Consider the following 113,974-nt stretch of genomic DNA (forward strand, 5'->3'; position numbering starts at 1 on the left):
TCAACACCACCGGTCTGCTGATGTTCACCACCGACGGTGAGCTGGCCAACCGCCTGATGCACCCTTCCTACGAGATGGACCGTGAATACGCGGTGCGTGTCCGTGGCGAAGTCGATGACGAGATGATCGAGCGTCTGAAAGCAGGCGTCGTCCTCGAAGACGGCCCGGCCAAGTTCACCGACATCAAGCAGGCGCCAGGTGGCGAAGGTTTCAACCACTGGTACCACTGCGTGGTGATGGAAGGTCGCAACCGCGAAGTCCGTCGTCTGTGGGAATCCCAGGGCCTGGTGGTCAGCCGTTTGAAGCGTGTGCGTTTCGGTCCGGTGTTCCTCAACTCCGACCTGCCGATGGGCCGCTGGCGCGAAATGAGCCAGTACGAAGTCGACATTCTGAGTGCTGAAGTCGGCTTGACCCCGGTGGCCATGCCGCAAATGAACGCCAAGAGCAAAGACAAGCTCGATCGCATGCAGCGTAAATCGTCGCGTCCGATGGGCAAGACCGAGCGCGTGCGTTCGTTGCGTCCAGCCATCGGTAACCAGAGCGCTGCTACGCCGCGTGATACCCGCGAACCGCATATCGAAGGCGAACGTCCAGCCCGCAAACCAGCAGCACCTCGTGCTGACGGCGAGCGCGGTCCACGCACGCCACGTCCGGCCAATGGTCGCACCGAACGCGGCGAAGGCCGCAGTGCGCCAAGCGGTGGTCGTAGCGATCGCGGTGCTCCAGCCGGTCGTGGCGAGTCTCGTGGTGAGTCGGGTCGCGGTACGCCCGTGGCAGACCGTCCTTCCGACACCAAGCGCCCGGCCAAGGCCCCGGCGAAGAAGCGTCCAGGCATCGTTCTGGTCGACAAGGACGCGCCATCGGGCAAACGCCGTGGTGCGCCAGCCGGTTCGGGCCAACGTCCGGGCTTCGGTCGTCGCAAGCCTGAGTAATCGGTAAGCGCCCCATAAAAAACGCCAACCTTCGGGTTGGCGTTTTTTTATGTCTGACTTTAAGTAAGGTGGTGACTGTTCGGGCCTCATCGCGAGCCGGCTCGCGATGAGGCCCGTAGCGGCACCGCCTACTTTGTGGCTAAAACACAAACCGCCCATCAAACACCGGCTCATCATCCAGCGCCAACACGCCGCTGGAAAAGATCAGGTCCAGATGATGGCTACCCTTCGCACCACCGCCCAATCCCAGATGCAGCCCGCAATGGCGTTCCTCGAACCCGGCATTGCGCGCATACAGCGTCTTCACGCCTTCGTTGGTGCCGATCCCCAGCTCCTCAATCCGTCGATTGGATGGATTGGCCTCCAGGTACTTGTTGAAGTCATGTTCCAGCCCCGGCACCTCGGTGGCGATTTTGCTGATGGTCGAATTCTCGATCCACAACTCCAGTGGCGACTCCAGCACCCCGTATTTGCGGGCAAATGGAATGGTGCTGAGAAAAGTCCCCATGAACTTGACCCTGCCGTTAATGGCCTCGCTGTGCGTGGCAATCTCACCCGGCGCCAGATCGAAGTTGCCGACACCGTTGATGTCGGTCCACTTCTTGATACTGCTCAACGGTGTTTCGAACCACGAGCCGTGATCATCTTTGAAACTTAACGTGGTGGCATGGGACATGCGCTGGATCAAGTGGCTGTTCAACCCGGCAATGCGCTGCGGGGTGACACTGAACGTGTCGTAGAAGTAATCGCCGTAATCCTTGAACAGCAGCGACTTCTTCCAGTTCTCGGCCATGACGCCTTGCAGCGCGCGGACAAATTCCGGGCCGTCGGGGCGCGGGTTGGGCAGGGTGGAAGAGTCGTAGAAGAAAATGTACAGATCGCTGTCGGCAATCGCCTGGGCCAGCAATTCCGTGGGCTCCAGATCCAGTCGCATTGCGCTGAAACTGAAGCGTGGGCTGGCACCGGCCTGTTCGGCGATGGCGCTCGTCAGTGCCTGATAATCAGCCGTGTGGCCGAGCAAGACCTTCGCCGGGTTGATGCCGACAAGGGCAGGGTGCTGTTCGAGGTAGTAAAGGAAATGCGAAATGGCGCGTTGCTTATCCATGTAGTCCTCCCTGACAAACCGAGAAAAAGTGGCAGGCACAACCGGCCGGATCGTGCCTGCCGGGATGACTTACAGAGGCCACATCGCTGTGCCGAACGGAACAACCGCATCGGCTTGCATCATTTCAACGGCGGCGTCATGGGTCGGTGCTTCAAACCAATCGTCCAGTTGCAGTTCAGTTTCCAAGTCTTTTTCAAGTGCTTGCATTGTGAATCTCCTAGATGACTTTTTCGGTAGGTGCTGCGGCGCGTTTTCAGTCATTGAATAACCCGCCAACTTGCTGATTGATGCGCCTCGGCAAGTCGCTGAAAACCTAGTTCACAGGTTTTTAAATTGCAAAAAAATAATCAAATAAGATTTGTTTGAACTTTTTGTTCTGTTTTTTATTAAGCAATTTGTTAATAAAAAACAGAAAACTAACTCGACCTTTTCCTTAGGAAGCTTCCTACCGTCAATTTGCAGTCAGGCTAACGTCAAATCTGATTCGGCAAATTTACGTTACGGCATGTAAAGAAATGCTGACGAAATAGAGCCTCAAAGCCCTTGGTTTGACGCTTGCGGAAGGGATGTAAGGAAAACCTTCCGCCCAGCAGCCATTTAACCTGCGCGCAGGGCTCTGGCCCGCTTGTTTCAGGCGCGGTTGAAGGGTGAGATGCGCCCCATGCCTGTCGTGCAGGTGCATAACAAGAAGGAGGCGCAATGTACGCCGTGACTCATTTCCACTTCTCTCCGAGGGGCGATTTTTCCGCCGTCCCCGTCGATGACCCGCAAAGGTCTGACTCAATTTTTGCAGCCGCCCGAGACCCTCGAGGCGGACACAGGCAATCCCGGCAAATGACACGCTGATCCAGCAGTGTCTGGCAGCAGGGGGTTACAGGTGTACAATGCGCCGCGTTTTAACTGTGACCTCCTGCGCATCTGCGCAAACCTCAAGGCTATCCGTCTTGTTCACTCCGCCGCGCCACAAGCGTGTCGGGTTCGATTTCGTCACAGATAAAAACAAACAGGTGACGCATGACCGTTGTAAAAACGCTGAACTCCTTTTGCCTTCGCTGGGGTTTGATCGGCGCTGCTTGAAATCGCAACCGAGCGGCAACGTCTAACGAACATCATCAAACCTTGCGTGAGACCCTTTTCATGAGTGGACAAAACTCGCATTCAGGCGAGCTGAAACGCGGCCTGAAAAATCGCCACATTCAACTGATCGCCCTCGGTGGCGCGATCGGTACCGGGCTGTTCCTCGGCTCGGCCGGCGTACTGAAATCCGCCGGCCCGTCGATGATCCTCGGCTACGCCATCTGCGGCTTCATTGCTTTCATGATCATGCGCCAGCTCGGCGAAATGATCGTCGAAGAGCCAGTCGCCGGTTCCTTCAGCCACTTCGCCCATAAATACTGGGGCGGTTTCGCCGGCTTCCTGTCGGGCTGGAACTGCTGGATTCTGTACATTCTGGTGGGCATGTCGGAGCTGACCGCAGTCGGTAAATACATCCACTACTGGGCGCCAGACATCCCGACCTGGGTCTCGGCAGCCGGCTTCTTCGTCTTGATCAACCTGATCAACCTGGCGAACGTCAAAGTCTTTGGTGAGGCCGAGTTCTGGTTTGCGATCATCAAGGTCGTGGCCATCGTCGGCATGATTGCGCTCGGCAGCTACCTGCTGGTCAGCGGCGATGGCGGCCCGCAAGCGTCGGTGACCAACCTGTGGGCCCACGGCGGCTTCTTCCCGAATGGTGTCAGCGGCCTGGTGATGGCCATGGCGATCATCATGTTCTCCTTCGGCGGCCTGGAAATGCTCGGTTTCACCGCCGCGGAAGCCGACAAGCCGAAGACCGTGATCCCGAAAGCCATCAACCAGGTGATCTACCGGATCCTGATTTTCTACATCGGTGCGTTGGTTATCCTGCTTTCGCTGACGCCATGGGACAGCCTGTTGGCGACCCTGAACGCGTCGGGTGATTCCTACAGCGGCAGCCCATTCGTGCAAGTGTTCTCGATGCTCGGCAGCGACACCGCTGCGCACATCCTCAACTTCGTGGTCCTGACCGCGGCGCTGTCGGTGTACAACAGTGGCACCTACTGCAACAGCCGCATGCTGCTGGGCATGGCCGAGCAGGGCGATGCGCCGAAAGCCTTGTCGAAGATCGACAAGCGCGGCGTACCAGTGCGGTCGATCCTTGCGTCGGCGGCGGTGACATTGATTGCCGTATTGCTGAACTACCTGATCCCGCAAAACGCGCTGGAACTGTTGATGTCGCTGGTGGTTGCCACCCTGGTGATCAACTGGGCGATGATCAGCTTCTCGCACTTCAAGTTCCGCCAGCACATGAACAAGACCAAACAGACACCGCTGTTCAAGGCCCTGTGGTACCCGTACGGGAACTACATCTGCCTGGCATTCGTGGTGTTCATTCTGGGCGTCATGCTGCTGATTCCGGGGATTCAGATCTCGGTGTATGCGATTCCGGTGTGGGTCGCGTTCATGTGGATTTGCTACGGCATCAAGAACAAGCGTCGTGACCGGCATGCGTTGCAAGCTGCGGGTTCCGTAGCGAAATAATGTAAGTACAGAAACAACAAACCCGGCCATGTGCCGGGTTTGTTGTTTTCGGGGTTTACACAAATCCCTTGTAGGAGTGAGCCTGCTCGCGATAGCGGTGTGTCAACATCTTAGTTTGCCTGACACACCGCTATCGCGAGCAGGCTCACTCCCACAGGGACCGCATTCTTTCAGTTCATTCGCGGTATCCTGAGCGTTCTGAACCCGGACGCTTTTCCATGCTGGTAATTTCCAACAACGTGCATCTGCCGGATGCCGAGATCGAATTGACCGCCATCCGCGCCCAAGGCGCCGGAGGGCAGAACGTCAACAAGGTCTCCAGCGCGGTGCACCTGCGTTTCGACATTCCGGCCTCGTCCTTGCCCGAGTTCTACAAGGAGCGGCTGCTGGCGCTGCGTGACAGTCGTATCACCAGCGAAGGGGTGTTGATCATCAAGGCCCAGCAATACCGCACGCAAGAAGCCAATCGCGCAGATGCGCTGGAGCGGCTGACCGAGTTGATCCTCAGTGCCACCAAGGTCGAAAAGAAACGTCGCCCGACCAAACCGACCCGCGGCTCGAAGAAGCGTCGGTTGGAGTCCAAGACCAAGCGCGGCAGCATCAAGGCCGGGCGTGGCAAGGTCGATTTTTAGCGCGCTGCTCGTTCTTCCCGGTACTTTTCATTGAGGTGCTTTGGCGCCTGCCGGTACAAGTAAACACTCAGTGCCAGACCGCTCAACGCGGCGAGCGCGGCGAACAGGAAAATCGAGGCAAAGCCAAAACCTGCCGCAATCGCACCCGCCACCGGCCCGGTGATCCCCAGCGACAAATCGATGAACAACGAATAAGCCCCGACTGCCGCGCCACGACTCGAGGCCGGTACCAGGTTGACCGCTTCCACCCCCAGCGCGGGGAATACCAGCGAGAAACCGAACCCGCTCAGTGCCGCACCGGCCAATGCCCAATGAGCGTCCGGCGCCAGCCACAGCAGCAGCAAGCCGAGCGTTTCCACCGACAGGCAGGCAATCGCCACGCGAAAGCCGCCGAGGCGGTTGATCAGGTTGCCGAACAGCAGCCGCGCACCGATGAAACTGGCACCGAACAGGCTCAGGCACAGCACCGCGTTGTCCCAGTGTTGCGTGGCGTAATAAAGGGTGATGAAGGTGGCGATGGTGCCAAAGCCGATCGAGCCCAGCGCCAGACCGCAACCATGTGGCAGTACACGCCCCAGCACATGCATGAACGGCAAACGCTCGCCGACCACAATCGGTGCGGCGGTTTTCGGCCAGGCCAGCACCAGGCCGAGGACGGCCAGCAACACGATGCTCACGCCCATGCTCCACAAGCCCAGCTGATTAACCAGCAGCACGCCCAGCGGTGCGCCGACTGCCAGTGCGCCATAACTGGCGATGCCGTTCCAGGAAATGACCTTGGCGGTGTTCGCCGCGCCGACCCGGCCGATGCCCCAGCCAATCGAGCCGGAGCCCACTAGGCTTTCCGCGCTGCCGAGTACCAGACGGCCGATCAACAGGCTGATCAGGCTCAAGGTCGGCAGGCTCTGCGTCCAGGCCGATATCAGCATGAACACGCCGCTCAAACCGCAGCCGGCGAGGCCGTACATCACGGCGAGTTTGCTGCCCTTGTTATCGATGATTTTCCCGGCATACGGACGGCTGAGCAGGGTGGCCAGGTATTGCACGCTGATCACCAGGCCGGCGATGACGGCGCCGAAGCCCAGATCGCTATGGACGTAGCCCGGTAACACGGCCAGGGGAATGCCGATATTCAGGTAGCCAATGAAGGTGAACAGGACGATGGAAACGACTTGCAGCGTGACCGCCAGGGGGCGCTGGTTTTCAGACATGGGTAAAGATCCACGGGGAAGCAGGATAGATAGGCTGCTTATGATAGCGGCGCGAACGGCTGCGGGTCGTGGAAAAAGTAAAACTATTTGCCGGAAGGGGATGAATCAGGGTTTGGTGGGTGCGACCAGATGCGTGGTGACCAGGGCGGCCAAGGCGTTTTCTTCGCTGCCGAAGCGGGCGAGCAGCGCAGCGCGTTTTTCGGGGGGCAGGCGATTCCAGATCTCGATCATCTTCTCGGTGGTGCCGATCAGGACGCTGGCTTGCTGAGCTTCGTCAAAAGTAGGGCTGAAGTCGTCGGTCATGGTGGGGCTCGGGGTTCAGGCGGTGTGGAAAGCGCATGTTAGCGCTTTCCACACGGTCTGGCATTGCAGGTGAATCAGTCTTCGCTGTCGGCCTTGCGGCGTTCAGTGGCTTCTTTCGGCTCGGGCTGTTGGGCACCGGCTTGTTGCGTGGGCGTCTGCTCAGTTTCGTGCAGGCTTGGGAAGGGGAGATTAGGGATCTCGTGCATATCGCGCTCCTCGCAAAGTCTGTTGATAGATCTGGTAGATCCGCGCTTTTAAAAAGCTTGGGGAGGATACAGCAGAAGAAATGACAAAAAGACTTTTATATCCAATTGTTGCGACGGATGGGATTGTCTAGACAGGTCTGCAAGAGGGAGCGACACAAAACAAATGTGGGAGCGGGCTTGCTCGCGAAGGCGGAGTGTCAGGCAACGATAATGTCGACTGACACTCCGCCTTCGCGAGCAAGCCCGCTCCCACCGGGGACTTGCGGTGCTTGGGGGTTATTTGCAGACTTCGGCGATTGCCTCGGCCAGCAAATCAAGGCGTGTGGCATCGATTCCGGCGACGTTTGCCCGACCAGTGCCCACCATGTAAACACTGTGATGATCGCGCAGTTGTTTGACCTGTTCCGGCGTCAAACCGGTGTAGGAAAACATCCCGCGCTGCACGCCGATGTGCGCAAAGCGCTCGCGCAAACCATGAGGCTCAAGCGCTTCAACCAAACCGCTGCGCAGTTGGGCGATACGCAAACGCATGGCTTCCACTTCGTCGGCCCAGAGGCTTTTCAGCTCTGGATCACCGAGGATGGTCGCTACCACAGCAGCGCCGTGATCCGGCGGTGTCGACCACAGGTTGCGGGCGATGTTGGCCAGTTGGCTGCGGATATCCACCAGCTTGTCAGCGGTTTTCGCGCAGACAATCAGCGCACCGGTACGGTCGCGGTACAGGCCGAAGTTCTTCGAGCAGGAACTGGTGATCAGCACTTCCGGCAAGGCGGCGGCGAACAACCGGGTCGACCAGGCGTCCTGTTCCAGGCCATCGCCGAAGCCTTGGTAGGCGAAATCGATCAGTGGCACCAGATCGCGACTGCGCACCACATCCAGTACCCGGCGCCAATCATCATGGGACAGATCGAAACCGGTCGGGTTATGGCAGCAAGCGTGCAGCAGCACCACATCGCCCTTCGGCGCTTCATTGAGTACTGCGAGCATCGCTTCGACGTCGAGGCGGTTATCGCTGCCGACATACGGGTAATGACTGACCTTGACTCCGGCTGCCGCGAAGATGGTTTCGTGGATCGGCCAGGTCGGGTTGCTCAGCCACACGCCACGGCCCGGCAGGCACTGGGCGATAAAATCGGCGCTCAAGCGCAGCGCGCCGGTGCCGCCCGGCGTTTGCGTCGCGCCCGTCCGTTGTTCGGTGATCAACGGAGAATCGGCCCCCAGCACCAACTCAACGATGGCCTTGCCGAACGCCGATTCACCGTGGCCACCGATGTAGGTCTTGGTGGTCTGACGATCCACCAGGCGTTGCTCGGCGAGCTTCACGGACTGGGGGATCGGTGTCAGGCCCTGGGCATCTTTATAGACGCCCACGCCGAGGTCGAATTTGCGCGGGTTGGGGTCCTGCGCATAGGCCTCCATCAGGCCGAGAATCGGGTCGCCGGGTACTCGTCCGATGGCGTCGAAATGCATTATTTGCGGCCCTCGGCGTCCTTGGCCACTTCGTCAGTGCGCGCGGCCATGATGAAATCGTTGCGATGCAGGCCCTTGATGGAATGGCTCCACCAGGTCACGGTGACTTTGCCCCACTCGGTCAGCAGGCCTGGGTGGTGACCTTCAGCCTCGGAGATTTCACCGACGGCGTTGGTGAACGCCAGTGCGTGCTTGAAGTTCTTGAACAGGAAAACTTTTTCCAACTGCATCACGCCGTCGCGCACTTCGATGTTCCAGTCGGGAATCTGCTTGATCAGTACCGGCAGTTCTTCGTCGCTGACTTGAGGGGCATCGGCGCGGCAGGCTTCGCAATGGGCTTGGTTCAATGTGGACATGATGGGTTCCTGAAATCGAATTATTGGAAATCGGCCGTCAGTGTCACCACGCTAAACCAAAGCGTCGGTTCCTGACAGGCTCACTTGATTCTAAAAGCTGCGGATCACGCGGCCTTTGGCGGAAATTTTGGTGTGTGCAAGCCCAGCTGCATGCCTTGCTTGACCATGCCCATGATGTCTTCGTGGGCGAGATCGAACAGGCGCTTGAGGTTCGGCAGGACAAAGTACAGCGGTTGCAGGATGTCGATGCGGTACGGCGTGCGCATGCATTCCAGCGGATCGAAGGTCTGATGCTCAGGTTCGTCCGACAGGCAGTAAACGGTTTCTTTCGGCGAGGAGAGAATGCCGCCGCCGTAGATGCGCAGGCCTTCAGCTGTATCGACCAGGCCGAACTCGATGGTCATCCAGTACAGACGCGCCAGGTAAACGCGTTCTTCCTTGGAAGCCTGTAGGCCGAGTTTGCCGTAGGTGTGGGTGAATTCGGCAAACCAGGGGTTGGTCAGCAGTGGGCAGTGGCCAAAGATCTCGTGGAAAATGTCCGGCTCTTGCAGGTAATCCAGCTCTTCGCGGGTACGAATAAACGTCGCCACCGGGAACTGCTTGTTGGCGAGCAATTCGAAAAAAGTCTGGAAGGGGATCAGTGCGGGTACCCGGGCAACCTGCCACCCGGTGGTTTCACCGAGGACCTTGTTGATCTCACCGAGTTGCGGAATGCGGTCGTGGGGCAGACCGAGTTTTTCGATACCGTCCAGGTATTCCTGGCACGCACGACCCTCGATCACTTTCAGTTGGCGAGTAATCAGCGTGTTCCACACCGCGTGTTCTTCGGCGGGGTAGTCGATAAAACCTTGCGCATCGGGCTCGCGAGCCACGTATTGCGTCTGCTTCATGCTGCTCTCCTGCTAGGGGATTTCGTTCTTGTTATGTCCTGCTATGGACCTAGAAATACCTCAAGAAATGCAGTGTTGCAGCACGCGAGTTGCACCGTTCGTAGGGAATTTCGTCGATTTTCGTAAAGTATTCGTTACGGATTGGCCGCAATGGCGCAGGGATTGAGATTTGCGGGTTTGAAATGGCTTGCAGGTGTCACATAATCTTGACGACTATCTTCACGCTTGACAGAAAAATCTGCCGGGCGCGTTCAATTGAGCGCTGCGATTCCCGTGTGGGAGTGAGCCTGCTCGCGATAGCGGTGTGTCAGCCAGCATAAATGTCCACTGACACACCGCTATCGCGAGCAGGCTCGCTCCCACAGGGAATGCGCACAGGTACTGATCTCATTTATCGTTTTTCGGGCCATTTATATGCGTATCAAAGTCCACTGCCAGAACCGCATCGGCATTCTGCGCGACATTCTCAACCTGCTGGTGGAGTACGGGATCAACGTCGCACGCGGCGAGGTCGGCGGTGAGCATGGCAACGCGATCTACCTGCATTGCCCGAACCTGATCAACATTCAGTTTCAGGCATTGCGTCCGAAATTCGAATCGATTGCCGGGGTGTTCGGTGTCAAGCGTGTAGGACTGATGCCCAGCGAGCGTCGGCACATGGAGCTCAATGCCTTGCTTGGTGCGCTGGAGTTTCCGGTGCTGTCGATCGACATGGGTGGCTCGATCGTCGCGGCCAACCGTGCGGCGGCACAGTTGCTTGGCGTGCGGGTAGATGAGGTGCCGGGGATTCCGCTGTCGCGTTACGCCGAGGATTTCGACTTGCCGGAACTGGTGCGCGCCAACAAGTCGCGGATCAACGGCTTGCGGGTGAAGGTGAAGGGCGACGTGTTTCTCGCCGATATTGCGCCACTGCAATCAGAGCATGACGACAGCGAAGCCATGGCTGGCGCGGTGCTCACGCTGCACCGCGCCGACCGGGTCGGTGAGCGCATCTATAACGTGCGCAAGCAGGAGCTGCGAGGTTTCGACAGCATTTTCCAAAGCTCGAAGGTGATGGCCGCGGTGGTGCGCGAAGCCCGACGCATGGCGCCGCTGGATGCGCCGCTATTAATAGAAGGTGAAACCGGTACGGGTAAAGAGTTGTTGGCGCGCGCCTGCCACCTGGCAAGTCCGCGGGGGCAGTCACCGTTGATGGCGCTCAACTGCGCCGGCCTGCCGGAATCCATGGCGGAGACGGAGCTGTTCGGCTACGGCCCCGGCGCTTTCGAAGGGGCGCGGGCCGAAGGCAAACTCGGTCTGCTGGAGCTGACGGCGGGCGGTACGCTGTTTCTCGATGGTGTCGGGGAAATGAGCCCGCGCTTGCAGGTGAAATTGCTGCGTTTCCTGCAGGACGGTTGCTTCCGTCGTGTGGGCAGCGATGAAGAGGTTTATCTGGATGTGCGGGTGATTTGTGCGACGCAGGTCGACCTGTCCGAATTGTGCGCGCGGGGTGAGTTTCGCCAGGATCTGTATCACCGCTTGAACGTGCTTTCACTGCACATCCCGCCACTGCGCGAATGCCTCGACGGTTTGACGCCGCTGGTCGAACACTTCCTCGATCAAGCCAGTCGACAGATCGGTTGCCCGCTGCCGAAACTGGCGCCGGCGGCGATGGAACGGCTCAGTCACTACCATTGGCCGGGCAATGTCCGGCAATTGGAAAACGTGTTGTTCCAGGCGGTTTCCTTGTGTGAGGGCGGGACCGTCAAGGCTGAACATATTCGCCTGCCGGACTACGGCGTGCGTCAGCCGCTTGGCGATTTCTCGCTCGAGGGCGGGTTGGATGAGATTGTCGGGCGTTTCGAGAAAGCGGTGCTTGAGCGTTTGTATTCCGAACACCCGAGCAGTCGCCAACTGGGCAAGCGGCTGGGGGTTTCGCATACGACCATTGCCAATAAGTTGCGTGAGTATGAAGTTGGCAAGACTGAGTCTTAGCCGATAGCTGTTTTACCTGTGATGGACCTTTCGCGAGCAAGCCCGCTCCCACATTTGATCGAGTCGAACACAAATTAAAGGTGGGAGCGGGCTTGCTCGCGAAGACGGTAGTCCAGTCAACCTCAAGGTCAGCCCTTGCCACTTACCGGCATAACACCGCCGGTTTTTCGTCTTTGACACAATCCTCCAATCCCTCCTGAACCCCTCAAGTCCTTTGTTTGCCGGGCCCTGCGCCGCCAGAAAAAAGTTGGTCTGCAAATTGCTTATCGCTCAGCAGTACAGCGGTGGACGGCAAACGTCCGGCATGCAGAGGAAAGAGTGTGGACAAGTACCTTTATGTGGCAATGACCGGCGCCAGCCAGAATGCACTGGCGCAGAAGGCTCATGCGAACAACCTGGCGAACATCTCCACCAACGGTTTCCAGAAAGACCTGGAACAGGCGCGTTCGATTCCGGTGTTCGGCGACAGCTTTCCGGCGCGTGCGTTTGCCCTGTCCGAACGTCCGGCCACCGATTTCTCCCCTGGCGCATTGGTGGAAACCGGTCGCGACCTTGATGTCGCGGTGCAAGGCAATGGCTGGATCGCCGTGCAGAACCCTGATGGCGGCGAAAGCTACGTGCGCACCGGCAGCCTGAACGTCGACGCCCTGGGCGTGCTGCGGGCCGGCAACGGTATGCCGGTGATGGGCAATGGCGGGCCGATTGCCGTGCCGCCCGAGCAGCAAATCGAAGTGGGTGAGGACGGCACCATCAGCATTCGTGCGATGGGCGAAGGTCCGCGCGTGATGGCGGAAGTCGACCGCATCAAACTGGTCAGCCCGGACTTCAAGAACATGACCAAAGGCCTGGACGGTTCGATTCACACCAAGGACGGCAAGCCTGCGCAAGCCGATGCCAACGTCAAACTGGTGTCCGGTTTCCTTGAGTCGAGCAACGTCAACGCCGTGGAAGAGATGACTTCGGTGCTGGCCCTGGCCAAGCAGTTCGAGCTGCACATCAAGATGATGAACACCGCCAAAGACGATGACCAGGCCATGGCTCGGGTCTTGCAGATCAGCTAATTATCAGAACGTCGCGCCGTAAAACAGGCGCACGAGGAGAATCGAATGCTTCCGGCTCTATGGGTTGCCAAAACAGGTCTGTCCGCCCAGGACACCAACCTGACGACCATTTCCAACAACCTGGCCAACGTGTCGACCACGGGTTTCAAACGTGACCGCGCCGAGTTCCAGGACTTGCTCTACCAGATCAAACGCCAGCCAGGCGCCCAGTCGACCCAGGACAGTGAGCTGCCGTCGGGTCTGCAAGTGGGTACCGGTGTGCGCATCGTCGGCACCCAGAAAAACTTCACCGCCGGCAGCCTGCAAACCACCGAACAGCCGTTGGACATGGCCATCGACGGTCGCGGTTTCTTCCAGATTCTGCAGCCGGACGGCACGACTTCCTACACCCGTGACGGTACGTTCCACCTGGACTCCAACGGTCAGATCGTGAACGCCAGCGGCTTCGCCCTGGAACCGGCCATCGTCATCCCGAACGATGCCCAGACCTTCACGGTCGGTCGCGACGGCACCGTGTCCATCACCGTTGCCGGCAACCCGGCCTCCCAGGTGATCGGCAACCTGCAAACCGCCGATTTCATCAACCCGGCCGGTCTGCAGGCTGTGGGCAACAACCTGTTCCTGGAAACCGCTGCCAGCGGCGCGCCGCAAGTCGGCACCCCGGGCCTGGCCGGTTTCGGCACCACGCTGCAGAACACTCTGGAAACCTCGAACGTCAGCACCGTTGAAGAGATGGTCAACATGATCACCACTCAGCGCGCTTACGAGATGAACTCCAAGGTGATCTCCACCGCCGACCAGATGCTCTCGTTCGTAACGCAGAATCTGTAATCAAGTCTATGAGGCGGCCATGAGGTCGCCTGCAACACCGTGAGGTAGGGTCATGAATCGCTATGTATCTGTTCTGGCACTGAGTGGGATCGCCGCGCTTTCGGGTTGCGTCGGACCGACGCCCAAGCCCAATGACCCTTACTACGCCCCGGTGTTACCGCGCACGCCGCTGCCGGCAGCGGCCAATAACGGCTCGATCTACCAGGCCGGTTTCGAACAGAACCTGTACAGCGACCGCAAGGCGTTCCGGGTCGGTGACATCATCACCATCACCTTGAACGAGAAGACCCAGGCCAGCAAAAACGCCAATTCCCAGGTCGGCAAGACCAGCAAGACCAGCATTGGCCTGTCCTCATTGTTCGGCAGTACACCCAACACGAATAACCCGCTCGGCAGCGGTGACCTGAGTCTGGAAGCCGCTTACAGCGGCGACCGCGCGACCAAGGGTGACAGCAAGGCCGGCCAGGGCAACAGCCTCACTGGCTCGATCACGGTGACCGTTGCCGACGTGTTGCCCAACGGCATTATCGCCGTGCGCGGCGAGAAGTGGATGACCCTCAATACCGGTGATGAACTGGTGCGGATTGCAGGGCTGGTTCGCGCCGATGACATCGCGACGGACAACACCGTTTCGTCGACCCGTATCGCCGATGCACGCATCACCTATTCGGGCACCGGTTCGTTTGCCGATGCGAGTCAGCCAGGCTGGTTCGACCGTTTCTTCCTCAGCCCGCTGTTCCCTTTCTAGGTGGCCACGTTGAATTTCAAAAGCCTCATGGTGGCTGCTCTGATGCTGTCCGCGGCCTTCAACGCTCAAGCCGAGCGGCTGAAGGATATCGCCAGTATTTCCGGCGTGCGTTCCAACCAATTGATCGGCTACGGCCTGGTGGTCGGACTTAACGGCACCGGTGACCAGACGACGCAAACCCCCTTCACCCTGCAGACCTTCAACAACATGCTCTCGCAGTTCGGCATCAAGGTGCCGCCGGGTTCGGGCAACGTGCAATTGAAGAACGTCGCGGCGGTGTCGATCAGTGCTGATTTGCCGGCGTTCGCCAAGCCGGGTCAACAGGTCGACATCACTGTATCGTCCATCGGTAACTCCAAGAGCCTGCGCGGCGGCACCTTGCTGCTGACGCCGCTCAAGGGTATCGATGGCAACGTCTATGCGGTCGCTCAGGGCAACCTGGTGGTCGGCGGTTTCGACGCCGAAGGTCGTGACGGCTCGAAGATTACCGTCAACGTTCCGTCGGCCGGTCGTATCCCGGGTGGTGCGTCGGTTGAGCGTTCGGTGCCGAGCGGTTTCAACCAGGGCAACAGCCTGACGCTGAACCTCAACCGTTCGGACTTCACCACAGCCAAGCGCATCGTCGACAAGATCAACGACATGCTCGGTCCTGGCGTTGCCCAGGCCATCGACGGCGGTTCGATTCGCGTCAGTGCGCCGCTTGATCCGAGTCAGCGCGTCGACTATTTGTCGATCATCGAGAACCTTGAAGTCGACCCGGGTCAGGCGGTGGCGAAAGTCATCATCAACTCGCGGACCGGCACCATCGTGATCGGCCAGAACGTCAAGGTTTCCCCGGCTGCCGTGACCCACGGCAGCCTGACCGTGACCATCACCGAAGACCCGATCGTCAGCCAGCCCGGCCCTCTGTCCAATGGGCAGACGGCGGTCGTGCCGCGCTCGCGGGTCAACGCCCAGCAGGAAGCCAAGCCGATGTTCAAGTTCGGCCCGGGCACCACCCTTGACGAAATCGTGCGTGCGGTGAATCAGGTCGGCGCGGCGCCTGGTGACTTGATGGCCATCCTTGAAGCACTGAAACAGGCCGGTGCGCTGCAAGCCGACCTGATCGTGATTTGAGGACGGCGACCATGGATATGCGCAAGGGCGGATTGGGGGTCAGCAGCAACGATTCGGGTTCCTATTCGGACCTCAATCGCTTGAACCAGCTCAAGGTCGGCGACAAGAACAGCGACGGCAACATGCGCAAGGTGGCGCAGGAATTCGAGTCGCTGTTCCTCGGTGAAATGCTCAAGTCCATGCGCTCGGCCACTGAAACGTTGGGCCAGGACAATCCGCTCAACACGCCGGCAGCCAAGCAATACCAGGAAATGTACGACCAGCAGTTGGCCGTTTCCATGTCCCGTGAGGGTGGCGGTATTGGTCTGGCTGACGTGCTGATGCGTCAGATGTCGAAGAACAAGCCGATGGCCCCGGGCGAGGCCGCTGCCGCGTCAGCCGCCAAGCAAGCTGCCGCGAAAGCCGCCGTGGAAACCCCGATAGCCGCCGGTACGGTCGCCACCAACGGGCCGCTGTCGCGCCTCAATGGCGAGCGTCCGTTGTGGGCTTCGCGCTCGGTGAAATCGGCCAGTGCGGGCGAGGGCACTCATCGCAATGATATGGCGCTGATCAATCAGCGACGCCTGGCGCTGCCGCCGAAACTGGCGGACCGCTTGCTCGCAGGGCTGGTGCCGTCGGCATCGACCCCTGCCGCGACCGCCACGACGGCGCAGAACAGCATCCAAATGCCGCAGAGCACCAAGACCGGTGCCGGCCCCCTGTACAACGGCGATTGGCTGGCTTCGCAAACGGATGCGACATCCAGCGGGCGCCTGCAGATTTATGGCCGTGCCATGGCTCAGATACCGCTGGCGCCGGCGAAGAAAGCGTTCAGTTCCGCCGACGAATTCGTCAGCACCATGTTGCCGATGGCCAAAGAGGCCGCCGAACGCATTGGGGTCGATCCGCGTTACCTGGTGGCGCAGGCCGCCCTGGAAACCGGATGGGGCAAATCGGTCATGCGCGCCCAGGATGGCAGCAGCAGTCACAACCTGTTCGGCATCAAGGCCAGCAGCAGTTGGAAGGGCGAATCGGCGCGGGCAATCACCAGCGAATTCAGGAATGGCGAGATGGTCAAGGAGACAGCGCAGTTCCGTTCCTATGACTCTTACAAGGACAGTTTTCATGACCTTGTGACGCTGCTGCAAACCAACAATCGCTATCAAGATGTCGTGAAGTCGGCCGATAACCCAGAACAGTTTGTGCGCGAGTTGCAAAAGGCCGGTTACGCAACCGACCCGGACTACGCGAGCAAGATTTCGCAGATAGCCAAGCAGATGACGAGTTACCAGAACTACGCTGCGGCGGGCGCTTCCACCACGCCTTTATAGGCACAAGGATTAAGGTCTGAACCATGAGTTTGCTCAATATCGGGATGTCGGGGCTGTCAGCCAGCCAATCGTCGTTGATGACGACGGGTAACAACATCGCCAACGTCGATACCGCGGGTTACTCGCGTCAGCAGACCGTGCAGGGAACCAAAGCCTCGCAGCAGTTCGGCAATGTCTACATCGGTACCGGCACGACTCTGGCCGACGTACGTCGGGTGTACAACAGCTACCTTGACGCCCAACTGCAGACCACCACGTCGCTCAACAGTGATTCGGCCGCGTACCTGGGGCAGGTCACGCCGCTGGACAAACTGCTGTCGGACACCAGCACCGGCCTCAATGGCGCACTGACCAAGTTCTTTGCCTCGGTGCAGAACGTCAACGCCAAGCCGGGTGACGACGCTTCACGCCAGTTGCTGCTCAGCGATGCCCAGGCCTTGAGCAATCGTTTCAATTCAGTGTCCAGCCAGTTGAACGAGCAGAACGCGAACATCAATGGCAACCTGACGAACATGGCCGATCAGGTCAACAAACTGGCCGCCACCGTGGCGCAGTTGAACCAGAAGATTTCCGAGATTTCCAGCTCTGGTGGCATGCCGAACGAGCTGCTCGACGCCCGTAACGAGACCGTACGCCAGCTTTCGACCTTTACCGGCGCGCAGATCGTCGAGCGTGAAGGTAACGTCGATATCTACTTGGGCAGCGGCCAGCCGCTGGTCATGGGCAACACCGTCAACAAACTCGAAGTCGTGCCGGGCAAAGACGACCCGAACCGCTTGTCGCTGCAACTCAATCGTGGTTCGAGCACCATCGATATCACGTCGATCATGACCGGTGGCGAAATCGGCGGTTTGCTGCGCTATCGCAGCACCGTGCTTGACCCGGCCATGAACGAACTGGGTCGCGTCGCCCTGGTCGTCGCCGATCAGATGAACAGCATTCAGGCCCAGGGCATCGACAAGAACGGTGACTTCGGTTCGAACCTGTTCAACAGCATCAACAGTGCCGCGCAGATGGCTCAGCGCAGCATCGCTTCGGGCAATAACAGTGTCGGTTCCGGCAACTTCGCTGTCAGCATCGAAGACACTGGCAAGCTGACCATCAACGATTACAAGGTGACATTCACCAGTCCTACCGACTACACCGTGCAGCGCCTGCCGGACAACACTGGCGTGGGCAGCTTCAGCACGCTGACCACGCCACCGCCGGTGATCGACGGTTTTTCGATGACGCTCGGCGGCACTGCCGCCGCTGGTGATACCTTCAAGATCACCCCGACCCGCAATGCGGCCGCCAACATCAAGACCGAGATGACCGACTCCAAACGTCTGGCCATCGCGGCACCGTTGGGCGCGGCAATTGCAGCGAGCGGCAGTGGCAGCGGCACCCTGACGATCCCGGCCAGCGGCCAACCGACCCTGACCACTAAATTCGATATCTACGACGCGGCGACCACCACCGCGATGCAGAACGGCCTGAAAAATTCCACGCCGACCAAGGTGGTATTTGGTGCGGTGTCCGCCGACGGCACCAGCCAGACCTACCAGTTCCTGGATGCCAAGGGCGGGTTGATCAGCAGCGGCACCATCAAGCCAGGTGAGAGCAACACCCTGAACCTGAACATTCCGCTCAAGGATGCCACGGGGGCGCCGATCCCGCCTGCGCCTGCCACTCAGTACACCGCGACCTTCAGCATGACCTTCGCCGGTGCCCCGAGCAGCGGCGCGGCAATTAACGTCTCGCTCAGTCAGCCGGGCAGCCTGGATAACCGTAACGGCACCACACTGGCCGGCTTGCAGACCGCGCAGACCGTGGACACCGGCTCCGCCAGCAAAGGTATTTCCCTGAACGACGCGTACGGCAAACTGGTCGAAGGCGTTGGCTCCAAGGCCGCCCAAGGCAAGCTCGACAGCGCCGCGACCTCAGCCATTCTGGCGAACGCCAAAGGTGCGCGCGACTCGCTTTCGGGTGTCGACCTCGATGAGGAAACCGGCAACCTGGTCAAGTATCAGCAGTACTACACCGCCTCTTCGCAGATCATCAAGGCTGCGCAGGAAATCTTCAGCACACTGATCAACAGCATTTAAGGAGTCGTAGCCCATGCGCATTTCTACCGCCCAGTTTTACGAGTCCTCGGCTGCCAATTACCAGAAGAACTTCGCCAACGTGGTCAAGAGCAGCGAAGAGGCCAGCAGCCTGGTTCGCGTCAACACGGCCGCCGATGATCCGGTCGGCGCTTCGCGCTTGCTGCAATTGGGGCAGCAGGCTTCGATGCTCGATCAGTTCTCGAACAACATGACAACGATCAAAGCCACGCTTGGCCAGACTGAAGCGGTCATGACCAGCATCGGCAACGTGCTGCAACGCGCCAAGGAACTGGCCCTGGGTGCCGGTAACGCCGGTTATACCGATTCTGACCGTCAGGCCAACGCTTCGGAGCTCAGCCAGATCGAAGAGCAGCTGTTGAGCCTGATGAACTCCAAGGACGAAAACGGCAAATACATTTTCTCCGGTTCCAAGGGCGATACCGTTCCGTTCTCGCGCAATACCGACGGCACCTACAGCTATAACGGTGATCAGGTCACGCTGGACCTGCCGATTGGCGATACCCAGTCGATGGCCACCAACAGCACCGGTTGGGCTGTGTTCCAGCAAGCCATCAACACCAGTCGCACGCAGTCCACCATGACCTCGCCCACGCCGCTCGTCGATGGTGGTCGTGTGGTGCTGTCCAATGGTCAGGTGAATTCGGACGTGACCTATAACGCCAAATTCCGCGGTGGCGAGCCCTACACTGTGAATTTCCTCAGCCCTACGCAATTGGAAATCCGGGATTCGCTGGGTAATGACGTCACGTCCGAGGCTTCTGGCAATGGCGTGTTCAGCTCCACCGGGGGGGCCGCCACACAGACGATCAATTTCCGTGGCGTTGATCTGAAGTTGAACATCAACCTGAAGTCCGGTGACGTTCCGGCGACCGTATTTCCGGCGCCCCCGTCCCCCAATGCCTACAGCTTTACCCTGGCGGCCAAGCCGGACAGCTTCAATGCGTCCCGTGCCCCAGGCAACCTGTCTACCGAAGTCGTCACCAATACGAGCATCACCAACAGTGCCGCCTACCACGCCAGCTTTCCGGAAGGCGAGGCGATTCTCAAGTTCACCAGCCCCACGGCTTTCGACTTGTATGCCGCGCCTCTGACCGCGAACAGCAAGCCGGTTTCCAGCGGCGTTCTGGCGGGCAACGTCGCCACCGCATCGGGTGTCGCCTTCACGCTGAGCGGCGTACCGGCGCCGTCGATGCTTGCCGGTGACCAGTTCTCTGTCTCGGTCAACACTCACCAGACGCAGAACATTCTGGACACCGTCAACCAGCTGAAAACCGCGCTGTCGACGCCGACCAACAACGATCCGCTGGCCATTCAAAAACTCAACGCAGCCATTGGTTCGGGCATCGGCAACCTGACCAGCGGCATTGACCAGTTGACCTCCAGCATCAGTTCCGTGGGTGGTCGCGGTTCGTCGCTGACGACTCAGACCGATATCAACCAGAGCCTGGTGCTGGCCAATACGCAGACCCAGGGGGCGATCCGTGATTCGGACCCGGCCACGGTGATGACCCGCCTGACCTTGCAGCAAACCATGTTGCAGGCCTCACAACTGGCGTTCAGCAAAATCGCTCAGTTGGGGTTGTTCAACAAAGTCTGAGTCAAGGCCTTCGCGCTATGGGCACGAAGGTTCAAAACACCCGAGTGCAAACCGTCATTTTTCAGCGGTTCAGGGCTGCTCCACTCGTTCCAGAGTGAGCGCCCGCCGCTCGCGAGTTCCCCTGTCGTGAAACCAACTCCTCTTGTCAGCATCGCCATTCCCGCCTACAACCCGCTTTACTTTCAGGCAGCGCTGCAAAGCGCTCTGAATCAGACCTATGCATCGCTTGAAGTGATCGTGTGTGACGACAGCGACAGCGACGAAATCCATGCACTGGTCCAGGCCTGCACAGTGCCGCAAACCGTGACATTGCGTTATGTGCGCAATGAACAACGCTTGGGGTTCAAGGGAAATCTGATGGCCTGCGCCGAGCAGGCGACGGGGGAGTACCTCAAGCTTCTCTGTGATGACGATCAACTGCTGCCTGAGAGCATTGCCCGTCAGGTGCAGGGTTTCATTGACCATGACGACGTGAATCTGGTGATTGCGTTGCGTCAGTATTGCGACGGCGATTACCTTCTGCTTCCCGAGCGTCTGGAGAACTCCAGCTTTGTCTCGGGAGATACGCTGTTCAAGGGTGAAGACCTGCTGGATGTGCTGGAAAGCACGGCCCTGAACTTTCTCAGCAATTTGAGCGGTGCGCTGATGCGTACTCATCAGGTGCTGGAGTATTTGCCCGCGTTGACCCAGGTCGGCGAAGGGTTTGTCGCCCGTCTCGATTTCGCCTTGTTTGTCTGCCTGTTGCGTCGTGGCAATCTGGCGGTAATGGGCCAGGTGCTCAGCTTCGAACGCTTGCACCCGGCGCGCATGAGCAATCAACTGGAGGTCGAGCAGGCCGTGGCGGTCGAGCTTGGTTGGCTGACCCAAATGCTGGCGGTGCGCAGCGGCGAACCGGCACCAGCGCCGGGGCATGTGCGCTATATCGATCTGGCCAGTGCCGCCCTCGGTGAACCGTATGACTGGGAGGAAATGGCCCTGAGTCGTTCGCTGGGCTTTACCGCGACCTTGATCCGTTCACGGGTCGGTGAAAACTGTGACAGCTTTGCTGATGTGTATCAGCAATGGCTGGCCTGTCGCACCCTGAACCCCGCCCAGCAGCGCCTGTTGCCCACGCGCCTTGCCTCGTGGGCATGGCAGCCGCGAATTGTGCCGGTGGTGATTGATGCCGACGCTGACGATGCGGCATTGGGCGTCACACTGGAGAGCATCGAACGGCAGGTCTATGCCGCCGAAAGGGTGTTGGTGCTCTCAGGTGAAAATCGCGCCAGTGCCCTTGCCGGTAATGTGATTCGTGTGGCCCTGCAAGGCGACGGGTTTGAGCAACTCAATGGCCTGATGCAGACCGACAGTGCGCACTGGTTCTATCTTCTGCGGGCCGGTGATCGCCTGAATGAACTGGCCTTGCTGCTTCTGGCCGAGCGGATGGTCGAGAGTGCCGACGCGCTGTGTATCTATAGCGATGAAGGTGGCTTGCGCAATGACGTGTCGGTCGAGCCGATCTTCAAGTCCGATTTCAATCTGGACCTGCTGCGCAGTTATCCCTATGTCGGGCGGACACTGGCCATCCAGCGTCAAGGCTTTGTGGCCGCGGGTGGTTTCACCCCGGATTTCGCTGAACTCAGCCCCCATGATCTGGTTTGGCGGCTCGTTGAAAACCATGGCGCGCATGTCATCGAGCATGTCGCCCAAGTACTGGTCGAGTCCTCGTTCGGCCTGTCGCAATGGCTCGCTCTGCCGCAGGTTATCGAGCAAAACTCCCGTGTACTGACGGCGCACCTTGATCGTATCGGTGCGGCACACGAGGTGCGGCCGGGCAACGTGCCGCTCATCAATCGAATTGACTACCAGCATGGCGTTCAGCCGCTGGTGTCCATTGTGGTAGTGGCCCAGGATCAGCTCGGTCGGCTTGAACGTTGTATCGAAAGTGTGCTGGAACACACGGCCTATGCTCACTACGAATTGTTGATCGTCGACAACGCCAGCACCTCGATCGAGGCGCGGGACTGGCTGGCCGCCATGTCGCAAATGAGTGGCGAAAAACTGCGCGTGTTGCATTGCGATTACCCCGATAACCCGGCAGCGGCGCAGAACTTCGCTGTTGCTCAGGCGCGCGGCGAGTATGTGCTGTTGCTCAGCCCGGACAGCCTGATCGTCAATCGTGACTGGCTTGGGGAGCTGCTGAATCACGGCTTGCGTCCGGAGGTGGGCGTCGTCGGTGGGCGAATGGTCAGCCCTCAGGGGCGTATCGAAGGTTCTGCCCTGGTGCTGGGGATGCGCGGCCCTGTCGGCGTGCCTTGGCGCGGTGAGGTGATGACCACTCCAGGGTATATGCAGCGCCAGCAGGCGGTGCAGAATTTGAGTGCTGTGAGAACCGAGTGCCTGCTGGTCCGCAAGCAAGTGTTCGATGAGCTTCGGGGGTTTGACGAGCAGGCCTTTTCCCAAAGACTCGGCGGCCCTGACTTCTGTCTACGTGTCAGGCAGAAGGGGTATCTGGTGGTCTGGACGCCGTATGCCGAGTCGGTCCACGTGGCTGCCGAGGCGGAGAGCGGGCCGGTGGTGTCAGAGCTGCTGGCTGAGCAGAAGCGGTTTTATCAGCGCTGGCTGCCGATCATCGCAAGAGATCCGGCGTACAACGTCAACCTGAGCCTCAACACCAATAACTTCAGCCTTGAACCGGGTTTCAGGAGCGACTGGAATCCGTTCGCCCGTCACATGCTGCCACGGGTGCTGGCGATTCCGATCAATGAGACTGCAGTGGGTCATTACCGCGTCACCCAACCGTTTCTCGAGCTGGAAGCCGCGGGTCAAGTGCTCGGTAATCTATCATTCCATACGCCTTCGGACATTGAGCTGGAACGCCAGTCACCCGACGTCATCATTCTGCAAGGGCGCTACAGTGAGGGCGCAGTGAATGAAGTGGAGCGGGTCAGGAACAGCTCCAAGGCTTTCCGGATCTTCGAGCTCGATGACTATGTCATCGATGTGCCCAAGAAAAATGCTCACGTGCGCAAGGCCATTGTCGGTGTTGAACAGATCGTGCGGCGCGCAATAGGGTTGTGTGATCGGGTGGTGGTGTCGACCCAGCCGCTGGCTGACACCCTCCAAGGCATGCATGACGATATTCGCGTGGTGCCGAACATGCTCGCTCCGCATCTGTGGACCGGTCTGAGCAGCCAGCGACGTACGTCGCGCAAACCGAGGGTAGGTTGGGGTGGGGGGACCAGTCACGATGGCGATCTGGCGATCATTGCCGATGTCGTTCGCCTGCTGGCGGATGAAGTGGAGTGGGTGTTTTTCGGCATGTGCCCACCGGCACTCAAGCCTTTCGTGCATGAATTCCATCCCGCCGTTGGCCTGCAGGCTTACCCAGGCAAACTGGCGAGCCTGAACCTTGACCTGGCTTTGGCGCCGTTGGAATTTCACATCTTCAACGACTGCAAGAGCAACTTGCGCCTGCTGGAATATGGCGCGTGCGGTTATCCGGTGATCTGTACGGACACAGAGGCTTATCGCGGTTACCTGCCGTGTACCAAGGTGGTGAGCAACAGTACCGAGGAATGGCTTGAGGCAATCCGTATGCACCTGGCTGACCCGGGCGCGAGTTACCGCATGGGTGACGCGCTGCGCGAGGAAGTGCTGCGTGATTACATGCTGCGGGGCAATAACCTGAATTACTGGGCCGAGGCTTGGTTGCCGAACTGATCCACGGGGTCTATTGCGATCGGGTACATATCCGTTACCGCTAAAACGGATATACACCCAAGCTCAGACCCCGCCCCTCACAGAGAAAGAGCTGGCGCGTTTCCTGCAAGTCCCCCCGATATCGCCATAAAACGAGCACTTCCGGTGAATCCAGAAGCGCCCTGAGCGGCATTGAAGGTTTTATCCAGAAGGCCTGCAAAAGCTTGATACAGCTTGGCTGAGCCCTGTGACGAACAAGAGGGGAGACGATGAAGGCAGTTATTTTGGCGGGCGGCCTGGGCACGCGCATCAGTGAGGAGTCGCACCTCAAACCCAAGCCGATGATTGAAATCGGCGGCAAGCCAATTCTCTGGCACATCATGAAGCAGTACTCCGCTCACGGGATTCATGACTTCGTGATTTGCCTGGGCTACAAGGGCTATGCAATCAAGGACTTCTTCGCCAACTACTTCCTGCACACCTCTGACGTCACCTTCGACATGTGCAACAACCGCATGGACGTTCACCAGAACTACAGCGAGCCGTGGCGCGTCACGCTCATCGATACCGGTGAAGAAACCATGACCGGTGGCCGTTTACGTCGTGCCAGCCGCTATCTGGAAAACGAAGAAGCGTTTTGCTTCACCTACGGCGACGGGGTGTCCGATTTGAACATCGGTGCTCTGGTGGATTTTCACCTGTCCCACGGCAAACTCGCGACCGTCACCGCTGTGCAGCCTCCTGGCCGTTACGGCGCCCTGGAGCGCGACGGTGACAGCGTTAAAGGTTTCATTGAAAAGCCGCGCGGTGACGGCGGCTGGATCAATGGCGGTTTTTTTGTGCTGTCGCCAAAAGTGCTGCCGTACATCGCCGACGACCAAACATCCTGGGAGGCCGAGCCGTTGGCCGCGCTTGCCGACGAACTGCAGCTGCAAGCGTTTCAGCACGACGGCTTCTGGCATCCGATGGACACCCTGCGCGACAAAAACCACCTTGAGCAGCTGTGGCTGAGCGGGGAGGCCCCATGGAAGCAATGGGGCTGAGCCCGGAATTCTGGCGCGGCAAGCGGGTTCTATTGACCGGGCACACCGGATTCAAAGGCAGTTGGCTGACGTTGTGGCTGCAAAGCCTCGGCGCGAAAGTCACTGGGTTTTCCCTTGATCCGTCCACCGAACCGAGCCTGTTCGAACTGGCGCGTGTCCACGAAGGCATCAACGATCAGCGCGGTGACCTGCGTGACCTGGGCGCCTTGCTCGAATTGATCACCGACACCCAACCGGAAATCGTCCTGCATCTGGCGGCGCAACCGCTGGTGCGCGAGGGTTATCGTGATCCGCTGGGGACTTACTCCAGCAACGTCATGGGCACCTTGAACCTGCTTGAAGCTATCCGTCAGGTCGGTGGCGTGCGCGCCTGCGTGCTGGTGACCACCGACAAGGTCTACGCCAATCAGGAATGGCTGTGGCCATACCGTGAAAACGAAGCCCTGGGCGGCCACGATCCTTACAGCAGCAGCAAGGCGTGTTGCGAGTTGCTGGCGCAGTCTTATGCAGCGTCGTTCTTCCCGGCCGGGAAATATGCCGAACACGGTCTGGCCCTGGCCACGGCCCGAGCCGGCAACGTGTTGGGCGGCGGCGATTTTGCCCCGGAGCGTTTGATTCCCGATGTCCTGAAAGCCTGGTCGGCCGACGAACCGGTGACCCTGCGCTACCCGCAAGCGGTCCGCCCGTGGCAACACGCGCTGGAGCCGCTGGCCGGTTACCTGCAGCTGGCCGCCGGTCTTTACGAGCGAGGTCCCGAGTTTGCCGATGCGTGGAACTTCGGTCCGAGCGAAGCGGACATGTGCAGCGTCGGCGAAGTCGTCGAACTGCTCGCCAACCGCTGGCCACAAGCGCGCGGATTGCGCATAGAACCGAGTGATCTGCATGAAGCAGGCCTGTTGCGCCTGGACAGCAGCCGCGCCCGTCAACTGTTGGGCTGGCAACCGCGCTGGTCGTTGCAGCAATGCCTGACCCAGACCCTCGATTGGCACCTGGCGTGGCAAAACGGCGATGACATGCGCGCCATCACGTTGAGCCAGTTGAATCTGTACCGAGGCGCGCTGTGAGCGAGTTTCTGTTGAAGCCTTTGCCGCTGGCCGGACTGTTCAGCGTGCAGCACAAACGCTTCGAAGATGAGCGTGGGCACTTCGCCCGGCTGTTCTGCGAGGGCAGCCTGAGTGCCTTCGGCCAAGCGTTTCATATTCGCCAGATCAACCATTCCTGCACCCGTGTGCGCGGGAGTGTGCGTGGCTTGCATTACCAGAATGCCAACGCGGCGGAAGCCAAACTGATCAGCTGCCTGCGCGGTGAAGTCTGGGACGTGGCGGTGGACCTGCGGCCCGACTCCGCAACGTTCCTGCATTGGCACGCCGAACACCTGCGCGCTGGCGACGGTCGCAGCCTGCTCATTCCTGCCGGATTTGCCCACGGCTTCCAGACCCTGACCGACGACGCCGAATTGCTTTATCTACACAGCGCCGACTATGCGCCGGAGCACGAAGGTGGTTTATCGGTGAACGATCCACGGCTGGCGATAGCCTGGCCGTTGCCTGTCAAAAATCTGTCAGCCAGGGACGCCAGCCATCCCTTGCTCGATGAACGCTTCGCTGGAGTGCGTCTATGAACTGTCGTGGTTGCGGAACTTCTTTGGCCTTGCCGCTGATCGACCTTGGCACATCGCCGCCGTCGAACGCCTACGTTCGTGCCGATCAGCTGGAACAGGCCGAACAATGGGTGCCGCTGAAGGTCGCGGTGTGTCAGCAGTGCTGGTTGGTGCAAACCGAAGATTACACCCGTGCCGACAGCCTGTTCGACGCTGAGTATGCTTATTTCAGTTCGTTTTCCAGCACCTGGCTCGCGCATGCCGATCGTTACGTTGCCGAGATGGTCGAGCGCTTCGGCCTGACCGCCGACAGCCGTGTGGTGGAAATCGCTGCCAACGACGGTTACCTGTTGCAGTACGTCGCCGGTCGCGGCATCCCTTGCCTGGGTGTTGAACCGACCCGCAGCACCGCGCAAGCGGCGCGCGAAAAGGGCCTGGAAATCCGCGAGTTGTTCTTCGGCCGTCACACCGCTGCGCAATTGGTCGGCGAAGGCTGGTCTGCGGACCTGATGGCTGCCAACAACGTGTTGGCCCACGTGCCGGACATCAATGATTTCCTCGGTGGTTTCGCCACCTTGCTCAAGCCGACCGGCGTGGTGACCTTCGAGTTTCCGCAACTGCTGACGCTGATGGCCGGCCAACAGTTCGACACGCTGTATCACGAGCATTATTCCTATTTGTCGCTGACGGCTGTGCAGACGTTGTGCATGCGCAACGGCCTGGAAGTGTTCGACGTCAGTCAGCTGTCGACCCACGGCGGTTCGCTGCGGGTCTTCGTCCAGCGCGCTGATGGCGTTCGTCGGGACGTGCAACCTGCGGTTGCTCAGCAACTGCACGCCGAACTCGTTGCCGGGGTGAAAACGCCCGAGTACTACGCGACTCTCGCACCGGCCGCCGAACATATAAAACATGAACTGCTGCGCTTTCTGCTTAAGGCCAAGGCTGACGGCAAACGAGTGGTCGGTTACGGCGCCGCCGCCAAGGGCAACACGTTGCTCAACTACGCCGGGGTCAAGCCGGACCTGCTGGCCTGGGTCGCCGACGCCAATCCGCACAAACAGGGCAAGTACCTGCCGGGCAGTCGCATTCCGATTGTTTCGCCAGCCCGGATCGAGCTCGAAAAGCCGGATTTCGTACTGGTGTTGCCGTGGAACCTGCTGCACGAAGTCAGTCAGCAACTGGATCAGGTGCGTCAGTGGGATGGCCGCTTCGTGATCGCCGTGCCTGAGTTGACCATCCTGTGAAAGTGCTGGTGACCGGTGCCACCGGGTTCGTAGGCCGCCATTTGGTCACGGCGTTGCTTGCCCGTGGCTGCGAAGTTCGCGCGGTGGCGCGCAATGCCGAGACCGCCGCGAGCTTGCCGTGGATCAATGCCGTGGAGTTCATCACGGCGGATATTCACGGCGAAGACCTGAACATCACCGCAATGAGCGATGGCGTCGACGCCCTGGCGCATCTGGCCTGGCCGGGCTTGCCGAACTATCAGGCGCTGTTTCACTTCGAGCACAACCTGATGGCCGATTACCGGTTCATCAAGGGCGCGGTCGAAGCGGGCGTATCGCAAGTGCTGGTCACCGGGACCTGTTTCGAATACGGAATGCAAAGCGGCCCGCTCAGCGAGCAGGCCGCGCCGCAGCCCGGCAACCCTTATGGGTTGGCAAAAAATACCCTGCGTCTGTTCCTCGAAAACCTGCAGAGGGTTCAGCCGTTCACTCTGCAATGGGCGCGGTTGTTTTACCTGCACGGCGAGGGGCAAAACCCCAACAGTTTGCTCGCAGCGCTGGATCGGGCGATCGATGCCGGCGACGAGCGCTTCAACATGTCGGCCGGCGAACAATTGCGCGATTACCTGGCGATCGAGACGGCTGCCGGCTACCTCGCGGCGATCTTGCAACAGCGTGACTTCGACGGCGTGATCAATTGCGCCAGCGGCCAGCCGGTTTCGGTGCGGGCGCTGGTCGAGCAGCGAGTGCGAGAACGCGGTGCGTCGATCGATTTGAACCTGGGTCATTACCCATACGCGACCCATGAGCCGATGGCGTTCTGGGGCGTGGCGGACCGTTTGCAACAGCTACTGGGAGCAGAGCATGAGGCATGAGTTGTATCGGGTCGCCGACCTGCCGGTGTTGCAGAACCGCACCTTTGCCGACCCGGCGTCGGCCAGGGCCTCGGCGTGCGCCGACATGGTACTGGTGCAAGATGAAAAGAGCGGGCTGATCTTCAACCAGGCCTTCGACGCCGACAAGCTCAGCTACGACGCCGACTACCAGAACGAGCAGGCGCATTCGGGCCAGTTCCAGAAGCACCTGAACGATGTCGAAGGCATCATTGCCCGCCACTTCAAGGGTCAGGAACTGATCGAAGTCGGTTGCGGCAAAGGCTACTTTCTCGAACTGCTCAAAGGCCTGGGCTACGCCATCACCGGCATTGACCCGGCCTACGAAGGCAACAATGCCGACGTGATCAAGGCACCGTTCACCCGTGGCCTCGGCCTGGCGGCTGACGCCATTGTGCTGCGCCATGTGTTGGAACACATTCAGGACCCGGTGAGTTTTCTGGTCGAGATGGCCAACGCCAATCAGGGCGGGCAGATCTACATTGAAGTGCCGTGCTTCGACTGGATCCTCGAACACCGCGCCTGGTTCGACCTGTTCTACGAGCACGTCAATTATTTCCGCCTCGATGACCTGCGCCGGATGTTCGGCACCGTGCATGAGGCCGGTCACCTGTTCGGAGGCCAGTACCTGTACATCGTCGCCGACCTTGCGACCTTGCGCCTGACCCCGGAACAACCGGTGCCACGCCTGGACCTGCCAAGTGGTTTTACCAGCAGCCTTGAGCGCGCGGCGCAAATCATCCAGACAAACCCGGAGCAGGGTTCGGCGATCTGGGGCGCGTCGTCCAAAGGCGTGATCTATTCGCTGTTCCTGCAACGGGCCGGTGTGGCGGTGGATCGCGTGGTGGATATTAACCCGGCCAAACAGGGTCGGTATCTGCCCCTGAGCGGCGCGCGCGTGTCCTCGCCCCAAGAGGCGATGGACGCTTTGCCCGAAGGCGCCAACCTGTTTGTGATGAACTCCAACTACCTCGAAGAAATCAAGCGGATGACCGGTGGACGCTACGTCTATCACGCCGTAGACAGCGCTTCGTTCCAGTGACTATTGAGACTTATAAAATGACAGACGACACCATCAATAAAGCTTTCGAAGCCGAGTGCCAGGCAGAAATCGCACGTCAGGGCGATGACCGGAAGCTGACCGGTCTGGCCCGGGATTTTTTCAACGAATCGGCCAGACACAAGTACAGCTACCACTTCTCGTGGATGGGCCGCCCGATCATCCAGTTGCCGCAAGACATTATGGCGATGCAAGAGATCATCTGGCAGGTCAAGCCGGACCTGGTGATCGAATGCGGCATCGCCCATGGCGGCTCGATCATCTACTACGCGTCCCTGCTGGAGCTGCAAGGCCACGGCGAAGTGCTGGGCATTGACCTCGACATTCGTGCGCATAACCGCGAAGCCATCGAAAGCCACCCGATGAGCAAGCGCATCTCGATGATCGAGGGTTCGAGTATCGACCCTGCTATCGCCGCACAAGTGCACGCCGCGGCCGAAGGCAAGAAAGTCATTCTGGTGCTGGATTCCAACCACACCCACGATCACGTGCTGGAAGAACTGCGTCTGTACGCTCCACTGGTTTCGGTCGGTAGCTACTGCGTCGTCATGGACACCGTGGTCGAAGACATGCCGGAAGATGCGTTCCCGGATCGTCCGTGGGGCAAGGGTGACAACCCGAAAACCGCGGTCTGGGCCTACCTGGAAGAAAACCGTGATTTCGAGATTGACCGGGCGATGGACAACAAGCTGCTGATCTCGGTCGCGCCAGACGGCTATCTGCGCCGAGTACGTTAAGCGACACCTTTATTCAAGTGTTCATCAGGCAAACGGTCTGTGGTGGGGAAGGATATGCAAGGCATTTACGGTTCTGAAAACACGCTGCCCCTGAGTGAGCTGTTCACTCTGGTGCTGATTTCACACAATCGCCCGGCGTTCTTGCGCAGGGCATTGCAGTTCTACAGCACGTTGCCTTGCAAGATTCTGGTCCTCGATTCATCGACCGTTGCGCTGGAGGGCGCGGCGGTGGTCGCGGACACCATCGACTATCGGCATTTGCCGCAGTTTGGCTACTGGGGTATCCAGACCAAACTGGTGTATGGCGTAGAGCAGGTCACCACGCCGTACATGGTCTTCGCTTCCGATGATGATTTTCTGTTGCACGGTGCCCTCACCGAGTCGGTGAACTTCCTCGAAGCTAACCCGGACTACGGTCTGTGTCATGGCTATTGCCTGATGTACCTGACCCACTCCAACTACGTGCAGTACTACCGGCGTGACAAGAAAGTGCACGAGGACTACAACGCCGAGCGCGGTCAGGATCGTGTACTCGATTACATGAGCCAGTACATTCCGCCGTTCTATGCGGTGCACCGTACTTCGTTGTTGCGTGACTGGTATGAAGCGCTGCCTGAAGGCACGATCTTCGAGTGGCAGGAAATCGGGCATGTCTACTACATGCTGGCCCGGGCCAAGGCGCGGATTCTTCCGATGCCTTACGTGGTGCGTGAGATCAACTACGGCCGCTCGGATCACAACACCGAAATCATGACGACCTTGAGCTTCAAGGACGCCCGCTCTGTCGCCGACCGCGAGCGCTTTGCCGGATTTCTGGCGTCGCTGCCGACTGGCATCAGCGGTCTGGACGAAAAGCAGACCGCCGAGGTTGCCCTGCAAAGCTTCGCCGCCCTGGCCGAGAGCCTGACAATCCGTAACGCGTTGACCATCGAGCCGATTTTCGAGTCCTACTGGACAGATCCGACGGTGGGGCCGAAGCGGGTCTTTGGCGCAAAGCAATACGTCGAAATGCCGTTCTACAACAGCGCTTTCTTCGAACAACTCACGCAGTTTGAATTTTTGCTGCATGCGATGCCGGCCGGGCGCCTGCAACTCGAAGAAATGGAAGGCGTATTGCTCAAACAAGAGGCCTTGCAGCGCACCTACTCCAATGACAGTTCGGCGACGATCCAGAACCGTCTACTTGAAGCTGTTCGGCTGGGTGCCTTCAACCGTCGGGTGCTGCAAAAGCTTGGGCAGCAGCTCCAGCAAATGGATGAGCCTGCTGATGCCCAGGTGCTGGCCGACTGGGTTCAGCGTCTGGACAGCGTGCCGATCTTCGACAGTCGCCAGTTACTCGATACGATGCCATCGGGACGTCTGCACAACTGGCTGCAAGCCCGGCAACCGAACGACACCGCGGTGAGAAAAATCAACCAGCACCTGGCGGCCAACGAAGGGGGGCCTCAGTTCGGCATTTTGCTGCTGGATATGGACGCAGACATGGACAAACTCCAAGTCACCCTGGATAGCCTTATGGAGAGTGCGTTCCGGGCGTTCAAAGTGGTGGTCTTCACCACGGGCGACTTGCCGGCGGTCACCACGGCACAAAACACGCTGCATTTCGTCAAGGTCACGGCGACCAATTACGTAGACAAGCTGAACCAGATCGCTCGCCAGTCAACGTCGGACTGGTTGCTGCTGGCCGAGGCGGGCGACGAGTTCACCGCTGCCGGTTTCCTGCGTGCCAGCCTCGAGTTGCAGAACGCCGAGGGTTGCCGCGCGGTGGCGATGGACGAAATTCATCGCCAGACCAATGGCACGCTGGTCGATGTGTTCCGGCCAGCCTTCAACCTCGACCTGTTGCAGAGCCTGCCGTCACTCATCGCACGGCACTGGCTGATTCGCCGCGAAGCGCTGGTGGAGGTCGGCGGTTTTGCCCGCGAGTTCACCTCGGCGCTTGAGTTCGACCTGCTGCTGCGCTTGATCGAAACCGGTGGCCTGGCCGGCCTTGCCCATTTGGCCGAGCCGTTGCTGATCACCGCAGCCCCGGAGCCGACAGCCAACGAACACGAGCGTCAGACGTTAGTCCGTCATCTGGCGACCCGCGGTTACCAAGCCCAGGTCAGCGCCGAAGCATCGGCTGGTTTACGTATCGAATACCGCCATGCCGGGCGTCCGAAGGTATCGATCATCATCCACAGCCAGGACAACCTGGAGCATCTGCAGCGCTGCCTGGTCAGTGTCTTGCAGCGCACGCGCTATCAAAACAACGAAGTTGTCATTGCCGATAACCACAGCCAGTCCGCCGAGCTTCACACCTGGCTAGACAGCCTGGAACGAAACGGGCGGGGCCGGATTCGTCTGGTCAAGGCTGCCCAGCGACTGAGCACGTCGGCCCTGATCAACCTCGCAGCCGGCGAGGCGCAGGGTGAATACCTGGTGCTGCTGGCGGCGGACGCCGAAGTGGTCAACGCGAACTGGATCGAAGCGTTACTCAATCAGGCCCAGCGTCCCGAAGTCGGCGTGGTTGGTGCCAAGCTGGTGGACCGCGAGGGTAGCGTGACCAGTGCCGGGCTGATTCTGGGGCTCAACGGCGGGATTGCTTCACCCTTCATCGGTGAGAAAAAGGACGCGTCGGGCTACATGCGCAGACTGCTCGTCGAGCAAAATTACGCGGCCGTCTGCGGTGCATGCCTGATGATTCGCAAGGAAGTATTCGACGCACTCGGTGGTCTGGATCGTGAGCATTTCGATGAGGTGTACGCCGATGTCGATCTCTGCCTGAAAGTCGCCGACGCCGGGTTGCTCACGGTGTGGACGCCGCAAGTGCAAATAGCCCACCCGGGCACCTTGCCGGACGATCCCCAAGCAGTGGCGGCCCTGCGCGACAAGTGGCAGGCGCGCTTTGTGCACGACGAGGCTTACAACAACAACCTGGCCTTGACCGGCAAGGGCTTTGCCCTGGGTGAAGCAGCCCCGGTGAACTGGGCGCAGTTGCTCGCATAAGCCTGACTGACAGGTAAAAGGACTCAAGGCATGTTCAACGGTAAATCGATTTTCATCTCTGGCGGCACCGGCTCGTTCGGGCGCAATTTCATCCGCCGGTTGCTGGAGCAATATCAGCCCAAGCGTGTGGTGGTGTTCTCCCGCGATGAGCTCAAGCAGTACGAGATGCAACAGACCTTCAACGCGCCGTGCATGCGTTACTTCCTCGGCGATGTGCGTGATGCCGAGCGTTTGCGTCAGGCCATGCGCGGTATCGATTACGTGGTGCATGCCGCGGCACTGAAACAAGTGCCGGCGGCAGAATACAACCCCACCGAATGCATTCGTACCAACGTCAACGGTGCGGAAAACATCATTGCCGCAGCCATCGATAACGGCGTGAAAAAAGTCGTCGCGCTGTCCACCGACAAGGCGGCCAGCCCGATCAATCTGTACGGCGCGACCAAGCTGTTGTCGGACAAATTGTTCGTCGCCGCGAACAACATTGCCGGTGACCAGAACACCCGTTTTTCGGTGGTTCGTTACGGCAACGTCGCCGGCTCGCGGGGGTCGGTGGTGCCGTTTTTCAGCAAGCTGATTGCCGAGGGCGCCACGGAGCTGCCGATCACCGATGAGCGCATGACGCGTTTCTGGATCACCCTCGATCACGGCGTGCAGTTTGTGCTCGACAGCTTCGCCCGCATGCACGGTGGTGAAGTGTTTGTGCCGAAGATCCCGTCGATTCGTATCGTCGATCTGGCGTTGGGCATGGCTGAACATTTGCCGCACAGGAACGTCGGTATTCGTCCGGGAGAAAAACTCCATGAGCTGATGGTCCCGCTGGATGATGCGCGGATGACCCTGGAGTTCGATGATCACTACACGATTCAACCGTCGATTCGTTTCACCAGCGTCGACGTGGATTTTGCTGTCGACAAACTGGGCGAGCAGGGCACGCCAGTGAGCGAGGATTTCGAGTACCGTTCCGACACCAACCCGCACTTCCTGTCGGTCGGCCAGATCGCAGATCTGCACGCGGAGCTGTCGGCATGATTCCCTACGGTCGGCAAAGCCTCGATCAGGCAGACATCGATGCGGTGGTCGCCGTGTTGCAGTCCGACTGGCTGACACAAGGGCCGACCATTGAACGCTTCGAACAGGCCATGGCCGAGCGTTGTCAGGCTGATTTCGCGGTGGCGGTGTGCAATGCCACCGCCGCGTTGCACATTGCCTGTCTCGCTGCCGGGCTCGGCCCGGGAGACCGGTTGTGGACCACGCCGAACACCTTTTTGGCTTCGGCCAATTGTGGTCGCTATTGCGGCGCCGAAGTGGACTTCGTCGACATCGATCCGCTGACCTGGAACCTCGACGCCTACACGCTGGCGGCGAAGCTTGAAGCTGCCGAGCGTGACGGCACGCTGCCGAAGGTCCTGGTGGCCGTGGCGTTTTCCGGTCAGAGCTGCGACATGCGCATGATCGCCGAGTTGGCGGAACGCTATGGCTTTACGGTGATCGAGGACGCGTCCCACGCGGTCGGCGCATCCTATGCCGGGCGTCCGGTGGGCTGCGGCGAATTTGCGTCGATAACGGTGTTCAGTTTTCACCCGGTGAAGATCATCACCAGTGCCGAGGGCGGCATGGTCCTGACCAATCGCCCGGAATTGGCCGAGCGCTTGCAACGCTTGCGCAGCCACGGCATGACCCGCGATCCGCAGCAGATGACTGAACCCAGTCACGGTCCCTGGTACTACCAGCAAGTGGAATTGGGCTTCAACTACCGGATCACCGATCTGCAAGCGGCGCTCGGTTTGTCACAACTGAACAAGCTCGATGGCTTCATCGAGCGTCGTCGTGAACTTGCGGCGCGGTATGACCGATTGCTGGCGTTACTGCCGCTGACCTTGCCCAGTGCGCAGCCCGAAGCCGAGTCGGCGTGGCATCTGTACGTGGTGCGGTTGCAACCTGATCGGATCAACCTCAGCCATCGGCAGGTGTTCGAAGGGTTGCGGGCAGCCGGGATCGGAGTGAACCTGCACTATATTCCGTTGCATTTGCAGCCGTACTATCGCGAGCTGGGATTTGCCGAAGGTGACTTCCCACAGGCCGAACGTTATTACGCTGAGGCCATCAGCCTGCCGATGTTTCCTTTGCTGAGCGATGAACAACAGGACTTCGTGGTCGAGCAACTGCGTCGGCTGGTTCTTGAGGAGTAGTGACACTTGAGCTGCGTTGCAATCATTCCGGCCCGCGGTGGCAGCAAGCGAATCCCGCGCAAGAACCTCAAACCGTTCGACGGTGTACCGATGATCGTCCGTTCGATCCGTACGGCGCTCGATTGCGGGTTGTTCGATCAAGTCGTCGTCAGTACGGATGACCAAGAAATTGCCGACGTCGCCCGGGCTCATGGCGCGCAGGTGCCGTTCGTGCGGCCGGTCGAACTGGCTGATGATTTCACCGGGACAGCGGCGGTGATCGTGCATGCCCTGAGCCAATTACCGATCTTCGACTACGTCTGTTGCATCTACGCCACCGCGCCGCTGTTGCAGGCGAAGTATCTGCGTCAGGGGCATGAATTACTGGTGCAGCATCCGGACAAGTCGTTCGCTTTTTCCGTGACCGGTTTCGGCTTCCCGGTGCAACGTGCCTTGACCCTCGACGAGCAGGGTGCCTTGACCTCGCTCTATCCGGAGTTTCGCAACACCCGTTCCCAGGATTTACCTGAAGCCTATCAGGATGCCGGCCAGTTCTATTGGGGGCGAAGAGAGGCCTGGTTGCGCGGCGATGTGCTGTTTTCTCCAGCGAGCCTTCCGGTGATTCTGCCGCGGTATCTGGTGCAGGACATCGACACCCTTGAAGACTGGAAGCGTGCCGAATACCTCTATGCCGCATTGAAAGCTGGCGGAGAGCTGCAATGAGAGTGCTGATCCGCGCCGATGCGTCGCCGACCATTGGCAGCGGCCACATCGCTCGCTGTTTGACCCTGGCCAGAGTCTTGCGCAAGCAAGGCGCGCAGGTGGCCTTCGCTTGCCGCCTGTTGCCGGGCCATCGACTGGATGCACTGCAAGCCGAGGGCTTTGAAGTCTTCGCCCTGGCGGCTCGTTACCCTGATGAAGACCCGCAGCAGGCAATCGAATCCTTGCTGCCTTGGCAGGCGGACATCGCCGCGCTTGGGCACGCGCTGAGCAATCATCCGGCCTTCGATTGGGTCATCGTCGACCACTACGGCCTCGACCATCATTGGCAGACCGCGGCCCGCCGCTGGGCGCCAAGGATTGCGGCTGTGGACGACCTCGCCACGCGCACCTACAGCGTTGATTTGCTGCTCAACCAGAACTTATCGGGTACGCCACAAGCCTATGCTTCGCTGCTAGCACCTGGCTGCCAGACTTTGCTCGGTCCACGTTTTGCCCTGCTGCGCGATGAGTTCTGTTGCCCGGCTATCGAAATCAAACCCAAGGCCAAAAGGGTGCTGGTGAATTTCGGTGGCTTCGATGCGGCGATGCAAACCCACCACGCGATGCTGGCAATGGCGGAGTTGCATGAGCTCGAAGTCGATTTCGTCGCCGGTGCCGACAACCCGGCCTGGGCACAGATGCAGGCCTTGGCGGCGAGTCGTCCGAACTGGCGCTTGCACAGCTTTGTCAGTGACTTTTACCGACTGATGACCGAGGCCGACCTGTTTGTCGGTGCCGGCGGTGGCACCAGTTGGGAGCGGGCGGCCATGGGGCTGCCGACGATCTGCATCGCGGTCTCGAATAATCAGCAGGCCAACGGCGAAAGCATGGCGACCTCAGGTTCCCATGTGTATCTGGGCCCCCGCGAGCACGTCAGTGTCGAGCAGTTGCGTCAGGCCATTGCTTTTCTCGCGGGCAATCAGGGGTTACGCCAAAGTCTGGCCGAACACTCGCGTCAGTTGGTCGATGGGCGGGGTGCGCAGCGGGTTGCGGCAGCGCTCGCCGGTGCGGTACTGCAGGTTCGCAAGGCGTCTCTGGACGATGCGCAGCTGCTGTTCGAGGGGCGCAATGCCGAGTCGGTGCGGCACTGGTCGCTGGACACGCAGGTCATCGATTGGCAACGGCATCAAGACTGGCTGGCGGCGAGCTTGAGTAACCCGGGGCGATTACTGCTGATCGCCGAGGCGGATGATGGCCCGGTCGGGGTACTGCGTTATGACCTGGACGGACTTGAAGCCGAAGTCTCGATTTACCTGCTTGAAGAACGCCTCGGTCTGGGGTGGGGCAGGGCGCTGTTGGCGCGGGGCGAAGACTTCGCGACCACCCACTGGCCGCAACTGCAGGCCATCACCGCTCAAGTGTTGCCGGCGAATCAGCCGTCGCTGAAGCTGTTTCGCGAAGCAGGATTTACCCAGCGTGCTTGCGCGTTCACGCGCATATTGAAGGATCACCGCAATGACTAGCTTCAAGATTGGCAATCGTTCCATCGGTGCCGATGCGCCGCCGTTCATCATCGCCGAGATGAGTGGCAACCATAACCAGTCCCTTGATGTGGCGCTGCAGATCGTCGAAGCCGCGGCCAAGGCCGGTGCCCATGCCCTGAAGCTGCAAACCTACACCGCCGAGACCATGACCCTGGACCTGTCCGAAGGTGAGTTCTTCATCAAGGACCCTAACAGTCTCTGGGCCGGTTCTTCGCTGTACGCGTTATACGAGAAGGCCCATACACCTTGGGAATGGCACGCGCCAATTTTCGCCCGGGCCAAAGAACTGGGCATGCTCGCGTTCTCCACGCCGTTCGATGACACCGCGGTGGACTTCCTCGAAAGCCTCGACGTACCGGCCTACAAGATCGCCAGCTTTGAAAATACCGACCTGCCATTGATTCGTCGGGTCGCTGCGACCGGCAAGCCATTGATCATTTCTACCGGCATGGCCAGCATCGCTGAACTCGATGAAACCGTACGTGCCGCCCGCGAGGCCGGTTGCAAGGATCTGGTGTTGCTCAAGTGCACCAGTACTTACCCCGCGACGCCTGCCAACAGCAACGTGCGGACGATTCCTCACTTGCGTGAATTGTTTGGCTGCGAAGTTGGTCTGTCCGATCACTCCATGGGTGTTGGAGTGTCTGTCGCCGCGGTGGCGCTGGGGGCGACGGTGGTGGAAAAACATTTCACCCTCGACCGTTCCGCCGGTGGTGTGGATGCCAGTTTTTCGCTGGAACCGGCGGAGCTCGCCTGTCTTGTGATAGAAACCGAACGCGCGTGGCAGGCCATGGGCCATGTGCATTACGGTGTGACGGACGCCGAGCGCAAGTCGCTGGTGTATCGCCGCTCGCTCTACGTGACTCAGGACATGGCTGCCGGCGAACCCTTTACTGTCGCTAATCTGCGAGCCATTCGTCCGGGGCTGGGGTTGGCTCCCAAACACACGGAAACGCTTCTGGGCCGCCGTGCCCGTCTGGCCATCCCACGCGGAACGCCGCTGGACTGGTCGTTGGTCGAATAACCCCTTGTGGCGCTGATTCGGCAAAATAGAGTGACCTGCGAGTCATAACGCGCATCTTCACTGTATTGTATAAATCGGGGAGGTGGCGCCTGGTGTCTTTTTGACCCGGTGATAGCCTTATATTCTTCCCGCCGTCGCCTCGGTGAGGCGACGTTTTTATCCGTTTGTCGGCGCCCCTCGAATCATTACGAGCGGTGGTATTGGGCTGTTTATTATTGGGAAGCCGTAATGATTGGCATAAAAAGCATTGCGAGCTACGTTCCTGTAGCCGGCGTGGACAATTACGCACAAGGTGCAAAATTCGAAAAGGATGAAGAATTCATCCTGGGCAAAATCGGTTCGGCCTTCCTGCCGCGTAAAGACGCCGGGCAGGAAACCTCGGACCTGTGTGTCGAAGCAGCCAATGCGCTGTTCGCCAACAATCCCGACTTGAAACGTGATGACATCGATGTGCTGATCGTCGTCACGCAGAACGGCGACGAAGAAGGCCTGCCGCACACCGCAGCCATCGTTCAGGACAAACTGGGCCTGCCGACTACCGTGGCCGCGTTCGATATTTCCCTGGGCTGCTCCGGCTACGTCTACGGCATCTACGCGATCAAGGGCTTCATGGAAGCTGCAGGCTTGAAGAATGGCCTGCTGATCACCGCTGATCCTTACTCGAAGATCGTCGACCCGGAAGACCGCAATACCACCATGCTGTTTGGTGATGCCGCCACCGCGACCTGGATGGGTGAAAACGCGCCATGGCAATTGGGCAAGGCCAAGTTCGGCACTGACGGTTCCGGCGCGCCACACCTGAAGGTGACAGATGGGGTGTTCTTCATGAACGGCCGTCAGGTGTTCAATTTTGCGCTGCTTAAAGTCCCGGCGCATTTGCACGAGTTGCTGGCCGATTCGCAACTGACCGCTGATGATATCGATGCCTTTTGCATCCATCAGGGCAGTGCAGCGATTGTCGATGCCGTGGCGCGACGCTTCGAAGGCGAGCCGGAGAAGTTCATCAAGGACATGGTCGAGACCGGCAACACGGTGTCCTCGAGCATTCCGTTGCTGTTGGAAAAACATGTCATGGACTCCGCCTGGAAGCGCGTCGCATTGAGCGGTTTCGGCGTGGGTCTGTCGTGGGGTTCGGCGATCATCTATCGCCCTTGATTCCAGGCTCTTTAATCAAAGAAAGCCAGGCACAAAAAAAGCGTTCAAGGTGTAACCTTGAGCGCTATTTTTTTGCCCGAATGAAAAGCGAGGCTCCATGAGCGAGTTCTTTGAGCGCAACGGCGAGTTGATACAGCGGCGCTGGCCCAAGGTCTGGCATCGATTGGTGGTGGAGAACAGCGCCGCCTTGCAAGCGGATCTGGTGGAAGGCCTGGGCTCGACGTTGAGCATCAATGGCATTCAGTTGACCAGTCGCCATGACCGCACTCGCGAAGCATTGCTTCAGGCCGACAGCCTGCCCGTCGACAGTCCGGTGGTGCATGTCTATGGCACCGGGCTGGGTGATTTGCAGCTGCAATTGCTGGAGCGTGCCGGGCTTGAACGGCTGTACGTGCACATTCTGAACGGTGCGGTGTTTGCCCTGGTGCTGCAACTGCTCGATCAACAGCCGTGGCTCGGCGATTCGCGAGTGGTGTTGCTGTATGCCGGCGATCTGTCGGAAATCCAGTTGCCGTACTTCGCACTGCCTTCGGAGCTGGTGCTGGCGGACGACTTCAACGCCAAAATCCGCGACCGGCTGATCAGCGAAACCCACCTGACTTTCAACAATCGCGAATTCGATGCCGACAATCCGGAAATTGCCGAGCGTTTGCAGGCGTGTGTAGAGCACGTTCGCGCCGATGCCGATGCTGCCGAGCTGTTTGCCACCTGTTCCGGCAGGGAAGTGTTTGTCATTGCCACCGGGCCGAGCCTGGAACAACACTTCGATACGCTGCGTACGGTCCGCGAACAGGCGCGGCGGCCGTTGTTCATTTGCGTCGATACCGCCTACCGACCGCTTGTCGAGCATGGGATCAAACCGGATGTGGTGGTCACGATTGACCAGCGCATCTCGACGCGACATTTGCCGTCCGATGCCACGAGCGGTATCACGCTGGTCTACATGCCTATGGTCGACCCAGCGGTTTTGGGGGGCTGGCAGGGCAAGCGTTACGTGGCCTATTCCGCCAGTCCTGTCTATAAGCACATGCGCCAGCAAATACCCAAGGCCCAACTCTTTGTCGGTGGCAGCGTGATTCACCCGGCGGTGGACCTGGCGGTGCACATGGGGAGCAGCCAGATCACTCTGTTCGGCGCCGACTTTGCTTTCCCGAACAACAAGACTCACGCTGGCTGGAGTGACGGTGATCTTGGGCCGCAAGTGGGCGCTGCCCGGCACTGGGTCCTCGATGGCCACGGCCAGCGAGTCAAGACGCAGCTCAATTTCCGCAGTTACCTGTGCGAGCTGGAGCGGTACATCGCCGGGCATCCTCGGGTGGCTTTCTATAACAGCAGTCGGGCAGGGGCGATGATCGTCGGCACGACGTTTCACCCGGAGCTCACGCGATGACTGAATCTTCCCTGGTTGCCGAAGCGCGGCAGTGTTCGCTTTTGTTCCGTCTGGGACGAGATGTCGAAGCTGCGCTGCTGATGGTGCAGATCTGCAGTGATGTGCAATCCGCGATGGGTCGGGAGAATGTCGAGGTCCAATCCCGCTGGACGGCGTTGCTCACCGACATGCTGGCCCGTCAGGAGGCGCAGGACTGGCTGGCGCTGGCGGATCATCTTGATTATGAGCTGTCGGAATTGCTGAAAGCGGCAACCATCGATTAACACTTTTTGATATGTGCCGGTACAGGCGAGTCCTCGCTGTCCCGTTACCGGCATTTCCCTGACGTCACTTTTCTGTATTGAACTGCCGCCAAGCCCCTGTTTCATTGAGGGTGGCAGTGTGATGGCAAATTTTTTTCAAAATCCCCTAAAGCAACCTGCGTTCGCGACGATAACTATTACGAAGGTTCTCTAGGCCATACCCGGCGGTTGCCAGGGCCGGAAGCCGCAGTACCCAACCAACGAGGAATTCGTCATGGCTTTGACAGTAAACACCAACACTACTTCTCTGAGTGTTCAGAAGAACCTGAACCGTGCTTCCGACGCTCTGTCGACTTCGATGACTCGCCTGTCTTCCGGCCTGAAAATCAACAGCGCCAAAGATGACGCCGCCGGCCTGCAGATCTCTACCCGTATGACCTCGCAGATCCGTGGTCAGACCATTGCTATCAAAAACGCCAACGACGGTGTTTCGATCGCTCAGACCGCTGAAGGCGCTCTGCAAGAGTCGACCAACATCCTGCAGCGTATGCGTGAAATCGCACTGCAATCGCGTAACGACTCCAACGGCACTGCTGACCGTACCGCTCTGGACAAAGAATTCCAACAGTCGATCGCTGAGCTGACCCGTATCGCTCAGTCGACCAACCTGAACGGCAAAGCGCTGATCGACGGTAGTGCTGGCGCGATGCAGTTCCAGGTAGGTTCGAACACTACTTCTGACAACCAGATCACTCTGACCCTGTCGACCAGCTTCGACGCTAGCGCCCTGGGCATGACCGGTACTACCATTTCCGGTACTACCAACTCGGGTAACCACAGCTCCGTTGATGCCGCTATCTCGGCTATCAACACTGCTCTGGCAAACATCAACGCCACTCGCGCTGACCTGGGTGCTGCTCAGAACCGTTTCTCGACTACCATTTCCAACCTGCAGAACATCAACGAAAACGCCAGTGCTGCACTGAGCCGCGTACAAGATACCGACTTCGCTGCTGAAACTGCACAGTTGACCAAGCAACAAACTCTGCAACAAGCTTCCACCGCAGTTCTGGCTCAGGCCAACCAACTGCCATCCGCTGTACTGAAACTGCTTCAGTAATAGCTGGGTAAGTTTTGGCGGGGGAGTGCGCACGCGCGCTCTCTCGCTTTTTCAGTTTAAGAGGTGATGGACATGGATATGAGCGTGAAGCTGAACTTGTCTTATCCAGCTGCGAAGCCGGCGACGACTGTTGCTGACAAACCGGTGGAAAAGCCTCGAGCCGATGCTGCCACAGTGGCAACGGTCAAGGATGAGCCAAAAGACGCGGTAACCGAGCAGGACAAACTGAAGATGGCCGTTCAGGAAATTGAAAAGTTCGTTCAATCGGTCAAGCGCAATCTGGAGTTCTCGATCGATGAGCCTTCAGGCAAAGTAATTGTCAGAGTGATTGCCAGCGACTCGGGTGAAGTGGTTCGCCAGATCCCCAACGAAGAAGTGCTCAAGCTGGCCAATAGTTTGAATGATGCAAGCAGCCTGTTGTTCAGCGCTAAAGTCTGACAGCTGGCACGAATTTTGTTGCTATGTTCTTTTGGGCGTTGTAGTGGTCAAAAGGCCGGCGACACACTGAAGGGAGTTCAACATGGCAAGTCCAATTCTACCGGGTCTGGGTTTAGGCTCCGGTCTTGACACCACTGCTATCGTCAAAGTGTTGGTTGATGCTGATAAATCAGCCAAGCAGAATCAGATCACCCGTCAGACGGCCACCAATACCTCGCAGATTTCCGGTATTGGGACCCTGAAGAGTGTGTTGGCGAATTTCCAGACCGCGATCAAAAACCTCAGTGATACGAAGACCCAGCAGTTCCTGGGTTACAGCGCCACGAGTTCCGATCCCAAAGTGCTGACTTCTGTCGCCAGCAACTCGGCGGTCAGCGGCACTTATGTCATCAAGGTCAACAATCTCGCGACCTCGTCGAAAGTGGCGACTGCCGCGTTTGCCGGCGGCCCTAGCAGTGCCATTCCGAGTGGAACGCTCAATATCACTCAAAATGGCATTTCCCGTCCTGTCGACATTCCCACCGGCGCCACGCTGCAATCGGTACGGGATGCGATCAACACCCAGCAAGGCGCCAATGGCTTCAGTGCCAACATTGTCACTGACTCCTTCGGCTCTCGTTTGGTGATGGGGTCCACTGTTACTGGTGCAGGTTCTGATATCACGCTCAGTGGTATTGCCGGCCTGGAAATCACCGCGGGGCAGAAAATGGGCGCCACGCCTACGGCAGCCTCGGCCGGTGCGATCGGTGAACTCGCTGTGAACGCCAGCTTCACGGTTGACGGACTGGCGATCACCAGCAAATCCAACACCGTGGATAGCGCCATTTCCGGCCTGACACTGAATCTGGTGGCGGGTGGTGGGGCAACGTCCACTGTGACGGTCGGGCCGAACAGTGACGGTTTGAAAAAATCGGTCCAGGCCTTTGTCGATGCTTACAATCAGGTTGTCACCAGCGTCAATACGCTGACCAAGCCCTCCCTGGACAAAGATGGCAAGACAACCATTGCCGCGGCATTGACCGGTGACCCGCTGGCTCGGGGCGTCCTGGCGTCGATCCGTGAACCGTTGGCCAGTACGGGTGCAGGCGACAAGCTGACCGCACTTTCACAGTTGGGTATTACCACCAACCAGAAAACCGGTGCGCTCGATTTTGACAGCATCAAGTTCTCTGCAGCTATGGATACGCAGAAGCTGGGTGGTGAGGTTCAGAAGCTGTTCCTGGGTGATCCAGCGGCGACCGGTGATGCGGCCAAGGGGCTGCTGGAACGAATGAATGCGGTGATTACGCCTTATACCGTCACTGGCAGCGAAGGCATCCTTGATGCGCGTTCGACCAGCCTGGCGAAGGTCAAAACCAACCTGGCCAGCCAGCAGGTGGCACTGGATCGTCGGATCGAGACGCTGACCGACGTGCTGACCAAGAAGTACAACGCCATGGACGCCCTGGTCGGTAAGCTAAAGGCCACTGCCAGCAACATCACCTCGATGTTCGAGGCGATGAACGCTCAGAAAAACGCCTCATAGCGCATAAACGCCAAAAGCCCGGCAGCGGATTCCGCTTGTCGGGCTTTTTTTGGTTTGGTCTAAAGATTTTTGACGCCGTGTCGATACACTGGCTATACGAATCACAAAGTTTTGATGAGGTACAGCATGAACCCGATGTTAGCCCTTCGGCAGTACCAGAAGATTGGCGCTCAGGCCCAGACTTCCGAAGCCAGCCCCCATCGCCTGGTGCAAATGCTCATGGAAGGTGGGCTGGATCGCATCGCTCAGGCCAAGGGTGCCATGGAGCGCAAGGATATCCCCAACAAAGGCATTTTCATCGGCAAGGCGATCGGGATCATCGGCGGCTTGCGTGAAGGTCTGGACTTGGAAAATTCTGTCGAGTCCGTGGGTGAGTTGGACAAGCTGTACACCTACATGATGAAGCGTCTGACAGAAGCGAACATCAAGACAGATCCAAAGATTCTCGACGAAGTCGCTGATTTGCTTCGCACCGTCAAAGACGGCTGGGATGCTATCGCTGCGCCGGGTCCGCAGTTTTAAGGAGATCACCATGAGTCTTGTATTGCAGCGAATCGAACAAACCCGTGAAGGCCTGGTCGGTGCTTTGGCCGAGCGTAACTGGGAAGCCATTGGTGAGTTGGACCTGGCTTGCCGTTCCTGCATGGAAGACGTCTTGAGTGAAGCTTCGGTGGACGAGGCCGCGTTACGCGACAATCTTGAGGAGTTGTTGGGGGTGTATAAACAGCTTCTTGAGGCGGCTACGGGGGAGCGGCAAGCGATAGTTGATGAGATGTCGCAGATCCACCAAGCACAGAACGCGGCAAAGGTTTACCATCTGTTCGGTTAATTAATCCCCGGTTAATCCAAACATAGTGCGCCATAAATTTGACTGTGCACGGTTTTTTGACTTAACTAGTGGCTGGTTCCAGATTTCAGGCGTCTACAGGCATAACGTGTCTGCAAGCGTCTAGCTTGCCCCATCATTTTGGGCATTGAGTTGACTAGGGAAGTTGCTATTGCATGTGGCGTGAAACCAAAATTCTGCTGATTGATGACGATAGCGTCCGCCGCCGCGACCTGGCGGTGATTTTAAATTTTCTTGGCGAAGAAAATTTACCCTGCGGTAGCCATGACTGGCAGCAGGCTGTCGGCTCATTGTCATCAAGTCGTGAAGTAATCTGTGTCCTCATCGGGACGGTCAATGCTCCTGGCGCACTCGTGGGCCTGTTAAAGACACTCTCGACCTGGGATGAGTTCCTTCCGGTTTTGTTAATGGGTGATAATTCTTCCGTTGACTTGCCTGAAGACCAGCGCCGCCGAGTGCTTTCGACCCTCGAGATGCCACCCAGCTACAGCAAGCTGCTCGACTCCCTGCACCGTGCCCAGGTCTATCGCGAGATGTACGACCAGGCCCGCGAGCGCGGCCGTCACCGTGAGCCCAATCTTTTCCGCAGCCTTGTCGGCACCAGCCGGGCGATTCAACACGTCCGTCAGATGATGCAGCAAGTCGCCGACACCGATGCCAGTGTGCTGATCCTCGGTGAGTCCGGGACCGGCAAGGAAGTGGTCGCGCGCAACCTGCACTATCACTCCAAGCGTCGTGAAGCGCCGTTCGTACCGGTCAACTGCGGCGCGATCCCGGCCGAGTTGCTGGAAAGCGAACTGTTTGGCCACGAGAAGGGCGCCTTCACCGGGGCAATCACCAGCCGCGCCGGGCGTTTCGAACTGGCCAATGGCGGCACGCTGTTCCTCGATGAAATCGGTGACATGCCGTTGCCGATGCAGGTCAAGTTGCTGCGCGTATTGCAGGAGCGCACCTTCGAGCGCGTGGGCAGCAACAAGACCCAGAGCGTCGACGTGCGGATCATCGCGGCAACCCACAAGAATCTCGAAAGCATGATCGAGGTCGGTACCTTCCGCGAAGACTTGTACTATCGTCTGAACGTGTTCCCGATCGAAATGGCACCACTGCGCGAGCGTGTCGAAGACATTCCGCTGCTGATGAACGAGTTGATCTCGCGCATGGAGCACGAGAAGCGTGGGTCGATCCGTTTCAATTCCGCAGCGATCATGTCGCTGTGTCGCCACGGCTGGCCGGGCAACGTCCGCGAACTCGCCAACCTGGTGGAGCGCATGGCGATCATGCATCCGTACGGGGTGATCGGCGTGGTCGAGCTGCCGAAGAAATTCCGTTACGTCGACGACGAAGATGAGCAACTGGTCGACAGCTTTCGCAGCGATCTTGAAGAGCGCGTGGCCATCAACGGTCATACTCCGGACTTCTCTGCCGGCGCCATGCTGCCACCGGAAGGTCTGGACCTGAAGGACTACCTCGGTGGTCTGGAACAAGGGCTGATTCAGCAGGCGCTGGATGATGCCAATGGCATCGTGGCGCGCGCGGCAGAGCGGCTGCGTATTCGTCGCACCACGCTGGTGGAAAAGATGCGCAAGTACGGTATGAGCCGTCGTGACGGTGATGAGCAGGCGGATGATTGACGCCTGTTTTTCAAGTCCTTCATTTGTAGGCGGTTTTTTTTAGGCACGGGTATTGCTATATCCCTCGCAACGTTCCGTTTCACTGACGGTCAGCCAAGCGAGAGAGCACGATGCCCCAAGCCGCCCAGATGTCTCCTGTCCCTGACGCTTCGGGGCAACCGTCGTCCGTAGAGCAGGCGAGCCGGCTTGGCCTCGAGCAGGCGTTTGCACTGTTCAGCCAGATGTCGAGCCAATTGACCGATTCCTACAGCATGCTCGAAGCCCGGGTCACCGAGCTCAAGGGTGAGCTGGCGGTGGTCAGTGCTCAGCGCATGCAGGAGCTGGCGGAAAAAGAACGCTTGGCCAACCGGCTGCAAAACCTGCTCGATCTGTTGCCCGGCGGCGTCATCGTCATCGACGCCCAAGGCATCGTGTGCGAAGCCAACCCTGCTGCCTGCGAACTGCTCGGTCTGCCCCTCGAAGGCGAGCTGTGGCGTCATGTCATTGCCCGCTGCTTTGCGCCCCGTGAAGACGACGGTCACGAAATCTCCCTCAAGGACGGTCGGCGCTTGTCGATCTCAACGCGCTCGCTGGATGCCGAGCCCGGTCAGTTGGTGCTGCTCAACGACCTGACTGAAACCCGTCATCTGCAAGATCAGTTGGCCCGCCACGAGCGTCTGTCATCCCTCGGCCGAATGGTCGCTTCGCTTGCTCATCAGATTCGTACCCCCTTGTCCGCCGCCTTGCTCTACGCCAGTCATTTGACTGAGCAAGCGTTGCCGGTCGAGACCCAGCAACGTTTTGCCGGGCGCCTGAAAGAGCGTCTGCATGAGTTGGAACATCAGGTTCGCGACATGCTGGTGTTTGCGCGCGGCGAGCTGCCGCTGACCGATCGCGTCACGCCCAAAGTGCTGATGCAGTCGCTGCAGGCGGCAGCATTGACACACGTGCAGGGTCTGCCGATTCGTTGGCAGTGCGACAGTCATTCGGGCGAGTTGTTGTGCAATCGCGACACGCTGGTCGGGGCGATCCTGAACCTGATCGAGAATGCCATTCAGGCCAGCGCCGGCGATGTGCGTTTGAAAGTCCACTTCTATACCCGTGACAACAACCTGCGTGTAGCGGTCAGCGACAGCGGTAGTGGCATCGATACGAAAGTACTGGCGCGTCTGGGTGAACCCTTCTTTACCACTAAAACCACCGGAACCGGCCTCGGCCTGACCGTGGTCAAGGCAGTGACGCGTGCTCATCAAGGAGAATTGCAGCTGCGCTCGCGACTTGGTCGCGGCACGTGTGCGCAGGTGATCCTGCCACTTTTTTCGGGTGAAAAGCCCAGCGCTCAAGGCGCGGAGTGAAGGACATGGCAATCAAGGTTTTACTGGTCGAGGATGACCGCGCGCTACGCGAAGCACTGGCCGATACGCTGCTGCTCGCCGGCCACGATTTCAAAGCCGTAGGCTCGGCCGAAGAAGCGCTGGGGGCGGTCGGTGCCGAGGCGTTCAACCTGGTGCTGAGTGACGTCAACATGCCGGGCATGGACGGCCATCAACTGCTCGGATTGCTGCGCACTCGTCAGCCGCAGCTGCCGGTGTTGCTGATGACCGCTCACGGTGCTGTCGAGCGGGCGGTCGATGCGATGCGTCAGGGCGCAGCGGATTACCTGGTCAAGCCATTCGAGCCCAAAGCCTTGCTCGATCTGGTGGCGCGACATGCGCTGGGCTGTCTCGGTGCGACCGAGGGCGAGGGGCCGGTAGCGTTCGAGCCGGCCAGTGCGCAATTGCTGGAATTGGCCGCACGAGTGGCGCGCAGTGATTCCACGGTGTTGATTTCCGGTGAGTCCGGGACCGGCAAGGAAGTGCTGGCGCGTTACATCCATCAGCACTCTCACCGCGCCAGTCAGCCGTTCATTGCGATCAACTGTGCAGCGATCCCGGACAACATGCTCGAAGCCACCTTGTTCGGTCACGAAAAGGGTTCGTTCACCGGCGCCATCGCAGCGCAGGCCGGCAAGTTCGAGCAAGCCGATGGCGGCACGATCCTACTCGATGAAATCTCCGAAATGCCCCTGGGCCTTCAGGCCAAGTTACTGCGGGTATTGCAGGAGCGCGAAGTCGAGCGAGTCGGCGCTCGCAAGCCGATCACGCTGGATATTCGAGTCGTGGCGACCACCAACCGTGACCTGGCCGCTGAAGTGGCAGCGGGGCGTTTTCGTGAAGACCTTTACTATCGCCTGTCGGTGTTTCCGCTGGCCTGGCGTCCGTTGCGCGAACGTACCGCCGACATCCTGCCATTGGCTGAGCGTCTTCTGGGCAAGTACGTCAATAAAATGAAGCATGCCGCGGCAAGGTTGTCGCCCGAGGCTCAGGCGTGCCTGATCGGTTATCCGTGGCCGGGTAATGTGCGGGAGCTGGATAACGCGATTCAGCGGGCGCTGATCCTGCAGCAGGGCGGATTGATACAGCCTGAGGATTTCTGTCTGGCCGGGCCCGTCGCCTGTGCGCCGTTGCCAGCCTTGGCGCCAGCGTCCGTGCGAACCGTGGAGGTCGAATCCGAGTCGGCCGGGGCGCTGGGTGATGACCTGCGTCGTCGTGAGTTCCAGATGATCATCGACACCTTGCGCTCCGAACGCGGCCGTCGCAAAGAGGCCGCCGAGCGCTTGGGCATCAGCCCGCGCACCCTGCGTTACAAGCTGGCGCAGATGCGTGATGCCGGAATGGACGTGGAAGCTTATTTGTTCGCCACCTGATTCGTTAGCCATGCAAAGCCCGGGACGGCTTTTGTTTAGAGCGGCCACGGAGCTGGCACCCTTGTTGCTAACACCTCACTACCCGCCGAGTGAGTGTCAAAAAATTGCGGGTCGCCAGAGAGAGTAGACCATGAGCCAAGGTATTGAATTTAATCGATTGATGTTGGACATGCGCTCCATGCAAATGGATGCCATGTCTGCGTCGAAATCGACTGCCGCTGTTCCTGAAATGGGTGGCAGCAGCTTTTCCGACATGCTCGGTCAGGCCGTCAATAAAGTGAACGACACCCAGCAGGCGTCCAATCAGTTGGCCAGTGCCTTCGAGATCGGCAAGAGCGGCGTCGACCTGACGGACGTGATGATTTCCTCGCAGAAGGCCAGCGTGTCTTTTCAAGCGTTGACCCAAGTACGCAACAAGCTGGTTCAGGCATACCAAGACATCATGCAGATGCCGGTTTAAGGACGAGATTGAGTCATGGCAGAAGCAGTCGCCGATAATGTTCCGGCCAAGGCCACTCCAATAGACGGCAAGCCGCCGCTGTTCGGGTTGTCCTTCCTGGAAAACCTCTCCGAGATGACCATGTTGCGTCAGGTGGGCCTGTTGGTCGGCCTGGCTGCGAGCGTGGCGATTGGCTTTGCCGTGGTGTTGTGGTCCCAGCAGCCGGACTACCGGCCTCTGTATGGCAGCCTTGCCGGTATGGACGCCAAACAGGTCATGGATACCCTGGCCGCAGCCGACATTCCCTATACCGTTGAACCGAACTCCGGTGCCTTGCTGGTCAAGGCCGATGACCTGTCCCGTGCGCGAATCAAACTCGCGGGCGCTGGTGTCACTCCCAGCGATGGCAACATCGGTTTTGAAATCCTCGACAAGGACCAGGGCCTGGGTACCAGCCAGTTCATGGAAGCGACCCGTTATCGTCGCGGTCTCGAAGGCGAACTGGCTCGCACCATCTCCAGCCTGAACAACGTCAAGGGTGCTCGCGTGCACCTGGCGATTCCGAAAAGTTCGGTGTTCGTGCGCGATGAGCGCAAGCCGAGCGCTTCGATTCTGGTGGAACTGTACGCCGGCCGCTCGCTGGAGCCGGGTCAGGTGCTGGCAATCATCAACCTGGTGGCCACCAGCGTTCCCGAACTCAGCAAATCCCAGATCACTGTTGTCGACCAGAAGGGCAACCTGCTGTCGGATCAGGCGGAAAATTCCGAGCTGACCATGGCCGGCAAGCAATTCGATTACAGCCGTCGCATGGAAAGCATGCTGACTCAGCGCGTGCACAACATTCTGCAACCGGTGCTGGGCAATGATCGCTATAAAGCCGAAGTCTCGGCCGATGTGGATTTCAGCGCTGTCGAGTCGACCTCCGAGCAGTTCAACCCGGACCAGCCGGCGTTGCGCAGCGAGCAGTCGGTCAACGAACAACGCACCGCCAGCAATGGCCCACAAGGTGTGCCGGGTGCCCTGAGCAACCAGCCGCCGTCGCCTGCCTCCGCACCGCAAACCACCGGTGGCGCTACCGCGTCGGCCGGCATGGTGCAGCCAGGCCAGCCACTGCTGGATGCCAACGGTCAGCAAATCATGGACCCGGCCACCGGCCAGCCTATGCTGGCGCCGTACCCGGCGGACAAGCGTCAACAGTCCACCAAGAACTTCGAACTCGACCGTTCCATCAGCCACACCAAACAACAGCAGGGCCGTTTGAATCGCCTCTCGGTGTCGGTGGTGGTGGATGACCAGGTCAAGATCAACGCGGCCAACGGTGAAACCACCCGTGCGCCGTGGACCGCCGATGAATTGGCGCGCTTCACTCGCCTGGTACAGGACGCCGTCGGGTTCGACGCCAGCCGTGGCGACAGCGTCAGCGTGATCAACATGCCGTTCTCCGCCGAGCGCGGTGAAGTGATTGCCGAAATTCCTTTCTACTCCCAGCCTTGGTTCTGGGACATCGTCAAGCAAGTGCTGGGTGTCTTGTTCATCCTGGTGCTGGTGTTCGGTGTGCTGCGTCCGGTGCTCAATAACATCACCGGCGGCGGCAAAGACAAACATCTAGGCATCGGCAGCGACGTCGAGTTGGGTGGCATGGGCGGCCTGGACGGCGAACTGGCCAACGACCGCGTCAGTCTCGGTGGCCCGACCAGCATTCTGCTGCCGAGCCCGAGCGAAGGCTATGACGCACAGTTGAACGCAATCAAGAGTCTGGTGGCAGAAGATCCGGGTCGTGTGGCCCAGGTCGTGAAAGAGTGGATTAACGCAGATGAGTGATAACCGAGCCGTTGCCGCCAAACTGTCCAAGGTCGACAAAGCCGCGATTCTGCTGCTGTCCCTGGGTTCGACCGACGCCGCCCAAGTGCTGCGCCACATGGGGCCTAAAGAGGTCCAGCGGGTGGGTGTGGCCATGGCCCAGATGGGTAACGTGCACCGCGAGCAGGTCGAGCAGGTGATGAGCGAGTTCGTCGATATCGTCGGCGACCAGACCAGCCTCGGCGTCGGTTCTGATGACTACGTGCGCAAAATGCTCACCCAGGCCCTGGGCGAAGACAAGGCCAACGGCCTGATCGACCGCATCCTGCTGGGCGGCAACACCAGTGGCCTCGACAGCCTGAAGTGGATGGAACCGCGTGCCGTCGCCGACGTGATCCGTTACGAGCACCCGCAGATCCAGGCGATCGTGGTGGCGTATCTTGATCCGGACCAGGCCGGCGAAGTGCTCGGCAACTTCGACCACAAGGTGCGCCTGGACATCATTCTGCGGGTCTCCTCGCTGAATACCGTGCAGCCAGCGGCCCTGAAAGAACTCAACCAGATTCTTGAGAAGCAGTTCTCCGGCAACTCGAATGCTTCGCGCACCACCTTGGGTGGCATCAAGCGCGCGGCGGATATCATGAACTTCCTCGACAGCTCGATCGAAGGTCAGCTGATGGACTCGATTCGCGAAGTCGACGAAGACCTGTCCGGTCAGATCGAAGACCTCATGTTTGTGTTCAACAACCTGTCCGATGTCGACGATCGCGGTATTCAAGCGTTGCTGCGTGAAGTGTCCTCCGACGTGCTGGTGCTGGCCCTCAAGGGTTCGGACGAAGGCGTCAAAGAAAAGATTTTCAAGAACATGTCCAAACGGGCGGCCGAACTGTTGCGCGACGACCTCGAGGCCAAAGGCCCGGTGCGCGTCAGCGACGTGGAAACCGCGCAGAAAGAAATCCTCACCATTGCCCGCCGTATGGCCGAAGCCGGAGAAATCGTTCTCGGCGGGAAGGGCGGCGAAGAGATGATCTAAGGTCACTATGTCGTCCAAACATGATGAGTCCAACACCGACCTGATCCGCGGCAAGGACGTCGATGGTTTCGACGTCTGGTCGCTGCCCAGTTTCGATCCGTTCGTGCCGGAACCCGAGCCGGAACCTGAGCCCGAGCCGCCGGAAATGGAAGAAGTGCCACTGGATGAAGTCCAGCCACTGACCCTTGAAGAGCTCGAAAGCATTCGCCAGGAGGCCTACAACGAAGGCTTCGCCACGGGCGAGAAAGAAGGTTTCCACAGCACTACGCTCAAGGTCCGCCAGGAAGCCGAGGTGGCCCTGGCCGCCAAGATTGCCGCTCTGGAGCAACTGATGGGGCATTTGTTCGAGCCTATCGCCGAGCAGGACACCCTGATCGAAAAGTCCCTGGTCGACCTGGTGCAGCACATCACCAAACAGGTGATTCAGCGCGAACTGGCCATCGACTCGACGCAAATCGAACACGTCATGCGCGAGGCCCTCAAACTCTTGCCGCTGGGCGTGGGCAATGTGCGGCTGTACATCAATCCGCAAGATTTCGAGCAGGTCAAAGCCCTGCGCGAGCGCCATGAAGAAACCTGGCGCATCGTCGAGGACGAGGCATTGTTGCCCGGCGGTTGCCGGGTCGAGACTGAACACAGTCGCATCGATGCCACGGTCGAAACCCGCGTTGCGCGGGTCATGGACAAGCTCTTCGATCAGTTGCACGAACAGGTCTTGCATCCGGCCGAGCCGGATCTGAGCCTGGAGCTGCCGATCAGCGACAAGCCAGCGGTCGTGCCGGTCGAACCTGAACCGGATGTTCCCGATGCGCCTTGATCGCACCAGCTTCGCCAAGCGCCTCGGCAGTTACGCCGAGGCCACGGAGCTTGCAGGCGCGCCGATCCTTGAAGGCCGCTTGTTGCGCATGGTCGGCCTGACCCTCGAGGCCGAGGGTTTGCGCGCCGCCATGGGCAGCCGCTGCATGGTCATTAACGACGACAGTTATCACCCGGTGCAGGTCGAAGCCGAAGTCATGGGCTTCTCCGGCAGCAAGGTGTTTCTGATGCCGGTCGGCAGTGTTGCCGGCATCGCTCCCGGTGCTCGTGTGGTTCCTCTGGCCGATACCGGCCGTCTGCCGATGGGCATGAGCATGCTCGGGCGGGTGCTCGATGGCGCCGGTCGCGCGCTGGACGGCAAGGGCGGGATGAAGGCCGAAGACTGGGTGCCGATGGACGGCCCGACCATCAACCCGCTCAAGCGCGAACCGATCAGCGAGCCGCTGGACGTGGGCATTCGCAGCATCAACGGTTTGTTGACGGTCGGTCGCGGTCAGCGTCTGGGCCTGTTCGCCGGTACTGGCGTGGGCAAGAGTGTGCTGTTGGGCATGATGACCCGCTTCACCGAGGCCGACATCATCGTCGTCGGGCTGATCGGTGAGCGGGGTCGTGAAGTTAAAGAATTCATCGAGCACATCCTCGGTGAAGAAGGCCTCAAGCGTTCGGTCGTGGTGGCGTCCCCGGCGGACGATGCGCCGCTGATGCGTCTGCGCGCGGCGATGTACTGCACGCGAATCGCCGAGTATTTCCGCGACAAGGGCAAGAACGTCCTGTTGCTGATGGACTCCCTGACCCGTTTCGCTCAGGCCCAGCGGGAAATCGCCCTGGCCATCGGCGAGCCGCCAGCGACCAAGGGCTATCCGCCATCGGTGTTCGCCAAACTGCCGAAACTGGTGGAGCGGGCCGGTAATGCCGAGAAGGGCGGCGGTTCGATCACTGCGTTCTACACCGTACTGTCCGAAGGCGATGACCAGCAGGACCCGATTGCCGACGCCGCGCGAGGCGTGCTCGACGGGCACATCGTGCTGTCCCGGCGCCTGGCCGAGGAAGGTCATTACCCGGCCATCGATATCGAAGCGTCCATCAGCCGGGTCATGCCGTCGGTGGTTACGCCGGAACACATGATGCGTGCCCAGTACTTCAAGCAGCTGTGGTCGCGTTATCAACAAAGTCGAGACCTGATCAGTGTCGGTGCCTACGTCGCCGGTGGTGATCGGGAAACTGACCTGGCGATTTCCCTGCAGCCGCAGTTGGTGAAATACCTGCGCCAGGGCCTGAACGACAGCATCGGCCTGGGCGAAAGCGAAGCCTATCTAGGCACGATTTTCGCTCCCGCGGCCGGCGGCTAACCGACCATGGCCCAGAGCCGAGCCTCGCGCCTGGCCCCCGTGGTCGAAATGGCCGAAAAGGCCGAGAAAACAGCGGTCCTGCGTCTGGGACACTTTCAGGGGCAAGTCCGTCTGGCGGAAAGTAAACTCGCTGACCTCGAAGCCTTTCGTCTCGATTACCAGGAGCAGTGGATCGTGCGCGGCAGCAGTGGCGTGTCGGGCCAATGGCTGCTGGGTTATCAAGGCTTTCTTGCGCAACTGGGGACCGCCATCGACCAGCAGCGACAAAGCCTGGTATGGCATCAAAACAACCTGAACAAGGCGCGGGAGTCCTGGCAGCAGGCGTTTGCCCGGGTCGAAGGCTTGCGCAAACTGGTGTTGCGCTACAGGGATGAAGCGCGGCGGCTGGAAGACCGGCGTGAGCAAAAGCTGCTGGATGAGTTGTCCCAGCGGTTGCCGCGTCAGGATCCGTATTGATCAGGCAGGGTTCAACCGTTTCCCGCCTTGCTCCTGCCCTCGCCAAGTGCTAAACCTTGTACACGTACGTTCACCAATGACAAGGAAGCCGTTAAATGCCAGTTGTTACAGAAGTCTCCCAAGATGGGCAAAAGCTGACGATATCGGTCAAGGGACGTTTCGATTTCGCCAAGCATCAGGAATTTCGTGAATCCTACGAAAATCTTTCGCCAAAACCCGAGTCCTTCGAAGTGGATCTGAAAGATGCCACCTACCTCGACAGCTCAGCGCTCGGCATGCTGCTGCTATTGCGTGATCACGCGGGCGGCGAGAATGCCGAGATCACGTTGACCAACGCTAACGCAGATGTGCGCAAGATTCTCGCCATCTCCAACTTCGAACAAATCTTCGACGTGGCGTGACCGCCATGCAGGCCTTGTTCGAACCGCTGACGATCCTGATCGCCGAAGACAGTGCGGCCGATCGCATGCTGCTGTCGACCATCGTTCGTCGCCAGGGGCATGAGGTGCTGACCGCCGCCAACGGTGCCGAAGCGGTTAAAGCGTTTCGCCAGCAACGACCGCAACTGGTGCTGATGGACGCGATGATGCCGGTGATGGACGGTTTTGAGGCGGCGCGGCAGATCAAGGTATTGGCAGGGGAAACCCTGGTGCCGATCATCTTCCTCACCTCGCTGACAGAAAGCGAAGCGCTGGCCCGCTGTCTGGAGGCCGGGGGCGACGACTTTCTGGCAAAGCCCTACAACCAGGTGATCCTCGGCGCCAAGATCAAGGCGATGGACCGCTTGCGACGATTGCAGGCCACGGTGTTGCAACAGCGCGACCAGATCGCCAAGCATCACGAGTACCTGCTCAACGAGCAGCGCGTGGCCAAGGCGGTGTTCGACAAGGTGGCCCACTCCGGCTGCTTGAGTGCACCCAATATTCGCTACCTGCAATCGCCCTATGCGTTGTTCAACGGCGATCTGCTGCTGGCCGCGTTCACCCCCGCCGGCGACATGCACGTGCTGCTCGGTGATTTTACCGGTCACGGTTTGCCGGCCGCGGTCGGTGCCATGCCCTTGGCCGAAGTTTTCTATGGCATGACCGCCAAGGGTTACGGCCTGTCCGAAACCCTGCGCGAGATGAACGCCAAGCTCAAGCGCATCCTGCCGGTGGACATGTTCTGTTGTGCAACGATGCTGTGCCTGAGTTTTCAGCGACGCTCGGTGGAGGTCTGGAACGGCGGAATGCCGGACGGTTACCTGCACAGCATCGCCAGCGGTGAGCGAACGCCACTGACGGCTCGGCATTTACCGCTCGGCGTGCTGAGCCCGCAATCCTTTGTTGACCGCTCCGAGGTGTTTCCGATGGCGGTCGGGGATCGGGTCTTCCTGTTGTCCGACGGGGTGATTGATACCTGCGATGCCAACGAACAGTTGTTTGGTGTGGAGCGATTGCAGCAGGTGTTTGCGGCCAATCGTCAGCCTGATGAGCTGTTCGAAGAGATCGAGCAGGCGTTGCGGGACTTTCGCGGCGAGGCCCGTGATGACGTGAGCATGGTCGAGGTCAGTCTGCTGGAGGCCGCACAACTGAGCCCGCCGGCGCCGGTGTATTCCGACAGTGGTCAGTCCTGCCCGCTGGACTGGTCAGTGAGTTTCGAATTTCGCGGCGCCACGCTCAAACGCTTCAATCCGCTGCCGTATCTTCTGCAATTGCTGCTTGAGGTCCACGGTCTGCGGGCTCAGAGCGGGGCGCTCTACAGTGTTTTGGCCGAACTGTATTCCAATGCCCTGGAGCATGGGGTGCTGGGGCTGGATTCGGCGCTCAAGCGCGATGCCTCGGGTTTTACCCGCTATTATCAACAGCGCAATACACGCTTGGACGCGTTGCAGGACGGCTTCGTGCGGGTGCATTTGCAGGTGACACCCAAGGGCGAGGGCGGGTGCCTGATTGTTCGGGTTGAAGACAGTGGCAAGGGTTTCGATGTCGCGCGGGTGATGGAGCGGCCCGTCGATGGTGTCCGGCTGTCGGGACGTGGCGTCAATCTGATCCGTCAGATGGGCCACAATGCGAGTTGGTCTGATGATGGTCGAAGTGCCCGCGTGGAGTTTTTCTGGGAGGCTCTGGCATAATCCACGCATTCTTGATCAAGGAGTGAGCAAGTGGCTGACACACACCTGGACCGCGACGTGTTGAACGCGTTGCAAGAGGTCATGGAGGATGAGTATCCGATGTTGCTGGATACCTTTCTCGCCGATTCCGAAGAGCGTTTACGCATCTTGCGAAAGGCTGAAGATGCCGCGCAGCTCATGAATGCTGCCCATAGCTTCAAGGGCAGCAGCAGCAACATGGGCGCCATTCGCCTGGCTGAGTTGTGCCATGAGCTGGAGGAGCGCGCCAAGCAAAAAAGCCTCACCGGCATTGAAAAACTGGTGGACGAAATTGATGACGAATTTGCGTTCGTCCGGCCGCTCTATGAGGCCGAGCGTCAGCGTTCCCTCTCTGCCAATGAGACCGTCCGGCGCTTTTAGCACCTGTCGCTCAAGTCTGGCTCGACCTTTGCACTAATCTCAATCAACTGTACCTACGATCCCAGTGCAGCGGAGACCGTTCCATGCCCGTTACCCCCAATATGCTTCTTCAGGCCGCCGCGCAGGCCAAGACTCAAGTCGCTTGCGCCAATACTCCGGCGCTGGCCGCTGAGCCTGGGGACAAGGCATCCAGCTTCGCTCAGGTCTACGCCAATCAAGCCCGGAACAAACCGTCTGCGGTGGATGATGGATCGGCCAGGCCGATACGCGATAAAGCGCCGGACAGCCCCGATAAAAAGGACGTCAGCAACGACGAGTCTGCCGCCCCGGAACCTGCGGTTGCCGATAGCGGCAAATCCTTGCCCGCCGATAAACCGGCGCAGGCTGACGACGAGGCCACCAGTGATGACGGGTCGGATACTGCGCAGACGCCGGTTGCCGATGCCGCGCCCGTTGACCCGACGCTGGATCCTGCGTTGATGCAGGCAGTACAACCTGCGGTGCCAGCGCCGGTACCGGCCGCTCCGCCCGTTGTAGTCACCCCGCAACCGCAGGTCGAGGTGGCTGTGACGGCGGCAACGACTCCGGTCGTTGCAAGCACTGACACCGATTTCGATCCCGAAGCTGATCCTCTCGATGCATTGCCGGCCGTGCGTATGGCCATGGAGCAGGGCGGCCATATTTCGGCTGCGAGTCAGGCCCAGCCCAAAGCGGCACCGACCTCGGCCCAGGCACAGGCCGACGGCGAGTCAACCTCGGCGCAGACCTTCGCCGCCGGCATGGCGAGCATGCTCGATGTGCAAGCCGACAAGGACAGCACCAGCCAGGGCGGCGACAAGGCCTTCAGTGGTCTTATCGATGACGGTCTCAAGGACCTGAAGTCCGCGAGTAGCGATACCCGGGTCGACGATTTCGCCAACCGTCTGGCGGCACTGACCCAGGCGGCCACGCCGAAAACCGCCAACGCGTTGCCGGTGAATCAACCGATCGCCATGCATCAGAGCGGCTGGACCGAAGAAGTGGTGAACCGGGTCATGTACCTGTCCAGTGCCAATCTCAAGGCCGCCGACATCCAGTTGCAACCGGCCGAACTGGGGCGCCTGGACATTCGGGTGAACATGGTTCCGGATCAGCAGACCCAAGTGACGTTCATGAGTGCTCATCCAAGTGTTCGCGAAGCGCTGGACGGGCAGATGCATCGCTTGCGTGACATGTTTGCGCAGCAGGGCATGGGCCAGGTCGATGTCAATGTGTCCGATCAGTCTCGTGGCTGGCAGGGCCAGGGGCAGGAGCAGGCTCAACAGGGTCAAAGTCAGGGTGGACGCACCAACGCCAGCGGTGGTCGTCTCGATTCCATGGACGAAGAGCTGGCACCAACAGCTGCCGAAGTAGCGGCCAGCACCACCAGCGTCATTGGCTCCAGCGCCGTCGACTACTACGCCTGATAAAGCCCAACACCAATCCCTGTGGGAGCGGGCTTGCTCGCGAATACGGTTGGACATTCAACATTTCTGTTGTCTGACACACCGCCTTCGCGAGCAAGCCCGCTCCCACTGGGTTTTGTGTGGGGCGTCATCCGCCGTCTCCCCTGTCTCCCAGACACTTCTGGCATAACACTTGCTCTTGCCTTGCCGTGCGACTGTGAAAACCCGAATAGTGACGGATTATTGGCATGGCGAAGAGCGAAGCAGCAGTAAAAGACCCCGCAACCAAAGGCAAACTCAAGCTGATCATTGTGATCGTGGTGGCCCTGCTGCTGGCGATCGGTTTGTCCGTGGGAGCAACCTGGTTCTTCATGCACAGCGCCCAGAGCAAGCCTGCCGCCGCGGCTGAAACCGCCCCGGTCGGCAAGCAGCCAGCGATTTTCGAGCCCATGGCGCCAGCCTTCGTGGCCAACTACAACCAGAACGGCCGTCAGCGCTACATGCAGGTGAGCATCACCATGCAGGGACGCAATCAGGCCGATCTGGACGCGCTCAAAGTCCACATGCCTGTCATCCGCAACAACCTGGTCATGCTGTTCTCCGGGCAGGACTTCGCCACCCTGGCATCGCCGGTCGGGCAGGAAATGTTGCGTCAGAAAGCCACGGCCAGCGTCCAGGAAGTGGCGCAGAAAGAACTCGGCAAAGTGGTCATCGAACAGTTGCTTTTCACTAATTTCGTACTGCAGTAGGAACACGACATGGCCGTGCAGGACCTGCTGTCCCAGGATGAGATCGATGCGCTGTTGCATGGTGTCGACGATGGTCTGGTACAGACCGATACCGCTGCTGAACCCGGCAGTGTCAAAAGCTACGACCTGACCAGTCAGGATCGCATCGTCCGTGGACGCATGCCGACCCTGGAAATGATCAACGAACGTTTCGCCCGTTATACCCGCATCAGCATGTTCAACATGCTGCGCCGCTCGGCGGACGTTGCCGTCGGTGGCGTGCAGGTAATGAAGTTCGGCGAATACGTGCACTCGCTGTACGTGCCGACCAGCCTCAACCTGGTCAAGATCAAACCGTTGCGCGGCACCGCGTTGTTCATCCTCGACGCCAAACTGGTGTTCAAACTGGTGGACAACTTCTTCGGTGGCGACGGCCGTCACGCGAAGATCGAAGGGCGTGAATTCACCCCCACCGAATTGCGTGTAGTGCGCATGGTGCTGGAACAGGCCTTCGTCGATTTGAAAGAAGCCTGGCAGGCGATCATGGAAGTGAACTTCGAGTACATCAACTCGGAAGTGAACCCGGCCATGGCCAACATCGTCGGCCCGAGCGAAGCGATTGTGGTGTCGACGTTCCACATCGAACTCGATGGCGGTGGCGGCGACCTGCACGTGACCATGCCCTACTCGATGATCGAACCTGTACGCGAAATGCTCGACGCCGGCTTCCAGTCGGACCTCGACGATCAGGACGAACGCTGGGTCAACGCCTTGCGCCAGGACGTGCTGGACGTTGACGTACCGATCGGTGCCACGGTTGCCCGTCGCCAGTTGCGCCTGCGGGACATTCTGCACATGCAGCCGGGGGACATTATCCCGGTCGAGATGCCGGACGAAATGATCATGCGCGCCAACGGCGTGCCTGCGTTCAAGGTCAAGATGGGGTCGCACAAAGGCAACCTCGCGTTGCAAGTGATCGAGCCGATCGAGCGCCGCTGACCGGCGCTCCAAACCCCCTGTGCTTTTAACTGACGGCTCCTGATTGAAGGGATGCCCGCCGAGGACAAATTGATGGCTAACGATATGAACACCCAGGACGACCAGGCGCTGGCCGATGAGTGGGCTGCGGCCCTGGAAGAAACCGGTGACGCCGGGCAGGACGATATCGACGCCTTGCTGGCCGCCGACGCCGCCAGTTCACCGTCCAACCGTCTGCCGATGGAAGAGTTCGGCAGCGTGCCGAAAAACCACGAACCGGTCACCCTCGACGGTCCGAACCTGGACGTGATTCTCGATATCCCGGTGTCGATTTCCATGGAAGTCGGCAGCACTGACATCAACATCCGCAACCTGCTGCAGCTTAACCAGGGTTCGGTGATCGAGCTCGATCGTCTGGCTGGTGAACCGCTGGACGTGCTGGTCAACGGCACGCTCATCGCTCACGGTGAAGTAGTGGTGGTCAACGAGAAGTTCGGCATCCGCCTGACTGACGTGATCAGCCCAAGCGAACGCATCAAGAAGTTGCGCTGAGTGAAAAAGGTTCTGGGGTTTGTGCTGGCGTTGCCGTTCAGCGTTCTGGCTGCCGAGCCGGTAGCGACCGCTACTGCGGCCGCTCCCCCCGCAGTCAGCAGCGGCGTGGCCGGGCAATTGACGCAGTTGGTGCTCGGTTTGCTGCTGGTGCTGGGGTTGATCTTTTTCCTCGCCTGGTTGCTGCGTCGAGTCCAGCAGGCCGGGCCAGCCGGCAAGGGGCAGGTCATCGAACTGATCGGCTCCCGCGCGCTGGGCCCTCGCGACCGGTTGATGCTGGTGCAAGTCGGCAACGAGCAGATCCTGCTCGGCCTGAGCCCCGGCACCATCACCGCGTTGCATGTGCTCAAGGAGCCGGTGCAAGTGCCGAGCGGTACTGAAAAAGCGACCCCCGAGTTTGCCCAGCGCCTGATGGAGCTGTTGGGCAAGGATCAGAAGGATAAGAAGTAATGGGTGCGTTACGCATCGTCTTGACGCTGGCCCTGATGCTGGCCGCGCCGCTGGCGTTCTCCGCCGATCCGTTATCGATCCCGGCAATCACCCTGGGCACCAACGCCAACGGCGCTCAGGAGTACTCGGTCAGCCTGCAAATCCTGCTGATCATGACCGCGCTGAGTTTTATCCCGGCGTTCGTCATGCTGATGACCAGTTTCACCCGGATCATCATCGTCTTCTCGATCCTGCGTCAGGCCCTGGGCCTGCAGCAGACACCGTCTAACCAGATACTCACGGGTATGGCGCTGTTTCTGACAATGTTCATCATGGCGCCGGTATTCGACCGTGTTAACCAGGATGCCTTGCAGCCGTATCTGGCGGAGAAACTCACCGCTCAAGACGCCGTGGCCAAGGCGCAGGTGCCGATCAAGGATTTCATGCTCGCCCAGACTCGCAGCAGCGATCTGGAGTTGTTCATGCGCTTGTCCAAACGCACTGATATCGCATCGCCCGATCAGGCGCCGCTGACGATTCTGGTGCCGGCGTTCGTCACGTCCGAGCTGAAAACCGCGTTCCAGATCGGTTTCATGATCTTCATTCCGTTCCTGATCATCGACCTGGTCGTGGCCAGTGTCCTGATGGCGATGGGGATGATGATGCTCTCGCCACTGATCATTTCCCTGCCGTTCAAGATCATGTTGTTCGTGCTGGTGGATGGCTGGGCGTTGATCATCGGTACGCTCGCGAGCAGCTTCGGCGGTGTATCGCCATGACGCCAGAAGTTGCGGTAGACATCTTCCGGGAAGCACTGTGGCTGACCACCATGATGGTTGCCGTGCTGGTGATTCCGAGTTTGCTCGTGGGCCTGTTGGTGGCGATGTTCCAGGCCGCGACCCAGATCAACGAACAGACCCTGAGCTTCCTGCCGCGCCTGCTGGTAATGCTGGTGACGCTGATCGTCGCCGGTCCGTGGCTGGTGCAGACCTTCATGGAATACATCCTGCAGTTGTATGGCAGTATTCCTCAGGTCATCGGCTAAACCATGTCGCTGCTTCAGCTGACCGATACCCAGATCAGCACGTGGGTAGCTTCCTTCATACTGCCGCTGTTTCGCATCGGCGCGGTACTGATGACCATGCCGATCTTTGGCACGACCCTGGTGCCGACCCGTGTACGTTTGTATTTCGCCCTGGCAATCACAGTGGTCGTCGTGCCCGGCCTGCCACCGATGCCACAGGTTCATGCGCTGGACCTGAGCGCGCTCCTGCTGATCGCTGAACAGGTGATTATCGGCGCATTGATGGGGCTCTCCCTTCAGTTGTTTTTTCAAGCGTTTGTCGTCGCCGGGCAGATCATTTCGATTCAGATGGGGATGGGCTTCGCGTCTATGGTCGACCCTACCAACGGCGTGTCGGCAGCGGTGATCGGTCAGTTCCTGACGATGCTCGTTACCCTGTTGTTTCTCGGCATGAATGGGCATCTGGTGGTGTTCGAGGTGTTGACGGAAAGCTTCACCACCTTGCCGGTCGGCAGCGCGATGTTGATCAACCACTTCTGGGAAATGGCCAACAAGCTGGGGTGGGTGCTAGGTGCGGCGATGCTGCTGGTTTTGCCCGCGATTACGGCGTTGTTGGTGGTTAACATCGCTTTCGGGGTGATGACGCGGGCGGCGCCGCAATTGAACATCTTTTCCATCGGTTTTCCGCTGACCCTGGTTCTGGGTCTGGTGATCTTCTGGGTCGGTCTCGGCGACATTCTCAATCAGTATCAGCCCTTGGCCACCGAGGCCCTGCAGCTATTACGTGATATGGCACAGGCGCGCTAGCCATGGCCGAGAGCGAGAGTGGTCAGGATAAAACAGAAGACCCCACGGATAAGCGCAAAAAGGACTCCAGGGAAAAGGGCGAGATTGCCCGATCCAAAGAGCTCAATACCTTGGCAACCATGCTGGCCGGTGCTGGTGGGTTGTTGATCTACGGCGGCGGGTTGGCCCAGGATCTGCTGGAAATCATGCGTCTGAACTTTTCGCTGCCGCGGGAAGTGTTGCTCACTCCGGGGGCGATGGGGCAGTACCTGCTGCATTCCGGCAAGATCGCGATTCTGGCGGTGCAGCCGATATTGCTGACGCTGCTGCTGGCGGCATTCCTGGGGCCTGTCTCCTTGGGTGGCTGGTTGTTCGCCGGTAGTAGCCTTGCCCCAAAATTCAGCCGGATGAACCCGGCGGCGGGTCTCAAACGGATGTTCTCCAGCAGTGCCCTGATCGAACTGCTCAAGGCGCTGGCCAAATTCCTGCTGATTTTATTCGTGGCATTGTCCGTCCTGCGTTCGGACATTGACGATCTGTTACGCATTGCCCATGAACCGCTGGAGCAGGCGATCATCCATAGCGTTCAGTTGGTGGGCTGGAGTACGTTGTGGATGGCTTGTGGGCTGATTCTGATTGCCGCGGTGGATGTCCCGGTGCAGCTTTACCAGAGCCACAAAAAATTGCTGATGACCAAGCAGGAAGTGCGCGACGAGCATAAGGATCAGGAAGGGCGCCCGGAGGTCAAGCAGCGGATTCGCCAGCTGCAGCGCGAAATGTCCCAGCGCCGGATGATGGCGGCGATCCCCGACGCCGATGTGGTCATCACCAACCCGACCCACTACGCCGTAGCGCTCAAGTACGATCCGGACAAGGGCGGGGCGCCGATGCTGATCGCCAAGGGCAGCGACTTCCTGGCCTTGAAGATCCGGGAAATCGCGGTGGCCAACGAAGTGCTGCTGCTTGAGTCGCCGGCACTGGCGCGTTCGATCTACTACTCCACTGAACTTGATCAGGAAATCCCTGGCGGGCTCTACCTTGCTGTCGCCCAGGTGCTCGCTTACGTCTACCAGATCCGCCAGCACCGCGCCGGCAAGGGTAAACGTCCGGATCCGCTCAAGGACGACCTGCCGATTCCGCCGGATTTGCGGCGCGATTCCTGATTTGCGCTGGCAATGCCGGCCTCTTCGCGAGCAAGCCCGCTCCCACATTTGATCTGCCGCATACACAAATCCAATGTGTGCGGGCTTGCTCGCGAAGGCGCCGGTTCAGACGCCACAAATCCCCCGAAAAAAACCTCTGTTTCAAACCCCTGTGAAAGTTGGAAGGCTTCTTGCAGTAGCGGCTCTGCGCCTGCTTCAGGCGTCAAAAAGTTTGCTTTAAGGGACGGGGAAAACCGGTGGATCGCTCTCAGTTACTCAACAGTGCTCGCACAAACGTTGCCGACTTAAGTCGAGGCAATCTGGGTGTGCCGTTGTTGCTGCTGGTCATGCTGGCGATGATGATGTTGCCGGTGCCGCCGTTCCTGCTGGACGTGTTCTTCACCTTCAACATTGCCTTGTCGATTGTCGTGTTGCTGGTCTGTGTTTACGCGTTGCGGCCGCTGGATTTCGCGGTGTTCCCGACCATCCTGCTGGTGGCGACCCTGTTGCGACTGGCGCTGAACGTGGCCTCCACGCGAGTGGTGATGCTCCACGGTCAGGACGGTCATGCCGCCGCGGGTAAGGTGATCCAGGCCTTCGGCGAGGTGGTGATCGGCGGTAACTACGTGGTCGGTATCGTCGTCTTCGCAATTTTGATGATCATCAACTTCGTCGTGGTGACCAAAGGTGCCGGGCGGATTTCCGAGGTGAGCGCGCGTTTCACCCTCGATGCGATGCCCGGTAAACAAATGGCCATCGACGCCGACTTGAACGCCGGCCTGATCGACCAGAACCAGGCCAAACTGCGGCGGATGGAAGTGGCCCAGGAAGCCGAGTTCTACGGTTCCATGGACGGTGCCAGCAAGTTCGTTCGCGGTGACGCCATTGCCGGCCTGCTGATTCTGTTCATCAACCTGATCGGCGGCATGGCGGTCGGTATCTTCCAGCACGGCATGTCCTTCGGCGATGCCGGTCGGGTGTACGCCTTGTTGACCATCGGTGACGGTTTGGTGGCGCAATTGCCATCACTGCTTTTATCGACAGCTGCCGCGATCATGGTGACCCGTGCTTCCGGTTCGGAAGACATGGGCAAGCAGATCAATCGCCAGATGTTCGCCTCGCCCAAAGCGTTGGCCGTGGCGGCGGGTTTGATGGCGGTGATGGGCCTCGTGCCGGGCATGCCGCACTTTTCCTTTCTCAGCATGGCAGCCCTGGCGGCGGGCGGTGCGTACCTGTTCTGGAAGAAGCAGAACGTGGTCAAGGTCCAGGCCTTGCAAGAGGTCAAGCGTCAGCAGGAGCTGCTGCCATCGCCGGCTCGCGCTCAGGAAACCAAGGAGCTTGGCTGGGATGACGTGACGCCGATCGACATGATCGGCCTGGAAGTCGGCTATCGGCTGATTCCGCTGGTGGACCGCAATCAGGGTGGTCAATTGCTGGCGCGGATCAAGGGTGTGCGCAAGAAGCTGTCCCAGGATCTGGGCTTCCTGATGCCGACGGTGCATATCCGTGACAACCTCGACCTGGCGCCGAGCGCCTACCGCCTGACCCTGATGGGGGTGATCCTGGCCGAAGCGGAGATTTACCCGGACCGCGAACTGGCAATCAACCCGGGCCAGGTCTACGGCACGCTCAACGGCATTACCGCCAAAGATCCGGCTTTCGGTCTGGAGGCGGTCTGGATCGAAATCAGCCAGCGTGCCCAGGCTCAATCCCTCGGTTACACCGTGGTCGATGCCAGTACGGTAGTGGCAACCCATTTGAACCAGATTTTGTACAAGCACTCGAGCGAGTTGATCGGTCACGAAGAAGTGCAGCAACTCATGCAATTGCTGGCTAAAAGCTCGCCAAAACTGGCCGAAGAGCTGGTGCCGGGCGTGGTGTCGCTGTCCCAGCTGCTCAAAGTATTGCAGGCGTTGTTGGCCGAACAGGTGCCAGTACGGGACATTCGCAGCATTGCCGAGGCCATCGCCAACAATGCCAGCAAGAGTCAAGATACTGCCGCGCTGGTGGCCGCGGTGCGCGTCGGTGTATCCCGCGCAATCGTCCAAAGCATTGTGGGGACTGACTCCGAGCTGCCAGTGATCACCCTGGAGCCAAGGTTGGAACAAATATTGCTCAATAGTCTTCAGAAGGCAGGACAAGGCTCGGAAGAGGGCGTTCTGCTGGAGCCAAGCATGGCTGAGAAACTGCAACGCTCGTTGATCGATGCGGCGCAGCGTCAGGAAATGCAAGGTCAACCGGTGATTCTGCTGGTAGCCGGTCCGGTTCGCGCGATGCTGTCGCGATTCGGCCGATTGGCAGTCCCGGGTTTGCATGTGTTGGCTTACCAGGAAATTCCTGACAACAAGCAAGTGACCATTGTTGCGACAGTAGGGCCCAACGGCTGAGGTAGTGGTTTATGCAAGTTAAGCGTTTTTTCGCCGCCGATATGCGTCAGGCCATGAAGCTGGTTCGTGATGAGCTGGGCGCTGATGCCGCCATCATTGGCAACCGCCGGATCGCTGGTGGTGTCGAGCTGACGGCTGCCCTGGATTACAAGTTGTCGGCGCTGGCTCCGCGCGTTCCGAACATGGAACTCGAAGACGAGCTGCGCAAGACCCAATCGCGGATCGTCACCGCCCAGGCCGAACTGAGCCTGCGCAGCGATGGCGAGAGCGATAAGTCCACCAATCGCCAATTGTTCGCCGGCCTGCCACTGACCGCCGCCGAGCCGCTGATCGAACCGACCTACACCGAACCCCGTCGTCCTGCACCGGCTGCGGCACCTGCCTCCGGCGGCGTCGACCCACGGGCGTTCGACTCGATGCGTTTCGAGCTCAACAGCCTGCGCGAACTGATGGAAGTGCAACTCGGCTCCCTGGCCTGGAATCAGCTGCAAGGCAGCCGTCCGGCCCAGGCCAATCTTTGGCGCCGCCTGCAACGCATCGGCCTGTCCGGCCCGTTGTCGCGCGATTTGCTGGCACTGATTACCGATATTGAAGAACCTCGTCAGGCCTGGCGCATGTTGCTGGCCCACCTGGCGCGGATGATCGCCACACCGGAAGTCGAGCCTCTGGAAGAGGGCGGCGTGATTGCCATGGTCGGCCCCGCCGGCATGGGCAAAACCACCACCCTGGCCAAACTCGCGGCCCGTTACGTGCTCAAGTACGGCGCGCAAAATATCGCGCTGGTCAGTATGGACAGCTACCGTATCGGTGCTCAGGAACAACTCAAGACGTTGGGCCGGATCCTCAATGTGTCGGTGACTCACGTCGATCCGGGGCAGTCACTGGTACAGGCGCTGGAGCCCTTGCTGCGCAAACGCGTGGTGCTGATCGATACTGCCGGCCTGCAGGCCAGCGATCCGGCGCTGCGCATGCAGCTCGAAAGCCTGGCCGGTCGTGGCATCAAATCGAAAAATTATCTGGTTTTGGCAACCACCAGCCAGAAACAGGTTCTAACCGCCGCTTATCACAGTTACAAGCGTTGTGGGCTGGCTGGCTGCATCCTGACTAAACTGGATGAAACGGCAAGTCTGGGCGAGGTGTTGAGCCTGGCCATCAGTCATGAATTGCCGGTGGCCTACCTGACCGATGGCCCGCGGATTCCGGATGATTTGCATCTCCCGCGTCGTCATCAGTTGGTCAGTCGCGCCGTAAGCGTGCAAATGCAAGAAGAACCCAGCGAAGAAGCCATGGCTGATATGTTCGCTGATATTTACCACAGCCCGACCAAGCAGGTCGGCTGAGGTACTAATGACAGTTTTTGTACCTACATCGATGGTCTGCCATGCATTGTTCCGTTTGTGAACGCGCAGCCAGTAATGTGGCCTCCGTCTAAGTAAGACAAGGTAAAGAAATTCATGGGCAGCATGCATCCCGTACAGGTGATCGCGGTGACCGGCGGCAAAGGTGGCGTCGGGAAGACTAACGTGTCAGTGAACTTGTCCCTGGCTCTAGCTGAGCTCGGTCGGCGCGTCATGCTGTTGGACGCCGATCTGGGGCTGGCGAACGTCGACGTCCTGCTGGGACTGACACCCAAACGTACTTTGGCCGACGTGATCGAAGGCCGCTGCGAGCTGCGCGACGTACTGTTGCAAGGCCCTGGCGGCATCCGCATCGTCCCGGCCGCGTCCGGCACACAGAGCATGGTTCATTTGAGCCCGGCCCAACACGCCGGCCTGATCCAGGCGTTCAGCGATATCGGCGACAACCTCGACGTGCTGGTGATCGACACCGCGGCGGGCATTGGTGACTCGGTCGTCAGCTTCGTCCGCGCAGCGCAAGAAGTCTTGCTGGTGGTTTGCGATGAGCCGACTTCCATCACTGACGCCTACGCACTGATCAAACTGTTGAACCGCGATTACGGCATGAACCGCTTCCGCGTCCTGGCCAACATGGCCCAGAGCCCGCAGGAAGGTCGCAACCTGTTCGCCAAGTTGACCAAGGTCACGGATCGCTTCCTCGACGTCGCCTTACAATACGTCGGTGCTGTGCCTTACGACGAAAGCGTGCGCAAGGCTGTGCAGAAGCAGCGCGCCGTCTACGAAGCCTTCCCGCGGTCCAAGTGTTCACTGGCGTTCAAGGCCATTGCACAGAAGGTCGATACCTGGCCGCTGCCTGCCAACCCGCGTGGGCACCTGGAGTTTTTCGTCGAGCGCCTCGTGCAACAAACCGCAGGACCGGTGCTATGACAGCCAGTGGCTACAACCTCTACAAGAAGTCGGCACGTGACGCGCAGTACGAGCTGATCGAGCGTTACGCGCCACTGGTTAAACGCATTGCCTACCACTTGCTGGCGCGTCTGCCGGCCAGTGTCCAGGTTGAAGATCTGATCCAGGCCGGGATGATCGGCCTGCTTGAAGTGTCAACCAAATACGACGCCAGCAAAGGCGCGAGTTTCGAGACGTACGCGGGCATACGAATCCGCGGCGCGATGCTCGACGAAGTACGCAAAGGGGACTGGGCGCCACGTTCGGTCCACCGCAATACCCGGATGGTCAGCGACGCCATTCGCTCGATTGAAGCTAAAACCGGCCGTGACGCTAAAGATCACGAGGTTGCGGCCGAACTCCAATTGAGTCTCGACGATTATTACGGGATTTTGAACGACACCCTGGGCAGCCGGTTATTCAGTTTCGACGATCTGTTGCAGGACGGCGAACACGAAGGGCTGCACGAGGATGGCGCCAGTGCACATCTGGAGCCGTCACGCGATCTGGAAGATGAACGCTTCCAGGCGGCGCTGGCGGACGCGATTGCCAATTTGCCGGAGCGTGAGCGACTGGTGTTGGCGCTGTACTACGACGAAGAGTTGAACCTCAAGGAAATCGGTGAGGTCCTGGGGGTCAGCGAATCTCGGGTCAGCCAGTTACACAGCCAGTGCGCGGCCCGTTTGCGGGGGCGTTTGGGGGAGTGGCGAGCGCGCTGAAGGCAGTGTGGGGACACTGCGAACGCGACTGGTGGGGTGTTGAACCGTACCGGTCCCGATCTGTTGTGCTCCAGACAGTCATCGAGTGCTTTGCCGGATTGATTGAAATGGCGCGTCCAGGTGCTGGGCGCGTTTAAGACTGCTTGGAGGTCGAATTGGACAAGAACATGAAAATCCTCATCGTTGATGACTTCTCAACGATGCGGCGGATCATTAAAAACCTGTTGCGTGACCTTGGGTTCACCAACACGGTCGAGGCCGACGATGGCACTACTGCCATTCCGGTGCTCAACAGCGGCAGCATCGACTTTCTGGTAACAGACTGGAACATGCCTGGCATGACCGGTATCGACCTGCTGCGCCACGTGCGTGCCGATGAAAAGCTCAAGCACCTGCCGGTGCTGATGGTGACCGCTGAAGCCAAGCGCGAGCAGATCATCGAGGCAGCCCAGGCCGGTGTTAACGGCTATGTGGTCAAGCCCTTCACGGCCCAGGCGTTAAAAGAAAAAATCGAGAAGATTTTCGAACGCATCGGTTGATGTGCGAAGCCACTGCGCCACGGGGGGAGCTATGGAGCATTACGAGTCTTCACAGGGCGATTTCGAATCGACTCTGAAAAAACACGCGGTCGAACTGGTCGAAAGCCTTGAAAAAGGCAGGTTCGGCGACGCTGTGCAATTGATCCATGAGCTCAATCAGACCCGTGACCGTGGCCTGTATCAAGAGGTGGGCAAGCTCACTCGCGAGCTGCATAGCGCGATCGTCAATTTCCAGATTGACCCGAACATGCCGCAAGCCGAGGAAGTCTCGCAGATCACGGACGCCACCGAGCGTCTGGGTTATGTGGTCAAGCTGACCGAGGCTGCTGCCAACCGCACCATGGACCTGGTGGAAAACGCCACGCCGCTGGTCAACGGCCTGAGCAACGAAGCCCAGGCCTTGAGCACCGACTGGGGACGGTTCATGCGTCGCGAAGTCGGGGCTGAAGAGTTCCGCGAGCTGGCTCGGCGAGTCGACGGTTTCCTGACACGCAGCAGCGAAGACAATCGCGTTGTGTCGAGCAACCTCAACGACATTCTGCTCGCTCAGGATTACCAGGACCTCACCGGTCAGGTGATCAAGCGTGTGACCCAATTGGTCACCGAAGTTGAAAGCAACCTGCTCAAGCTCGTGCTTATGGCCAGTCAGGTGGACCGCTTTGCGGGCATCGAACATGACCGTGAAGCGATGCTGGCAGAAAAAGATCCGCAAAAACATCTCTCTCAGGGTGAAGGTCCGCAGATTCATGCCGATAAAAGAGAAGACGTTGTGTCCGGTCAGGACGATGTAGACGATTTGCTTTCCAGCCTTGGATTCTAGGAGCACCCCTACACATGAGCTTCGGCGCCGATGAAGAGATCCTTCAGGATTTCCTGGTTGAGGCCGGCGAGATTCTAGAGCAACTGTCCGAACAGCTGGTCGAGCTTGAAAGCCGACCTGATGATGCGGACTTGCTCAATGCAATTTTTCGCGGTTTTCACACTGTAAAAGGAGGCGCCGGCTTCCTCCAGCTCAACGAGCTGGTGGAGTGCTGTCACATCGCCGAGAACGTGTTCGACATCCTGCGCAAGGGTGAACGTCGCGTCGACTCGGAACTGATGGACGTGGTTCTCGAAGCGCTGGATGCGGTGAACGGCATGTTTACCGAAGTCCGCGAGCGCAGCCCGATCACGGCTGCCACGCCGGAATTGCTGGCGGCACTGGCCCGACTGGCCGAGCCGCAAACCGCCGATGAAACGGCACCGGTCGCCGACGTGGTGGAAGAACCTGCCGCCGAGAGCGAATCGGGTGACATCACCGATAACGAATTCGAACAACTGCTGGACTCGCTGAACGCCGTCAAGGCTCAGGCAGAAGCCCCGGCCGCTGTGCCAGCGCCGAGCAGCAATGCAGCGGCCAGCGACGAAATCACCGATGCCGAGTTCGAGTCGTTGCTCGATCAACTGCACGGTAAAGGCCAGTTCGCCGTCGATGCGGTAGCCCCGGCGCCAGCCACACCGGCTGCCCCGAAAGCGGCAGGCGACAGCTCCGATATCACCGACGACGAGTTCGAAGCACTGCTCGATCAGCTGCACGGCAAGGGCAACTTTGCCGTTGATGCGCTGGAATCGGCCATTGCTGCGGTCCCGGCCCCGGCTGCGCCCACCGCTAAAGCGGCTGGGGGCGATCTGATCTCCGATCACGAGTTCGAATCGCTGCTCGACGAATTGCACGGCAAAGGCAAGTTCACTGAAGTCGGTACCGCGTCGGGCGCCAGCGCTCCGGTTGCGGCGCCAGCGGCCAAGGCTGTTGCACCGAAACCCGTTGCCAAAGCGCCCGAGCCTAAAGCCGAAGCGCCGAAGCCTGCCGCTGCTGCCCCGGCTCCGGCCCGTGCCGCGTCCGCGCCGCCAGCGGAAAAACCGGCCAGCGAAGCCGAGACCACCGTGCGGGTCGATACCGCGCGTCTCGACGAAATCATGAACATGGTCGGCGAGTTGGTACTGGTGCGTAACCGCTTGGTCCGTCTGGGCCTCAACAGCGGCGACGAAGCCATGTCCAAGGCCGTGTCGAACCTCGACGTGGTCACGGCCGACCTGCAAACCGCGGTCATGAAGACCCGGATGCAACCGATCAAAAAGGTCTTCGGGCGCTTCCCGCGTCTGGTTCGCGACCTGGCTCGCCAGCTCAAGAAAGAGATCAACCTGGAACTGGTCGGCGAAGAAACCGACCTCGACAAGAACCTCGTCGAGGCCCTGGCCGACCCGCTGGTCCACTTGGTGCGCAACTCGGTCGACCACGGTATTGAAGAACCGGCCGAGCGTGAAGCGATGGGCAAGCCTCGCAGCGGCAAGGTGATCCTGTCCGCTGAACAGGAAGGCGACCACATCCTGCTGTCGATCTCCGATGACGGCAAGGGCATGGACGCCGACGTTCTGCGCGGCATTGCCGTGAAGAAAGGCTTGATGGACAAGGATGCAGCGGATCGCCTCAGCGAATCCGATTGCTTCAACCTGATCTTCGCGCCGGGCTTCTCGACCAAGACCGAAATTTCCGATGTCTCCGGACGCGGCGTGGGCATGGACGTGGTGAAAACCAAAATCGCCCAGCTCAACGGCACCATCAATATCTATTCGACCAAGGGCAAGGGCTCGAAGATCGTCATCAAGGTCCCGTTGACCCTGGCGATTATGCCGACGCTGATGGTCATGCTGGGCAACCAGGCGTTTGCGTTCCCGCTGGTGAACGTCAACGAGATCTTCCACCTCGACCTGTCGACCACCAACGTGGTGGATGGCCAGGAAGTGGTGATCGTGCGGGACAAGGCGCTGCCCTTGTTCTACCTCAAACGCTGGCTGGTCAGCTCCGCCGCTCACGAAGAGCAGCGCGAAGGCCATGTGGTGATCCTTTCGGTGGGCACTCAGCGGATCGGCTTCGTTGTCGATCAACTGGTGGGCCAGGAAGAAGTGGTCATCAAGCCATTGGGCAAAATGCTCCAGGGAACCCCGGGCATGTCAGGCGCCACCATCACCGGTGATGGCCGCATTGCGCTGATTCTCGATGTTCCGAGCATGCTCAAGCGTTACGCCGCACGGCGTATTTGATTCTGGTGGGGCGGGGCGACTGAGCCTCGCTCCCCCTAACGGAGTGTTTATGGCAGTTAAAGTCCTGGTGGTGGACGATTCGGGGTTTTTCCGCCGCCGCGTCTCGGAAATTCTTTCAGCGGATCCGAATATCCAGGTCGTCGGCACGGCGACCAACGGAAAAGAGGCGATTGATCAGGCGCTGGCCCTCAAGCCAGACGTGATCACCATGGACTACGAGATGCCGATGATGGATGGCATCACGGCAGTGCGGCACATCATGCAGCGCTGCCCGACCCCGGTGTTGATGTTCTCCTCGCTGACCCACGAAGGCGCTCGGGTAACCCTCGACGCGCTGGACGCTGGCGCAGTGGATTTCCTGCCGAAGAATTTCGAAGACATCTCCCGCAACCCGGAGAAGGTCAAGCAACTGCTGTGCGAGAAGATTCTCAGCATCTCGCGCAGTAACCGTCGCGCCAACACCTACAGCGCTCCGGCACCGGCCGCCGCACCTGCGCCGACGCCTGCACCTTCGAGCGTCAGCAGCTACGGCAGCAGCGCGCCTGCGCGTCCGGCACCGGCCCCGATTCCGGCGCGTGCCCACGCGCCAGCCTCGTCGTCGCCCGCGCCTAAACGCAAAGCCTACAAACTGGTCGCCATCGGTACGTCCACTGGCGGCCCGGTTGCCTTGCAACGGGTTCTGACCCAATTGCCGGCCAACTTCCCCGCACCGATCGTACTGATCCAGCACATGCCGGCTGCCTTTACCAAGGCCTTCGCCGAGCGTCTGGACAAGCTCTGCCGCATCAGCGTCAAGGAAGCCGAGGATGGCGACATCCTGCGTCCGGGCCTGGCGTTGCTGGCGCCGGGTGGCAAGCAAATGATGATCGACGGCCGTGGCGCGGTGAAAATCCTGCCGGGCGACGAACGTCTGAACTACAAGCCGTGCGTGGACATCACCTTCGGTTCCGCGGCCAAGTCTTACGGTGACAAAGTTCTGGCGGTCGTATTGACCGGCATGGGCGCCGATGGTCGCGAAGGCGCGCGTCTGCTCAAGCAGGGCGGCAGCGCAATCTGGGCTCAGGATGAAGCCAGCTGCGTGATCTACGGCATGCCGATGGCCATCGTCAAAGCCGAACTCGCCGATGCGGTGTACGGCCTGGACGATATTGGCAAGCATTTGGTCGAGGCTTGTATCTGATGGACGTTTTAAGCCTTATCGGGATCATCATGGCGTTTGTCGCCATCATTGGCGGCAACTACCTTGAAGGCGGTCACCTCGGTGCCCTGGCCAACGGCCCGGCAGCGTTGATCGTTCTCGGTGGGACCATCGGTGCGGCGCTGTTGCAGGCGCCGATGAGCGCGTTCAAGCGCGCCATGCAGATTCTGGCCTGGATCCTGTTTCCTCCGCGCATCGACCTCGCCGGCGGCGTCGATCGCGTCGTCAACTGGAGCCTGACCGCGCGCAAGGAAGGCTTGCTGGGTCTGGAAGGGGTGGCCGACGCCGAACCTGACAACTACTCGCGCAAAGGCCTGCAACTGTTGGTGGACGGTGCCGAGCCGGAAGCGATTCGCAGCATTCTGGAAGTGGATTTCTACACCCAGGAAAGCCGCGACATCGAAGCCGCCAAAGTCTTCGAAAGCATGGGCGGCTACGCGCCGACCATCGGCATCATCGGTGCGGTGATGGGCCTGATCCACGTGATGGGCAACCTGGCGGATCCCTCGCAACTGGGTAGCGGCATTGCCGTGGCCTTTGTCGCGACCATCTACGGCGTGGCCAGTGCCAACCTGGTGCTGCTGCCGATTGCCGCCAAACTCAAGTCCATCGCTTTGCGGCAGTCGCGTTATCGCGAAATGTTGTTGGAAGGCATTCTGTCGATCGCCGAAGGTGAAAACCCTCGCTCTATTGAGTTGAAGCTTCAGGGCTTCATGGATTGATGGGAGACATGGACCATGGCACGTCGTCGCCAACCTGAAGAACATGTAAACCATGAACGTTGGCTGGTTTCGTACGCTGACTTCATTACGTTGCTGTTCGCTTTCTTCGTGGTGATGTACTCGATCTCTTCGATCAACGAAGGCAAGTACAAGGTTATTTCCGAAGCGTTGATCGGGGTCTTTACCGACTCCGACCGTGCCCTCAAGCCGATCCCGATCGGTGAAGAGCGACCGAAGACCGTGACCCCGGCCAAGCCGCTGGTTAAAGACGCCGAGCAGGTCGACGCCGGTATCGCGGGTGCCAGCGATCCGCTCAAAAGCATCGCCGACGACATCAGCGCCGCGTTCGGCGACTTGATCAGCTCCAACCAGATGACCATTCGCGGCAACGAGCTGTGGGTCGAGATCGAACTCAATTCCAGCCTGTTGTTCGGCAGTGGCGATGCCATGCCCAGCGACATCGCGTTCAACATCATCGACAAGGTCGCTGCGATTCTGAAGCCGTTCGACAACCCGATTCACGTCGAAGGTTTCACTGACGATCAACCGATCCGCACCGCGCAATACCCGACCAACTGGGAGCTGTCCTCGGCCCGTTCGGCGAGCATCGTGCGCATGCTGGCGATGCAGGGTGTAAACCCCGGTCGCCTGGCGTCGGTGGGGTACGGCGAGTTCCAGCCAGTGGCCAACAACGCGACGGCCGAGGGGCGGGCGCGTAACCGTCGCGTGGTGCTGGTGGTGTCGCGAAATCTCGATGTACGCCGCAGCCTCACGGGTACCGGAACGGCCAATGCGAAACCGGATGCCGCGTTGAAGCGTGCTGGCACACAAACTGCACCGACCCCGGTCAAGTCGCCGGGACGAGAGAGTGCCGTCAATTCTCCGTCACCCGCATTAATACGTTGAGCTATTTCTCGGTCCGCCATTTCGACCGGGAGGAACAATCCGAATGAGAGTCTGGGCCGTTGCCAATCAAAAGGGTGGTGTTGGTAAAACCACTTCCTCTATCGCTTTAGCCGGTTTACTGGCTGAGGCGGGCAAGCGCGTGGTTGTGGTCGATCTCGACCCCCACGGCTCCATGACCAGCTACTTCGGTTACGACCCCGACAGCCTGGAACACAGCAGCTACGACCTGTTCCTGCACAAGGGCAGTGTGCCGCAAGGCCTGCCCGGTCAGTTGCTGTTGCCCACCAGCCACGAGAGTATTTCCCTGCTGCCGTCGAGCACCGCGCTCGCGACTCTCGAGCGCCAGTCGCCGGGGCAGAGTGGCTTGGGCCTGGTGATTGCCAAGAGCCTGGCGCAACTGTGGCAAGACTTCGATTACGCCGTGATCGACAGCCCGCCGTTGCTCGGCGTGCTGATGGTCAATGCCTTGGCGGCGAGCCAGCAATTGGTGATTCCGGTGCAGACCGAACACCTGGCGGTCAAAGGCCTGGAGCGCATGGTCAATACCCTGGCGATGATCAACCGTTCGCGTAAACAGGCGCTGCCGTTCAGCATCGTGCCGACCCTGTTCGACCGCCGCACACAGGCGTCCCTCAGCACGCTGCGGGTATTGCGCGACAAATACCCGGAAGAAATCTGGCAGGGCTACATCCCGGTCGATACCCGCTTGCGCGACGCCAGCCGTGCCGGCGTGACGCCTTCGCAGTTCGACGGCAAGAGCCGTGGGGTGCTGGCGTATCGCGCGCTGCTCAAGCATCTGCTGGCCGCACAACTTGTCCCGCAGGTGGCGTGAGATGAACTCATTACCTGTAGGAGCAAGGCTTGCCCGCGAAAGCTTCACTGCGGTTTTCATCGCTACACCGAGTTATCGTTCATCGCGGGCAAGCCTTGCTCCTACAACAACGGTGCGCGCATGAACCGCCCGGTAAAAATCACCTCGCGTCCGCAACTGGCGCTGCAGTCTTATCTGGACAGCTTGCTGATGGAGGCGACTGAAGAGTTGCCGCCGGAAATCGAAGCGTTGGTTGAAATCGTTGAGGTTGTTGAAGCGGTCGAAGTTGAAGCTGCGCTGGACGAGTTCCAGGCAGCGGTGCTTGAAGAGCAGGCTCGCGATGCGCAGAAACCCGCCGTGGTTGCCGCGCCAGTAGCAGCGCCTGTGGTGAAGGCTCCAGTGGCGTTGATCGAAGCACCCGCGCCGGTTCTCGCGCCGGTATCGACCATCGCACCGCTGCTGCAAGCCTTGGTGCCGCCGGTGGTCGAAGTCCATCGGCCGCCGAGCAACACGCCGCCACCCGTGGAAACCGATGGTCGCCCGTCCTGGGCCGCCGAGCCGTTCGAATGCCTGTTGTTCGATGTTGCCGGGTTGACCCTGGCGGTGCCGCTGGTGTGTCTGGGTTCGATTTATTCGTTGGCCGGCCACGAGCTGACGCCGCTGTTCGGTCAGCCGGAATGGTTCCTCGGGATCCTGCCGAGCCAGGCTGGCAATCTGAAAGTATTGGACACCGCGCGTTGGGTCATGCCCGACCGTTACCGCGACGATTTCCGTCAGGGCCTGCAATACGTTATTTCGGTTCAGGGCTACGAATGGGGGCTGGCGGTGCATCAGGTCAGCCGCTCGTTGCGCCTGGACCCGAACGAAATCAAATGGAGAAGTCATCGCGGTCAGCGGCCATGGCTTGCCGGCACGGTGATTGAGCACATGTGTGCGCTGCTGGACGTTTCCGCCCTGGCCGAGTTGATCGCCAGCGGCGGGGCAAAGCACATGAGCGGCAGCAAGCCGCTACACAAACCGACATAGCTGCCGACATAACAAGTATGCGACGGCATTGTTGAATGCCGCCTGAAGAGCACACACCGCCAGAAGCGGTTTTTCGAGGGGTCAGGGTATGAGTAATCAAGCGACGAATGCAAAAGGTTCTGAAGATCCGATCCTGCAATGGGTAACCTTCAAACTGGACAACGAAACCTACGGCATCAACGTGATGCGCGTTCAGGAAGTCCTGCGTTACACCGAGATCGCCCCGGTCCCGGGTGCCCCGAGCTACGTGCTGGGCATCATCAACCTGCGCGGTAACGTGGTCACCGTGATCGACACCCGTCAGCGCTTCGGCCTGATGAATGCCGAGATCAGCGATAACACCCGTATCGTCATCATCGAAGCCGACAAGCAAGTCGTCGGGATCATGGTCGACAGCGTGGCCGAAGTGGTTTACCTGCGTCAGTCGGAAATCGAGACCGCGCCGAACGTCGGTAACGAAGAATCCGCCAAGTTCATTCAAGGCGTGTGCAACAAGAACAACGAACTGCTGATCCTGGTCGAGCTGGACAAGATGATGAGCGAAGAAGAATGGTCGGACCTGGAGAACATCTGATTGATTCTTGAGGTAGCGGTCATTGTCCTGTTCCTCTTCTGGGCAGGCACGCTGGCGATGTTTCTGGCGTACATACGAGGCCAACGACTGATCGCCGCGCAACAGGCTCAGGGCGATGCGCTGCGCGATCAGCGCATCAAGGACCTGGCCAGGCGCGTCGAGGACTACCAAAGCGGCAACGTGCGCATGGGTGAAGACCTGCACGAACTGCGCGCGGTGGTTGGCCCGTTGCCGGACAAACTGGCTCAGCTGGAACAGCGCGATCCGTCGAGCCTGTCGTTTGCCCAGGCGGCAAAACTGGTCGGTATGGGCGCGAGCGTCGATGAACTGACTCAGTCCTGTGGCTTGACCCAGGCTGAGGCGGAGTTGATGAGTAAGTTGCACAAGAACTGATTGTTGCTATTCAGCCGAGATCGCCGTCGCGGGCAAGCCTTGCTCCTACGGGTTAGAGTCGTTCAAACATCCCACGAACGCCTCATTCCGTAGGAGCAAAGCTTGCTCGCGATGGCGTCCTCGAAACCTCAGTAATCGTCCCCGCGATCAGTCACATCCTTCTCGACCATCGGCGCATCCGGATCATGCCCCGCCGGGAACTTACCCTTCAGATTCCAAGCAAACGCAATAATCTCGGCAATCGTGCGATACAACTCTTCCGGAATACTCTCCCCCAATTCCATCCGCGCCAGCAGTTTCACCAGCTCGGGGTTTTCGTAGATCGGTACTTCGCATTCGCGGGCAATCTTCAGAATGGCTTCGGCCAGTGCTTCGTCACCTTTGGCCGTGAGGGTAGGGGCGTGGCTGCCGTCGTACTTGAGGGCGATGGCCTGGCGCGGGGTGTTGGGGTTTTTCATGCGGTTTCGTCGACCCAGCGTTGTTCGAGACGGGTTTGAGGGCCTTGTGGCGGTGTGCCGAGGTGGCAATCGAGATCGCCGACATTCAGGCCGGACGCCAGCAGACGCTGGCGCAGTTCGGCCAGATGACTTTCGATCAGGCTGGCGGTGTACGGGCGTTCGGCCCACAACTGGCTGGATAGGCTGCCTTTGATCAGTTGTGCCTGAATCTGCAATGGGCCCAGGGGCTCCATGTCGAACGCCAGGTCCACTCGCCACAATTGTTGTTTGGGTTCGCGCTCGTCGCGGCGTTCGTTTTGCTGATCCTTCTCGGGCGTTTCTTCGCGCTGGAACTTGACCTGCAACGGCACGATGTCCTGCAGATTGCGCATCGGGATTTCCAGTTGCCAGGTACTCATCAACCGACCGTCGTCAGTGACGCCGGTCTGTTCCAGGCTCGACAGTTGATGACTTTGCAGGCGTGAAACCGCCGCGGCTGCCAAACGCAACAAGTGCTCGAGATCGCCTTCGCCGTCCATGCTTTGGAGCAGGCGCTCGGGCAGCGGGAAGCGGGTTGGCGGCGGTTTGGCGCTGACCTGACCGAGCATGCCGAGGGCGCTGCGCACGAAGTTCGGCATGGCCTGGGCCAGTGTGTTGGCGGCAATGATCGCGTTGAGGTTGGTGTTGGCCGGCAGGCCTGGCGTCAATTGTGCGATCAGCTTGAGCAGATCACCTTTCATGTCCGGGGCCAGCGTCGGGTTCTGACCGCTGAGCAATTTGGCTTCAAGGAACAGGCCGCTATTGGCCAGTGCCTGGGCCAGCCCCTTTGGGGTGCTGAGTTGTTGAGCATCGGGCAGGCCGGCGAGCAACTTGTCGACGGCGGCACGCAGATCACTGGACGTCTGGTCCGAGGCCGGCAGGTTTTGCAGGAGTTTGAGCAGGCCATCCAGCGAGCCTTGGCGGCTCTGTTGGTTAACCAGTTGCTGGGTCACCGCCAATTGCTCCTGGCGGCTGCTCAATGGCACGAACTTCAATGTCTGGGTGTCCTGCACCAGCGCGCTCAGCAAGGTGCCGATGCGCAGCGGTGTGGGGCTGTCGATGTTCAGGGTGCTGCCGCTCAACGCGGTGTTGAGCAAGCTCACCATCGAGCGAAACACCGTCGGCTGGCCCGGCACCTGCGGCAACACTTGAGAGGTCAGTACTTTGCCTTGCAGCAGGGTGCCGACGGGCAGTTGCTCCGTGTCGATACGAGTGAGAGTGGCGACGCTGGAGGCGATGGCCTGTTGTACGGTGACGGCCAGATTACTCGCCGACGGCTGAGTGATCGCCAGGCTGGTGCCCTGAGGCAACGGTTGGCTGCTGGTGGCCTGGACCGTGGTCTGACGGCCGCTGTCGAGGGTGACCTTGAGCAACAGTTGAAAGGTTTGATCCGCCTGCTTGAGCGACAGCACTTCGGCCTTGGCGGTCTGGCCGGCAGTGATCAGGCCCTCCATCGGCGTCAGTAACTTCAGCAGGTCGCCACTCACCACCAGCGGTCGCGAAGTCGCGGGCGTGGTTTGCGGGAGCGGAAGGATGTTCATTTCGCCTGTCATACGCGGTCACAACCTGAGGAAATTGCCCTCTTGAACAGGGCGTGTTGACGTTAAATGATGGATCGCGTTGGCGTTGTGAGCGGGCCAGGCAAGGCGCAAGACGCCGGTAAGGGTCGTTTCCTTACCAAGTCTTGCAACGCAGCATGGCTCGCTCACAACGCCAACCCGAAGGGCCGCTACCCCGGAAGGCGCAATACGTCGTTACTCGTTACATACTTGGAATACCAATCTTCGCTTCTCATGCCTAGTCTTGCGCCTTCCGGGGTAGCGGCGCGACCATCATTTAACGTCAACACGCCCTGTTGGGGCATGGCATGTATAATGCCGCCCCGTTGCACTCGGGGCGCTGAAAACATTTCAAATACTTGATCCAGCTCCTTAGAACGGGCCGCCAATGCATTTATCCTGCATATCTTTAACGGCCGCTCCACTGCCGACTTGAACCCAAAAGGCCCGTGATCTCTTGACCAGTCCTGTCCTGCAAACCGTTGCCCTCGCCTGTGAGCGAGACCTTCGGCTGCTCTTCGAAAATCTCGAATTGAGACTGGCCAGTGGCGAAATGTTGCAAATCAGCGGCCCCAACGGCAGTGGCAAAACCAGCCTTTTACGTCTGCTTTGCGGGCTGATGCAGCCGACTGCCGGCCAGGTGCTGCTCAACGGCCAGCCATTGAACGAGCAACGTTTTGAGCTGGCGCGTAACCTGCTGTGGATCGGCCATGCCGCCGGGATCAAGGATTTGCTGACGCCGGAAGAGAATCTGAGCTGGCTTTGCGCCTTGCATCAACCGGCCTCCCATGAGGCGATCTGGCAAGCGCTGACGGCTGTCGGACTGCGCGGTTTCGAGGATGTTCCTTGCCATACGCTGTCTGCCGGGCAGCAACGCCGGGTCGCGTTGGCGCGGTTGTACCTGGAAAGCCCGCCGCTATGGATCCTCGATGAGCCGTTCACCGCGCTCGACAAACAAGGCGTGGCGCAACTCGAAGAACACCTGGCCGCACACTGCGAGCGCGGTGGCATGGTGGTCTTGACCACTCACCACACGCTGACCCGGATGCCGGCCGGCTATCGCGACATTGATCTGGGGAATTGGGCCGTATGAGAGCTTTCGGCCTGTTGGTCGCCCGTGAAGCCCGATTGTTGTTCCGCCGCCCGGCGGAGTTGGCCAATCCGCTCGTATTCTTCGCGATTGTCGTTTCCCTGTTCCCGTTGGCGGTGGGCCCCGAGTCTCAATTGTTGCAAACCTTGTCTCCGGGACTGGTCTGGGTAGCGGCCCTTTTATCGGTTTTGCTCTCGCTGGACGGGCTTTTCCGCAGTGATTTCGAAGACGGATCGCTTGAACAGTGGGTCCTTTCGTCGCACCCCCTGCCTCTTCTGGTTTTGGCCAAGGTACTGGCACACTGGTCCTTCTCTGGCCTGGCACTGGTTTTGCTCGCTCCATTACTGGCATTGATGCTCGGTTTGCCAACCGCCTGTCTGCCGGTGTTGCTGCTTTCCTTGTTGCTGGGTACACCGGTGCTGAGCCTGCTCGGTGCGGTGGGCGCAGCCCTGACGGTGGGATTGAAGCGCGGTGGCCTGTTGCTGGCGCTGCTGATTCTGCCGTTGTACATCCCGGTGTTGATTCTCGGCAGTGGCGCCTTGCAGGCGGCATTGCAGGGCATGCCGGCGACCGGTTATCTCCTGTGGCTTGGTAGCCTGACCGCCCTGGCGATAACCCTGACACCTTTTGCAATCGCTGCTGGCCTGAAGATCAGCGTCGGCGAATAATGAGGTCTGGTCAATTTTTGATCAGTAAAGACCCTTGGCTCTTCATAGCGAAGAGCAACCGTGATGGAAACAGTAATGAACTGGACTTGGTTTCATAAGCTCGGCTCGCCCAAATGGTTTTACGGCATCAGCGGCAAACTGCTGCCTTGGCTGAGTGTCGCGGCGTTGCTGCTGATCAGCGTTGGTGTCGTGTGGGGCCTAGCCTTCGCGCCGCCGGACTACCAGCAAGGCAACAGTTTTCGCATCATTTATATCCACGTTCCGGCCGCCATGCTGGCCCAGTCCATCTACGTGATGCTGGCGGTCTGTGGCATCGTCGGGCTGGTGTGGAAGATGAAGCTGGCCGACGTCGCCCTGCAATGCGCGGCGCCCATCGGCGCCTGGATGACCGCCGTGGCGCTGGTCACCGGTGCGATCTGGGGCAAACCGACCTGGGGCTCGTGGTGGGTCTGGGATGCACGACTTACGTCCATGCTTATTCTGCTGTTTCTGTACTTCGGTCTTATTGCGCTGGGCAATGCGATCAGCAATCGTGACAGTGCCGCCAAGGCCTGCGCGGTATTGGCGATTGTCGGCGTGATCAACATCCCGATCATCAAATACTCGGTGGAGTGGTGGAACACCCTGCACCAGGGCGCGACGTTCACCCTCACCGAAAAACCGGCAATGCCCGCCGAGATGTGGCTGCCACTGCTGCTGACGGTGCTGGGTTTCTACTGTTTCTTCGGCGCGGTGTTGCTGCTGCGCATGCGTCTTGAAGTGCTCAAGCGCGAAGCCCGCGCCAGTTGGGTCAAGGCAGAAGTGCAGAACAGTCTGGAGGCCGCTCGATGAGTTTTGCTTCATTCGGCGACTTCCTCGCCATGGGACATCATGCCCTGTATGTCTGGTCAGCCTATGGCATCTGCCTGGCAGTGCTGGCCCTCAACGTGGCGGCGCCAATCCTGGCCCGCAAGCGGTATCTGCAACAAGAGGCGCGTCGTCTGCGCCGGGAGAACGGCAAGTGAATCCGCTGCGCAAAAAGCGTCTTATCATCATTCTCGCGATCCTGGTCGGCGTCGGTGCTGCCGTCGGCCTGGCCCTGAGCGCCCTGCAGCAAAACATCAATCTGTTTTACACCCCGACCCAGATCGCCAACGGCGAAGCCCCGCAAGACACGCGCATCCGCGCCGGCGGCATGGTCGAGAAAGGTTCGCTGCAACGTTCCGGCGATTCGCTGGACGTGAAATTCATCGTCACCGACTTCAATAAATCCGTAACCATCACTTATCGCGGCATCCTTCCAGACCTGTTCCGCGAAGGGCAGGGCATCGTTGCCCTGGGCAAGCTCAACGCCGACGGCGTGGTGGTGGCCGACGAAGTGCTGGCCAAGCACGATGAAAAGTACATGCCGCCGGAAGTGACCAAGGCTTTGAAAGACAGTGGTCAATCTGCTCCAACGCCCGCGAAGGAGGGTTGATCGATGACGTCTGGACTGTTTATTCCTGAACTCGGCCATCTGGCCATGATTCTGGCGCTGTGTCTCGCGCTGGTTCAGGCCGTGGTGCCGTTGCTCGGTGCCTGGCGCGGTGACCGCTTGTGGATGAGCCTTGCTCAACCGGCCGCCTGGGGGCAATTCGCGTTTCTGCTGTTCTCCTTCGGTTGCCTGACTTACGCCTTCATGACCGACGATTTTTCCGTCGCCTACGTTGCCAGCAACTCCAACAGCGCCTTGCCGTGGTACTACAAGTTCAGCGCGGTGTGGGGCGCGCACGAAGGGTCGTTGCTGCTCTGGGCGTTGATCCTCGGTGGCTGGACCTTTGCGGTGTCGGTGTTTTCCCGACAGTTGCCGCAAGTGATGCTGGCTCGCGTGCTGGCGGTGATGGGCATGATCAGCACGGGTTTCCTGCTGTTCCTGATCCTCACCTCGAACCCTTTCGCCCGCATCCTGCCGCAGATTCCTGCGGACGGTCGTGATCTCAACCCACTGCTGCAAGACATCGGCCTGATCGTTCACCCGCCGATGCTGTACATGGGTTATGTCGGTTTCTCCGTAGCCTTCGCTTTCGCCATCGCTGCACTGCTGGGCGGTCGTCTTGATGCGGCGTGGGCTCGCTGGTCCCGTCCGTGGACCATCGTCGCCTGGGCCTTCCTCGGTATCGGTATCACCCTCGGTTCATGGTGGGCGTACTACGAACTCGGCTGGGGCGGCTGGTGGTTCTGGGACCCGGTAGAAAACGCCTCCTTCATGCCTTGGCTGGTGGGTACGGCGCTGATTCACTCGTTGGCGGTCACGGAAAAACGTGGCGTGTTCAAGAGCTGGACCGTATTGCTGGCCATCGCCGCGTTCTCGTTGAGCTTGCTGGGGACTTTCCTCGTACGTTCCGGCGTGCTGACCTCGGTTCACGCCTTTGCGTCCGACCCAGAACGCGGTGTGTTCATCCTGATCTTCCTGCTGTTTGTAGTCGGTGGTTCGCTGACGTTGTTCGCCCTGCGCGCTCCGGTGGTGAAGAGCCACGTTGGCTTCAACCTCTGGTCCCGGGAAACCCTGCTGCTGGGTAACAACCTGGTGCTGGTGGTGGCGGCCTCGATGATTCTGCTGGGCACGTTGTATCCGCTGATCCTCGATGCGATGACCGGCGCCAAGCTGTCGGTCGGCCCGCCGTACTTCAACGCACTGTTCATTCCGTTGATGGCCTTGCTGATGGTGGTGATGGCGGTCGGCATGCTGGTGCGCTGGAAAGACACCCCGGTCAAATGGCTGATGAGCATGCTGACCCCGGTGTTGCTCGGCAGCGCCGCGCTGGCCGTGATCGCCGGTGTCGCTTATGGCGATTTCAACTGGGCAGTGATTGCGACCTTCATGCTCGCTGCCTGGGTGTTGCTGGCCGGTGTGCGTGACATCTTCGACAAGACTCGCCACAAAGGCCTGATCAAAGGCCTGCCGACCCTGACCCGCAGTTATTGGGGCATGCAGGTCGCTCACCTCGGCATCGCCGTGTGTGCCCTTGGCGTCGTGCTGTCGAGCCAGAACAGTGCCGAGCGCGACCTGCGTCTGGCGCCGGGTGAGTCCATGGACCTGGGCGGTTACCACTTCGTGTTCGAAGGTGCCAAGCATTTCGAAGGCCCGAACTTCACCTCCGACAAGGGCACCGTTCGGGTGATCCGCGACGGCAAGGAAGTCAGCGTGCTGCACCCGGAAAAACGCCTCTACACCGTGCAGAACTCGGTGATGACCGAAGCCGGGATCGACGCCGGTTTCACCCGCGACCTCTACGTCGCACTCGGCGAACCGTTGGGCGATGGCGCCTGGGCCGTTCGCGTCCACGTCAAACCGTTCGTGCGCTGGATCTGGTTCGGTGGTCTGCTCACCGGTTTGGGCGGTTTGCTGGCGGCGTTGGATCGCCGTTACCGGGTCAAAGTGAACAGCCGTGTGCGTGAAGCACTGGGCATGACGGGAGCCACGGCATGAGACGTTGGTTGATGCTGTTGCCCTTGGCGATTTTCCTGGTGGTGGCTGTTTTCCTTTATCGCGGTCTGTTCCTGAACCCGGCCGAGCTGCCCTCGGCGATGATCAACAAGCCGTTCCCGGAGTTTTCCCTGCCGGCGGTGCAGGGCGACAAGACACTGACCAAGGCGGACATTCTGGGTAAACCGGCACTGGTCAACGTCTGGGGGACCTGGTGCATTTCCTGCCGGGTCGAGCACCCGGTGCTGAATAAACTGGCCGAGAAAGGCGTGGTGATCTACGGCATCAACTACAAGGACGTCAACGCTGACGCCTTGAAGTGGCTGGTGGAATTCCACAATCCGTACCAGCTGGACATTCGTGACGACGCCGGCACTTTGGGTTTGAACCTGGGTGTGTACGGCGCTCCGGAAACCTTCTTCATCGACGCCAAGGGCATCATCCGTGACAAGTTCGTTGGTGTGATCGACGAACAGGTCTGGCGCGAAAAACTGGCGGCCAAGTATCAGGCGCTGGTTGATGAGGCCAAGCCATGAAGCGCTGGATAGCCGCCGCGGTATTGGGTTTGAGCATGGCCGGCGTGGCGCACGCGGCCATCGACACCTACGAGTTCGCCAAAGAAGGTGATCGCGAACGTTTTCGCGAGCTGACCAAAGAGCTGCGTTGCCCCAAGTGCCAGAATCAGGACATTGCCGATTCCAACGCACCGATCGCCGCTGACCTGCGCAAAGAGATTTTTCGCATGCTCGGCGAGGGCAAGGACAACCAGCAGATCATCGACTTCATGGTCGACCGCTACGGTGATTTCGTCCGCTACAAACCCGCTCTGAACGCCAAGACTGCTTTGCTCTGGTTCGGCCCTGCCGGCCTGCTGCTGGGCGGTTTTGTGATCATCGCCGTGATCGTCCGCCGTCGTCGCGTGCAACGCGCTGACACCAAGGATGAGCTCTCTGCCGAGGAGCGTGAGCGCCTCGACCACCTGTTGGATAAAACCAAGAATGATTGATTTCTGGCTCGCTGCAGGTCTGCTACTTCTGGTTGCCCTGAGTTTTCTGCTGATTCCCGTTCTGCGTGGTCGTCGCGCCCAGCTTGAAGAGGATCGTACGGCCCTGAACGTCGCGCTGTATCAGGAACGCGTGGCTGAGTTGCAGACTCAGCAGGAAGAGGGCGTTCTCGACGCCACGCAAATGGACACCGGTCGCGCCGAAGCCGCCCGTGAATTGCTCGCCGACACTGAAGGCGCCGAGGCGCCACGTGTGTCCCGCCTGGGCAAACCGTGGCCCTTGCTGGCGGCGATTCTGGTGCCGGTGCTGGGCCTCGGCCTGTATCTGCATTTTGGGGCGAGCGACAAGGTCGAACTGACCCGTGAATTCTCCCAGGCGCCGCAGTCGATGGAAGAGATGACCCGTCGCCTGGAGCGTGCGGTCGCGGCTCAGCCGGATTCGGCTGAAGGCCTGTATTTCCTCGGTCGCACGTACATGGCTCAGGATCGCCCTGGCGATGCGGCGAAGATCTTCGAACGCACGGTGAACCTGGCCGGTCGTCAGCCGGAGCTGTTGGGTCAATGGGCGCAGGCTCAGTACTTCGCCGACGGCAAGAAGTGGTCGGACAAGGTTCAGGCCCTGACCGACGAAGCACTCAAAGCCGATCCGAAAGAAGTCACCAGCCTTGGCTTGCTCGGTATTGCTGCCTTTGAAAGCCAGCGTTATCAGGACGCCATCGATTACTGGAATCGCCTGCTGGTGCAACTGCCACCGGAGGACAGTTCCCGCGCCGCGCTGCAAGGTGGCATCACTCGGGCCACCGAGAAACTCGAAGCCAGCGGTGGCAAGGTCGCCCAGGCGCCCGCCGCCAAGGTGGCGGCACTGCTCAAGGTGCGAGTGGATCTGGCTCCAGAGCTCAAAGCCAAGGTCCAGCCGGGCGACAGCGTATTCATTTTCGCCCGCGCCACCGCAGGGCCTCCGGCACCCCTGGCCGCCAAACGCCTGACCGTTGCCGACTTGCCGGCGACTGTCGAGCTGGGCGACGCCGACGCAATGATGCCGCAGTTGAAACTGTCGAACTTCCCTGAAGTCCAACTGGTTGCGCGCATCTCCCGCGCCGGCAAACCCACTGCCGGCGAATGGATCGGTCGCAGCCAGCCTCTGGCCAGCAGCACCACTGCGCAGCAAACACTGACCATCGACAGCCCGGACAAATGACAGGAAACGCCACTATGACCGCCATCGCCCGTATCAGCCTGCTCAGTATGGTTTTGGGGTTAAGCGCTTGCGTGGTCCAACCGCAGCAGCCTGAACGGCTGCCACCGATCCCGCCGTCGCAGCCACGTCCGACGCCGTCCCCGACACCGGGCAAGCCGAGCATCCCGGCCAAGCCCGCCAAACCGCTGCCACGCACCTCCGCCAGCTTCGCGCCGCCGCCGGGTGGCAACAGCCATTGGGACGCCAAGCTCGGCGTGTACGTTCTCGATGATCAGACCAACACCTTCTACCGCCAGCGCACGTACTACCGCTGGGACAACGGCTGGAGCCGGTCGATCAGCCCGAACGGGCCATGGGAAGAGACAGACATCCATGGCGTGCCGGGCGGGTTGGGACGGCAATTCGGGGAGTAAACAGAAACGGCGATCTCAGGATCGCCGTTTTGTTTTTTGGAATCTGAAAAGATCGCAGGCTTCGCCAGCTCCTACAGGATCGTGTACGACAATGACCGACGGGTGTACTCGATAAAGGTAGGAGCTGGCGAGGCCTGCGATCTTTTGATCTTGATTGTGTAGCTCAGGGGCACAAGGCATAGAACACATGCGTCATATACAGCGGTAAAAGAGGATTGCCTCACTCGTATCCTGTCCTTAACGCTTGTGCCTGCTCGGCGAGAAGCGTCATTGCTTGCTCGCTGGCAGTGTCGCGCCGGTTTTTATAGTCCATCAAATCGGCGAAGCGCACACGTCGGTGCTTGCCTGTTTTGTGGTAGGACAACTCGCCGGATTCAAGCAGCTTGATCAGGTGCGGGCGTGAGACGTTAAGCAGGTCGGCGGCTTCCTGGGTGGTCAATTCGGCGTGAACCGGGACTACTTTGACAGCGTTGCCCGCGGCTAGCTCAGCCAGAATGTCGACCAGTAACCTGAGGGCTGAGGTGGGCAGTTCGACAGTGTGAGCTTCATTCTGCTCGTCGAAAATCTGGATGTGCTGAGTTTCGAATTGAGTGGCGAGGTAGGCAACCAGAGCGCGTTGGCCTTCGCTAGCAGCCTGAACTTCGCGCTCCATGGGTAGATTGATCGGTGGATGGATGACTGGCGACATGATGGTTTCCGACATTCTGAAAAAACAATGCTGGAAGGCTATTCGAATCAAACGAAAATCGCAATAAACGAAACGAGTAGGTTTCAGGCCTCCTTGGCCAACAACCCCTGCACATACTGCACAAACGCCCGAGCCTTCGCACTGGCCATTCTGCCCGTGGGAAACACCGCCCAAAGGTCCTGATTCGGCAACGTCCAATCCCTCATCACTTCCCTGACCGCGCCGTTGGCCAGTTCCGGGGCAAACATCCATTCGGACGCCATGGTCAGCCCTTGATGGGCAAGCACGGCTGCACGCAGACCTTCGGCGGCGTTGACGCGGATTCGCCCGCTGATGATGACGGACTGATCATCTGTCCCGTTGTGCAATTGCCAATTGGCATTACCGCCCAAGGTGTAGATGACCGCTTGGTGTTTGCTCAGATCGGCAGGGCAGGTGGGCTCGCCGTGTTTTTCGAAATAGGTGGGCGTGCCCAGCACCACGCGTCGACACTCGGCGATCTTGCGGGCGGTGAGGCTGGAGTCGCTCAAGGCGCCCATGCGCAAGGCGATGTCGACGCCTTCTTCCACCAGATTGACGTTGCGATCGTCCAGCATCAAATCGATGTTCAGGCCCGGGTTCTGATCGAGAAATGGCCCCAGGTGCGGAACGATGTGCAGCCGGCCGAAGGTCACGGCGGCGCAGATGCGCAGATTGCCGGTGAGGCCGCTGGCGGCACCGCGAGCGGCATTGTCGGCTTCGTCCGCTTCTTCGATGGCACGCTTGGACCGTTCGAAAAAGGCCAGGCCAGCTTCGGTGGGGGTCAGGCCTCGGGTCGAGCGCAACAGCAGCCTGACCGCGAGGCGCGCCTCCAACTGCGCGATGGCTTTCGAGACCGCGGGCTGGCCGATATTCAAGCGCCGGGCAGCGGCGGAAAACGAGCCGGTTTCCACCACGTAGACGAAGGTTTCCATTGCGCCGAGGCGGTCCATCCGAAGTCCTTGTGAAGATCAAATTGTGGGAGCGAGCCTGCTCGCGATGATGGCGGAACATCCAGCATTAATGTGACTGACAGTCCGCCATCGCGAGCAGGCTCGCTCCCACAGGGGAATTGATGTTGTTGGTTAGAACGCAGCTTTGCCGATTGAGGCGCCGCCATCGACAAACAAGGTTTGCCCGGTGATAAACCCGCTCTGCTCGGACAACAAAAACGCAATCGCCGCCGCGATTTCCTGCGGTTGCCCCAACCGCCCCATCGGCACACCGGCCAGATACCGCGCTTCACCCTCACTGCCCGGCGGATTGTTGGCGCGAAACAGTTCGGTTTCGGTCGGGCCCGGGGCCACGGCGTTTACCGTTACGCCGGTTTGCGCCAGTTCCAGCGCCCAGGATCGCGTGAAGCTGATCAACGCCGCTTTGGCCGCCGCGTAGGCGGTGCGTTGCGTGATACCCAGCACGGTCAGGCTGGAAATGTTCACCACCCGACCCCAGCCCTTGGCGCGCATGTTCGGCAGCAATGCCTGAGTGGCCTGCAACGCCGAATGCAGGTTGACCCGCATCACGTCGTCGAACGTGTCGAGGTCGATTTCCCCCAGCACCTGCGGGCGCACCAGACCGACGTTATTCACCAGCCCGTCGAACTCATAGGTCATGGCCAGATCCGCCAGCACTTCCTGAGTCAGTGCCCTGTCGCTCAGATCCAGCGGAAACAGGATGCCGGGAAAGCTCAGGTCGGGCGATCGGGCGATTCCGACCACCCGATGCCCCGCGCGATCCAGATGCTCGGCGACCGCACGGCCGATGCCTTTGCTGGCGCCGGTGATGAGAAAGGTACGTCGGGTCATTGCACACTCCTTGAAAAACATGCCGCGGCTCAGGCGGCATTTGATCGGTTCAGCCGCGAATCGCATCCAGCATCGCGTCAGGCTCAGGACGCTGAGTGTAATCCGGGTTGACCTCGGCGTAACGGATCAGGCTGAGCGAAAGTATTCATTCTTGGGAAGAATGCCGCGGCCCGCAATCACACTCTGTAAAACAACCGAGCGTCGCGTTTCGGATTTTTGTGCTTGAGTAAAGATAACTCTAGGGTTACTTTTGTTTGAGCCTGAGCAAGGAGGCTATTGGTGCAGAGCAGGCTATTGATCAAGGAGTTGGAGGAGGCTGGCTGGATGCTGGATCGGATTGCCGGCAGTCATCACCTCTTCAAACACCGATACAACCCGTACACGATTCCCGTCCCTCATCCGAAAAAGGATTTGCCGAACGGGACGGTCAAAAGCATCAGGAGGCGAGCCGGGCTGTATTGCCCGGGAGCCAGTTATGCAGGAGATCCATAATGCAATATCCAATCTGTATCGAGTGGGGCGACGAGAACACCGCCATCGGTATTCAGATCCCCGATATTCCAGGCGCCGTAACGGCCGGGGATACGTTTGAAGACGCCTACAACGCGGCGGTCGAGATTGCCCACATCATGCTTCAGGAGATTGCGGCTGACGGGGAGTCGATTCCCATGCCTACATCTGCTGCCGCCCACCGTGGGAATCCGGACTTTGCCGACATGGGCTGGGGAATGCTGGAGCTGGACATCGCGCCGTACATGGGCAAAACCGAGAAGGTCAATGTGACGCTGCCCGGTTATGTGATTCAGCGTATTGATCGTTATGTGCGTGAGCACAATGTCAAAAGCCGCTCTTCATTTCTGGCAGATGCGGCGATGGAGAAGTTGGTTCGGCACTGAGTGATTTCAGTCACACAGCAATCGCAGGCAACCTCGCTCCCGTAGGAGCGAGCGGTGCCGCGGTCCGACTTGCCCGCGATGCTTTTAAAGCTTCACGCCGTCGCCAACGAACGCTTCTCTGAAACACTCAAAAACCGAATCAACGCCAGCAGTGGAAACGCGCTACCCACAATCACGATCCACAACCAGCCGCCGTGTTCATACACCGCACTGGCCACCGAGGAGCCAAACGCCCCACCGATAAAAATGCTGGTCATGTACAGCGCATTCAGGCGGCTGCGGCTTTTGGCGTCGAGGGCGTAGACCGCGCGTTGGCCGAGGACCATGTTCATCTGCACGCAGAAGTCGAGCACCACGCCGGTGACGGCGAGGCCGATAACGCTGTAGACCGGATGAATGAACGCGGGCAGAAAACTCAGGCTGGCGAACAACAGGGCCAGCAGTGAAGCAACGCGGGTGTGGCCGGCATCGGCCAGTCGACCGGCAATGGGGGCGGCGATGGCGCCGATGGCCCCGACCAGGGCGAAGATCGCGATCTGGGTTTGCGACAAGCCATGATTGCGCGCCAGTTCCAGTGGCACGGCGGTCCAGAACAGGCTGAAGGTGGCGAACATGCACCCCTGGTAAAACGCGCGCTGACGCAACACCGGTTGTTGACGCAACAGGGTCCACAGCGAGCCCAACAACTGGCCATAAGAAGCGCTGTGATCAGGCTGGCGCTTGGGGATCGTCAGCGCCAACACCATGCTGATCGCCGCCATCAGCACCGCTGCAATCACAAACATCGCACGCCAGCCAAAATGGTCAGCCACCACGCTGGACACCGGTCGCGCCAACAGAATCCCCAACAGCAAACCGCCCATGATCCCGCCGACCACACGGCCACGAGACTCTTCCGGTGCCAAGTGCGCAGCCAGTGGAATCAGGATCTGCACCGACACCGAACTGAAACCCACCAGCAGCGATATCAGCAAAAACACGTTTGGCTGATCGGTGAACGCTGCACCCAACAGACTGGCAATCGCCACCACGGTGGTGATGATCATCAAGCGGCGGTTTTCCAGCAAATCACCCAGCGGCACCAGGAAAAACAAACCCAACGCATAACCGATCTGGGTCAGCGAAACGATCAGGCTGGCCATGGTGCTGGTCAGGCCGATGTCCGGCGCGATCAGGCCGATGATCGGTTGGGCGTAGTAAATGTTGGCAACGATGGCGCCGCAGCAGAAGGCAAACAGCAGCACCATGCCTCGGGTCATTGTTGCGGTGCCGTGGGGCACTGGGGTCGCTGGATTCATAACGGGTCTCGCTGAGCAAAGGAGAATGTGCGCAGGCTAAAGGGCTATCGGAATGGGCAGAAGAGGGTTTGGAGTGATAGCAATCATTCCGTTGCGGAATGAGTGACGGACGTTTGTGATGCCCATCGAGGAACCTGGCGTCAAAACATTGAGGTCCGATGATACATTCACTTACATCCTGTTCGATAGCGTGCTTATGTTCTCTCCTCACGTTTCATAACCGGAAGGCACTTCCATGAATGCGATGTTCCGTCACCTGATTCTCGGCGCTTCAATGGTTACCTTGATCGGCTTGTTCACGGCAGGTCTTGCCCAGGCTGCTGACCCACCGGGTATGCGCATCGGCGTTCGCGGCGAGATCACCGGGGTCAGCCCCGACGTGCTGAAAGTCCACGTCAACAGTGGTGAAAACGTGGTCATCAATCTGACCCAGGACACCAAAGTCCGCGCGGTCACCCTGGCCAATATCGAAGACATCAAACCCGGCAGCTACATCGGTTCGGCAGCCATACCGCAGGAGGACGGAACCCTCAAGGCACTGGAAGTCCATGTCTTTCCACCGGAACTGGCCGGCAGCGGCGATGGCCATCGGCCCTTCGACCTGGCCAAGGGCAGCAGCATGACCAATGGCAGCGTCGGCGATTTGGTCGTCAGCAATGGTCGGGTCTTGACCGTCAACTACAAGGGCGGCCAGCAGAAGATTCTGGTGCCGGAGGATGTGCCGATCGTGAACCTGGTGCCGGGGGATCGCAGCTTGCTGAAGGTGGGCGTGAAGATCGTGACGTTTGTGACCCAAAGTGCTGACGGGACACTCACCGCGCAATCGATCGCGGCCGGCAAGGATGGCGTGACACCGCCGATGTAACTGCTTGGCTCAAACCCTGTGGGAGCGAGCCTGCTCGCGATAGCGGCGTGTCAGGCAACAAATTTATCGAATGGATAAATGTCATCGCGAGCAGGCTCACTCCCACAGGGGATCTTCAGCGAACACGAGCCGCAAAAAAGGCGACCTTCTCAGGTCGCCTATTTCATTGGACTCAGGAATTACTGACCGCTGTAGATCTGATCAAAGATCCCGCCATCATTGAAGTGAGTCTTCTGCACTGTTCGCCAGTCACCAAAGGTCTTCTCTACCGACAGGAAATCCACTTTCGGGAAACGATCGGTGTACTTGGCCAGCACCGCTGGATCACGCGGACGCAGGTAGTTCGCCGCAGCGATCTCCTGACCTTCCGGCGACCACAGGTACTTCAAATATTCCTCGGCCGCCGCGCGGGTGCCTTTCTTGTCGACGGTTTTGTCGACCACCGACACGGGCGGCTCGGCTTCGGCGGAGACGCTTGGGTAAATGACTTCGAACTGATCACGACCAAATTCACGGGCAATCATTTCCGCTTCGTTTTCGAAGGTCACCAGCACATCACCAATCTGGTTGGTCATGAAGGTCGTCGTGGCGGCGCGGCCACCGGTGTCGAGCACCGGCGCTTGTTTGAACAGCTTGCCGACGAAGTCTTTGGCTTTGCTTTCGTCGCCACCGTTTTTCAGCACATAACCCCAGGCCGAGAGGTAGGTGTAGCGGCCGTTACCCGACGTTTTCGGGTTTGGCACGATCACCTGCACGCCGTCCTTGAGCAGGTCAGGCCAGTCTTTCAGGGCTTTCGGGTTGCCTTTGCGGACGATGAATACGGTGGCCGAGGTGAACGGCGCGCTGTTGTTCGGCAGGCGGGTAACCCAGTTGTCCGGAATCAGTTTGCCGTTGTCCGCCAGTGCGTTGATGTCGGTGGCCATGTTCATGGTGATGACGTCAGCCGGCAGGCCATCGATCACCGAACGCGCCTGTTTGCTTGAGCCGCCGAAGGACATCTGCAGGGTGATGTTTTCGTTGTGCTCGGCTTGCCAGTGTTTCTGGAAGGCAGTGTTGTAGTCCTTGTAGAAATCGCGCATCACATCGTAGGAAACGTTAAGCAGGGTCGGTGCGGCCTGCGCCATGCTGGTCAGTGCCAGGCCAGCGGCCAGAAGTGAGGCGCCAAAGAGTTTTTTCACTGCGCAGTCCTTGTTCGTAAAGTTTTTATTTAAAAGTGAGGCAATTTGCCAGCGACTATAACGGGGCTCGCATAGTCCTTTAAAGATTAAAAAGCACTTTGCTTATTCCATTTTCTTGAATAGCTGATTACCGCACCGTGAGCAGAATGCCGCTCCATGCTCGTGGTTGTTTTTCTTGCACACCGGGCAGTCATGTTGCAGTTGTTCGCCGCGCATCGCGTTGGCCAGTTCGGCAGTAAAAATCCCTGTCGGCACGGCGATGATCGAGTAACCGGTGATCATCACCAACGACGAAATCACCTGACCCAGCGGCGTCTTGGGCACGATGTCGCCGAAGCCCACAGTGGTCAGCGTGACGATAGCCCAATAGATGCCTTTGGGAATGCTGGTGAAGCCGTGCTCCGGGCCTTCGATCACGTACATCAAGGTGCCAAATACCGTCACCAGGGTGCAGACGCTGACCAGAAACACCACGATCTTCTGTTTGCTGCCACGCAATGCGGACATCAGATAGTTGGCTTGCTTGAGGTACGGACTGAGCTTGAGCACGCGGAAAATCCGCAGCATCCGAATGATCCGGATAATCAGCAGGTACTGCGCATCGGCGTAATACAGCGCAAGAATGCCGGGCACGATCGCCAGCAAATCCACCAGTCCATAGAAGCTGAACGCGTAGCGCAACGGCTTGGGCGAACAGTACAGTCGCAGGCCGTATTCGATGACGAAGATGACCGTGAAGCCCCACTCGATGTATGCCAGCAGGTCGGCGTAGTTCTGGTGAACCGCGTCGATGCTGTCGAGCATCACGATCACAATACTGGCGAGAATGATCAACAACAGGATGCCGTCGAAGCGCCGCCCAGCCACTGTGTCGCTCTGGAAAATCATGACGTAGAGGCGCTGGCGCCAGTCGTTGTTACTGTCCATTAGGTCTTGCCCAAGCCGAAAATCAGAGAAGCGTGGGTGATTGACGAGGATTGCGCAAGCGGGACTCCGGGTAGGCCATGTTCAGCCGGTTTTAGTTGTTCATGGCTTAAGAAATTGATGATCTCGTCGATATAGCGACTTCCCACAGAACAAGAACCTTTGTCTCGATGTGCTACCCGGATTTCAGGCGAGGGGTTTCAAAACCACACGGAAGCGATATGGATAGTAAGTTGTTCAAGAAAAGCCTGCTGGCAATGGTTATCAGCGCTTCGACCGCTCAGGCATTTGCCAGCGAGTACGACCTGGGTCAGGGTTTCAAGAACTGGACGGGTCAAACCCTTAGTGAAACCTTGACCCTGACCGGGCAACGGACCCGCCAGAGCAACACGGACAAAACGGGTGTCACGTTCTTTCAGAACACTGTCGCGGGCTCACTCATTAACCGGGGCGACTTCACGTTCGACGCTCAAGGCGCGACGGTGACCGGGATCGGACTGGATGTCAGTTTCCGCAACACCAGCGGCAGCAACATTCAGGGTGACTTCATCAATGCCGGCAAGCTTTCTCTTTCCAACGTGAATTTCGCTGAGGGAATCGAGATCGCCAATACCACTATCACCGGCAATGTCATCAACGCCGGGACTGTCTCCATCACCCAGGCATCGGGAGCCAATATCTATGGCGAGCCTGAGGGTATCTACCTCCATGGGACCACTATTGGCGGCGATCTGATCAACAGTGGTGTTGTCGATGTGCAGGGTAAATCTGCTGTGGGGCTGATTCTGGATTCCCATGGCGTGCTTCCCGTGAGCATCGCCGGCAGGCTGCTCAACTCAGGGACGATTCGTGCCACGGGTCAGAACGCCTCCGCTTTTCACGTCGAGACCCAAACCAGCGCGTTGAGGATCGAGAACAGCGGCTCGATCATGAGCGTTGGCAAGAACTCCGAGGCTATCGTTTTTTTCGATGGTTCAGTCGATTATTTGCTTAACACCGGGACTATTGAGGCATCGGGTGAAGACGCCGTTGGCATCAAGCTCGGCGGGGCCACTTTCACGCAGAATGCTGTGCCTGGCGCTCGGGGCATTATCAACGCCGGCAATATCACTGCGGACGGTGTTGCGATCCGGGTCGATGCGGACCAGACATCAGCGTTCGAGATCAACCAGCAAGGTGGCGAAATTCGCAGCAATCATGTGGCGGCCATCGATGGCGCAGGGTTGGCGCAACTGAACTGGACCGGCGGTGCGATCAAGGGCGATCTGCTCAACCTCAATGGGGTGAATGTCGCGGGTCAGGCCAATTACACCGGTAGCAAAATCGGCAGCACGGTTTCTGTGACGTCGGGCTCTCTGAATCTGCAAAATCAGGGGGTCGTGATCACTGGCGACTTGAACGTCGGTGCCAACAGTGGCATCGATATGTTGCTTTCGGATCGCGTCACACCCGCCACGCCTTATTTGACGGTGGACGGCAAGGCCACCTTTGCCAAGTCCTCCAACGTGACATTGAATGCCAAACCAGGTGATTTCACGCCGACCGCTGCCGGCACTCAATACACACTGGTCAAGGCCAGTAGCCTGCAGAACAACGGGTTGAGCGTCAGCAGTTCGTCTTCGTTGTTGAATGTCGCCAGCTATACAACCGATGCCCAGACGGTTAACGCGCTGGTCACACTGAAAAGTGACCGTCAGGTGGATGAAGAGCAGGGGAGCATCGGTACTTCCAGCAGCACCCGCAAGATTCTCAATCGCTTCAAGAATGGCCCGCTGGGACAATTGAACAGTGATGATGCGGTCTTCAAAGCCTTTGCCAACGCCTCCTCCCAAGAGGAACTGGCAAAGCTCGGTGAGCAACTGGCTCCGGACGTCAGCGGTGGGGCGGTCAATGCGGCAGTGTCGGGTCAGGCGATGATGAATGGCGCGATCAGCAACCGCGTTTCCGGTCTGCGCTCGGGGCTCTCATCAGGGGATTCGCTGGCAGAGACCGGCGTATGGATTCAGGGGTTGAGCAGCAACCAGGATCAGGACAGTCGTGATGCGGTCGCCGGTTATTCGGCCAACAGCAGCGGTGTTGCTGTCGGGGCGGATGGCAAGTTGAATACTAATACCACCGTGGGTCTGGCCTATTCGTATCTGAACACTAACGTCACTTCCGATACTGGAAATAAAACCGATGTACAGGGCAGCGCATTGACGCTGTACGGTAGCTGGGATCTGCGCAACTGGTTTGTCGATGGCAGCCTCAGTTACGGGCGCAATGACAATGACAGCAAACGTTACATCGCCGACAGCGTGGCCAAAGGCAGCTACAACAGTGACGCGTGGGCTCTGAGCGCCTTGGGCGGTTATACCTTCAAGCTCTCTGACCAACTGATTGTCGAACCCCGTGTCGCCGCACGTTACACCAATATTCAGCTGGACAGCTTTAATGAGCATGGCTCTTCGGCCGCCCTGCACTCCAATGCCCAGCGCTTCGAAATCGGCGAGCTGGGCGCCGGGTTGCGAATGGCCGCCGACGTGCCATTGCTCAATGGCACCCTTACCCCTGAAGCGAGTGTGATGGCTTACCATGACTTCATCGGTGACCGGATCAATCAGACCTCCAGTTTCACCTTGGGGGGCTCGCCTTTCATTGTCTCGGGAGCCAGTCCGGTACGTGATAGTTATGAAGGTCGCATAGGGGTGAAGTATCAAATTGATGCTCTAACCCTGGGGACCCATTACAGCTATCAAGCGAAGACCGGTTTTAACGCCGACACCTTTACCCTTGAAGCGCGCTACGCTTTTTGATCGACTGGATTGCAACGGTTCGCGCGGGTGGGCCGTTGCGTCTGATCAACAGGTTAAAACCATGTTTAAAGCACTGGCCGCCATCGGCTTCGCGCTCCTCGGGCTCAGCGGGTGCGCGGGTAAAGTCGATTTGCAGGCGCTAAGCCACAGTTCTTCGCTTACTCCTGGAACGCTCGATAGTTCACCTTACACACTCATGGCCTTGCTCCCGCCACCAGGGAGCTATAAGCATCTGCGTGTTTACATTGAAGGCGATGGTCGGGCGTGGGCGACACGATCTCAACCGAGTATCGATCCGACCCCTCGCGTGTCCTTGATGGCGAGATTGGCCGCTGGAGATCGAGGGCCCAGTGCCTATCTGGCGCGCCCTTGTCAGTTCGTGACATCACCAGGCTGCAACCCTGATGTGTGGACTTCCGGTCGTTTCAACTCATCAGTCATACAGACCATGAGCGCGGCCCTTGATCGTCTGAAAAGCCGCTTTGCCGTGGAGCAGTTCGAACTGGTCGGATACTCGGGTGGCGCGGCGATTGCCTTGATCCTTGCGGGTTCTCGTAACGACGTCACTCAGGTGCAAACGATTGCCGGCAATCTCGACCCGGTAAAGTGGGCGGAGCTGATGCAGCTCGCGCCATTCTCGAAGCCGGTGACACCTCTGGAGTTTCGCGACAAGTTGCGGGCGCTCCCGCAACGTCATTTCATCGGTTTGAATGACAAGGTCGTGCCGCCTCAAATGCTCCGGGTCTATGCCTCGCAGCTTCAGGGCAAATGCCTGGAAGTCATCGAAACCCTCGCCACCCACGATCAGGGATACGATGAAAGTTGGGGCGCGCGGTCGGATCTGCCATTGGCTTGCGAGACTGATCCATTGCGCTGAATGCAGATTCAGCCCTATCAGGCGCCACCCTTGGTTTGGCGCTCAATAGCACAAGGCGCACGGTCGACAGCGGTCTGGCGTAGCACTCGATTACCGGCACGGATCAGCCAGCCGGAGAGGATGAACGGCGCGGTCAGCGTTGGCAGACCGATGGTGGCAAACACCGGCGTCAGCAACAGCGCTGATGCAATACCGGCCAGCGGCAGCCAAGGCTTCTGGCGCTGCGAGCTGAGGGCGAGGGCGGCGAGGACGGCGTTATAGCCACCGAGGCCGATCAATGCGGTATAGAAGTCGTGATGCAGCATGCTCCAGCCCATGCCCGCGACAGACGCCAACAATGCCCAGCAGAATGCGCGGCGATCAGCGATCAGCAAACCCACGGCAATCATCGCACCGGCCAGCGGATGACCGAGGAACATCACCTGGCCGAGGCCTTTGAGTGGTGCGGCGAGCATGTTCAGCGTATTGATTTCGATCAAGTGCGCATCGGTCGAGGGCGTGGCGAAGCACAGCAGCAACCAGCCCAGCCCCACGAAGGGCGCCGTATAGGCAGGCAGGTAGTGGCTGACCCGGACGCGCTTGAGCCATTGTTGAGTGAACATCGCGCTCAGGCCGCCAGCGGCGATGATCAGCGGCGGTAACAGCGCTGACCAGGGGAAGTAGAGGCTCAGCAGCAAACCGAGCAGAACACCGTTGTAACTGAAGAGTCCGGCCTGTCGATCGGCCTTGGCATAGCCGCGTCGTTGCGCGGTGAGCAACCCGGCGACACCGCCCAGCAGTGCACCGCCGAGCAGGGCGGGCGCGGTGAACAGAATGGCCAACAGGCACAGCAGACCGCACAGCGGATGGCGCTGGAGAAAGATCTGACTGAAACCGTTGAGCAGGGCAGTGGCCCAGTCGGGGCAGTGGGTGTTGAAGTGATTGGCAGGCATGATGAGGTCTGTAGTGTGTCTGGGGCACCGAGTCGCCCCATTCGCGAGCAAGCCCGCTCCCACATTTAATCTGTGATAGACACAAAACTAATGTGGGAGCGGGCTTGCTCGCGAAGAGGCCGGTACAGGCGCTAAATCAATGTTTCGATACGCAGTGAGTTAGTCGACCCCGGCTGCCCAAACGGCACACCCGCGGTGATCAATAAGGTGTCGCCACGCTTGGCCATGCCCTGCGCCTGGGCAATCTCCAGCGCCGTCGAGCACACCTCATCCACCTGCCGCAGCCGATCATTGACCACCGAGTGCACGCCCCACGCCACCGTCAACCGGCGAGCGGTTTGCAGGTTCGGCGTCAGGTTGAGGATCGGCACCGTTGGCCGCTCCCGCGCCGCACGCAAACTCGAGGTGCCGGATTCGCTGTAATTCACCAGGACCGCCACCGGCAGCACATTGCTGATGCGACGAATCGCGCAGCTGATCGCATCGGAAACAGTCGCCTCAGCCTTGGGTCGGCTGACGTCCAGTTGCGCCTGATAATCCGGACCATTTTCCACCTGACGAATGATCTTGCTCATCATCTGCACGGCTTCCAGCGGGTACTCACCGGACGCGGTTTCCGCCGACAGCATCACCGCATCCGCACCTTCGGCCACGGCGTTGGCAACATCGGTCACCTCGGCACGGGTCGGGGCTGGGGAGAAGCGCATCGACTCAAGCATCTGCGTCGCCACCACCACGGGTTTGCCGAGCTGACGGCAGATGGTGATGATGTTTTTCTGAATCTGCGGCACGCTTTCGGCCGGCACTTCCACGCCGAGGTCACCGCGAGCGACCATGATCGCGTCGCTCAACTCAGCGATCTCGCGCAGTTGCGTCACGGCCGAAGGCTTCTCGATCTTGGCCATCAAAAACGCTTTGTCGCCGATCAGTTCGCGCGCCTCGCGGATATCTTCCGGGCGCTGCACAAACGACAGCGCGACCCAGTCCACACCCAGCTCCAGACCAAAGCTCAAATCGCGACGGTCCTTGGCGGTCAGCGGGCTCAGTTCCAGCACCGCTTGCGGTACGTTCACGCCTTTGCGGTCCGAGAGTTCGCCGCCATTGAGCACGGTGGTGTCGATGGCGTCGGCGTACTTTGTCACCACGCGAAGTCGCAGCTTGCCGTCATCCAGCAGCAGGTCCATGCCCGGCTCGAGTGCGGCGATGATTTCCGGGTGAGGCAGGTTGACCCGGCGCTCATCCCCCGGCGTCGGGTCAAGATCCAGACGCAGCGCCTGACCGCGATGCAGTTGCACCTTGCCCTCGGCGAACTTGCCGACCCGCAGTTTCGGGCCTTGCAGGTCCATCAGAATGCCCAGCGGATAATTCAGCTGGCGCTCGACTTCACGAATCCACTGATAGCGCTGAGCGTGGTCGGCGTGATCGCCGTGGCTGAAGTTCAGGCGAAAGATATTGACCCCGGCCTGCACCAGTTCACGGATGTCGTCGATCCCGTGAGTGGCAGGACCGAGGGTGGCGAGGATTTTAACCTTCTTGTCAGGCGTCATTTTTAGGGCTCTCGAGAATCAGGATGGCACGGAAGTCGTTGACGTTGGTGCGGGTCGGCTCGGTGACGATCAGCGCGTCCAGCGCCTCGAAATAGCCGTAGCCATTGTTGTTGTCCAACTCGTCGCTGGCACTCAGGCCGAGGTCGGCGGCGCGGGCGTAGCTGTCCGGGGTCATGATTGCGCCGGCATTGTCTTCGGAACCGTCGATGCCATCGGTGTCGCCGGCCAGCGCGTAGACGCCGGGCAGGCCTTTGAGGCTGTCGGTCAGGCTCAGCAGGAATTCGGCGTTGCGTCCGCCACGGCCATTGCCGCGTACGGTGACCGTGGTTTCACCGCCCGAGAGGATCACGCAGGGCGCCGCCAATGGCTGACCGTGCAGCACGACCTGACGGGCGATGCCGGCGTGAACCTTGGCCACTTCGCGGGATTCGCCTTCCAGGTCGCCGAGGATCAGCGGGCTGAAACCGGCCTGGCGTGCTTTCACCGCAGCGGCTTCAAGCGACTGTTGTGGGCGAGCGATCAGCTGGAAGTGACTGCGCGCCAGGCTCGGGTCGCCGGGTTTGACCGTCTCTGATTCCGGGTTCTGCAGCCAGTTGCGCACCGAGGCCGGGACTTCAATGGCGTAACGCTTGAGGATCGCCAGGGCTTCGGCGGAAGTGCTCGGGTCGGCCACGGTGGGGCCGGAGGCGATGACCGTGGCGAGGTCGCCCGGTACATCGGAAATCGCATAGGTATAAACAGTGGCAGGCCAGCAGGCTTTGCCGAGACGACCGCCCTTGATCGCCGAGAGGTGCTTGCGCACGCAATTCATCTCGCCGATGGTGGCGCCGGATTTGAGCAGGGCTTTGTTGATCGATTGCTTGTCGGCCAGGGTGATGCCGGCCGCGGGCAACGCCAGCAGAGCAGAGCCGCCGCCCGAGAGCAGGAAGATCACACGGTCGTCTTCGGTCAGGTTGCTGACCAGTTCCAGTACGCGTTTGGCCACGGCCAGACCGGCAGCATCAGGCACCGGGTGAGCGGCTTCGACCACTTCGATTTTTTCACACGGGGCGCCGTGACCGTAACGCGTCACCACTAAACCGGATACTTCACCCTGCCAGCAACGCTCCACCACTTGAGCCATGGCCGCGGCGGCTTTGCCGGCGCCGATGACGATCACCCGACCGCTGCGGTCTTTGGGCAAATGGGCTTCGAGGACTTGCTGCGGATGGGCCGCGTCGATGGCTGTGGCAAACAGCTCGCGCAGGAATTGTTGCGGATTGACCGACATGGCGGGCTCCCGGATTTCTTGTTATTTGGAGGGCGACTCGGTTCCCTGTGGGAGCGGGCTTGCTCGCGAAAGCGGTGTATCAGGCGCCATTTGTATTGGCAGGCACACCGCCTTCGCGAGCAAGCCCGCTCCCACAGGGTTTTGTGCAGGTGTTACTTATCGCGAATCGAGAAATTCGCCATGTGTTCCAGGCCCTTGATCAGCGCCGAGTGGTCCCAGTTGCTGCCGCCGATGGCCGCGCAGGTGCTGAACACTTGCTGGGTGTTGGCGGTGTTCGGCAGGTTGATGCCCAGTTCGCGCGCGCCGGCCAGAGCCAGGTTCAGGTCCTTCTGGTGCAGGCTGATGCGGAAGCCTGGATCGAAGGTGCCTTTGATCATGCGTTCGCCGTGCACTTCGAGGATCTTCGAGGAGGCGAAGCCACCCATCAGTGCTTCGCGCACCTTGGCCGGATCGGCACCGTTTTTCGAAGCAAACAGCAGGGCTTCGGCCACGGCCTGAATGTTCAGCGCCACGATGATCTGGTTCGCCACTTTGGCGGTTTGACCGTCGCCGTTGCCGCCGACCAGGGTGATGTTCTTGCCCATCGCCTGGAACAGCGGCAGAACGCGTTCGAAGGCATCGGCCTCACCGCCGACCATGATGCTCAGGGTCGCAGCCTTGGCGCCGACTTCACCGCCGGACACTGGCGCGTCGAGGTACTGAGCACCTTTTTCGTTGATTTTGGCGGCGAAGGCTTTGGTAGCCGTCGGCGAGATCGAGCTCATGTCGATCACGACTTTGCCTTTGCCAACACCGGCCGCAACGCCGTCGGCGCGGAACAGCACGTCATCGACCTGCGGGGTATCCGGCACCATGACGATGATGAATTCAGCCTCTTGCGCGACTTCTTTCGGGTTCGCCAGGGCGACGGCGCCACCGGCAATCAGGTCAGCAGGCGCAGCGTCGTGGTGCGCCGACAGGAACAGGCTGTGACCGGCTTTCTGCAGGTTCAACGCCATTGGGTGGCCCATGATGCCGGTGCCGATAAATCCGATTTTAGCCATGAGAAAATCCTCTTGTTTTTGTGTTGCTCAAGCAAATGGGTGCATAGCTTTTTGTAGGAGTGAGCCTGCTCGCGATAGCGGTAGGCCAGACAACGTCAACGTTGAATGTGCTGGCCTCATCGCGAGCAGGCTCACTCCCACAGGGATCTGCGTCAGATTGCGTTATGGGTTTTGAGCCAGCCCAAACCCGCTTCAGTGGTGGTCAGCGGCTTGTATTCGCAACCAACCCAACCCTGATAACCGATGCGGTCCAGGTGTTCGAACAGGAAGCGGTAGTTGATCTCACCGGTGCCTGGTTCGTTGCGCCCAGGGTTATCGGCCAACTGGATGTGGTTGATCTCGCCCAGGTGCGCAGCCATGGTGCGGGCCAGGTCGCCCTCCATGATTTGCATGTGGTAGATGTCGTATTGCAGGAACAGGTTGGCGCTGCCGACCTGTTCGCGAATCGACAGGGCTTGCGCGGTGTTGTTCAGGTAGAAACCCGGGATGTCGCGGGTGTTGATCGCTTCCATCACCAGTTTGATGCCCGCCGCTTGCAGCTTGTCGGCCGCGTACTTGAGGTTGCTGACGAAGGTTTTTTCCACGGTGGCATCGTCGACGCCTTGTGGACGAATACCGGCCAGGCAGTTGACTTGGGTATTGCCCAATACTTTCGCGTAGGCAATCGCCAGGTCGACACCGGCGCGGAACTCTTCAACCCGGTCCGGCAGGCACGCGATACCGCGTTCGCCCTTGGCCCAGTCACCGGCCGGCAGGTTGAACAGCACCTGGGTCAAGCCATTGGCATCGAGCTTGGCTTTGATCTCGGCGGAGCTGAAGTCGTAAGGGAACAGGTATTCGACACCACTGAAGCCGGCCTTGGCGGCAGCTTCAAAACGGGCAAGAAAATCCTGCTCGGTGAACAGCATGGACAGGTTGGCTGCGAAACGCGGCATGGTGGTCTCCCGTATATGTGTGGGGGCGCCCTGTGGGAGCGGGCTTGCTCGCGAAAGCGGTGTGTCAGGCGACATCAATGTTGACTGTGCCGACGCCTTCGCGAGCAAGCCCGCTCCCACAGGGGGAACGATCATCAATCGAGCAACGAAATCGCAGTCGGCGCATCGTTGCCGACCAGCGCCAGGTCTTCGAATTCGTTGACGGCGTTGATCTCGGTGCCCATGGAAATGTTGGTCACACGCTCCAGAATAATCTCGACGATCACCGGCACCTTGAACTCTTCGATCAGCTCCTGAGCCCGGCGCAGGGCAGGCTGGATCTGGCTCGGTTCGAATACACGCAGCGCCTTGCAGCCCAGGCCTTCGGCGACCGCGACATGGTCGACACCGTAACCGTTGAGTTCCGGAGCGTTCAGGTTGTCGAAGGACAGCTGTACGCAGTAGTCCATGTCGAAACCGCGCTGAGCCTGACGAATCAGCCCCAGGTACGAGTTGTTCACCACCACGTGGATGTACGGCAGCTTGAACTGCGCGCCCACCGCCAACTCTTCGATCATGAACTGGAAGTCATAGTCGCCCGACAGCGCCACGACCTTGCGCGTCGGATCAGCCTTGACCACGCCGAGTGCGGCTGGAATGGTCCAACCCAGCGGGCCGGCCTGGCCGCAGTTGATCCAGTGACGCGGTTTGTAGACGTGCAGGAACTGCGCGCCGGCAATCTGCGACAGACCGATGGTGCTGACGTAGCACGTGTCCTTGCCGAACACCTGGTTCATCTCTTCGTAAACGCGCTGCGGCTTGACCGGTACGTTGTCGAAGTGAGTCTTGCGCTGCAGGCTGGACTTGCGCTGCTGGCAGTCTTGCAGCCAGGCACTGCGCTTTTTCAGCTTGCCGGCGGCTTGCCATTCGCGAGCGACTTCAATGAACACGGTCAGCGCGGCAGCGGCGTCGGAAACGATGCCCAGGTCCGGGGTAAACACGCGGCCGATCTGGGTCGGTTCGATGTCAACGTGAATGAACTTGCGGCCTTCGGTGTAAACGTCGATCGAACCGGTGTGACGGTTGGCCCAGCGGTTACCGACACCCAGCACCAGGTCGGATTTGAGCATCGTCGCGTTGCCGTAGCGGTGCGAGGTTTGCAGACCGACCATGCCGACCATCAACGGGTGATCGTCTGGAATGGTGCCCCAGCCCATCAGGGTCGGGACCACCGGAATACCGGTCAACTCGGCGAACTCCACCAGCAACTCGCTGGCGTCGGCATTGATGATGCCACCACCGGCCACCAGCAACGGACGCTCGGCCTGATCGAGCATGGCCAGGGCCTTCTCGATTTGCACGCGGTTAGCGGTTGGCTTGGCCAGCGGCAGTGGTTCATAGGCGTCGATGTCGAATTCGATTTCAGCCATCTGCACGTCGAACGGCAGATCGATCAGCACCGGGCCTGGACGGCCGGAACGCATTTCGTAAAAGGCTTTCTGGAACGCGTAAGGCACCTGACCCGGTTCCATGACGGTGGTTGCCCACTTGGTCACTGGTTTGACGATCGAGGTGATGTCGACAGCCTGGAAGTCTTCCTTGTGCATACGGGCGCGGGGCGCCTGGCCGGTAATGCAAAGAATCGGGATCGAGTCGGCCGAGGCGCTGTAGAGCCCGGTGACCATGTCGGTACCGGCAGGGCCGGACGTGCCGATGCACACGCCGATGTTGCCTGCCTTGGTGCGGGTGTAGCCCTCGGCCATGTGCGAGGCGCCTTCAACGTGGCGAGCGAGGACGTGATCGATGCCACCGACCTTCTGCAAGGCGGAGTACAGCGGGTTGATCGCGGCGCCCGGGATGCCAAAAGCGGTATCAACCCCTTCACGGCGCATCACCAGAACGGCGGCTTCGATTGCTCTCATTTTGCTCATGGTTTTGGTGCCTCTTACGTTTTGTAATTGTATACAAGTGGCTTTGCGCAGAGTGTATTCACGGCGGACGGCGCAGGTCAATCCATTTTCTCAAGCGGCCGTTTCATTCGTCGGAAGCCCAATCTACTGTGGCTTTTCGTCGCATGTGGCGTTTTTCGACAATTATTGTATACAAAAAAATAACCCATTGTGTTCTATTTGTTGCATCGGACTTCTGAACAAAACGCAGTCCAGCAGCTTTCCCTATAACAAAATGAGGACGGCACCATGAGCGCTTTAACCTTGAAAGTCGCAGTCAACCTGGCCAATCAGGCTATCTCCGCAGGGCGTGCAATCTCGGCGGCTCCTTTGACCATTGCAGTACTGGATGCGGGTGGACACCTGGTCACCCTGCAGCGTGAAGACGGCGCCAGCCTGCTGCGGCCGCAGATCGCCATCGGCAAAGCCTGGGGCGCCATCGCCCTGGGCAAAGGCTCACGCCTGCTGGCGCTGGACGCACAACAACGACCGGCGTTTATCGCCGCTTTGAACAGTCTGGGGCAGGGCAGCGTCGTCCCGGCACCGGGTGGGGTGTTGATTCGGGATCAGGATGGGAACGTGCTGGGGGCTGTTGGTATCAGCGGTGATCTTTCTGATGTTGATGAGCAATGTGCGATCAACGCAATCGAGGCGCTGGGGTTGCGGGCGGATGCGGGGGTGACTGCTTGATTATGTGTTGATTGATCTAACGCCTTCGCGAGCAAGCCCGCTCCCACAATGGTTCGGTGGAAGACATAAAATGTCTGAACACCGCTCACCCACTGTGGGAGCGGGCTTGCTCGCGAAAGCGATCCTTCAGACACATCCAGCTAAAAGTCCGCCCCTCAGTTCCCGGTTCGCTGATCTAGCCTTTTCATGAATTCATCCATGAGAGAGGCAAAGGAATGCCTGAGCTGTCAGCTTCACACCGCTTGCGCATCGGTCGCTATGCCGAGCAAAACCGCATTTATCTTCTGACTGCCAACACCCTCAAGCGAGAGCCTGTTTTCAGGGATTACACCTTGGGCAGGATGGTCGTTCACCAATTCAAACAAGCACAGGATCACGGGTTTGCCGAGACCTTGGCTTTTGTGGTCATGCCCGATCACTTTCACTGGCTGATTCAGTTGCAAAAAGGGTCATTGGGTCAATTGATGTGTCAGGCCAAATCGTTGAGTACTCGAACTATCAATGCCGGCACGGGTAGAACAGGCAGCCTTTGGCAGCAGAGTTTTCATGATCATGCTTTGCGGCGAGATGAGGATTTGGTGAAGCTCGCCCGATATGTTGTCGCCAACCCATTGCGGGCGGGACTGGTTGGGAAACTTGGCGACTATCCGCTGTGGGATGCGATCTGGGTTTGAGGCGATATCGAGTCGCCTTCTTCGCGAGCAAGCCCGCTCCCACACTCGATCTCCAACACACCGAAGATCCCTTGTGGGAGTGGGCTTGCTCGCGAAAGGCGCACCACGGTTTAACGGTCCGGCTCACACCCTTTCAACACCAACCGGATAATCGTCTGCGCCGCCGCTTCATAGTCGGCTTCATCGAGCTTGGCCTTTCCGGTCACCGCAGAAATCTGCCAGTCGAAGTCGGCATAGGTCTGGGTCGCGGCCCAGATGCTGAACATCAGGTGGTTGGGGTCGATCGGGGCGATCTGGCTGCGGTCGATCCAGGTCTGGATGCAGTCGATGTTGTGCTTGGCCTGGCCGTTGAGCCGTTCAACCAGATCAGCGCTCAGGTGCGGCGCGCCGTGCATGATTTCGCTGGCGAACACCTTGGAGGCGAAGGGCAGGTCGCGGGAGATACGGATTTTCGAGCGAATGTAGCCGCTCAGCACTTCACTGGGCACGCCGTCGGCGTTGAACGGTGTCGAGGCCTGCAGAATTGGCTCGATGATGCTTTCCAGGACCTCGCGGTAGAGGTTTTCCTTGGATTTGAAGTAGTAGTAGACGTTGGGCTTGGGCAATCCCGCCTTGGCTGCGATGTCACTGGTTTTGGTCGCAGCGAAGCCCTTGTCGGCAAATTCTTCACTGGCGGCACGCAGGATCAGTTGTTTGTTGCGCTCGCGGATAGTGCTCATAAACCAGGTGGTTCCTTGCCTGCTCTGGCGGTTGCGCATGGTAGCACCGGCCTCGCGCGGCGCTCAAGAATGCCCCGCGGCACGTTAGGCCGCGCTATGCTGCGCGGCATTCATTATTCGAAGGAAGCCTGATTCATGGCAGGAAGCAGTTTGCTGTTGCTGATCGACGACATTGCCGCGGTACTCGACGACGTGGCATTGATGACCAAAATGGCCGCCAAGAAGACCGCCGGCGTGCTCGGTGACGATCTGGCGCTCAACGCCCAGCAGGTTTCCGGCGTGCGTGCCGAGCGGGAAATCCCGGTGGTATGGGCGGTGGCCAAGGGCTCGTTTCTCAACAAGCTGATCCTGGTGCCCTCGGCGTTGGCCATTAGCGCGTTCATTCCGTGGCTGGTCACGCCGCTATTGATGGTCGGTGGCGCCTATCTGTGTTTCGAAGGTTTCGAGAAGCTGGCCCACAAATTCCTGCACAGCAAGGCTGAAGATCAAGCCGAACATGCTGAGCTGGTCGAGGCCGTAGCCAATCCGGCGGTCGATCTGGTGGTGTTCGAGCAGGACAAGATCAAAGGCGCCATCCGCACCGACTTCATTCTGTCGGCCGAAATCATCGCCATCACTCTAGGTACCGTGGCTGATGCTTCGCTGACCCAGCAAGTCATCGTGCTTTCGGGCATTGCCATCGTCATGACCATCGGCGTGTATGGTTTGGTGGCCGGCATCGTCAAGCTCGACGACCTCGGTTTGTGGCTGACCCAGAAGCCTGGGCAGATGGCCAAAAGTATCGGCGCCGGGATTCTGCGTGCGGCGCCGTACATGATGAAAAGCCTGTCGGTGATCGGCACGGCGGCGATGTTCCTGGTGGGTGGCGGGATTCTCACCCACGGCGTGCCGGTGGTTCATCACTGGATTGAGAGCGTCAGCGCAGGGGCGGGCGGTGCCGGGTTTATCGTGCCGACGTTGCTGAATGCGGTGGCGGGGATTGTCGCGGGTGCGGTGGTGTTGGCCGGCGTCATGGTTGTCAGCAAGCTCTGGCGCTCAATTAAAGGCTGAAGCTGTCCAACTGTGGGAGCGAGCCTGCTCGCGATAGCGGTGAGTCAGTCAGTAAAGATTTTGACTGTGCTGACCTCATCGCGAGCAGGCTCGCACAGGGGATTTGTGGTGCGGCGAGTATGTAAAAAGGCCATTCGATTCGCATCGAATGGCCTTTTTTGTTGCCGATGAATTACTCGGCAATCTGCAACTTGCGTGACTCGGTGTAGACGTAGCGCACTTTCTCGTACTCGAATGGCGAGTTCAGCTGGCCATAGCGGAAGCTGTTCTGGTGGCGCTTGTCGATGCCACGCAGGACCCAGATTTCCGGGTGGTTTTCGCTGACATCGGAGACGTTCAGGAAGTTGATCGCCGACTCTGCGGTGAAATCGACCGCCAGGCCCCCGGTGTCGCGGATGTTCGAAGGGCCGAGGATCGGCAACACGAAGTAAGCGCCGCCCGGCACGCCGTAGAAGCCCAGCGTCTGGCCGAAGTCTTCGCTCTGGCGCGGCAGACCCATGGCGGTGGCCGGGTCCCACAGGCCGGCGATGCCCACGGTGGTGTTGAGCAGCAGGCGTGCGGTGGTTTCCATCGAACGCTGCCCCTTGAACTGCAGCAAGCTGTTCAACAGGTTCGGCACATCACCGAGGTTATTGAAGAAGTTGCTGACACCGGTGCGCAGGAAACTTGGCGTGATGTAGCGATAGCCATTGACCACCGGCAGGAACACCCATTGGTCGAAACGGTAATTGAAGTGGTAGACGCGGCGGTTCCACTCTTCCAGCGGGTCGTAGACGGCCAGCGCGCTAAGCGTCGAGCGTTCGAACTCGCGCTGATCCAGCCCCGGGTTGAATTTGAGTTTGCTCAGCGGCTCCTTGAAGCCGTCACTGTCAATCACAACCGGTGCGTTGGCTTTGCTGTTGTCGGCATTGGCGACGCCTGCGCAGAGTAGCGCTGCGATAAGCAGGAGGTATTTAGCCACGGAAGAACTCCAGCATGGCGTCGCTGTTGACGCGGTAATTAAGGTTGCCGCAATGGCCGCCCAGTGGATAAACGGTTAAACGATCGCCAAAAGTCTTGCGCAGGAAGCCAAGGTCGCCAGGGCCGAGAATCACGTCGTCGGCGTTGTGCATGACGGCGATTTTCGGGCTGTCGTGCAGGTAATCCTTGAGCGCGTACAAACTGACCTGGTCGATCAGTTGCAGCAGGCTGCCGCCGTCGGTGCGGGCGCGCCACATCGGGATGACCTGTTCGGTGATGTAACAGTCGAAATCGCACTGCAGCGCGCGTTTGAGGAACGGCGTGAGGGTGGTGCCTTCGGTGATCGGGTATTTCGGGGGAGTGATCAGACCGCGGCGGTTGATCAGGTCCGAGGTGAAGGCAATGTCGGCTGCCGAGAAGCGGAACGAAGTGCCGATCAGCATGGCCATCTGTTCGTTGCTCAGGTGCTGTTTGGACTGCTGGAAGTCGTAGAGCAGGGCATCGTTGAGGTCGATGTAGCCTTTCTGCTGGAAGTAGCGAGTCAGTTTGTTCAGCACCAGCTCATAGAACGTTGTGCTGTTGTTGATGCCCTTGACCTCGGTCTGGACCAGCTTGTCGAGGTTGGTGATCGAGGTGTAGAGGTTGACCGGCGGGTTGAGCAGCAAGACTTTCTTGAAGTTGAAGCTGCGGCGGGTTTCATCCAGGTGCGCGACGAACGCCGCATCCAGCGCGCCCAGGCTGTAGCCGGTCAGGTAGTA

The 113,974-nt window shown here is 59.5% G+C and carries 111 protein-coding genes (2 of these 111 running past the window's edge); 86 read left to right on the top strand and 25 right to left on the bottom strand.

The genetic code is table 11. The features are described from left to right. Positions 1–932: the 3' portion of a 23S rRNA pseudouridine(2605) synthase RluB gene (rluB, locus tag KW848_RS07615; protein ID WP_111451842.1), read on the top strand. It extends 367 nt beyond the left edge of the window; only the last 932 of its 1,299 coding nucleotides appear in the window; its start codon lies off the left edge, out of view; its stop codon occupies positions 930–932. Positions 933–1,071: 139 nt separating this feature from the next. Here the strand turns inward: rluB and KW848_RS07620 are convergent, their stop codons facing one another. Further along, positions 1,072–2,037 (bottom strand): leucyl aminopeptidase, encoded by a 966-nt coding sequence (locus KW848_RS07620; protein ID WP_218536463.1) that lies wholly within the window; start codon positions 2,035–2,037, stop codon positions 1,072–1,074. Between the two features lie 69 nt (positions 2,038–2,106). Further along, positions 2,107–2,244 carry a hypothetical protein gene (locus tag KW848_RS07625; RefSeq protein ID WP_008156111.1) on the bottom strand — a complete coding sequence of 46 codons (138 nt, stop codon included), beginning with the start codon at positions 2,242–2,244 and terminating at the stop codon, positions 2,107–2,109. A gap of 930 nt (positions 2,245–3,174) precedes the next feature. On the opposite strand from KW848_RS07625, the gene KW848_RS07630 reads away from it, so the two are divergent. Together KW848_RS07630 and arfB are read left to right on the top strand one after the other, a co-directional pair. Beyond that, positions 3,175–4,596, top strand: a complete 1,422-nt coding sequence (locus KW848_RS07630) for an amino acid permease (RefSeq protein ID WP_218536464.1) — start codon at positions 3,175–3,177, stop codon at positions 4,594–4,596. A gap of 218 nt (positions 4,597–4,814) precedes the next feature. Beyond that, entirely contained in the window at positions 4,815–5,228 is a 414-nt protein-coding gene (gene arfB / locus KW848_RS07635) for an alternative ribosome rescue aminoacyl-tRNA hydrolase ArfB (RefSeq protein ID WP_218536465.1), read from the top strand. Here the strand turns inward: arfB and KW848_RS07640 are convergent. From KW848_RS07640 to phhA, 6 genes are all read right to left on the bottom strand, one after another. Then, entirely contained in the window at positions 5,225–6,439 is a 1,215-nt protein-coding gene (locus KW848_RS07640; RefSeq protein WP_218536466.1) for an MFS transporter, read from the bottom strand. The genes arfB and KW848_RS07640 overlap by 4 nt on opposite strands. A 105-nt stretch (positions 6,440–6,544) precedes the next feature. Next, positions 6,545–6,742, bottom strand: coding sequence for a hypothetical protein (locus tag KW848_RS07645; protein ID WP_218536467.1), 198 nt, complete (start codon positions 6,740–6,742; stop codon positions 6,545–6,547). Between the two features lie 74 nt (positions 6,743–6,816). Then, positions 6,817–6,948, bottom strand: a complete 132-nt coding sequence (locus tag KW848_RS31735) for a hypothetical protein (RefSeq protein WP_008156098.1) — start codon at positions 6,946–6,948, stop codon at positions 6,817–6,819. Between the two features lie 276 nt (positions 6,949–7,224). Next, positions 7,225–8,418: an amino acid aminotransferase gene (locus KW848_RS07650; RefSeq protein ID WP_111451848.1), complete on the bottom strand. Its 1,194-nt coding sequence runs from the start codon at positions 8,416–8,418 to the stop codon at positions 7,225–7,227. Next, a complete protein-coding gene (locus KW848_RS07655; RefSeq protein ID WP_060541364.1) occupies positions 8,418–8,774 on the bottom strand; it encodes a 4a-hydroxytetrahydrobiopterin dehydratase in 357 nt (118 codons plus the stop codon). Before KW848_RS07655 ends, KW848_RS07650 begins: the two co-directional genes overlap by 1 nt. A gap of 104 nt (positions 8,775–8,878) precedes the next feature. Then, entirely contained in the window at positions 8,879–9,664 is a 786-nt protein-coding gene (gene phhA, locus KW848_RS07660; protein WP_111451849.1) for a phenylalanine 4-monooxygenase, read from the bottom strand. Positions 9,665–10,078: 414 nt separating this feature from the next. Between phhA and KW848_RS07665 the strand changes: the two genes are divergently transcribed. The 65 genes from KW848_RS07665 (at position 10,079) to KW848_RS07985 (ending at position 80,272) form a co-directional block, all read left to right on the top strand. Beyond that, a complete protein-coding gene (locus tag KW848_RS07665; protein ID WP_111451850.1) occupies positions 10,079–11,638 on the top strand; it encodes a sigma-54-dependent transcriptional regulator in 1,560 nt (519 codons plus the stop codon). A 320-nt stretch (positions 11,639–11,958) separates the two neighbouring features. After that, the gene (locus KW848_RS07670; protein WP_218536468.1) at positions 11,959–12,699 is read left to right on the top strand and encodes a flagellar basal body rod protein FlgF; all 741 of its coding nucleotides are present in this window, start codon (positions 11,959–11,961) and stop codon (positions 12,697–12,699) included. Between the two features lie 45 nt (positions 12,700–12,744). After that, entirely contained in the window at positions 12,745–13,530 is a 786-nt protein-coding gene (gene flgG / locus KW848_RS07675; RefSeq protein WP_008011001.1) for a flagellar basal-body rod protein FlgG, read from the top strand. 52 nt (positions 13,531–13,582) lie between these two features. After that, positions 13,583–14,278 carry a flagellar basal body L-ring protein FlgH gene (flgH, locus tag KW848_RS07680; protein ID WP_218536469.1) on the top strand — a complete coding sequence of 232 codons (696 nt, stop codon included), beginning with the start codon at positions 13,583–13,585 and terminating at the stop codon, positions 14,276–14,278. 27 nt (positions 14,279–14,305) lie between these two features. Then, positions 14,306–15,394, top strand: coding sequence for a flagellar basal body P-ring protein FlgI (locus KW848_RS07685; protein ID WP_111451853.1), 1,089 nt, complete (start codon positions 14,306–14,308; stop codon positions 15,392–15,394). A gap of 11 nt (positions 15,395–15,405) precedes the next feature. Continuing rightward, positions 15,406–16,704: a flagellar assembly peptidoglycan hydrolase FlgJ gene (flgJ, locus tag KW848_RS07690; protein ID WP_218536470.1), complete on the top strand. Its 1,299-nt coding sequence runs from the start codon at positions 15,406–15,408 to the stop codon at positions 16,702–16,704. 23 nt (positions 16,705–16,727) lie between these two features. Then, positions 16,728–18,791: a flagellar hook-associated protein FlgK gene (flgK, locus tag KW848_RS07695; RefSeq protein ID WP_218536471.1), complete on the top strand. Its 2,064-nt coding sequence runs from the start codon at positions 16,728–16,730 to the stop codon at positions 18,789–18,791. A 13-nt stretch (positions 18,792–18,804) separates the two neighbouring features. Further along, on the top strand, positions 18,805–20,409 hold the full coding sequence (locus KW848_RS07700) for a flagellar hook-associated protein 3 (protein ID WP_218536472.1): 1,605 nt from the start codon (positions 18,805–18,807) through the stop codon (positions 20,407–20,409). A gap of 126 nt (positions 20,410–20,535) precedes the next feature. After that, a complete protein-coding gene (locus KW848_RS07705; protein WP_218536473.1) occupies positions 20,536–24,111 on the top strand; it encodes a glycosyltransferase in 3,576 nt (1,191 codons plus the stop codon). Between the two features lie 248 nt (positions 24,112–24,359). After that, positions 24,360–25,133, top strand: coding sequence for a glucose-1-phosphate cytidylyltransferase (gene rfbF, locus KW848_RS07710; protein WP_218536474.1), 774 nt, complete (start codon positions 24,360–24,362; stop codon positions 25,131–25,133). Next, positions 25,115–26,197 carry a CDP-glucose 4,6-dehydratase gene (rfbG, locus tag KW848_RS07715; protein WP_218536475.1) on the top strand — a complete coding sequence of 361 codons (1,083 nt, stop codon included), beginning with the start codon at positions 25,115–25,117 and terminating at the stop codon, positions 26,195–26,197. The genes rfbF and rfbG overlap by 19 nt, the downstream gene beginning before the upstream one ends. Then, positions 26,194–26,754, top strand: coding sequence for a dTDP-4-dehydrorhamnose 3,5-epimerase family protein (locus tag KW848_RS07720; protein ID WP_218536476.1), 561 nt, complete (start codon positions 26,194–26,196; stop codon positions 26,752–26,754). The genes rfbG and KW848_RS07720 overlap by 4 nt, the downstream gene beginning before the upstream one ends. Further along, on the top strand, positions 26,751–27,977 hold the full coding sequence (locus KW848_RS07725; protein WP_218536477.1) for a class I SAM-dependent methyltransferase: 1,227 nt from the start codon (positions 26,751–26,753) through the stop codon (positions 27,975–27,977). Before KW848_RS07720 ends, KW848_RS07725 begins: the two co-directional genes overlap by 4 nt. Then, positions 27,974–28,831, top strand: a complete 858-nt coding sequence (locus KW848_RS07730) for an NAD(P)-dependent oxidoreductase (protein ID WP_218536478.1) — start codon at positions 27,974–27,976, stop codon at positions 28,829–28,831. Before KW848_RS07725 ends, KW848_RS07730 begins: the two co-directional genes overlap by 4 nt. Continuing rightward, the gene (locus KW848_RS07735) at positions 28,821–29,891 is read left to right on the top strand and encodes a class I SAM-dependent methyltransferase (protein ID WP_218536479.1); all 1,071 of its coding nucleotides are present in this window, start codon (positions 28,821–28,823) and stop codon (positions 29,889–29,891) included. The genes KW848_RS07730 and KW848_RS07735 overlap by 11 nt, the downstream gene beginning before the upstream one ends. A 17-nt stretch (positions 29,892–29,908) precedes the next feature. After that, positions 29,909–30,646: a cephalosporin hydroxylase family protein gene (locus KW848_RS07740; RefSeq protein ID WP_218536480.1), complete on the top strand. Its 738-nt coding sequence runs from the start codon at positions 29,909–29,911 to the stop codon at positions 30,644–30,646. 54 nt (positions 30,647–30,700) lie between these two features. Further along, on the top strand, positions 30,701–33,634 hold the full coding sequence (locus KW848_RS07745) for a TIGR00180 family glycosyltransferase (protein WP_218536481.1): 2,934 nt from the start codon (positions 30,701–30,703) through the stop codon (positions 33,632–33,634). A gap of 30 nt (positions 33,635–33,664) precedes the next feature. Further along, positions 33,665–34,666 (top strand): UDP-N-acetylglucosamine 4,6-dehydratase (inverting), encoded by a 1,002-nt coding sequence (gene pseB, locus KW848_RS07750; RefSeq protein WP_074874516.1) that lies wholly within the window; start codon positions 33,665–33,667, stop codon positions 34,664–34,666. Continuing rightward, positions 34,663–35,826, top strand: a complete 1,164-nt coding sequence (gene pseC, locus KW848_RS07755) for a UDP-4-amino-4,6-dideoxy-N-acetyl-beta-L-altrosamine transaminase (protein WP_218536482.1) — start codon at positions 34,663–34,665, stop codon at positions 35,824–35,826. The genes pseB and pseC overlap by 4 nt, the downstream gene beginning before the upstream one ends. Before the next feature lie 6 nt (positions 35,827–35,832). Then, entirely contained in the window at positions 35,833–36,528 is a 696-nt protein-coding gene (pseF, locus tag KW848_RS07760; protein ID WP_218536483.1) for a pseudaminic acid cytidylyltransferase, read from the top strand. Beyond that, positions 36,525–38,030 (top strand): UDP-2,4-diacetamido-2,4,6-trideoxy-beta-L-altropyranose hydrolase, encoded by a 1,506-nt coding sequence (pseG, locus tag KW848_RS07765; RefSeq protein WP_218536484.1) that lies wholly within the window; start codon positions 36,525–36,527, stop codon positions 38,028–38,030. Before pseF ends, pseG begins: the two co-directional genes overlap by 4 nt. Then, positions 38,023–39,075, top strand: coding sequence for a pseudaminic acid synthase (pseI, locus tag KW848_RS07770; protein WP_111451868.1), 1,053 nt, complete (start codon positions 38,023–38,025; stop codon positions 39,073–39,075). The genes pseG and pseI overlap by 8 nt, the downstream gene beginning before the upstream one ends. Before the next feature lie 228 nt (positions 39,076–39,303). Further along, positions 39,304–40,230, top strand: coding sequence for a ketoacyl-ACP synthase III (locus tag KW848_RS07775; RefSeq protein WP_074874525.1), 927 nt, complete (start codon positions 39,304–39,306; stop codon positions 40,228–40,230). Positions 40,231–40,327: 97 nt separating this feature from the next. Further along, positions 40,328–41,620 (top strand): motility associated factor glycosyltransferase family protein, encoded by a 1,293-nt coding sequence (locus KW848_RS07780; protein WP_218536485.1) that lies wholly within the window; start codon positions 40,328–40,330, stop codon positions 41,618–41,620. Then, positions 41,617–41,883, top strand: a complete 267-nt coding sequence (locus KW848_RS07785; protein ID WP_218536486.1) for a hypothetical protein — start codon at positions 41,617–41,619, stop codon at positions 41,881–41,883. Before KW848_RS07780 ends, KW848_RS07785 begins: the two co-directional genes overlap by 4 nt. Before the next feature lie 253 nt (positions 41,884–42,136). Next, complete coding sequence (locus KW848_RS07790; protein WP_218536487.1) at positions 42,137–42,982, top strand: flagellin domain-containing protein; 846 nt, start codon at positions 42,137–42,139, stop codon at positions 42,980–42,982. Positions 42,983–43,054: 72 nt separating this feature from the next. Then, a complete protein-coding gene (locus KW848_RS07795) occupies positions 43,055–43,420 on the top strand; it encodes a flagellar protein FlaG (RefSeq protein WP_218536488.1) in 366 nt (121 codons plus the stop codon). Positions 43,421–43,502: 82 nt separating this feature from the next. Beyond that, a complete protein-coding gene (gene fliD, locus KW848_RS07800) occupies positions 43,503–44,945 on the top strand; it encodes a flagellar filament capping protein FliD (RefSeq protein WP_218536489.1) in 1,443 nt (480 codons plus the stop codon). A 126-nt stretch (positions 44,946–45,071) separates the two neighbouring features. Then, on the top strand, positions 45,072–45,467 hold the full coding sequence (gene fliS, locus KW848_RS07805; RefSeq protein ID WP_218536490.1) for a flagellar export chaperone FliS: 396 nt from the start codon (positions 45,072–45,074) through the stop codon (positions 45,465–45,467). A gap of 10 nt (positions 45,468–45,477) precedes the next feature. Then, positions 45,478–45,774, top strand: coding sequence for a hypothetical protein (locus KW848_RS07810; RefSeq protein WP_056742091.1), 297 nt, complete (start codon positions 45,478–45,480; stop codon positions 45,772–45,774). A gap of 173 nt (positions 45,775–45,947) precedes the next feature. Further along, entirely contained in the window at positions 45,948–47,423 is a 1,476-nt protein-coding gene (locus tag KW848_RS07815; RefSeq protein WP_218536491.1) for a sigma-54 dependent transcriptional regulator, read from the top strand. Between the two features lie 128 nt (positions 47,424–47,551). Further along, positions 47,552–48,757, top strand: coding sequence for a PAS domain-containing sensor histidine kinase (locus KW848_RS07820; RefSeq protein ID WP_218536492.1), 1,206 nt, complete (start codon positions 47,552–47,554; stop codon positions 48,755–48,757). 5 nt (positions 48,758–48,762) lie between these two features. Continuing rightward, positions 48,763–50,148 carry a sigma-54-dependent response regulator transcription factor FleR gene (gene fleR, locus KW848_RS07825; protein ID WP_218536493.1) on the top strand — a complete coding sequence of 462 codons (1,386 nt, stop codon included), beginning with the start codon at positions 48,763–48,765 and terminating at the stop codon, positions 50,146–50,148. A 130-nt stretch (positions 50,149–50,278) separates the two neighbouring features. Beyond that, complete coding sequence (fliE, locus tag KW848_RS07830; RefSeq protein WP_111451874.1) at positions 50,279–50,608, top strand: flagellar hook-basal body complex protein FliE; 330 nt, start codon at positions 50,279–50,281, stop codon at positions 50,606–50,608. A gap of 15 nt (positions 50,609–50,623) precedes the next feature. Continuing rightward, positions 50,624–52,408 carry a flagellar basal-body MS-ring/collar protein FliF gene (gene fliF, locus KW848_RS07835; protein ID WP_111451875.1) on the top strand — a complete coding sequence of 595 codons (1,785 nt, stop codon included), beginning with the start codon at positions 50,624–50,626 and terminating at the stop codon, positions 52,406–52,408. Next, complete coding sequence (gene fliG / locus KW848_RS07840) at positions 52,401–53,420, top strand: flagellar motor switch protein FliG (protein ID WP_007948903.1); 1,020 nt, start codon at positions 52,401–52,403, stop codon at positions 53,418–53,420. The genes fliF and fliG overlap by 8 nt, the downstream gene beginning before the upstream one ends. Before the next feature lie 7 nt (positions 53,421–53,427). Next, entirely contained in the window at positions 53,428–54,237 is an 810-nt protein-coding gene (gene fliH / locus KW848_RS07845) for a flagellar assembly protein FliH (protein ID WP_111451876.1), read from the top strand. After that, a complete protein-coding gene (gene fliI, locus KW848_RS07850) occupies positions 54,227–55,585 on the top strand; it encodes a flagellar protein export ATPase FliI (protein ID WP_008151063.1) in 1,359 nt (452 codons plus the stop codon). Before fliH ends, fliI begins: the two co-directional genes overlap by 11 nt. 6 nt (positions 55,586–55,591) lie before the next feature. Then, a complete protein-coding gene (gene fliJ, locus KW848_RS07855) occupies positions 55,592–56,041 on the top strand; it encodes a flagellar export protein FliJ (protein WP_056742083.1) in 450 nt (149 codons plus the stop codon). Positions 56,042–56,136: 95 nt separating this feature from the next. Further along, on the top strand, positions 56,137–56,442 hold the full coding sequence (locus KW848_RS07860) for an STAS domain-containing protein (RefSeq protein WP_111451877.1): 306 nt from the start codon (positions 56,137–56,139) through the stop codon (positions 56,440–56,442). A 5-nt stretch (positions 56,443–56,447) separates the two neighbouring features. Beyond that, a complete protein-coding gene (locus KW848_RS07865; protein WP_218536494.1) occupies positions 56,448–58,154 on the top strand; it encodes a fused response regulator/phosphatase in 1,707 nt (568 codons plus the stop codon). 30 nt (positions 58,155–58,184) lie between these two features. Further along, entirely contained in the window at positions 58,185–58,553 is a 369-nt protein-coding gene (locus KW848_RS07870; protein ID WP_218536495.1) for an Hpt domain-containing protein, read from the top strand. Positions 58,554–58,636: 83 nt separating this feature from the next. Continuing rightward, complete coding sequence (locus KW848_RS07875; protein ID WP_218536496.1) at positions 58,637–59,998, top strand: flagellar hook-length control protein FliK; 1,362 nt, start codon at positions 58,637–58,639, stop codon at positions 59,996–59,998. A 227-nt stretch (positions 59,999–60,225) separates the two neighbouring features. Then, entirely contained in the window at positions 60,226–60,726 is a 501-nt protein-coding gene (gene fliL, locus KW848_RS07880; protein ID WP_111451881.1) for a flagellar basal body-associated protein FliL, read from the top strand. Positions 60,727–60,735: 9 nt separating this feature from the next. Then, positions 60,736–61,704 (top strand): flagellar motor switch protein FliM, encoded by a 969-nt coding sequence (gene fliM, locus KW848_RS07885; RefSeq protein ID WP_008151077.1) that lies wholly within the window; start codon positions 60,736–60,738, stop codon positions 61,702–61,704. 72 nt (positions 61,705–61,776) lie between these two features. Continuing rightward, positions 61,777–62,235 carry a flagellar motor switch protein FliN gene (fliN, locus tag KW848_RS07890; protein WP_111451927.1) on the top strand — a complete coding sequence of 153 codons (459 nt, stop codon included), beginning with the start codon at positions 61,777–61,779 and terminating at the stop codon, positions 62,233–62,235. Then, positions 62,236–62,682 (top strand): flagellar biosynthetic protein FliO, encoded by a 447-nt coding sequence (fliO, locus tag KW848_RS07895; RefSeq protein ID WP_218536497.1) that lies wholly within the window; start codon positions 62,236–62,238, stop codon positions 62,680–62,682. Further along, a complete protein-coding gene (fliP, locus tag KW848_RS07900; RefSeq protein ID WP_008151084.1) occupies positions 62,682–63,440 on the top strand; it encodes a flagellar type III secretion system pore protein FliP in 759 nt (252 codons plus the stop codon). Before fliO ends, fliP begins: the two co-directional genes overlap by 1 nt. Then, entirely contained in the window at positions 63,437–63,706 is a 270-nt protein-coding gene (gene fliQ, locus KW848_RS07905; protein ID WP_007948918.1) for a flagellar biosynthesis protein FliQ, read from the top strand. Before fliP ends, fliQ begins: the two co-directional genes overlap by 4 nt. A gap of 3 nt (positions 63,707–63,709) precedes the next feature. After that, a complete protein-coding gene (gene fliR, locus KW848_RS07910) occupies positions 63,710–64,492 on the top strand; it encodes a flagellar biosynthetic protein FliR (RefSeq protein WP_008151086.1) in 783 nt (260 codons plus the stop codon). Positions 64,493–64,494: 2 nt separating this feature from the next. Further along, on the top strand, positions 64,495–65,634 hold the full coding sequence (flhB, locus tag KW848_RS07915; protein WP_111451884.1) for a flagellar biosynthesis protein FlhB: 1,140 nt from the start codon (positions 64,495–64,497) through the stop codon (positions 65,632–65,634). 236 nt (positions 65,635–65,870) lie between these two features. Continuing rightward, positions 65,871–68,000 carry a flagellar biosynthesis protein FlhA gene (gene flhA / locus KW848_RS07920; protein WP_218536498.1) on the top strand — a complete coding sequence of 710 codons (2,130 nt, stop codon included), beginning with the start codon at positions 65,871–65,873 and terminating at the stop codon, positions 67,998–68,000. Between the two features lie 11 nt (positions 68,001–68,011). Next, positions 68,012–69,340: a flagellar biosynthesis protein FlhF gene (flhF, locus tag KW848_RS07925; protein WP_008155822.1), complete on the top strand. Its 1,329-nt coding sequence runs from the start codon at positions 68,012–68,014 to the stop codon at positions 69,338–69,340. Positions 69,341–69,454: 114 nt separating this feature from the next. Then, positions 69,455–70,285 (top strand): flagellar synthesis regulator FleN, encoded by an 831-nt coding sequence (gene fleN / locus KW848_RS07930; protein ID WP_008001746.1) that lies wholly within the window; start codon positions 69,455–69,457, stop codon positions 70,283–70,285. Next, on the top strand, positions 70,282–71,022 hold the full coding sequence (fliA, locus tag KW848_RS07935) for an RNA polymerase sigma factor FliA (RefSeq protein WP_007894214.1): 741 nt from the start codon (positions 70,282–70,284) through the stop codon (positions 71,020–71,022). The genes fleN and fliA overlap by 4 nt, the downstream gene beginning before the upstream one ends. Before the next feature lie 167 nt (positions 71,023–71,189). Then, complete coding sequence (locus tag KW848_RS07940; protein WP_003183998.1) at positions 71,190–71,561, top strand: chemotaxis response regulator CheY; 372 nt, start codon at positions 71,190–71,192, stop codon at positions 71,559–71,561. A gap of 31 nt (positions 71,562–71,592) precedes the next feature. Further along, positions 71,593–72,381 (top strand): protein phosphatase CheZ, encoded by a 789-nt coding sequence (locus tag KW848_RS07945; RefSeq protein WP_111451887.1) that lies wholly within the window; start codon positions 71,593–71,595, stop codon positions 72,379–72,381. Positions 72,382–72,395: 14 nt separating this feature from the next. Next, positions 72,396–74,642 carry a chemotaxis protein CheA gene (locus KW848_RS07950; protein ID WP_218536499.1) on the top strand — a complete coding sequence of 749 codons (2,247 nt, stop codon included), beginning with the start codon at positions 72,396–72,398 and terminating at the stop codon, positions 74,640–74,642. A gap of 49 nt (positions 74,643–74,691) precedes the next feature. Continuing rightward, the gene (locus tag KW848_RS07955; protein ID WP_218536500.1) at positions 74,692–75,822 is read left to right on the top strand and encodes a chemotaxis response regulator protein-glutamate methylesterase; all 1,131 of its coding nucleotides are present in this window, start codon (positions 74,692–74,694) and stop codon (positions 75,820–75,822) included. Then, positions 75,822–76,562: a flagellar motor protein gene (locus KW848_RS07960; protein WP_111451890.1), complete on the top strand. Its 741-nt coding sequence runs from the start codon at positions 75,822–75,824 to the stop codon at positions 76,560–76,562. Before KW848_RS07955 ends, KW848_RS07960 begins: the two co-directional genes overlap by 1 nt. Before the next feature lie 15 nt (positions 76,563–76,577). Beyond that, the gene (gene motD, locus KW848_RS07965; RefSeq protein ID WP_218536501.1) at positions 76,578–77,468 is read left to right on the top strand and encodes a flagellar motor protein MotD; all 891 of its coding nucleotides are present in this window, start codon (positions 76,578–76,580) and stop codon (positions 77,466–77,468) included. Between the two features lie 43 nt (positions 77,469–77,511). Continuing rightward, positions 77,512–78,300 (top strand): ParA family protein, encoded by a 789-nt coding sequence (locus tag KW848_RS07970; protein ID WP_008155810.1) that lies wholly within the window; start codon positions 77,512–77,514, stop codon positions 78,298–78,300. A gap of 120 nt (positions 78,301–78,420) precedes the next feature. Further along, the gene (locus tag KW848_RS07975; protein ID WP_192406814.1) at positions 78,421–79,305 is read left to right on the top strand and encodes a CheW domain-containing protein; all 885 of its coding nucleotides are present in this window, start codon (positions 78,421–78,423) and stop codon (positions 79,303–79,305) included. Between the two features lie 88 nt (positions 79,306–79,393). Continuing rightward, positions 79,394–79,879 (top strand): chemotaxis protein CheW, encoded by a 486-nt coding sequence (locus KW848_RS07980; RefSeq protein WP_008155806.1) that lies wholly within the window; start codon positions 79,394–79,396, stop codon positions 79,877–79,879. After that, on the top strand, positions 79,880–80,272 hold the full coding sequence (locus tag KW848_RS07985; protein ID WP_074874590.1) for a DUF2802 domain-containing protein: 393 nt from the start codon (positions 79,880–79,882) through the stop codon (positions 80,270–80,272). Positions 80,273–80,400: 128 nt separating this feature from the next. Here the strand turns inward: KW848_RS07985 and KW848_RS07990 are convergent, their stop codons facing one another. Further along, on the bottom strand, positions 80,401–80,730 hold the full coding sequence (locus tag KW848_RS07990) for an EscU/YscU/HrcU family type III secretion system export apparatus switch protein (protein WP_111451893.1): 330 nt from the start codon (positions 80,728–80,730) through the stop codon (positions 80,401–80,403). Continuing rightward, a complete protein-coding gene (locus tag KW848_RS07995) occupies positions 80,727–82,301 on the bottom strand; it encodes a flagellar hook-length control protein FliK (RefSeq protein WP_218536502.1) in 1,575 nt (524 codons plus the stop codon). The genes KW848_RS07990 and KW848_RS07995 overlap by 4 nt, the downstream gene beginning before the upstream one ends. Positions 82,302–82,764: 463 nt before the next feature. On the opposite strand from KW848_RS07995, the gene ccmA reads away from it, so the two are divergent. From ccmA to KW848_RS08045, 10 genes are all read left to right on the top strand, one after another. Continuing rightward, a complete protein-coding gene (gene ccmA, locus KW848_RS08000) occupies positions 82,765–83,400 on the top strand; it encodes a cytochrome c biogenesis heme-transporting ATPase CcmA (RefSeq protein WP_007894233.1) in 636 nt (211 codons plus the stop codon). Beyond that, positions 83,397–84,065, top strand: coding sequence for a heme exporter protein CcmB (gene ccmB, locus KW848_RS08005; RefSeq protein WP_218536503.1), 669 nt, complete (start codon positions 83,397–83,399; stop codon positions 84,063–84,065). Before ccmA ends, ccmB begins: the two co-directional genes overlap by 4 nt. Before the next feature lie 75 nt (positions 84,066–84,140). Next, positions 84,141–84,896, top strand: a complete 756-nt coding sequence (locus KW848_RS08010; protein ID WP_111451896.1) for a heme ABC transporter permease — start codon at positions 84,141–84,143, stop codon at positions 84,894–84,896. Continuing rightward, the gene (ccmD, locus tag KW848_RS08015; protein WP_008145547.1) at positions 84,893–85,069 is read left to right on the top strand and encodes a heme exporter protein CcmD; all 177 of its coding nucleotides are present in this window, start codon (positions 84,893–84,895) and stop codon (positions 85,067–85,069) included. Before KW848_RS08010 ends, ccmD begins: the two co-directional genes overlap by 4 nt. After that, complete coding sequence (gene ccmE / locus KW848_RS08020) at positions 85,066–85,521, top strand: cytochrome c maturation protein CcmE (RefSeq protein WP_054596313.1); 456 nt, start codon at positions 85,066–85,068, stop codon at positions 85,519–85,521. Before ccmD ends, ccmE begins: the two co-directional genes overlap by 4 nt. Before the next feature lie 3 nt (positions 85,522–85,524). Continuing rightward, positions 85,525–87,513 (top strand): heme lyase CcmF/NrfE family subunit, encoded by a 1,989-nt coding sequence (locus tag KW848_RS08025; protein WP_218536504.1) that lies wholly within the window; start codon positions 85,525–85,527, stop codon positions 87,511–87,513. Beyond that, on the top strand, positions 87,510–88,046 hold the full coding sequence (locus tag KW848_RS08030; RefSeq protein WP_192406821.1) for a DsbE family thiol:disulfide interchange protein: 537 nt from the start codon (positions 87,510–87,512) through the stop codon (positions 88,044–88,046). The genes KW848_RS08025 and KW848_RS08030 overlap by 4 nt, the downstream gene beginning before the upstream one ends. Then, on the top strand, positions 88,043–88,516 hold the full coding sequence (locus tag KW848_RS08035; RefSeq protein ID WP_129442231.1) for a cytochrome c-type biogenesis protein: 474 nt from the start codon (positions 88,043–88,045) through the stop codon (positions 88,514–88,516). Before KW848_RS08030 ends, KW848_RS08035 begins: the two co-directional genes overlap by 4 nt. Then, entirely contained in the window at positions 88,509–89,711 is a 1,203-nt protein-coding gene (gene ccmI, locus KW848_RS08040) for a c-type cytochrome biogenesis protein CcmI (protein WP_218536505.1), read from the top strand. Before KW848_RS08035 ends, ccmI begins: the two co-directional genes overlap by 8 nt. A 14-nt stretch (positions 89,712–89,725) precedes the next feature. Next, positions 89,726–90,124 carry a hypothetical protein gene (locus tag KW848_RS08045; protein WP_218536506.1) on the top strand — a complete coding sequence of 133 codons (399 nt, stop codon included), beginning with the start codon at positions 89,726–89,728 and terminating at the stop codon, positions 90,122–90,124. Between the two features lie 220 nt (positions 90,125–90,344). Here the strand turns inward: KW848_RS08045 and KW848_RS08050 are convergent, their stop codons facing one another. The 3 genes from KW848_RS08050 to KW848_RS08060 form a co-directional block, all read right to left on the bottom strand. Then, on the bottom strand, positions 90,345–90,812 hold the full coding sequence (locus KW848_RS08050; protein WP_218536507.1) for a helix-turn-helix domain-containing protein: 468 nt from the start codon (positions 90,810–90,812) through the stop codon (positions 90,345–90,347). An 83-nt stretch (positions 90,813–90,895) separates the two neighbouring features. Next, positions 90,896–91,783, bottom strand: a complete 888-nt coding sequence (locus tag KW848_RS08055) for a LysR family transcriptional regulator (RefSeq protein WP_218536508.1) — start codon at positions 91,781–91,783, stop codon at positions 90,896–90,898. Between the two features lie 132 nt (positions 91,784–91,915). Then, on the bottom strand, positions 91,916–92,635 hold the full coding sequence (locus KW848_RS08060; protein ID WP_192406830.1) for an SDR family oxidoreductase: 720 nt from the start codon (positions 92,633–92,635) through the stop codon (positions 91,916–91,918). Between the two features lie 279 nt (positions 92,636–92,914). Here KW848_RS08060 and KW848_RS08065 point away from each other — a divergent pair, with 279 nt between their 5' ends. Together KW848_RS08065 and KW848_RS08070 are read left to right on the top strand one after the other, a co-directional pair. Then, positions 92,915–93,127, top strand: a complete 213-nt coding sequence (locus tag KW848_RS08065) for a type II toxin-antitoxin system HicA family toxin (protein WP_218536509.1) — start codon at positions 92,915–92,917, stop codon at positions 93,125–93,127. Continuing rightward, the gene (locus KW848_RS08070) at positions 93,127–93,531 is read left to right on the top strand and encodes a type II toxin-antitoxin system HicB family antitoxin (protein WP_056742059.1); all 405 of its coding nucleotides are present in this window, start codon (positions 93,127–93,129) and stop codon (positions 93,529–93,531) included. The genes KW848_RS08065 and KW848_RS08070 overlap by 1 nt, the downstream gene beginning before the upstream one ends. Positions 93,532–93,623: 92 nt before the next feature. On the opposite strand, the gene KW848_RS08075 is transcribed toward KW848_RS08070, so the two are convergent. Then, positions 93,624–94,829, bottom strand: coding sequence for an MFS transporter (locus KW848_RS08075; RefSeq protein WP_192406832.1), 1,206 nt, complete (start codon positions 94,827–94,829; stop codon positions 93,624–93,626). A 235-nt stretch (positions 94,830–95,064) separates the two neighbouring features. Between KW848_RS08075 and KW848_RS08080 the strand changes: the two genes are divergently transcribed. Then, positions 95,065–95,694: a hypothetical protein gene (locus KW848_RS08080; RefSeq protein WP_218536510.1), complete on the top strand. Its 630-nt coding sequence runs from the start codon at positions 95,065–95,067 to the stop codon at positions 95,692–95,694. Between the two features lie 179 nt (positions 95,695–95,873). Here the strand turns inward: KW848_RS08080 and KW848_RS08085 are convergent, their stop codons facing one another. Then, complete coding sequence (locus KW848_RS08085) at positions 95,874–96,872, bottom strand: sulfate ABC transporter substrate-binding protein (RefSeq protein WP_218536511.1); 999 nt, start codon at positions 96,870–96,872, stop codon at positions 95,874–95,876. Between the two features lie 102 nt (positions 96,873–96,974). Further along, on the bottom strand, positions 96,975–97,799 hold the full coding sequence (locus KW848_RS08090) for an ion transporter (RefSeq protein ID WP_218536512.1): 825 nt from the start codon (positions 97,797–97,799) through the stop codon (positions 96,975–96,977). A 218-nt stretch (positions 97,800–98,017) separates the two neighbouring features. Here KW848_RS08090 and KW848_RS08095 point away from each other — a divergent pair, with 218 nt between their 5' ends. Then, positions 98,018–100,591 carry an autotransporter domain-containing protein gene (locus KW848_RS08095; RefSeq protein ID WP_218536513.1) on the top strand — a complete coding sequence of 858 codons (2,574 nt, stop codon included), beginning with the start codon at positions 98,018–98,020 and terminating at the stop codon, positions 100,589–100,591. Positions 100,592–100,652: 61 nt separating this feature from the next. Continuing rightward, positions 100,653–101,468 carry an alpha/beta fold hydrolase gene (locus KW848_RS08100; protein ID WP_218536514.1) on the top strand — a complete coding sequence of 272 codons (816 nt, stop codon included), beginning with the start codon at positions 100,653–100,655 and terminating at the stop codon, positions 101,466–101,468. Between the two features lie 17 nt (positions 101,469–101,485). On the opposite strand, the gene KW848_RS08105 is transcribed toward KW848_RS08100, so the two are convergent. The 6 genes from KW848_RS08105 to gcl form a co-directional block, all read right to left on the bottom strand. After that, positions 101,486–102,400: an urea transporter gene (locus tag KW848_RS08105; RefSeq protein WP_218536515.1), complete on the bottom strand. Its 915-nt coding sequence runs from the start codon at positions 102,398–102,400 to the stop codon at positions 101,486–101,488. Positions 102,401–102,531: 131 nt separating this feature from the next. Continuing rightward, positions 102,532–103,947 carry a pyruvate kinase gene (gene pyk, locus KW848_RS08110; protein ID WP_111451911.1) on the bottom strand — a complete coding sequence of 472 codons (1,416 nt, stop codon included), beginning with the start codon at positions 103,945–103,947 and terminating at the stop codon, positions 102,532–102,534. Continuing rightward, on the bottom strand, positions 103,937–105,217 hold the full coding sequence (locus KW848_RS08115) for a glycerate kinase (RefSeq protein WP_218536516.1): 1,281 nt from the start codon (positions 105,215–105,217) through the stop codon (positions 103,937–103,939). Before KW848_RS08115 ends, pyk begins: the two co-directional genes overlap by 11 nt. 152 nt (positions 105,218–105,369) lie before the next feature. After that, on the bottom strand, positions 105,370–106,260 hold the full coding sequence (locus tag KW848_RS08120; RefSeq protein ID WP_074874627.1) for a 2-hydroxy-3-oxopropionate reductase: 891 nt from the start codon (positions 106,258–106,260) through the stop codon (positions 105,370–105,372). Between the two features lie 152 nt (positions 106,261–106,412). Continuing rightward, positions 106,413–107,195: a hydroxypyruvate isomerase gene (hyi, locus tag KW848_RS08125; RefSeq protein WP_192406858.1), complete on the bottom strand. Its 783-nt coding sequence runs from the start codon at positions 107,193–107,195 to the stop codon at positions 106,413–106,415. A gap of 134 nt (positions 107,196–107,329) precedes the next feature. Then, positions 107,330–109,105, bottom strand: a complete 1,776-nt coding sequence (gcl, locus tag KW848_RS08130) for a glyoxylate carboligase (protein ID WP_218536517.1) — start codon at positions 109,103–109,105, stop codon at positions 107,330–107,332. Positions 109,106–109,372: 267 nt separating this feature from the next. Between gcl and KW848_RS08135 the strand changes: the two genes are divergently transcribed. Both KW848_RS08135 and KW848_RS08140 read left to right on the top strand, forming a co-directional pair. Beyond that, positions 109,373–109,813, top strand: a complete 441-nt coding sequence (locus KW848_RS08135; protein ID WP_008145573.1) for a heme-binding protein — start codon at positions 109,373–109,375, stop codon at positions 109,811–109,813. 215 nt (positions 109,814–110,028) lie between these two features. After that, positions 110,029–110,487: a transposase gene (locus tag KW848_RS08140; protein ID WP_111451917.1), complete on the top strand. Its 459-nt coding sequence runs from the start codon at positions 110,029–110,031 to the stop codon at positions 110,485–110,487. Between the two features lie 110 nt (positions 110,488–110,597). Here the strand turns inward: KW848_RS08140 and KW848_RS08145 are convergent, their stop codons facing one another. Continuing rightward, positions 110,598–111,206 (bottom strand): TetR/AcrR family transcriptional regulator, encoded by a 609-nt coding sequence (locus KW848_RS08145; RefSeq protein WP_111451918.1) that lies wholly within the window; start codon positions 111,204–111,206, stop codon positions 110,598–110,600. Positions 111,207–111,341: 135 nt separating this feature from the next. On the opposite strand from KW848_RS08145, the gene KW848_RS08150 reads away from it, so the two are divergent. Next, positions 111,342–112,256, top strand: a complete 915-nt coding sequence (locus tag KW848_RS08150) for a DUF808 domain-containing protein (protein ID WP_218536518.1) — start codon at positions 111,342–111,344, stop codon at positions 112,254–112,256. A 172-nt stretch (positions 112,257–112,428) separates the two neighbouring features. Here KW848_RS08150 and KW848_RS08155 read toward each other — a convergent pair whose 3' ends face one another. Together KW848_RS08155 and KW848_RS08160 are read right to left on the bottom strand one after the other, a co-directional pair. Continuing rightward, positions 112,429–113,217, bottom strand: a complete 789-nt coding sequence (locus tag KW848_RS08155) for a VacJ family lipoprotein (protein ID WP_218536519.1) — start codon at positions 113,215–113,217, stop codon at positions 112,429–112,431. Next, positions 113,210–113,974 carry the 3' portion of a hypothetical protein gene (locus tag KW848_RS08160; RefSeq protein ID WP_008145579.1) on the bottom strand. Its footprint extends 534 nt past the window's final position, so the window shows 765 of its 1,299 coding nt (coding positions 535–1,299); the start codon falls outside the window, past its right edge; the stop codon is at positions 113,210–113,212. Before KW848_RS08160 ends, KW848_RS08155 begins: the two co-directional genes overlap by 8 nt.

This window comes from Pseudomonas sp. PDM25 (genome assembly GCF_019219045.1).
GTDB lineage: Bacteria > Pseudomonadota > Gammaproteobacteria > Pseudomonadales > Pseudomonadaceae > Aquipseudomonas.

What these genes read in the sequence shown, in the direction of transcription:
- KW848_RS08120 (WP_074874627.1), bottom strand. Translation starts at nt 106,260, where the DNA reads ATGGCTAAAATCGGATTTATCGGCACCGGCATCATGGGCCACCCAATG.
- KW848_RS07645 (WP_218536467.1), bottom strand. Translation starts at nt 6,742, where the DNA reads ATGACCGACGACTTCAGCCCTACTTTTGACGAAGCTCAGCAAGCCAGC.
- KW848_RS07945 (WP_111451887.1), top strand. Translation starts at nt 71,593, where the DNA reads ATGGAGCATTACGAGTCTTCACAGGGCGATTTCGAATCGACTCTGAAA.
- fliH (WP_111451876.1), top strand. Translation starts at nt 53,428, where the DNA reads ATGTCGTCCAAACATGATGAGTCCAACACCGACCTGATCCGCGGCAAG.
- KW848_RS07820 (WP_218536492.1), top strand. Translation starts at nt 47,552, where the DNA reads ATGTCTCCTGTCCCTGACGCTTCGGGGCAACCGTCGTCCGTAGAGCAG.
- fliJ (WP_056742083.1), top strand. Translation starts at nt 55,592, where the DNA reads ATGGCCCAGAGCCGAGCCTCGCGCCTGGCCCCCGTGGTCGAAATGGCC.
- rfbF (WP_218536474.1), top strand. Translation starts at nt 24,360, where the DNA reads ATGAAGGCAGTTATTTTGGCGGGCGGCCTGGGCACGCGCATCAGTGAG.
- ccmD (WP_008145547.1), top strand. Translation starts at nt 84,893, where the DNA reads ATGAGTTTTGCTTCATTCGGCGACTTCCTCGCCATGGGACATCATGCC.
- KW848_RS07970 (WP_008155810.1), top strand. Translation starts at nt 77,512, where the DNA reads ATGAGAGTCTGGGCCGTTGCCAATCAAAAGGGTGGTGTTGGTAAAACC.
- ccmB (WP_218536503.1), top strand. Translation starts at nt 83,397, where the DNA reads ATGAGAGCTTTCGGCCTGTTGGTCGCCCGTGAAGCCCGATTGTTGTTC.
- KW848_RS07775 (WP_074874525.1), top strand. Translation starts at nt 39,304, where the DNA reads ATGATTGGCATAAAAAGCATTGCGAGCTACGTTCCTGTAGCCGGCGTG.
- flhF (WP_008155822.1), top strand. Translation starts at nt 68,012, where the DNA reads ATGCAAGTTAAGCGTTTTTTCGCCGCCGATATGCGTCAGGCCATGAAG.
- KW848_RS08100 (WP_218536514.1), top strand. Translation starts at nt 100,653, where the DNA reads ATGTTTAAAGCACTGGCCGCCATCGGCTTCGCGCTCCTCGGGCTCAGC.
- KW848_RS07785 (WP_218536486.1), top strand. Translation starts at nt 41,617, where the DNA reads ATGACTGAATCTTCCCTGGTTGCCGAAGCGCGGCAGTGTTCGCTTTTG.
- KW848_RS07655 (WP_060541364.1), bottom strand. Translation starts at nt 8,774, where the DNA reads ATGTCCACATTGAACCAAGCCCATTGCGAAGCCTGCCGCGCCGATGCC.
- KW848_RS07960 (WP_111451890.1), top strand. Translation starts at nt 75,822, where the DNA reads ATGGACGTTTTAAGCCTTATCGGGATCATCATGGCGTTTGTCGCCATC.
- KW848_RS07665 (WP_111451850.1), top strand. Translation starts at nt 10,079, where the DNA reads ATGCGTATCAAAGTCCACTGCCAGAACCGCATCGGCATTCTGCGCGAC.
- flgH (WP_218536469.1), top strand. Translation starts at nt 13,583, where the DNA reads ATGAATCGCTATGTATCTGTTCTGGCACTGAGTGGGATCGCCGCGCTT.
- pyk (WP_111451911.1), bottom strand. Translation starts at nt 103,947, where the DNA reads ATGACGCCTGACAAGAAGGTTAAAATCCTCGCCACCCTCGGTCCTGCC.
- KW848_RS07955 (WP_218536500.1), top strand. Translation starts at nt 74,692, where the DNA reads ATGGCAGTTAAAGTCCTGGTGGTGGACGATTCGGGGTTTTTCCGCCGC.
- KW848_RS07740 (WP_218536480.1), top strand. Translation starts at nt 29,909, where the DNA reads ATGACAGACGACACCATCAATAAAGCTTTCGAAGCCGAGTGCCAGGCA.
- pseG (WP_218536484.1), top strand. Translation starts at nt 36,525, where the DNA reads ATGAGAGTGCTGATCCGCGCCGATGCGTCGCCGACCATTGGCAGCGGC.
- KW848_RS07700 (WP_218536472.1), top strand. Translation starts at nt 18,805, where the DNA reads ATGCGCATTTCTACCGCCCAGTTTTACGAGTCCTCGGCTGCCAATTAC.
- KW848_RS08115 (WP_218536516.1), bottom strand. Translation starts at nt 105,217, where the DNA reads ATGTCGGTCAATCCGCAACAATTCCTGCGCGAGCTGTTTGCCACAGCC.
- fliM (WP_008151077.1), top strand. Translation starts at nt 60,736, where the DNA reads ATGGCCGTGCAGGACCTGCTGTCCCAGGATGAGATCGATGCGCTGTTG.
- KW848_RS07950 (WP_218536499.1), top strand. Translation starts at nt 72,396, where the DNA reads ATGAGCTTCGGCGCCGATGAAGAGATCCTTCAGGATTTCCTGGTTGAG.
- motD (WP_218536501.1), top strand. Translation starts at nt 76,578, where the DNA reads ATGGCACGTCGTCGCCAACCTGAAGAACATGTAAACCATGAACGTTGG.
- ccmI (WP_218536505.1), top strand. Translation starts at nt 88,509, where the DNA reads ATGATTGATTTCTGGCTCGCTGCAGGTCTGCTACTTCTGGTTGCCCTG.
- KW848_RS08070 (WP_056742059.1), top strand. Translation starts at nt 93,127, where the DNA reads ATGCAATATCCAATCTGTATCGAGTGGGGCGACGAGAACACCGCCATC.
- fliF (WP_111451875.1), top strand. Translation starts at nt 50,624, where the DNA reads ATGGCAGAAGCAGTCGCCGATAATGTTCCGGCCAAGGCCACTCCAATA.
- pseC (WP_218536482.1), top strand. Translation starts at nt 34,663, where the DNA reads ATGATTCCCTACGGTCGGCAAAGCCTCGATCAGGCAGACATCGATGCG.
- fliA (WP_007894214.1), top strand. Translation starts at nt 70,282, where the DNA reads ATGACAGCCAGTGGCTACAACCTCTACAAGAAGTCGGCACGTGACGCG.
- KW848_RS07625 (WP_008156111.1), bottom strand. Translation starts at nt 2,244, where the DNA reads ATGCAAGCACTTGAAAAAGACTTGGAAACTGAACTGCAACTGGACGAT.
- KW848_RS08045 (WP_218536506.1), top strand. Translation starts at nt 89,726, where the DNA reads ATGACCGCCATCGCCCGTATCAGCCTGCTCAGTATGGTTTTGGGGTTA.
- KW848_RS08140 (WP_111451917.1), top strand. Translation starts at nt 110,029, where the DNA reads ATGCCTGAGCTGTCAGCTTCACACCGCTTGCGCATCGGTCGCTATGCC.
- fleR (WP_218536493.1), top strand. Translation starts at nt 48,763, where the DNA reads ATGGCAATCAAGGTTTTACTGGTCGAGGATGACCGCGCGCTACGCGAA.
- KW848_RS08135 (WP_008145573.1), top strand. Translation starts at nt 109,373, where the DNA reads ATGAGCGCTTTAACCTTGAAAGTCGCAGTCAACCTGGCCAATCAGGCT.
- KW848_RS07975 (WP_192406814.1), top strand. Translation starts at nt 78,421, where the DNA reads ATGAACCGCCCGGTAAAAATCACCTCGCGTCCGCAACTGGCGCTGCAG.
- KW848_RS07790 (WP_218536487.1), top strand. Translation starts at nt 42,137, where the DNA reads ATGGCTTTGACAGTAAACACCAACACTACTTCTCTGAGTGTTCAGAAG.
- fliR (WP_008151086.1), top strand. Translation starts at nt 63,710, where the DNA reads ATGTCGCTGCTTCAGCTGACCGATACCCAGATCAGCACGTGGGTAGCT.
- KW848_RS08060 (WP_192406830.1), bottom strand. Translation starts at nt 92,635, where the DNA reads ATGACCCGACGTACCTTTCTCATCACCGGCGCCAGCAAAGGCATCGGC.
- hyi (WP_192406858.1), bottom strand. Translation starts at nt 107,195, where the DNA reads ATGCCGCGTTTCGCAGCCAACCTGTCCATGCTGTTCACCGAGCAGGAT.
- KW848_RS07735 (WP_218536479.1), top strand. Translation starts at nt 28,821, where the DNA reads ATGAGGCATGAGTTGTATCGGGTCGCCGACCTGCCGGTGTTGCAGAAC.
- fleN (WP_008001746.1), top strand. Translation starts at nt 69,455, where the DNA reads ATGGGCAGCATGCATCCCGTACAGGTGATCGCGGTGACCGGCGGCAAA.
- KW848_RS08030 (WP_192406821.1), top strand. Translation starts at nt 87,510, where the DNA reads ATGAGACGTTGGTTGATGCTGTTGCCCTTGGCGATTTTCCTGGTGGTG.
- KW848_RS07815 (WP_218536491.1), top strand. Translation starts at nt 45,948, where the DNA reads ATGTGGCGTGAAACCAAAATTCTGCTGATTGATGACGATAGCGTCCGC.
- KW848_RS07865 (WP_218536494.1), top strand. Translation starts at nt 56,448, where the DNA reads ATGCAGGCCTTGTTCGAACCGCTGACGATCCTGATCGCCGAAGACAGT.
- fliP (WP_008151084.1), top strand. Translation starts at nt 62,682, where the DNA reads ATGGGTGCGTTACGCATCGTCTTGACGCTGGCCCTGATGCTGGCCGCG.
- fliN (WP_111451927.1), top strand. Translation starts at nt 61,777, where the DNA reads ATGGCTAACGATATGAACACCCAGGACGACCAGGCGCTGGCCGATGAG.
- fliI (WP_008151063.1), top strand. Translation starts at nt 54,227, where the DNA reads ATGCGCCTTGATCGCACCAGCTTCGCCAAGCGCCTCGGCAGTTACGCC.
- KW848_RS08035 (WP_129442231.1), top strand. Translation starts at nt 88,043, where the DNA reads ATGAAGCGCTGGATAGCCGCCGCGGTATTGGGTTTGAGCATGGCCGGC.
- KW848_RS07685 (WP_111451853.1), top strand. Translation starts at nt 14,306, where the DNA reads ATGGTGGCTGCTCTGATGCTGTCCGCGGCCTTCAACGCTCAAGCCGAG.
- KW848_RS07810 (WP_056742091.1), top strand. Translation starts at nt 45,478, where the DNA reads ATGAGTCTTGTATTGCAGCGAATCGAACAAACCCGTGAAGGCCTGGTC.
- KW848_RS08090 (WP_218536512.1), bottom strand. Translation starts at nt 97,799, where the DNA reads ATGGACAGTAACAACGACTGGCGCCAGCGCCTCTACGTCATGATTTTC.
- KW848_RS08075 (WP_192406832.1), bottom strand. Translation starts at nt 94,829, where the DNA reads ATGAATCCAGCGACCCCAGTGCCCCACGGCACCGCAACAATGACCCGA.
- KW848_RS07990 (WP_111451893.1), bottom strand. Translation starts at nt 80,730, where the DNA reads ATGAAAAACCCCAACACCCCGCGCCAGGCCATCGCCCTCAAGTACGAC.
- fliQ (WP_007948918.1), top strand. Translation starts at nt 63,437, where the DNA reads ATGACGCCAGAAGTTGCGGTAGACATCTTCCGGGAAGCACTGTGGCTG.
- KW848_RS07860 (WP_111451877.1), top strand. Translation starts at nt 56,137, where the DNA reads ATGCCAGTTGTTACAGAAGTCTCCCAAGATGGGCAAAAGCTGACGATA.
- KW848_RS07725 (WP_218536477.1), top strand. Translation starts at nt 26,751, where the DNA reads ATGAACTGTCGTGGTTGCGGAACTTCTTTGGCCTTGCCGCTGATCGAC.
- gcl (WP_218536517.1), bottom strand. Translation starts at nt 109,105, where the DNA reads ATGAGCAAAATGAGAGCAATCGAAGCCGCCGTTCTGGTGATGCGCCGT.
- KW848_RS07640 (WP_218536466.1), bottom strand. Translation starts at nt 6,439, where the DNA reads ATGTCTGAAAACCAGCGCCCCCTGGCGGTCACGCTGCAAGTCGTTTCC.
- KW848_RS07875 (WP_218536496.1), top strand. Translation starts at nt 58,637, where the DNA reads ATGCCCGTTACCCCCAATATGCTTCTTCAGGCCGCCGCGCAGGCCAAG.
- KW848_RS07980 (WP_008155806.1), top strand. Translation starts at nt 79,394, where the DNA reads ATGAGTAATCAAGCGACGAATGCAAAAGGTTCTGAAGATCCGATCCTG.
- KW848_RS07745 (WP_218536481.1), top strand. Translation starts at nt 30,701, where the DNA reads ATGCAAGGCATTTACGGTTCTGAAAACACGCTGCCCCTGAGTGAGCTG.
- fliG (WP_007948903.1), top strand. Translation starts at nt 52,401, where the DNA reads ATGAGTGATAACCGAGCCGTTGCCGCCAAACTGTCCAAGGTCGACAAA.
- KW848_RS08145 (WP_111451918.1), bottom strand. Translation starts at nt 111,206, where the DNA reads ATGAGCACTATCCGCGAGCGCAACAAACAACTGATCCTGCGTGCCGCC.
- flgJ (WP_218536470.1), top strand. Translation starts at nt 15,406, where the DNA reads ATGGATATGCGCAAGGGCGGATTGGGGGTCAGCAGCAACGATTCGGGT.
- KW848_RS07940 (WP_003183998.1), top strand. Translation starts at nt 71,190, where the DNA reads ATGAAAATCCTCATCGTTGATGACTTCTCAACGATGCGGCGGATCATT.
- KW848_RS07650 (WP_111451848.1), bottom strand. Translation starts at nt 8,418, where the DNA reads ATGCATTTCGACGCCATCGGACGAGTACCCGGCGACCCGATTCTCGGC.
- KW848_RS07995 (WP_218536502.1), bottom strand. Translation starts at nt 82,301, where the DNA reads ATGACAGGCGAAATGAACATCCTTCCGCTCCCGCAAACCACGCCCGCG.
- fliS (WP_218536490.1), top strand. Translation starts at nt 45,072, where the DNA reads ATGAACCCGATGTTAGCCCTTCGGCAGTACCAGAAGATTGGCGCTCAG.
- KW848_RS08150 (WP_218536518.1), top strand. Translation starts at nt 111,342, where the DNA reads ATGGCAGGAAGCAGTTTGCTGTTGCTGATCGACGACATTGCCGCGGTA.
- KW848_RS08055 (WP_218536508.1), bottom strand. Translation starts at nt 91,783, where the DNA reads ATGGACCGCCTCGGCGCAATGGAAACCTTCGTCTACGTGGTGGAAACC.
- KW848_RS07795 (WP_218536488.1), top strand. Translation starts at nt 43,055, where the DNA reads ATGGATATGAGCGTGAAGCTGAACTTGTCTTATCCAGCTGCGAAGCCG.
- flgG (WP_008011001.1), top strand. Translation starts at nt 12,745, where the DNA reads ATGCTTCCGGCTCTATGGGTTGCCAAAACAGGTCTGTCCGCCCAGGAC.
- phhA (WP_111451849.1), bottom strand. Translation starts at nt 9,664, where the DNA reads ATGAAGCAGACGCAATACGTGGCTCGCGAGCCCGATGCGCAAGGTTTT.
- rfbG (WP_218536475.1), top strand. Translation starts at nt 25,115, where the DNA reads ATGGAAGCAATGGGGCTGAGCCCGGAATTCTGGCGCGGCAAGCGGGTT.
- KW848_RS08105 (WP_218536515.1), bottom strand. Translation starts at nt 102,400, where the DNA reads ATGCCTGCCAATCACTTCAACACCCACTGCCCCGACTGGGCCACTGCC.
- KW848_RS31735 (WP_008156098.1), bottom strand. Translation starts at nt 6,948, where the DNA reads ATGCACGAGATCCCTAATCTCCCCTTCCCAAGCCTGCACGAAACTGAG.
- arfB (WP_218536465.1), top strand. Translation starts at nt 4,815, where the DNA reads ATGCTGGTAATTTCCAACAACGTGCATCTGCCGGATGCCGAGATCGAA.
- KW848_RS08010 (WP_111451896.1), top strand. Translation starts at nt 84,141, where the DNA reads ATGAACTGGACTTGGTTTCATAAGCTCGGCTCGCCCAAATGGTTTTAC.
- KW848_RS08025 (WP_218536504.1), top strand. Translation starts at nt 85,525, where the DNA reads ATGACGTCTGGACTGTTTATTCCTGAACTCGGCCATCTGGCCATGATT.
- fliE (WP_111451874.1), top strand. Translation starts at nt 50,279, where the DNA reads ATGAGCCAAGGTATTGAATTTAATCGATTGATGTTGGACATGCGCTCC.
- flgK (WP_218536471.1), top strand. Translation starts at nt 16,728, where the DNA reads ATGAGTTTGCTCAATATCGGGATGTCGGGGCTGTCAGCCAGCCAATCG.
- pseI (WP_111451868.1), top strand. Translation starts at nt 38,023, where the DNA reads ATGACTAGCTTCAAGATTGGCAATCGTTCCATCGGTGCCGATGCGCCG.
- fliL (WP_111451881.1), top strand. Translation starts at nt 60,226, where the DNA reads ATGGCGAAGAGCGAAGCAGCAGTAAAAGACCCCGCAACCAAAGGCAAA.
- KW848_RS07620 (WP_218536463.1), bottom strand. Translation starts at nt 2,037, where the DNA reads ATGGATAAGCAACGCGCCATTTCGCATTTCCTTTACTACCTCGAACAG.
- flhB (WP_111451884.1), top strand. Translation starts at nt 64,495, where the DNA reads ATGGCCGAGAGCGAGAGTGGTCAGGATAAAACAGAAGACCCCACGGAT.
- KW848_RS08050 (WP_218536507.1), bottom strand. Translation starts at nt 90,812, where the DNA reads ATGTCGCCAGTCATCCATCCACCGATCAATCTACCCATGGAGCGCGAA.
- fliD (WP_218536489.1), top strand. Translation starts at nt 43,503, where the DNA reads ATGGCAAGTCCAATTCTACCGGGTCTGGGTTTAGGCTCCGGTCTTGAC.
- KW848_RS08080 (WP_218536510.1), top strand. Translation starts at nt 95,065, where the DNA reads ATGAATGCGATGTTCCGTCACCTGATTCTCGGCGCTTCAATGGTTACC.
- pseB (WP_074874516.1), top strand. Translation starts at nt 33,665, where the DNA reads ATGTTCAACGGTAAATCGATTTTCATCTCTGGCGGCACCGGCTCGTTC.
- KW848_RS07780 (WP_218536485.1), top strand. Translation starts at nt 40,328, where the DNA reads ATGAGCGAGTTCTTTGAGCGCAACGGCGAGTTGATACAGCGGCGCTGG.
- KW848_RS07630 (WP_218536464.1), top strand. Translation starts at nt 3,175, where the DNA reads ATGAGTGGACAAAACTCGCATTCAGGCGAGCTGAAACGCGGCCTGAAA.
- KW848_RS08095 (WP_218536513.1), top strand. Translation starts at nt 98,018, where the DNA reads ATGGATAGTAAGTTGTTCAAGAAAAGCCTGCTGGCAATGGTTATCAGC.